The sequence below is a fragment of the Hyphomicrobiales bacterium genome, from assembly GCA_002869065.1.
GTDB lineage: Bacteria > Pseudomonadota > Alphaproteobacteria > Rhizobiales > Rhodobiaceae > Rhodobium.
On sequence record PKTR01000002.1, the window covers coordinates 1,439,493 to 1,532,500 of the forward strand.

The window sequence follows — 93,008 nt, forward strand, 5'->3', positions numbered from 1 at the left end:
GTCGATGCCGTCGATGGGGCGGATCTGAATGGTGACCTCGCGCGAGATGTCGTTCTGCCAGTCGCGGGCGGCATCGCGCACGACGCTGACCCCGCCGACGGTGAGGCAGGCGAGAAAGGCCATGATGGCGACGACGATGGTCAGCGCCGAGCCGGCGACGGTCGATGGCGGTACGATCGAGGCGGTGCTGCGGAACTCCGGCCGGCGCGATTTGCGCGCGGCCGCCTTGTCCGCCTTGGCGGCCTTGGCGCCGGCGCCGACCTTCTTCGCTTTCGCCTTGAGCTTGCTGACCACCATGGTTTTCTCAGTCGTACACTTCGAGCCGGCCGTCATGAATGACCATGCGGCGGGCGTCGAACTGGTTCATCAGGTTGATGTCGTGGGTGGCGATCACCACCGAGGTGCCGAGACGGTTCAGCTCGACGAACAGGCGCAGCAGGCGCTTGGCGAGCGGTGGGTCGACATTGCCGGTGGGTTCGTCGGCGAGCAGTACGTCGGGCTGGGCGATCAGCGCACGGGCGATCGCCGCGCGCTGCTTTTCCCCGCCCGACAGCACCGGCGGCAGCACATGCATGCGCTCGCCGAGGCCGACCCATTTCAGCAGCTCGACGACGTCGGTGCGAAAGCTCGCCTCGTCCCTGCCGGTCACGCGCAGCGGCAGGGCGACGTTCTCATAGGTGGTGAGGTGTTCGAGCAGGTGGAAATCCTGAAAGACGACGCCGATGCGCCGCCGCATGGCCGGCATGTCGTTCTTGGGGATCGAGGCGGTGTCCTTGCCGAATACGGTGATCAGGCCGCGCGTCGGCTTCAACGCAAGGAACATCAACCGCATCAGGCTGGTCTTGCCGGCGCCTGACGGGCCGGTCAGGAACTGGAAGGATTGCGGTTCGATACGGAACGACAGGTCGCGCAATACCTCCGGGCCCATGCCGTACCGCAGGCCGACATTTTCGAAACGAATCACGCGGTGACTCCCTGGAACACACTGCCCGAAGATTGAACCGATCCGAGTGGCGAGATCATGCCCAACATGTTGAATGCGGGACGATTTCAAACCGCTCGCGCATGGTTTGCGCGCGGCGGACGCTCCGCACCGTCGATTTGGCCCCGATGTGAGGATCGCCGAGCCGAATTAACGCTTCATTAACGATAAAAGTTTCCTCTGGTGGAAACGGTCGTGTTGCACACGCTCGTCGGGCCTACAATGGGTAAATGGCCTGAAACGGCTGGAGTGCCGCCGAACATTCAGTGCGGCGCGGTGGCCGATGCCGGATGAACGTAACGCGCATGAAGCTCACTTGTCCCACCTGCGACAGGTCCTATGCGTTGGCCGACGGCGCCATTGGCGACGCAGGCCGCGATGTGCGTTGCAGTCGCTGCGGAACGGTGTGGCACGCGACGGCGCCGGAGCCGGCGAAACTGGCGGCTGTTGGTGCGGGCCCTGACGAAGGCTTCGATACGGTCGACACGGACCTGCGCGGCGATACCGAATCCTTCTTCCTCGACGAGGGCGACCGGCGGTCGTTTCCCGATCCCGATGCGGATATGTCCGGCGATGGCATGTCGCCCGGTGGCGGTGTGGCCGCGGCAGGCTTCGACGGAGACGCCGACGCGGCATCCGGCACGACGATCGATGCCGAGGGCGAGGCGGTCCCTCACGCTGTCGACGTCGACCATCCCGATATCGAGAGCGCGGCGAAGCCGCACAAGATCAAGATCCGCTTGCGCAAGCAGAACGACGACGACAAGCGCGCGGCGATGCTCGAACAGATTTCCAATATCGGCGGGCCGATCATGCTCGCCTGCGCGGTGCTGCTGGTGATTACCGGGATCATCCTGCGCAAGCCGATCGTCGAGGGCGTGCCCGACCTTGCCGGCTTCTACGAGATGGTCGGGCTTGAGGTGAATCTGCGTGGTCTCGAGATTGAAGGCGTGACGACCAAGCGCGACTTCGAGGCCGGCGTACCGGTGCTGATCGTCGAGGGCGACATCCGCAACATCACGGCGGAGAAGCGGCCGGTGCCGATGATCCGGCTGGCGCTGCTGGGTGCGCGGGAAGACGAGGTCTATGCTTGGTCGGTGACGCCGTCGACGACGTCGCTGCCACCCGGCGACGTGGTTCACTTCCGCAGCCGGCTCGCCTCGCCGCCCGAATTGGGGGTCAGGCTGCAGGTTCGCTTCATGGATCGAGAAATCGAACGTCCGGTCGCTGGCGGGGCGGTGGGTTTGGATGGTATTCCAGAGACACCTTCGCGCAGCACCGAGGCGTCTCAATGACCGAATCAGACATCGACATCCTTTTCGACGAGGCGACGATCGCCGACCGGGTTCAGATCCTGGCTAAGGAAATCGCCGCAAGCGGGCTCGAAAATCCGCTTCTCATTCCCGTGCTTACCGGCAGTTTCGTATTTGCTGCCGATCTGATGCGGGCGCTGCATCGGGCGGGTCTTGCCGTGGAAGTCGATTTTCTGCGGCTTGCAAGCTACGGTGCGGGGACCGAGTCGAAGGGAAGTGTAAAGGTTCTGTGCGATATTGATCAGGACGTGACGGGACGGGACGTTCTTCTGGTTGACGATATCCTCGATACGGGACTGACGCTGGCTTTTGCCCGCGATCTGCTCCTGAAACGGGGCGCCCGGCACGTATCGCTCGCTGTTCTTCTCGACAAATCGGAACGGCGAACCGTGAAGATTTCGGCCGACTTCGTCGGCTTTGCCTGCCCCGACCGCTTCGTGGTCGGCTATGGTATCGACAAGGGCTATGCGTATCGTGAACTGCCCTATGTCGGCGCCTTCTGAGGCGGGCGAAGCTTTCTGGTCGGCGCTGCCTTGGAGGGGATGAGCATGGCTCGCATCCTTTTGAGCGACGACGACGATTCGGTTCGGGCGTTCGTCGCGCGCGCGCTCGAGCTTGACGGTCACGATGTGACGGTCGCCGCCGACGGCTCCGAAGCCAACGATATCCTGCACCGCGAAGAAGGCGGTTTCGACCTTCTGCTGTCCGACATCAAGATGCCGGTGATGGACGGTATCGCGCTTGCCCTCAATGCGGCGCGCGACTGGCCGGACATGCCGATCATGCTGATGACCGGCTACGCCGATCAGCGAGAACGGGCGTCAGGTCTCGACCAGCTCGTCGAGGATGTGGTGCTGAAGCCGTTCACGCTGGCCGATATCCGCTCGGCGGTCGGCCGGGTGATCGCGGCGCGCAAGCCCGAAGTGGCGATGACGGCAATGGGCGCGACCCGCCACTGACCGTGTCGGCGGTGCTTCCTTAGAGGTGCCGCTTGCTCGCCCTGCCGTCGGCGCATTTGTGTCGGCACGCTGGCCGTTGAGGCCGTTTCCCGAGTTCCCGATTGGATTGCCGTGTTGCGCCGGATGGGCGCGTGCGTCAGTCGCTCGGCAGCAGTCGGTCGAGATAGTCGAGTTCGGGGCGGGGCCGGCTGCGATCGTCGAGCCGCCGGCGAAGTTCTTCGAGAATGCGCCGTGCGCGCTGGATATCGATCTCGTCGGGGATCTTCACCGGCTCGCTGCCGCTAAAGCCGCGATTTCGTCCCAGAGGGTCATTGCCTCCACGGCCCTGCTGTCCGGGCGACATGCCGCCGCGACCGTTTCCGCGGCCTTCCGCCATCATCTGGTCGAGCAGCTTGCCGGCGCCCTGCTGCAGCGCGGAGAGCGCGTCGCCCTGATCGCCGACCGCCGGGCCGGGTTCGCCCTGGCCGAGATTTTCGTCGGCGCCCTGCATCGAACGGTTGGCCTGGCCGAGTTCCTTGCCCGCTTCGACGCCCATCTCGCGCATGCGCTCCAGCATCGCCTCGAGCTGTTGCTGTAGCGCCTGCTGGCGTTCACGCAGTCGTTCGAGCGCCTGCTGGCGCTCCTGCTCGGTCATGCCACTTTGGGGATCGCGGTCGGAGCGCTCGCCGGGCCGGCCCTCGCTGAGGTCGCGCTGATCGAGTTCGAAGGTTTCGTCCATCAGGGCGCGCTGGCGCGCGATCATGTCGCCGAGTTCCTTCATCATCTGGCTCATCTCGGCGGCGCGCTGGTCCATCGGCCCCTGCTGACCGGTCTCCAGGTTCTCCATCATGCGCTGCATTTCGGCGAGCAATTGCTGGGCGGCATCGCGAGCGCCGGAGCGGGCCAGTTGGTCGATCTGGTCGAGCATGCGCTCAAGGTCGCGGCGGTCGATCGTCTGGCGATTGGGGTCAAACGGCGCGGCTTGCTGGGGATTGCTGCGGGCCTGGCGCTGGACGGCGTTAAGGAAGCGGTCGAGGGCGGCGCGCAGATCCTTGGTCAGACGCTTGATCTCTTCTTCCGAGGCGCCTTCCTCCAGCGCTTTCTTCAGCGCTTCCTGGGCATCGCGCAGTTCGCGGCGGGCGAGCGAGAGGTCGCCGTCCTCGATGGTGAGCGCCAGCGTCCACAGCAATTCGACCACGTCGCGCAGAGCATCGTCGGTGCTCGCTCGAACCAGCTCGCGATAGGCGAAACGCAGGCCGAGATAGGTGCCGGCATCGGGGGTGAAACGCTCGGGCGCGATCATCAGCGCATCGATGGCGGCGACGACGCGGTGGCGATCGCGGGCGTCGAGGGCGAGGATGCGGCGCTGCTCGACGAGGGCGCGGGCGAGTGGCTTGGAGAAATGACGTTCGGGCAGCACGAATTCGAGCGGCGTCGAGCGGCCCTCCTGACCAGCGGCATCGCGGGCGGTCAGCGTCAGGCGCACGGTGCCGCCGGAAAACGGGTGGGCGGAGAGGTCGCGCAGCGTGCGGCCGGTTCCCTCCGGCGCGCCGCGCGCCGGCAGCGCCAGCGGGAAGGTCGGCGCCTCGAACAGCGGGCGGGCTTGTGGGTCGGCGTCGTCGGCTGCGGCGATCTCCGCCTTTGCAGCGGTGACGCCGAAATCGTCAGTGGCGGAATAGGTCAGGGTGAGCGCGCCCGATGCGGTGCTGCCGGGCTCGCCGGCAAGCGCGATCACCGGCGGCGTATCGGGGGTGACGGAAAAGCGCCAGGCGACGAGCGGCTCGCCGTTGCGGGAGACGTGAACCTCGCCGTCGGTATCGAGCCGAGTGCGAAATTCCTGCCGGTCCGGCGTTTGCGCCGGGGGTGCGGTATCGTCCGGCTTTCCTTCGGGTTCGAGCCCGGTTTCCTCGCCGTCGACGAGCAGCGTGACGGCGACGGGGTCGCCGCCTTGGGCGCGCGCCACCAGGATGCTGCCGGCGGGAACGACGATGGCCTCCTCGGCGCCGGCGGCTGTGTCGCCGGTGAGAAACACCGGCGGGCGTCCGGTGTAGGCCGGCGGGTTGACCCATGCGTCGAGGCGCATCGGGGCGGGGCCCGTGCGCTCGGACGGCGGTGCGTGGAAGGCGTCGCCAAGGCGGGTGAGATAGGCGCCGTTGGCGGTGAACAGCCCGGCAAAGAGCAGCGCGCCGACGATTGTCCTGAGCGCGAACGGATCGCGGCGGAAGGCCTGCGGGCTCGGGATGCCGGCGACGAGCCGGTCGAGCCTGCGGGCGGCATTCTTCCTGTGCGCCTGCCACAGGGCGCGGCTGGCCGCATCCTCGGTGCCGCCGGCCTGATGGTCTTCAAGTGCCGTCAGAGGCCGGTGGGTGAGGCCTGAGGCTTTCTCCACCCGGGCAAGGCCGGCGCGTCGGTCGGGCCAGGCGATGCCGCCGATCGGGATGAGGCTTGCAACGAAGGCAAGGCCGAACAGGGCAACCAGCGTGATGCGCAGCCAGTTGGGGAGAAGGGGCCAGAAGCCGACGAAAGAGAGACCGGCGAAAAGGGCCGCGATGGCAATGGTCAAGGCAAGGTGCGGCCAGAGCTGTTCCCACAGGAGGGCAAGGCGCGCGCGCAGCACGGCATTGCAGATGCGGCGTTCAAGGGCATTGCCTTCGCCGGTCGTCTCCGTGGCTGTTTCCTCGTGCCCGCTCAAGCGCGTGTCATCCTCCGAAAGCTGCTCGCAGCACCAACCGCCCGGCTTGGCCGGGGCGGATGGCGGGTATCGATCCTATCACAGCGTCCGGATCTGTCCGCAGTAAGGCAGCGGTTTCACACGGGAACGTGAAGCGGTCCGAAAGTGCGATCAGTCGCTGAGCCAGTCGGGGATCGTGTCGAGGCCGATCAGATCGTCGTAGCTCGCGCGCGGGCGCACCACCGCGAATTGATCGCCATTGACCAGCACTTCGGGCACGAGCAGGCGGCTGTTGTACGTGCAGGCCTGCACCGCGCCGTAGGCGCCGGCGGAATAGACGGCGATCAGATCGCCCGAGGAAAGCGGCGGCATCGGCCGGTTGTGGCCGAGGAAATCGCCCGTCTCGCAGACCGGACCGACGATATCGACCGGGCTGAGAGCCGCACCGGCATCGGGCTCCGCCACCGGCTTGATCTCGTGATGGGCCTCGTAGAGCGTCGGGCGGATCAGGTCGTTCATCGCGGCATCGACGATGAGGAAGGTCTTGTGGGCTTCCTTCTTGACGTAGATGACCGAGGTGACGAGCAGGCCGGCATTGCCGGCGATCAGGCGTCCGGGCTCGAAATAGACGTGGCAGTCGAGCTTTTCGACGTGCTTCCTGACCACTTCGGCGTAGGCCTGCGGATGCGGCGGCGGTTCGTTGTTGTGCAGATAGGGGATGCCGAGGCCGCCGCCGAGGTCGACATGGCTGATGGCATGACCATCGGCGCGCAACTGGCCGATCAACTCGCCAAGGCGCGAGAAGGCGGCGTCGAAGGGGCCGAGCTCGGTGATCTGCGAGCCGATATGCATGTCGATGCCGATCACCGCGATGCTCGGCAGTGCGGCGGCGCGGGCATAGATTTCGCGCGCCCGTATCCACGGAATGCCGAACTTGGTCTCGGCCGAACCGGTGTCGATCTTGGCGTGGGTGCCGGAGCGGACGTCCGGGTTGATGCGGAACGAGACCGGTGCGGTGACGCCCTTGCCGGCGGCAACGGCGGACAGCAGTTCCAGTGCCGGTTCGGATTCGACGTTGAAACAGCCGATGCCGGCATCGAGCGCGAAGGCCATTTCGCCGGCGGTCTTGCCGACACCGGAGAACATGATCTTGTCGGCGGGAATGCCGGCGGCGAGCGCGCGTCGCAGCTCGCCCTCCGAGACCACGTCGGCGCCGGCGCCCTGACGCGCCAGCGTCTTCAGCACGGCCTGGTTCGAGTTCGCCTTCATCGCATAGCAGACGGTGACCGGCAGGCCATCGAAGGCGTCGCGGAAGATGCGGTAATGGTGTTCGAGGGTCGCGGCCGAATAGACGTAGAACGGCGTGCCGACGGTCGCGGCGATATCGGCAATCGCCACGCCTTCGGCGTGGAGCTGGCCGTCACGGAAAGCAAAATGATGCACGTGGGATGTCCGTCAAAGCAGAGGGTCGAGGACGAAGGGGCGTTCGGGAACGGTCGGGCCTTTGCGCGTTTTCACCATCGGGTATTCCGCCTGCTGCGCAGCAGCGGCTTCGGGCGGACGTTCGAGCGAGCCGCGCCGTCCGCAGGCGGACAGGCCGGCGCCGAGCGCGACGATCACGGTGACGGTCGCAAGGATGGACCAAAGATTGCGGCTACGCACCGGTAACTCCTTTTGCCTCGAACGCCCTGTGGCGCGCACAGCGTGTTCCTAACATGGCATGATCTCGGCGGCGAGGCGAGTTCGATCAGCGGCGCGCTGCCGCCCGTTCGGTTTTCCGGGGTGAGGGCGGATCAGGCGGTGCCGCCCGGCCTGCCGCCGCCACCCGGCCTGCCGCCGCCACCTTGCTGGCCCGCTCCGGGCTTGCGGTTGCCGGCTCTACCGGGGCCGCCCTTGCCGGGACCGGCATTGCCTTTGCCAGCACCGGGGTTGCCCTTGCCGCCTGCCGCACCCTTGCCAGCCTGCTCCCTTTCGAGGAGCCGCAGCCAGCGGCGCGCGGTCTGGCGGACATTCTGCGGCGCGGTGCCGCCGAAGCTGGTGCGCGACCTCACCGAATTGATGACCGACAACACCGAGAAAACGTCATCGGTGATGCGGTCGTCGACCGCCTTCATGTCGGCAAGCGGCAGCTTCTCCAGCGAAACCTTGGCTTCGGCCGCCTTGGCGACGATCTGACCGGTGACGTGATGGGCTTCGCGGAACGGCATGCCGATCACCCGCACCAGCCAGTCGGCGAGATCGGTGGCGGTGGCGTAGCCCTCACGCTGGTCGGCCATGGCACGCATAGCCTCGGTGTTGGCCTGCATATCCTCGACCATGCCTGTCATGGCGGCAAGGCTGAGACTCAAGCTTTCGAGTGCGTCGAAGACCTGTTCCTTGTCTTCCTGCATGTCCTTGGAATAGGCGAGCGGCAGGCCCTTCATGACGGTGAGCAGCGCGATCAGACCGCCATTGATGCGGCCGGTCTTGGCGCGTACCAGCTCGGCGGCGTCCGGGTTGCGCTTCTGCGGCATGATCGAGGAGCCGGTGGTGAACTTGTCGCTCAGCGACACGAAGCTGAAGCCGCCGGAGCACCACACGACGATTTCCTCGGCCATGCGCGACAGGTGCGAGGCTGAAATCGACGCGGCCGCCATGGCCTCGATCGCATAGTCGCGGTCGGACACGGAATCCAGCGAATTGGCCGTCGGACGGTCGAAGCGCAGCGCCCGCGCTGTCATGTCGCGGTCGATCGGGAAGGACGTTCCGGCAAGCGCCGCGGCGCCGAGCGGGCACTCGTTGAGCCGCTTGCGGGCGTCGACGAAGCGGCTGCGGTCGCGGCCGAACATTTCGACATAGGCCATCAGATGATGGCCGAAGGTGACCGGCTGGGCGATCTGCAGATGGGTGAAGCCCGGCATCACGGCGTCGGCGTTTTTCTCGGCCTTTTCCGCCAAGGCCTTCATCAGCTTGGTGAGCTGGCCCTCGATCACGTCGATCATGTCGCGGACCCACAGCTTGAGGTCCGTCGCCACCTGGTCATTGCGCGAGCGCGCGGTATGTAACCTACCGGCGGAGGTTCCGACCAGTTCGGCCAGCCGCGCCTCGATGTTCATGTGGATGTCTTCAAGATCTCGCGAGAAGGTGAAATTGCCGCTTTCGATCTCTTGCAAAATCGTGTCGAGACCGTGCAGAACCTTCTGGGCATCGTCGCTGGCGACGATACCTTTCGCCTCGAGCATGATCATGTGGGCCATCGAGCCGGTGATGTCCTGCACGTAGAGCTTCTGGTCGAAGTCGATGGAGGCGTTGATCTCCTGCAGAATGGCGTCCGGGCTCTCTGCGAACCGGCCGCCCCACATGGTGTTGCTCATATCTATCCCCTTCGGAGGCCTTTTCGACGATGACCAAGGCATCGACCCCGCGCTCGAAGACACGCCGTGTCGTTTTCCTGGCTGCCGTCGCCGGCGCGATTGCCGGCCTTGTGGCGGTAATACTGGTTCGCGGATTGCCAGGCAACGGTCAAGGGGCTCTGGCTGCCTGCGCCGATACGCGCGCGCTGGTCGAAGCGGTCAAGCCGCTGCGTGGCGGTGAGGTGGCCAACTTCCTGCCGAGCGAGCAGCCGATCAGCGTCGCGGACCTGGTGTTCGTCGATGAGTCCGGCGCCGAGCGCAAGATGACCGACTACGCTGGCGAGACGGTACTGCTCAATCTGTGGGCGACGTGGTGCGCGCCGTGCCGCAAGGAAATGCCGGCGCTCGACCGGCTGCAGGCCGAGCTCGGCAGTGAGAAGTTTTCCGTCGTCACTGTCAATATCGACCGGCGCAATTCGGAGCGGGCGAAGAAGTTCTTCAAGGATATCAACATCGAGAATCTGGCCTTCTTCGCCGACCCGACGATGACGCTGTTCGAGACGCTGAAATCGCGCGGGCGGGCGATCGGCATGCCGACGACGATGCTGATCGACGGCAAGGGCTGCGTGATCGGCACCATGCACGGCGCGGCGGAATGGGATTCCGAGGACGCGGTGAAGCTGATCAAAACCGCGCTTGGGGCTGCTGGAGAATAGCCCGATGATCATGGTCATCTTCGAGGTCTGGCCCAAAGAAGGCTGCCGCGAGGCCTATCTCGACATCGCCGCCGAGCTGCGCCCGTTGCTGCAGACCATCGACGGGTTCATCTCGGTGGAGCGCTTCGAGAGCCTGAACGAGCCGGGCAAGATGCTGTCGATCTCCGTGTTTCGCGACGAGGCAGCGCTCGATGAGTGGCGCAAGGTCGAACAACACCGGGTTGCGCAGGCAAAGGGCCGCTCGGAGCTGTTTGCCGACTACCGCATCCGCATCGCCGGGGTCGTGCGCGACTACGGCATGGGCGAACGCGACGGCGCACCGGACGACAGCCGCGCCCGGCACGGCTGAGGCGGCTTCCCACCTGCAATCGCTATTCGGCAGCGTCGTCCTTCGGCGCGGTGTGGCCGTGCTTGCGGCCGAAATCCGGTATGTCGGTTTCCTGGCCGGCATCGATGATGCCGCGGCGGATGGCGCGGGTGCGGGTGAACAGGTCGAACAGCTTGTCGCCCTGACCCCAGCGGATCGCCCGCTGCAGCGCGATCAGATCCTCGGTGAAACGCCCGAGCACCTCGATCACCGCCTCGCGGTTGTTGAGGAAGACGTCGCGCCACATGGTCGGATCGGAGGCCGCGATGCGGGTGAAGTCGCGGAAACCGCCGGCCGAGAATTTCATCACTTCCGATTTCGTCACCGTTTCCAGATCGTCGGCGGTGCCGACAATGTTGTAGGCGATAAGGTGCGGCACGTGGCTGGTGACGGCAAGCACCAGGTCGTGGTGTTCCGGTGTCATGACCTCGACGTACGACCCGAGACCTTCCCAGAAGGCCTGGACCTTTTCGGTCGCCGCCGGGTCGGTGCCCTCGGGTGGGGTCAGGATGCACCAGCGCTGTTCGAACAGTTCGGCAAAGCCGGCGTCGGGACCGGACTGTTCGGTGCCGGCGACCGGGTGGGCGGGCACGAAATGCACGCCCGACGGCAGATGCGGCTGCATCTGCGCGACGACGGATCCTTTGACCGAGCCGACGTCGGAGACGATCGCGCCGGGCTTCAGCGAGCCGGCGATGGCGCGCGCAACCGCACCGCAGGCGCCGACCGGCACGCAGGCGATGACGAAGTCAGCATCGGCGGCGGCCTCGGCCGCATCCGTGTGATAGCTGTCGCCGAGGCCGAGTTCTTCGGCGCGCGCGAGTGTTTCGGCACGCCGTGTGCTGATCGCGATGTGGTTCGCGAGTCCCTTCAGGCGCGTGGCGTGGGCGATCGAGGAACCGATCAGGCCGATGCCGATCAGTGCGATCCTGTCGAATACCGATACCGGTTCGGCCATAGTCACAGATGTCCTAATTCTCGGCGGCTCTATGCGGCCATGAAGCGGGTCAGCGCGTCGATGACGGCGCGGTTGGCCTCTTCCGAGCCGATGGTCATGCGCAACGCGTTCGGCAGGCCGTAGTTTCCAACCGCGCGTAACACGATGCCCTGGCTTTGCAGGAAGTCGTCGGCTTCGGCCGCCGTCTTGCCGGTTTCTTCAGGGAAATGCACCAGCAGGAAGTTGCCGACGCTCGGCGTCACGGTGAGGCCGAGGCCGACAAGTTTGTCGGTGCACCAGGGCAGCCATTCGGCGTTGAACTCGGCCGCCTTCTCGGTGAAAGCGCGATCACGCACGGCGGCAATGCCGGCGGCAATCGCCGGGGCGCCGACATTGAACGGGCCTCGGATGCGGTTCAGCGCGTCGATGATGGCGGCCGGACCGTAGCCCCAGCCGAGACGCAGCGCGGCAAGGCCGTAAATCTTCGAGAAGGTGCGCGTCATGATGACGTTCTCGGCTGAGCCGGCGAGTTCTATGCCCGCTTCGTAATCGTTGCGGCGGACATATTCGGCGTAGGCCGCATCGAGCACCAGGAGCACCGAGCCCGGGAGGCCGGCATGCAGGCGGCGGATCTCCTCGAACGGCAGATAGGTGCCGGTCGGGTTGTTCGGATTGGCGACGAAGACGACCTTGGTGCGCTCGGTCACGCGCTCAAGGATGGCGTCGACGTCGGTGGTGAGATCCTTTTCCGGTGCGACGACGGGCGTGCCGCCGGCACCCCTGATGGCGATCGGATAGACGAGGAAACCGTGCTCGGCGTAGATCGCCTCGTCGCCGGGGCCGATATAGGCCTGCGCAATCAGGTTGAGGATTTCGTCCGAGCCGGCGCCGCAGATGAGGCGGGTCGGATTGAGGCCGTAAACGTCGCCGATCGCTTCGCGCAGCGCGGTCGAGGCGCCGTCGGGATAGAGCTCGAGGTGGTCGGCCACGTCGCGATAGGCGTCGATGGCCGCAGGGCTAGCGCCGAGCGGGGTTTCGTTCGAGGACAGCTTGAACAGCTTGCTGCCGCCGGTCGCCTTCGACTTGCCGGGCACATAAGGCGCGATGTCGAGAACGCCGGGACGGGGAACGGGGCGGGCGGTATCACTCATTTCGGGTCATGCTCCAGGACCGGCGGACAGTGCCGGTACAGTTACTCTTTGTCTGTTTCGATGCGCATGGGCGAAGAATAGCCGCCGGCAGGACGCAGGCCGGTTTCGGATCCCGCGTCGGCGAGCAGATCGGCGATGGTGTCCGGCTCGAGCGTCTTCGGCGCGGCGATCAGCGCGTCGGTGCGGCCATTGGCGCTATGGGTCGCGAGGATTTCGATCTCGAGGGCGGCAAACCCTTCGGCGATGTCGGCATCGTCTGACCAGTCGGTCGCCCAGCACAGGCGGTCGGGGTCGGACTGTTCGTCGAGCGGGTTCGAGACGACGACCATCGGTGTTGCCGCCGCCCGACCGTCCATTTCGAAGAACGGCGTGCGGGCGATGATGCGCGGGCCGGCCGGATCGGTCAGCGCGGTCCACCACGGGCTCGCTGCTTCGCCGAGGCCGACATAACCGAGATCGGAGCGCGAGGCGGCGACCGCCGAGATCGCGCTCGCTGCGTCGGGCTGGTCGGTGTGCGGCACCGAGAAACCGAAATAGAAGCGCAGGCTGTCATAGGCCGGGGCGACGCCGATGCCGGTGTCGAGATGGATGCCATAGGGCGCCTGCAGATAGGTGAAGGTCGAGATGATCTCGCGCCACATATGCTCGACCGTGGTCAGCGGCAGGCTGCCATGGTGGCGCTCGGCGAAGCGGTACATCATGTCGGCCTCGCGGCGCGGCCGGAAGGCGACGCCGGTGTGGTCGGCGCGCTTGACCTTGATCAGCGAGTCGATGATCGAGGAGCGCTCGATCAGGCGGTCGTGGATTTCGCGGTCGAGGGCATCGATCCGCGTGCGGATTTCGGCCAGTCCCGCAGGAGCGGAACCGCCGGCTTTCGGATCGATCGGCTTGTCGCTCTCGTCGGTCATGAAATGCCTTCGGACTGCAGTGATTGGCTGAGCGCGCATGCGGGCGCTTTCGAGCGTTCCTTCATAGGCAAGGGGCGCCGCAAAAGCAAAAAAAACATAAGCAGAGCACCGCGAAACGCCGTCGCTGAAGGCCATTCGTCGGTGCGGTTGTCAGTGCTTGGCGCGGGGCGCTGCGTGCGGCACGAAGACGGGGCGGAAGATCGCCGAGCGCTTGCCCTTGTCGGTTTCCGCCAGGCCGGCGGTCATCTGCTTTTCGGCGTCGACCATGATGGCGCCGGAAAAGGCCGGCCAGAGGCGGCGGCCGAAGCGCTCCCAGGCGCCGGCGGACGACAGCGCCCAGCGCGACGAGAAGGGCGCGAAATGCAGCCCCTGTGCCCAGCTGCGCGGCGCGAACATGGACTCGCGCAAGAGGTGGCCGAGCTGCGCCCGGCTGTAGGGATGGCCATAGCCGAAGGGGCTCGTCTCGACGCGCGCCCACAGGCCCGACCGGTTGGGAACGACGGCAAGAAGCCGGCCGCCCGGTACCAGCACGCGCCAGGCCTCGCGCAGGAAGGCGCGCGGATTGTCGACCATGTCGAGGCCGTGCACGGTCACCAGGCAGTCGATCGAGGCGTCGGGCAACGGCCAGGCCTCTTCTTCGACCAGCGCCGCCATGTTGGCCTTGTCGCGGGGCCAGCGGGTGACCCCTTGCGTTGCCGGCATGAAGGCGAGCACCCGCTCGGCGGTGGCGAGATAGGACTGCAGATAGGGGGTGACGTAGCCGACGCCGAGAACGATTTCGCCGGTGTGGGGCGGGCGCAGATTGCGCATGTCGGCGCCGAGATGCTGACGCACGATCCGGCCGATCGGCAGATCGTAAAATGCCCGCATATGCACAACGTCGAGATACATGGTCGCCCAACCCGTTTCCGTTGAAGGACTTTACAGGGGCTTCCGGCCGACGCAACCGGCACGCGATGTTGCCCTAAAGGAAGCTGGCGGCAAGGCTAACAAAACTCGGATTTGCCGCTGATTGACCGATTCGCTAGACGGCAGCGACCTGAGCCGTCACGATGTCTTTTTGCAGCCCCGCAGTAGGAGAATCACCATGGCCGGTTTGGAGTTCTTTCAGTTTCCCTGTCTGTCGGACAATTACGCGGTGCTGGTGCATGAGGCGGTGAGCGGCACGACGATCCTGGTCGACGCGCCGGACGAGGACGCCATCCGCGCGGCGCTCGCGGAAAAGGGCTGGCCGCTGACCCATATCCTCGTCACCCATCATCACTGGGACCACACCCAGGCGATCGAGGCCTTGAAACCGACGACCGGCTGCACGGTGATCGGGCCGAAAGGCGAGGCGGCGAAGATCAAGATCCTCGACGAAACCATCGACGACGGCGATGAGGTGTCGCTCGGCGGCGTGCGGGTGAAGGCAATCGCGACGCCGGGCCATACGCTTGGCCAGATCTCCTATTGGCTACCCGATGCGGGCGTGGTGTTCACTGGCGACACCATGTTCTCGATGGGCTGCGGGCGGGTGTTCGAAGGCACCCCGTCGATGATGTGGGGCTCTCTTGACCGGCTGTCGTCGATGCTGCCGGACGAGACGCAGGTCTATTGCGGGCATGAATATACGCTGGCGAACGCCAAGTTCGCGGTCACGGTCGATCCGGCAAACGACGCGCTGCGCGAGCGGCTCGAGGAGGTCGTGGCGCTGCGCAAGGAGGGCAAGCCGACGCTGCCGACGACGATGGGGCTCGAGCGGGCGACCAACCCGTTCCTGCGCGCTCGCGATGCCGGCATCCGCGCCCATCTCGGCATGAAGAACGCGAGCGATGCGGAAGTCTTCGCCGAAATCCGCGCCCGCAAGGACAATTTCTGAGGCCGGCCGATGAGCGATCCCTATCGCGGCCTGTCGGCCGAGGACGTTGTCCGCCTGCTCGATCTGGACCCGCATCCCGAAGGCGGGTACTTCCGCGAAACCTTCCGGGATGCGGGCAGCGGCGCGCGGGCGCATTCGACCGCGATCTACTATCTGCTCGGCGCGGGCGAGATGTCCGCCTGGCATCGGGTCGATGCGGCCGAGGTCTGGCACTGGTACGCGGGTGGTCCGCTCGAGCTTTCGCTGTCTGTGGACGGAAACAACGCGACCGCGCATCTTCTCGGCTCCGATCTTGCCGCAGGCGAGCGGCCGCAGGTCGTCGTTCCGGCGACGGCGTGGCAGTCCGCGAGGCCGCTCGGGGCCTGGACGCTGGTCGGCTGCACGGTCGCGCCGGGCTTCGATTTCGCAGGCTTCGAGATGGCGGAACCCGGCTGGCGACCGGGGTGACTGTCTGAGGGGGCGGGGCGCTCAGCGTCTGAAGAGGTCCTTGGCGGCGAGCGCCGCGCCGCCGGTGATCAAGAGGCAGGCGATTGCGATGATCCAGCTCGCTGCGCCGAAGCCGAAGGCAATCAGTACCAGCGTCGACAGCAGCGGGGCAGCGTATGAGGCCGCGCCGAGCACCTGAATGTCGCCGCGTTTGACGCCGAAATCCCAGACATAGAAGGCCGCGCCGACGGGCATCAGGCCGAGAGCTGCGACCGCGAGCCACTGGCCGGCGGTTTCGGGCCAAACGGTCGTCTCGAAGGCGAGGTGGCAGAGGGCGGACAGTGCCGCTCCGGCGAGGCAGAAGCCGGCGACCACGTCGGTCGGTACGGCCTTGAAGCGGCGTGACAGGATCGAGTAGCTCGACCAGGTCAGCGCGCAGACGCCGGCCGCCAGATAACCAAGGCTGTGCTGGGCTTCGAGCGTGAAGCCCCTGCCGCCGGTGACGATAAGCGCGGTGCCGGCCAGACCGAGTAGCGCGCCGGCGATGTGAAACCAGCGTAGCCGCTCGCCCGGCAAAAGGGCGGAAAAGACGACGATCAGCAACGGCCAGAGATAGGCGATCAGTCCGGCCTCGACCGGCGGGGCGTTGCGCAGCGCCGTGTAGTAGAAGAAATGGTAGCCGAACAGGCCGCCGACGCCGAGCAGCCAGACCGGCCAGGGCTGGATGAGGGCTGCCGCCGCGCCGCGCCGCCAGGTCCAGGAGACGGCGCCGATCAGCCCGCCGATGGCGAGCGTGATCGCCAGCAACTGGAACGGCGGCATGGTGCCGCTTGCGGCCGTGAACAGCGCAAGCAGCGACCACATCAGGATGGCGGTGAAGCCGACGAGGGTCGCCATGCCGCGGCTCGTATCGGTCCGGTCGCCTGCGTGTCGCTCTGAGGTCATTGTGGGATCGTGTCTGGTCGCCTCGGGAGGGCGCAGGATGAGAGTCCGCCGTGACGAGGTCAAGCGGCTTCGGCCCTTCCGACTGCGGCTGCAAAAAGAAACGGGCGGAGCCTGCGCCCCGCCCGATCCTGATGTCGTGCCATTTCTAGAAGAAGCTTATTCGCCGACCTTGATGCCGGCTTCCTCGTAGTATTTTAACGCGCCGGGGTGGTAGGCCATGGCATGCGCCGGGGCCATGGCTTCGGCCTTGCCGCGGCCGAAGGCGCCGAAGGCCTTCTTGAGTTCGGTGTTGTTTTCGGCAATCGCCTTGGTGACGTTGTAGACGAGCTCGTCCGGCGCGTCCTTGTTGGTCACCATCACCCAGGGGATTTCGATGATGTTGGCGGCCTTCTGCAGGCCGGCGATCTTTTCGTTCGCCTTCATCGAAACGATGCTCGCGGCCGGCAGGAACTCCTTGAAGCGGGCCTGGCCCTCGGGGCTCGCGTCGAGCGAGACATACTGGATGCCACCACGCGACTGGAGCTGCGCGTTGACCTTCTTGCCGGCCGCCGAGTTGAGGCTGATCAGCGTCACGTCGACGAGGCCGTCGCCAAGCGCCTGCATACCCTGCACGAAGTTGGCGACCGGGATCTGCTGGAAGTCGTCATAGGTCATGCCGCCATTGGCGAGCGCGCCGGCGATGTAATAGGCGATGATCGAGGAGGCGGTGTATTCCGAGGCGATCTTGAGATCCTTGCTCTTGGCCTTGACGTCCTCGATGGTGCCGAGGCCCGCATCGGCGGCGGCCATCAGGCCGGTGCGCAGCGGGAACATAACGCCGACCATGCGCAGGTCGGGGTTCGGCTTGCCCTCGAAATTGCCGGTGCCGTTGAGCGCGTATTCCGCCTCGACCGCATTGCAGAAGCCGAAAGCGGCTTCACCGCGATTGATCAGCGGAATGTAAGCGGCGGTACCTGCCATCGGCTGCGGGCGGGCGGCGATGCCGGCCTTCAGGTTGAGAACCTTGGCGACCGCCTGGCCGGTGCTGTGGCCGAGGCTGCCGGCCTGACCCGTGGCGATGCCGACCACCTGGGCAGCCGCCGTGCCGGCAAGGCCGAGCACGAAGCCGGCCGCGAGCGCGGTTGTCGTCAGTTTCCTCATTGCATTTCCTCCGGTTTGGGATCGATGGGTGTTGCTGCGGCCGCGGCGGCCTTGCCGCGTGCCGACAGGATGAGAACAACGGTAAGGCCGATGGCAGTGGCGATCATCGCCGCATTGATCCAGACCCACGCCGGGTGGACGGCGTGGAACGGCATGCACAGGATGCCGGCGGTGCCGAGCGCGAGGCGGGCCCACAGCGGCAGGCGCGCGGTCAGATATCCGACGATGCCGACGGTCACGGCGAAGATGCCGACAAGGGCGCGGCCGGTATCGGCAATCATATCGGCGGTCGAGCCCTGCAGCATGATGGCCGGCGAGAAGACGAAGATAAACGGGATCACATAGGCGACCCAGCCGATGCGCATGGCGGCGAAGCCGGTGCTCATGGCGTTCGCCTTGGAGATCGCGGCGGCGGCGAAGGCGGCGAGCGCGATCGGCGGCGTGATCATCGACATCATGCCGTAGTAGAGGATGAACATGTGGGCGGCGATCGGGTCGATGCCGGCCTCGACGATGGCCGGCGCGATGAGGACCGCCAGCAGGACGTAGACGCCCGACGTCGGCATGCCCATGCCGAGCACGATGCAGATGGCGGCTGAGACGAGCAACAGCACGACCATGTTCGAGCCGACCGACTGCAGCAAAAGCAGGGTCAGCGAGAAGCCGAGCCCGGTGATGTTGAGGATGCCGATAACGAATCCGGCGGCGGCGACGATCAACAGGAGCTCGATGACGCTGCGGCCGGTGTCGACGAAGGAGTCGATGATTTCGCCAAAGCCGAGCCGCATGCCGCGGTAGGGGCGCAGCAGGCCGACGACGACAATCGACAGGGCCGACATGAGCGCTGAGTATTCCGGCGAGTATTCCAGCCAGAACAGCGCCGCCATCAGGATGACGAAGGGCAGGATAAGGTGCCAGCCTTCGGCGAAGATCGTGCGCAGGGTGCGGGTTTCCGTGTCAACGGCGGTAATGCGGTCGCGGGCGGCGATCAGATCGACCTGCAGGAAGATGCTGACATAGTAGAGGACGGCGGGCAGGATCGCGGCCGTCACCACGGCGAGGTAGGGGATTTCAAGGAACTCCGCCATCAGGAAGGCGGCGGCGCCCATGATCGGCGGGGTCAGCTGGCCACCGGTCGAGGCGATGGCCTCGATGGCGCCGGCGTCCTCGGCGCGATAGCCGCCGCGGCGCATCAGCGGAATGGTGATGACCCCGGTAGTGGCGACGTTGGAGACGGCGCTGCCGGAGATTGAACCGAACAGGGCGGAGGCGACGACGGCGATCTTGGCCGCGCCGCCGCGCGTTGAGCCGGTGGTGGCAAGCGCCAGATCGGTGAAGAACTCACCGCCGCCGGCCTTGAACAGCAGCGTGCCGAAAAAGATGAACAGCACCACGATGGTGCCGGCGATCTTCAGTGGCGTACCGAACACCGCACTCGGGTCGAAGCCGATATATTGAACCAGTTCGAACACGCCCATCTGGCGGCCGACGAGCGGGCCCGGTGCGAGATGGGCGAGCAGAGCATAGGCGACGAAGATGGCGATGATCAGGAACAGGGTCAGGCCGGCGGCGCGGCGCAGGCCCTCCATGACGCAGACGACGACGATGCCGCCGATGACGATCAGTTCGATCGGCCTGTCGGCGATGCGCTCCAGAAGAGATGCGTAGAACAGCGACGAGAAAAGGAGCGCGCCGAAGCCGGCAGCAGCCAGCGCGTAGTCGAGGAGGGAAGGCGTTCCACCCTTCGAGCCGTCAATGCGGATGGTGAGGAACAGGATCGCGATGCCGAGGCCGAGCATCAGCGCGAGAAGCTGCTCGGTCAGGATCGGGATGCCGAGATGGATCGGCAGGTTGAGATTCCACAGGATGCAGAGCGTCGGAATGAGGAATGCCGCCACCTGCGCAAGGCGCCTGGAAAAGTTGGGTTCCGTTCCAGCCATTGTCGCGTATCCCCGCCTGGACCCGGCTTTTCGTTTCGGCGGACCGACGGCCCGCAACGTTCTCGCCGGTTTTCTCTCTGCCTGCCGATGGCAAGCGAGCATCGTCGGTCAAGTTAAGCAGATATGACCGGGCGGGCGTCATTGCTTTCGTGGTCCGGGTCATTGGAAATGGCTAGACGTGAGGGAGCGACTGTGCGGCGCCAATACCCTTTCGCGTTGTATCCAAGGTCTGGAAAACCGTAACAAATCGCTCTCGCATACATATACCGGAGCGATAAGAAATTGCTGGAATGCGGGTGGGGCGTGACGGTGTCAGCCGGTGCTCCAGGCGCGCGGCTGGCGCATGCCGGAGATCTTGCAGGCCTGTTTGACGTAGCCGTAGGGGAACAGCGTGAAGAAGCGCTGACGGGCGGCGCGTTCGCTTTCGTCGTGGCGTGCGGCGAGGAAGCGGAAGGTGAAACGCGCGTCGGCTGCGATGCCGTGTTCGTCGAGATAGGCGCGCATGAAGAGCAGTACGGCCCAGTGTTCATCGGTCAGCGTCAGGTTTTCCTCGGCGGCGAAGACTTCCGCGACCTCCTCGTTCCAGTCGGCGGGGTCGACGAGATAGCCGTGACCGTCGCGGCGAATGTCGCGCGTGCCGATCCGGGTAGTGGATATGGTCTCGGGTACTGCCCGCATCAGATCCGTCCTCGTTGCCGTCCTGTCCGCACATCGTCCACCGCAGATGGCGGCATTGCGCTCCCTTATAGCTTACCCGGTCCATGCCGCGTTTGCGCGCAGGCAATTGTTTGCCCTGCGTTCAGGCAGCAAAAAAGGCCGCGCCCGGATGGACGCGGCCTTCGATCTGTTTTTCGATCAGTCCGTTCCCGAACTAGGTCAGGTACTGCCCGCCATTGACGGTCATGGTCGAGCCGGTGATGAAGCCGGCGTCGTCGGAGGCGAGGAACACCACGGCGCGGGCGATTTCTTCCGGCTCGCCGAGGCGGCCGACCGGAATGCCGGCGACGATGGAATCAAGCACCTTCTCGGGCACGGCGCGCACCATGTCAGTGCCGATATAGCCCGGGCAGATGGCGTTGACGGTGATGTTCTTGCGAGCGCCTTCCTGGGCGAGCGCCTTGGTGAAGCCGATGTCGCCGGCCTTGGCGGCGGAATAGTTCACCTGGCCCATCTGGCCCTTCTGGCCGTTGATCGACGAGATGTTGATGATGCGGCCGAAGGCGCGTTCGCGCATGCCTTCCCAGACCGGGCGGGTCATGTTGAACAGGCCCGACAGGTTGGTGCTGATTACGGCGTCCCACATGTCCTTGTCCATCTTGTGGAACATGGTGTCGCGGGTGATGCCGGCATTGTTGACCAGCACGTCGACCGGGCCGAGATCGGCTTCGACCTGGGCGAGGCCGGCGGCGCAGGCGTCGAAGTCGGCGACCGACCACTTGTAGACGGCAATACCGGTTTCGTCCTTGAACTTCTGCGCGGCTTCGTCGTTGCCGGCGTAGTTGGCGGCAACCGTGTAGCCGGCATCCTTGAGGGCCTTGGAGATCGCCGCGCCGATGCCGCGCGTGCCTCCGGTGACCACTGCAACTCTACCCATATGTCATTCCTCCCAGTTTCCGGCCCGCGGGCGGGGCCGCCGTCGTCTTGGTGTTTGTGTGTTTTTGGCGCGCCGCCGCGAGTTTGTCGGGCGGCGCGCGAAATCGTCTGCGCTGAAGATTAGCGCTCGAGGCACATGGCAACGCCCATGCCACCGCCGATGCACAGCGTCGCGAGGCCCTTCTTGGCGTCGCGACGGACCATTTCGTGCAGCAGGGTGACGAGGACGCGGGCGCCCGATGCGCCGATCGGATGGCCAATGGCGATGGCGCCGCCATTGACGTTCACCTTGTCGGTATCCCAGCCCATGTCCTTGTTGACCGCGCAGGCCTGCGCGGCGAACGCCTCGTTGGCCTCGATGAGGTCGAGCTCGGCGGCGGACCAGCCGGCCTTCTCGAGCGCCTTCTTGGAAGCCGGGATCGGGCCCGAACCCATGATCGCGGGATCGACGCCTGCGGTCGCCCAGGAGGCGATGCGGGCGAGCGGCTTGAGGCCACGCTTCTCGGCTTCGGCGGCCGACATGATGACGAGCGCGGCGGCGCCGTCATTGATGCCCGACGCGTTGCCGGCGGTCACGGTGCCGTCCTTGGAGAAGGCCGGGCGCAGCTTGGCGACGGTGTCGAGGGTGGCGCCGTGGCGGATGTACTCGTCATCCTCGACGATGGTGTCGCCCTTGCGGCCCTTGACGGTGACCGGGGTGATCTCGTCCTTGAAACGGCCGGCCTTCTGCGCGGCCTCGGCCTTGTTCTGCGAGGCCACGGCGAAGGCGTCCTGTTCGTCGCGGGTGATCTGCCACTTCTCGGCGACGTTCTCGGCGGTGGTGCCCATGTGGTAGCCGTTGAAGGCATCCCACAGGCCGTCCTTGATCATCGTGTCGATCATCTTGGAGTCGCCCATCTTGGTGCCGGCACGCAGATGCGCGCAGTGCGGGGACAGGCTCATCGATTCCTGGCCGCCGGCAACGATGATGTCGGCATCGCCGGACAGGATCTGCTGCATGCCGATGGCGACCGTGCGCAGGCCCGAGCCGCAGACCTGGTTGAGCACCCAGGCGGTGGTCTCCTCCGGCAGGCCGGCGGCGATGGCGGCCTGGCGGGCCGGGTTCTGGCCCTGGCCGGCGGTCAGCACCTGGCCGAACACCACTTCGTCGACGTCGGCGGGCGCGACGCCGGCCTTTTCGAGCGCTGCCTTGATGACCGTGGCACCCAGTTCGTGCGCCGGCACATTGGCGAAGGCTCCGCTGAAGGACCCGACCGGCGTGCGGGTGGCGCTGACAATGACGATATCGTTCGGCTGGCTCATGTAGGACCTCCCGTGGTGCCCCTTTGGGCGTAAGAAACATCGCCGGCGACCACACGTGCCGCCGCTGTAAATCCGTTGCTTGCGAATACAAACCGCGCGCGGGGCGCTGTCAACCGCGCTGAGGGCGCTGCAGCATCGCCAATTCGGCTGTCGACCAAAGGCTTATGCGCTTTCCCGAATGGTATGCGCGGACCGTCGGTCTGTCGATCGGTCGTTTCGACTTTCGAAATGAGTTTTTGCCGGTGCGAAATAAAACGCTGCAATGCCCGCAATATTCCCTATCTTGAATATAAGGTTGGAATTGGCCATGATTTTCATAATGTGCTACCCGCATACATCTGCGCCACGCCGCAACTGACCCCGAGACGGGGTGCGGTGCAAAAGAAGCGACGGGTCAAGGAGTGGAACGAGTATGACCAAGGCAAAGTCGGAAAACCCGATCGTCATCAAGAAATACGCCAATCGCCGGCTCTACAATACCGGCACGAGCACCTACGTCACGCTTGAAGACCTGGCGCAGATGGTGCGCGGCGAAGAGGACTTCGTGGTCTATGACGCCAAGAGCGGCGACGACATCACCCGCTCGGTGCTGACCCAGATCATCTTCGAACAGGAGAACAAGGGGCAGAACCTTCTGCCGATCGCGTTCCTGCGCCAGCTCATCCGGTTCTACGGCGATTCGATGCAGAACCTGGTGCCGAGCTATCTCGAGTTCTCGATGGCCTCGCTGACCAAGGAACAGGAAAACTTCCGCCAGCAGATGGCGCAGGCGTTCGGCACCACCGGCTTCGAGGCGCTCGAGGATCAGGTCCGCCGCAACACCGAGATGTTCGACAAGGCGATGCGCATGTTCCTGCCGTTCGGCATGGGCGGCAACGCGACGGGCGGTTCGGCGACCGGTACGGGCGAGGCGAAGCCCGCCGCGGGTGCCTCGCAGCCGTCCGATCTCGACGACATGAAGCGTCAGCTCGCCGACATGCAGCGCAAGATCGAGAAGATCGCCGGCGACAAATAGGGTCAATCAGGGCGCGGAGGGATCGCGCTGCCCGAGTGACTACGGGAAGGGCGCCGTGCGGTGATGCGCGGCGTCCTTTCTGTTTTTCCGGTCGGGTGGTCAGGCCATGAATTTCGGCAGGGCGCCGACGACGATCCACAGGCCCCAGCCGAGCAGGACGCCGCCGGAGACGAGGTCGAGCCAGCGGGTGTGCTCCTCCCTCAGACGGGAGCGGGCGATTATGGCGATGTGGACCAGGAACAGCCACCACAGGGCCGAGCCGAGAAAGACGCCAAGGACGAGCACATAGGGTGCGCTTGCCGATGCAGCGGACGCTGCCCCGAGCCCGGCAATGAGGGCGACGAAGGCGAGGATGGTCATCGGGTTTGAGATCGTCAGAGCGAAGGTGGTGGCAAAGGCGCTCAGGACGCCACGGCTTTTCAGCGGCGCGGCCATCGTGCCCTCGCGGTGTTTCCGCACGAAGGCGCGGATCGACAGGATGCCGAGCCAGGCAATCAGCAGACCGCCGCCGACGGCCATCGGATCCGCATAGCTGACGAGGAGTCCGGTGGCAGCAAAACCGGCAGCAACCATGAAGCCATAGACGCCGTCGGCGGTGGCCGCTCCAAGGCCGGTGGCGAGCCCGGCCGCCCGGCCGTCGGAAATCGTTCGCTTGATGCACAACAGGCCGATCGGCCCGACCGGAGCGGCAACGGCAAGGCCGACGCCGAGCCCCTTGAGCAGCACCTCGATCATGATGGGCTCGCTTCCGGAGGGGGCGCGACGGCGACCTCCGAGGTTTCCTTCAGCGTGTCGAGGGCAAACACCGTTTCGGTGCGGGTGACGGCTTTCAGCGGCTTGACCACTTCGCTGAGGAATTTCTGCATCGCCGGCATGTCGGCGACACGGACCTTGGCGAGGTAGGAATGGGCGCCGCTGACGTGGTGCAGCTCCATGACTTCGCTGCGCGCTTTCAAGGTCGCGGCCGCTTCCGTCTCGCCGTCATGGCTCATGTCGATGAACAGGAAGGCGCATAGCCCGGCGCCGACGCGGGCAGGGTCGAGCACGCCGCGCCAGGCGGCGATCACGCCGGACGCGCCGAGCCGTCTGAGGCGGTCGTTGGCGGTCGAGATCGGCAGGCCGAGCGCGTCGGCAAGCGCTGCGCTCGACAGCTTGCCGTCGTGCTGGATGAGTTTGCAGATTTTCCGGTCAATCGTGTCCATAAGCGGATCATTGCCGGAAATTTTATCAGGAGTCAATAGTTATACGGAATAGCTGAATAGGATCCGGAATATTCTCGGAATCGAGATCCGGCGTCCGGATGATGTCCGGGCGTTAGCGATGCGGAACTGCAACGATTTGGGGTGGTCTTACGCCTGGGTCGTCAGCCTGAGATTCGTCAGGCGATCTCGATGCCATCGTCCCAGGGGCGCTTGTCGCTGGCCAGGCCGAAATGTTCGCCCTGGAAGTAGTCGACGCCCATCTCGGTGAGGCGCTCGACCGTTTCCTCGTCGCCGACCCACTCGGCCACCGTTTCGAGGTCGAAGGTCTTGGCGATGTCGACGAGCGACCGCACGAAGACCTCTTCCTTGGCGCCCTTGGTCAGTTCCTTGATGAAGATGCCGTCGATCTTGACCAGATCGACGCCGAGTTCCTTCAGCGCGTGGAACGAGGTGTAGCCGGCGCCGAAGTCGTCGATGGCGACCTTCGCGCCGTGACCGCGCAGGGTCGCGACGAAGCGCATGGCGTCCTGCAGATTGTGCATCATCGCCGTCTCGGTGATCTCGATGACGGTGCGTTCGGCGATGTCGGGATTTTCTTTCAGCACGCGGGTCGTTTCGGCCAGCCAGCTGGCATCGGTGATGCTCTCCGCCGACACGTTGAGCGACAGGCGGGCTTTGGGATGCTGCCGTAGATCGGCGAAGGCGAGATCGCGCACACGGGCATCGATCAGGCGGATGAGGCCGAGCTTTTCGGCGATGGCGACCAGTGCGCCGCCGTTCGCCTCGCTGATCGAGGGGCGGTCGAGGCGCAGCAGGGCCTCATGGTAGACGGTCTGCCGGGTTTTGGCCGAGACGATCGGCTGATAGGCGAAGCGCAGCTGGTTGGCGTTCAGCCCGGCGACGATCTCGTCGGCGATCTTGACGTTGCGGCGGCGGGTCTCGGCGCGTTCGCCGCTCTGCTGGAACAGGCAGGCGGTGGAGCGGTACTGCCGGCGGGCGTTGTCGAGCGCCTCATGGGCACGGGCGAGCGCCTGGATCGGCGCGCGGGCATCGCGCGGGGCGAGCACGCCGCCAATCGAGATCGTGGTGCTGACCTGGCCGTAGCGGGTGGTGATGATGCGGTCGGAAATGGTCGAGATCAGACGCTCTGCGATGACCTGGAAATCGTCCTCGTTGCAGTCGCGCAGCACGATACCGAACTTGTTGCCCGACAGGCGGCCGAGAGAATCGCGGCTCCGCATGACCGATTTCAGGCGCTGACCGACCTTGGCGATGACGGTGTCGGCAACGTCGAAGCCATAGGCGTCGTTGATCACGGCGAGATTGTCGACGCGGGCAATGGCGATTGCCATCGAAGATCGGGTGTCGAGGGCTTCGTCGAAGGCCTCTTTCATTTCATGGATGAGTTCGGCGCGGTTGAGCTGGCCGGTAAGCGCGTCGTAGCGCGAGAGATAGGTCAGGCGCTCTTCTTCGTGGCGGCGGGCGTTGATCGCGCGCACGATGCCGCAGGCGCGGATCGGCTGGCCCTTCTTGTCGGAGAACCAGCGTCCGCAATCCTCCACCCAGATCGTCTGGCCGGAGAGCTGGCCTTTCGGCTGTAGGGCATACTGGATCTGAAAGGGGACGCCCGGGCCGTTGTCTTCTTCGGCTGACGACATGATCGCGTTGTAGCGGGTCTCGGGGGTGGCCGGGTCGAGCAGGCCGGCGAACCGGCGTCCGGTCGCGATGTCGGCGGGATCAAGAACCTGAAGGACGTCACAGGCGTTTTCGCTCCAGCGCAGCGTATCGCTGGCGATGTCCCATTCGTAGACAGCCTCGCAGACCGCGCTGAGCGTTGCCGCGTAGTCCACGCTACCCGGCTGCAACGGTTTCGGCGTGGCCGGAATGATTTCCTGAGAATCCAGTTTTTCCAACGGCTTGCCGTTCATGTCCGCTTCCCGCGCCGGGTCCGTCCGGCGTGCTGCCGTTCGGTTGGGGCGCCAATGTCCTGCGCGTCGTCGCTCGCGCTTGTCCGGTCGGGTCGACCGACAGGTTTGGCCCGTAACTTGCCGGAAAGACGTGAAGAAATCGATAATTGTTCCGTTACGGGACAGTTGCCGCCAGATGGGCCAGTGCCATGATCACGTCAATCCGTCCCGGACTTCCTTCCGCCACCGCCGGTGGGCGCCGTCAATCGGCTCCGTCGCGCGATGACGCGGCTGCGGATGACAACGCGGTCGGCGCAAAGCCGGAAACCGGGCGCGCGGTGGTCGCGATCGAGCCGACAATGCGAAGCGAGCCGCGCCGGCGGTCGAGCTGGCGGCTGCGGTCAAATCCGGCGCTTATCGCGCAGTTGATCGCAACCCGGGAAGGCCTGCCGCAGACGCGCGCAAAGCGCCGCGCGGAGCCGGTCGAAGCGGTCGCCGCCTATATCGAGACGGATCGCCGGCCGCTTTATGTCGCGCCCGGCACCCGGTTCAGCGTCGCCGTCTGATTTCAGTTTCCAGAGAAACCCTCAGTAGCCGAGGGCGCAGCCGTCCTTGCGCGGGTCGGAGCCGCCGACAAGCAGGCCGGTTGCCTCGTCGATGGCAATCGCCTGACCGCCGCCATGCGGCTCGCTGGCGCGCTCCACGTCGTGGCCGCGGTTGCGCAGGCCCTCGACGGTTGCTTCGGGAATGCCGGTCTCGGCGCGCAGCGTGCCCTCGTCGTCCCAGAACAGGCGGGCGCAGTCGATCGCTTCCTGCACATCCATGCCGTAGTCGACAATGTTGGTGACGACGTGGGTCTGGCCGCAGGGCTGGTAGGCACCACCCATGACGCCGAAGCTCATCACCGGCTTGCCGTCCTTCAACGCCATCCCCGGAATGATCGTGTGCATCGGTCGCTTCGACGGGCCGACCGCGTTGGGATGGCCTTCCTTCACCGAGAAACAGGCGCCGCGGTTCTGCAGCACGATGCCGGTTTTTTCCGTGACGATGCCCGATCCGAAGCCGTGATAGACCGAGTTGATCAGCGACACCGCCATGCGGTTCTCATCTACGACGGTGAGATAGACCGTGTCGGCGTTCGGCACGAGATCCTCGTCGATGACGGTGGTCAGGCGCCGGGCCGGGTCGATCATGCCGGCAAGCTGGTCGGTGTAGGCGTCGCTCAACAACCGCTCGACGGTCTCGGTCATCGCCGCCGGATCGGAGACATAGGCGTCGCGGCAGGCATAGGCGAGGCGGGCGGCTTCCATCTCGAGGTGGAAGCGCTCGGGCCCAAGCGGATCGAGGGCGGCGAGATCGAAGCGCTCGAGGATGTTGAGCATGATCAGCGCGGTGATGCCCTGGCCGTTCGGCGGGATCTCGGCGATCGTCAGGCCACGATAGTCGGTGGTGATCGGGGTGACCGCGTCGGCGGTGACGGCGGCGAGATCGTCGAGGCTCATGACGCCGCCCTTGGCGGCAAGCGTTGTAACGATGTCTTCGGCAACCGCGCCCTTGTAGAACGCGTCGGCGCCGTTTGCGGCGATCGCTTTCAGCGTTTCGGCGAGAGCGGGCAGCTTGTGACGCGCGCCGGCGCGCGGCGTTTCTCCGTCGACGAGGTAGTGGCGCGTGGCGCCGGCATCGCGTTCGAGCAGGCCTTTGAGGCCGGCCCAGTCATGGGCGACGCGCGGGGTGATCGGGAAGCCGTCCTCGGCACAGGAAATGGCGGCCGAAAGAATCGTATCGAGGCCACGGCTGCCATGGCTGGCGGCAAGCGTTTCCCACGCTTTGACGGCGCCCGGCACGGTGACCGCATCGGGGTGATAGGGATTGACCGTGGTGTCGCCGCGTTCGAGGAAGCGCTCAAGGGTCAGCGCGGCGGGCGCGCGGCCCGAGCCGTTCAGGCCGTCGAGCGTGCCGTCCGGCTTGGCGATAATGGCAAAGCAGTCGCCGCCGATGCCGTTCATGTGCGGCTCGACGACGGTGGTGACCGCGATGGCTGCAAGCGCCGCGTCGACGGCGTTGCCGCCCTGTCGCAGCATGTCGAGCGCGGCGGCGGTGGCCAGTGGGTGTGAGGTGGCGGCCATTCCGCCGGCGGCATAGGCCGCCGAGCGGCCCGGCATCTGGAAATTGCGCGCCATGATCTGTCAGCTTTCCTTGTTGTTCTTGTTTGCGCCCGCTGGCGGGCGAGCGGAGATGTTGCTCAGAAGACGTCGCCGGGATGGCCGAGGCTCATGTCGCGGCGGGCCGAGCGAATGGTGACCGAGAAGCCGGCAACAACATCGACGAGGGCGATGATCATCAGGATGAAGAACACCGACCGGGCGGCTTCGCCGACCAGTAGGAACTCGATCAGGTAGATGATGAAGACGACCGTGGAGAGCATGTGGTCGATGATCGAGGCGGAGCCGGTGCGGGTCGCCTTGAGGATCTCGAAGAACAGCAGCACGATGGCGACCGCGATCATCAGGTCGCCGATAACCATGGTCCAGCGCGCGCCGGAGATCATTTCGATGGTGAAGACCGGGTTCGACCAGGGGTCGCCCGGGAAGGCGCCGAGCAGGCCGAAGGCGATGACGTTGTAGACAATCAGCGGAATGATGCTGAGCGGAATGGTGAACAGCATGGCGTGGCCTCGTTTCGATCGGCGGCAGACGCCGCATCGCGTCGCTTCCCTGACGCGAAGATTGCCGTAGCGCCGAGTCAGGTCAAGGGGGTTGCGGCCGCCAGGTGGTGCGGCGTCTCTGTACGAGCTAGTCGGTAACGAGTTTGACCTGCATGCCGGTCTCCGGGTCCTCGTCGGCGGCAAGGCCGTTGAGGACGCGGAAAAGGGCGAGACGGCGGGATGCGTCGATGCCGCGCATGCGGGCCGCCATGGCCGCCGCGCTGGCGCCGGCCGGTGTCTTGACGACGCGAATGCGCAGCGGCTTCAGCCTCAGGCGTTCCTCATCCGACAACAGGCGGAAGCTCTGGACCGTCTGGCGGAAGGCGGAATCGAGCGCCGGCGTCGGCGTCTTCGAGGCAAAGATGAAGCGGTAGGACATCTTGTCGACGCGCAGCACCGCGATGCGGAACGACCAGCCGTCGGCAACGGCGGACGCGGTGGCGGCCGGGCGGCCGCCGATCGAGGTCGAGCGGACGCTGTTTTCAATAAGGCCGTTGACCCAGCCGGAGCGCAGATAGTCGTCGAGCGCCATGGTCGCGGGAATGTCGGTTCCGTCGAAACGCAACGCGGTTCCCGCGCCGTCGGTCGCCAGGACCGCGTCGGAGGAGTTTTCCATCGTGTAGCCGGCGGGGGCGGTGAAAGCGATGCCGAGCTTGGCATGCTGGAAGCTGCGGCCGCGCACGAAGCCTTCGCTCGGATCGTCGCCGTAGAGCATGCCGTTGACGTTCTCGAGGTAGGCGGCGCGGTCACGCACGCCGATATCGGTGCCCGACACGGCACGGGCGGCGAACTTCGCCTTGGTGATGCGGTCAGGGGTCGTCGGGTGGGACGACAGGAAGTCGGGCTGCTTGCCGGCCCCGGAATGCGCCGAGGTGACGTCGGCGAAGCGGCCCATGGCGGCGAGGAAGCGCGCGGCTGCGTGCGGATCGTATCCAGCGCGGGCGAGCGTGCGGACACCGACGATGTCGGCTTCCAATTCCTGCGCCTGCGAGAAGTGCGCAAAGGAGAGTTCGGCCGAGGCGATTGCCGTCTGGGCGGTCTTGGGATCGTCAACGACGGTTGCCACGACTTCGGTGACGAGCGCCTTTTCCTCGGCCCGCTTGAGACGGGCGATGGCATGCTTGGCTGTCACATGCGCCATTTCGTGACTGATAACGGCGGCCAGCTCGGAGCTGTCATTGGCGAGCGCCAGCAGGCCGCGGGTTATGTAGAGATAGCCGCCCGGCAGAGCGAAAGCGTTGACCACCGGCGAATTCAGGATGGTGATCTGGTAGCTCTGCGAGGGGTTGTCGGAGGACGCCACCAGACGTCCGACCATGCGGGCGATCGCGCGCTCGGCGCCGGAATCCTCGTAGACGCCGCCATAGGCGGCAACGACACGCGGATGTTCCCGCTCGCCGATGGCCGTTTCGCCGCTCGGCGGGCGCGGCTCGTCGGGAATCGGATCGCTGATGGTGACGCCGGATGACAGCAGACAGCCAGCCACGCTCAGCGCGACGACAAGCACCGCGCCGGCCCGCGCGATGCGCGCGATGACCGATCCGTTCTGCATTTCTTCCAACTTACCCACGTCCGTTAGTCGAGTCTCACTATCTGGCCCGGCCATTGAGCCGATATCAAGGCGCCATCATGGCGCTCAAGCCATCCGCGAATACGGATGCGCGCACCTTTGAGGGCTCTTGGATCGAGGCCGGCGGCCACAAATCGCTTCAGATTCCTCTGGTATATCGTGATTGTGAAATCCTCGCGCCACTTTCTTCCAAAATTCAGATAGATCGTCGACCGGGTTTCCCCTACGGAAAGAATGCGGCCCTCGACGATGGCAAAGCCGGGCGCTGCCTCGGCTAGCGAGGGGGCGTCGGCGCTGCGAATCGTCAGCGTCTGCCAGAGCCCAAACCCGGCGGTGCGGGCATCGTGTTCCAGACGTTCAAGGTCGGCGCGGCAAGGCGTCGTCTCGCCGGGTTCGACGCCGATCGCGGCATTGCCGGCGGCAAGCTGGTGGCCGTCGAGCCACAACCCGTCATCGGCGCGCACGAGATGCGCATGGATACGGCCGTAGCGGTCGGGTGTGGCGCCTTCGGCGAGCAGGCGTACGCTTCGGCCGGCAATCACTTTTGCGAGATGGGCACGGGCGCGCGGGTCCGGCGGAGCGTTCAGGCGGATCTCGGACGGCGGCATGAGGCCTCGCATGCGCACGGTGCGGCCGTCGGCGAGGCGGAGGGTGATGGCGCCGAGAATTTCGGCGACGGCGAATGCCTCGGTGGTGGGTGTGCCGCAGGCGGGGACGAGGGGGTCGGCGGCAAGCGCCCCGATCGTCGAAACGGCGAAGCCGGTGGCGAATATTACAACAAGGCGCAACAAGGGAGCGGCCCGCGGGCGGGCGCGAAACCATGGCGCGCAGCGCTGTGCCGGCAGGTGCAAATCTTCGCCATGTCCTCTTGTCGCCCCGTCGATCCGGTCCACCTCTATCCCCAGCGATACAGTTTCCCTTGCCGGTCTGTTCCCCGCGTGCCGCACAACCCGACAGGCGTCATCTCAGGATAGGGGCGGCTTCCGGTCAAGCGGCATCAGCGCTCGTAGCGGGCTGTTTGGCTGTGATACAGAGACGGTGTTGCGACTAATTCCTATGCTGCAACGCACAATACGGCTTGCGCAGACGCCCGCTTGACCTGTAAGAGGGTCTGGAATTTCACGGAGGGAAGACACCCATGCGTATTGACGCCGTTCCCATCGGCAAGAACCCGCCGCACGACATCAATGTGATCATCGAGGTGACCGTCGGCGGTGAGCCCATCAAGTACGAGATGGACAAGGAGGCTGGCGCCATGTGGGTCGACCGCTTCCTCTACACGCCGATGCGGTATCCCGGAAATTACGGCTTCGTGCCGCACACGCTGTCGGACGATGGCGATCCGATCGACGTGCTGGTTCCCAACCAGCGTCCGATCGTGCCGGGCGCGATCATTAACTGCCGTCCGATCGGCGTGCTGCGGATGGAAGACGAATCCGGTCACGACGAGAAGATCATCGCGGTGCCGTCGCACAAGCTGACCAAGCGCTACGACAAGATCCACTCCTATGAGGATCTGCCGCCGATCACGCTGCACCAGATCGAGCACTTCTTCGCTCACTACAAGGATCTGGAGCCGAACAAGTGGGTGAAGATCGTCGGCTGGGGCACCGCGGCGGAAGCCGAAACCCTGATCGTTGAAGCGATCGACCGCGCCCGCGGCCCGTCATAGGCCACAGGCGACCTATCGAGACCGAACCCGGACGGGTTCAAGCCTGCCGCTCGGCGATGAACCGGGCGGCGGTGCGCAAGACACTCGCCTCAGGGCCGAAGCGCGACAGCGCTGCTTCGGCCTCGGCAACGAGATCGCGCAGTTTCCGGCGCGACGCTTCCAGACCGAGAAGACCGACCAGGGTTGCCTTCCCCCTTTCAGCATCCTTGCCGGTCGCCTTGCCGACAGCGTCGGCATGGGATTCGACGTCGAGGAGATCGTCGGCCAACTGGAAAGCCAGGCCGATCGCGGTCGCATAGCGGTCGAGATCGCGCCGGAGACTGGCGTCCGCGCGCGCCAGGATGGCGCCGAAGGCCACCGAGGCCTTGATCAGCGCGCCGGTTTTCATGGCCTGCAATTCGGCAATTTCAGCTTCCGAAAGAGAGCGGTTCTCGGCAGCCAGATCGAGCATCTGTCCGCCGGCCATGCCGCCAAGCCCGCTTGTGCGGGCAAGCGTCAGGACGAGTTCGGCGCGGACACCGGCGTCCGCGTCGGTCGCCGGATCGGCAAGCACGTCGAACGCATAGGTGAGCAGCGCGTCGCCGGCGAGTATCGCGGTCGCCGGATCGTATTTGCGATGCACCGTCGGTTGGCCGCGGCGCATGTCGTCGTCGTCCATGTCCGGCAGGTCGTCATGCACCAGGCTGTAGCAATGAACGAGTTCGAGCGCAGACGCGGCGCGTTCGGCGCCTTCGCCGGTGTGGCCGAGCAGGCGCGCGGTTTCGATAACGAGAAACGGGCGCAGGCGTTTGCCGCCGCCGAGGCTGGCATAGCGCATGGCGTCGAGCAGGCGGGCCGGGCGGGTGCGCTCGCCGTCCAGCGGGGTGGCGCCGAGCAGGGCGTCGAGACGCTGTTCGACGCTGGCGGCGGTTTCGGCGAGGCGGGCTTCAAAGGTGGCGTCGACCACGGTACTGTCGTCTCCTCTCGTGCCCTTGGCGGGTGCATTGGTATATTGCGCCGGCGGGACGGTCGGGCTTTGCGGCCCTTGCCGGGCCGGTTGCCTCCCTATAGACGCTTGCGGCGATGTTGCAAACCGGGCGAACGGTCTCGGTTGTCATGACCGATCGAACGGGGAACGGATCAGGTGTCGTTGATCATCGAGGAACGATCGGGCGATGGCGGGCGTGGAAAAAGCCCGAAGGGGGGCGGCTGGCTACGCGTGACGCTGCGCTGGCTGGTGCGTATCGTCGTCATTCTCATCGTGCTGCCACTCGTGCTGACGCCGCTCTACCGCTTCGTCGATCCGCCGGCTTCCGCGCTGATGCTGTGGCAGATGGCACAGGGCAGGACACTGGAGCGGCAGTGGGTGCCGATCGAGCAGATCTCGCCGGAACTGGTGAAGGCGGTGATCTCGTCGGAGGACGGCCGTTTCTGCGAGCATTCAGGCATCGACTGGCACGAGCTGCAAAAGGTCGTCAGCGACGAGGACGGCCCGTCGCGCGGCGCCAGCACGCTGACCATGCAACTGGTCAAGAACCTCTTCCTGTGGCCGTCGCGGTCCTATCTGCGCAAGGCGGTCGAGCTTCCCTTGGCCGTCTATGCCGATCTGGTGCTGCCGAAACGGCGTATCATGGAGCTCTATCTGAATGTCGCGGAATGGGGCCCGGACCTGTTTGGGGCCGAGGCCGCCGCGCAGCGCTATTTCAAACGTCCGGCGGCGAAACTGCGCCGCAGCGAGGCGGCTCTCCTGGCGGCTGCCTTGCCCAATCCGATCGCGCGAAATCCGGCCAAGCCGGCGAAATATCATCGCCGCTATGCGCGCACCATCGAAAAGCGTGCGGCGGGCGCCGGGCCGCATGTGGCCTGCGTGCTCGGAGAGCGGTAACGACTCTTTTCGGTTTTGGCGAAAAACCGCACGAATGGGCTGGTCAAGACGGGTCTAACTCTGTATAAGGTCGCCCGATCCGAGACATTTTTTGCGCTGCACGTCCGGGGTGAGCCTGGGGCGGTTCAGCGCGTTTCGACGACGGAGATGTACACCATGGCTGTGCCGAAGAGAAAAACCTCGCCGATGAAGCGCGGATTCCGCCGCTCGGCGGATGCCCTGAAGCAGCCGACCTACATCGAGGACAAGGACTCCGGCGAACTCCGTCGTCCGCATCACATCGACCTTAAGACGGGGATGTATCGCGGCCGACAGGTCCTGGAGCCGAAGGACGAGATCTAAGGACGGGTTCGTCCGCTTTGGCGGGCGGTCTGTCGGGATCCGCTGTCCGGGCATTGTCGGCACGCCGCATCATGCGGCAGGCAATGCGAAAAGGTCGGATGACTGATTGATACGAAAACGGGTCGGCAAATCTGCCGGCCCGTTTTTGTTTGTTTGAGGGCTGCCCGCAACCTGCCTCCTTCGGGGGACCCCCTCCGGCCAGCCGCCGCCGCGGTCTTAACCGCCCCGGAACAATTGCCGGTGGCCGTCTTGGACGGCAAGTCGTCTTCGGCTAGGGTTGCCGTGCCCGACCGGTTGCGCGCTGGAAATTCAGTCTCTTGTCACCGGTGGCGGGCGCTCGCCATCCGTCCGGCCGTTTCTGCCGCGGGTCTTCCGGTGGCGGTACGGACACGGAGTTCGAACCCGGGGGGCGGGGTGGACGTTTCGGTCATCATACCGTGCTTCAACAGCGAAGCATTCCTCGAAGAGTGTATCGCTTCGGTGGTCGCGCAACAGGGCGTGTCGTTCGAAATCATTGCGATTGACGATGGCAGCACGGATGGAACGCCGGCCCTGCTCGCAGCCTTGCAGACGAGGGTCCCGCACTTTCGCGTTGAGACGCTCGCTCGCAACGGTGGCCAGGCGAAAGCCCGAAATGTCGGGATCGAGCTCGCCGTCGGCCGCTATATCGCCTTTCTCGATTCCGATGATTTTTATGCGCACGATCAGGTGCTGGCGGGGTGGCTGGCGCAGGCGGATGCGGATGGCCTCGACATTTGCATCGCCCAGTACAAAGTCCTGGCGGAAGATGGTTCGCTGAAACCGATGCCGGGTGTCGGCGGGCTCGGCGTGCCGTTCTCGACCGCTTACCAGTCTCCTGAGATCGCCAACATCATCTGCAGTTGGCAGATGCTCTTGAACCACGCCTTCGTGCGGCAACACGAATTGCGGTTTTCAAACCTGCTTCGGCAAAGGGAAGATCGCGTCTTCTTTCTCCAGGCTCTGTTTAAGGCCGATCGCATCGGCGTTTGTCCGGACGTGGTGATCAACCATCGGCGACACCCCGGCAGCACCACGAAACGGGTCGATTACGATCAGCTCGCGCAGTACACAACGGGTATGCCGCTGGTCCGGGGCATCCTGGATGATGCCGATGCGGTCGGGCGTCTTCATCCGGATTTCGCGCGGGTAAATGCCCTCGTCTACTGGCGTACGGTATTCGAGTACTGGACGCCGCTCGTCGTCGAGGCTCTCGGTGACGGGGCGACGGAGGAAAGCGGCAGGGCGCAGCCGACGGAGCGCGAGATCGCGCTTCGGTTCCTTGCCAATCTTCACGACCTGACCAGGGATGCGCCGCTGCTCTTCCCCGACACGGTATTCAACAAGATCGGCCCGTTTCGCGAACGGCTCGCCGAGGGTGTCTACGATGTGGGGCGGATGGCGGTTGCCGCGAAGCGCTACGATATCCTGCTGGCGCTCCTGAACGGCGAACGGTTGCATCTGAGCGAATTGACGGCACTCATCGTTCAGTCGGGTTTACCGTGGGCTGAGACGGCCGTCTGCTACTATCTGCGTTTTCTCAGGAGCTGCGCGTTCCCCCAGGAGAGGGTCACCTCCGCGACGCCGCCGCTCAACGCTCTGATCAAGCGTGTGGTGCTGCATTCCGGGATGCCGGGTACCGGCTCGACGGCGATCCAGGATACGCTCGAAAACAACCGTCTTCGGCTGCTCGAACAGGGGATCTGGTATCCGGTCTACGGGACGATGCGGGAGCGGGGCGTCCGGCGCGATCACGCCTTGGGTCACGTCGCGCTCATTCGCCGTGTCTTGACCGGGCGGGAGGATGTGTCGGCGAGGCTTGCCGCGGAAATCGCGTCATTGGAGCGGCCGGTCGACACGCTGGTGCTGTCGGTCGAGGCCATGCTGTCCCATCCGATCTGGCGATCCGGGCAACCAGAGCATGCGGGAGCGCCTTCGCCGATCATGGCGCTGGTCGATGCGCTCGGTGTCGACCATGTCGAGGTGGTGGCCGTGCTGCAGCGGCAGGATCGCTGGTTCGCGTCGTATTTTCGCGAGGTGATGGCCGATCCTTTCAATGACGTCATTGCCGGTCCGCGCAGTTTTGTCGACCTGGTGAGGTCGACCGGCTTGCTCGACTACCAAGGGATGCTGCGGGACCTTGAAGCGCCGGACCGCGTCCGGAAGCTTCATGTCGAAAGCCACCAGCGGGTGGCGCAGGCTGGCGGCAGTGTCCGTTGGTTCCTGAACCGCGTCGGGATTGCCGCTGACCGCTTCGTCGAGGGGGTATCGGCCGCGAGCAACGGCACCCATACGGATGCCATTGCTGCCAGTGTCCGCCTTTTGAAACGGTTACGGCTGCCGCGCGTTGCGACGTCGCGGCTCTTCGAGGCCATCAGCCGTTCCGAAGTTCTTGCGCAGTCCGGGTATGCTCTGGTTTCAAAAGAGGATTGGGATCACTTCGATCAGGTGCTGGCGCGCGAGCTGGCCGATTTCGACGCGCGGTTTCCAGACGAGAAACAGCCGCGCGATCCGCGTCGCGAGGATGCCGAGAGGCTTCCGATTCTGCCGGAGTTGATGGCTGCCGGAGCGGGCCAATTCATTTGAGGCAAAGAAAAGGGAGGGCGCTTTGGTGAAGCGCCCTCCCTTGCAACTGGCTGTCGCCGGGATTTCGTCAGCTGACGAAGGCTGCCGGATCGACATCTCCGGCGGTGAGCGCCGAGCGCAGCTTTTCGAGCGCGCGGGCCTCGATCTGGCGAACGCGTTCCTTCGAGATGCCGAGCTTCTCGCCGAGCGATTCAAGCGTGGCGCCATCCTCCGACAGGCGGCGTTCCTTGACGATCTTCAACTCGCGCTCGTTGAGTACGCCCAAGGCGTCGTAGAGCCACTTGTTGCGCCGCTCGGTGTCGATCGAATCCTCGATCAGGGCGTCCTGCAGCGGTGCATTGCTGACCAGGAAGTCCTGGCGGTCGGCGCTTGAATCCTCGCCTTCCATGACCGGCGCGTTGAGCGACACGTCGGGGCCGGACAGGCGGGCGTCCATCGTGGCGACATCGGCGACCGAGACGCCGGTGGCAGCCGCGATCTGCTCATGCAGGGCGCCGCCGAACATGTCCTCGCCGGTGCGGGCGATCTGGGCGCGCAGCCGGCGCAGGTTGAAGAACAGGGCCTTCTGCGCCGAGGACGTGCCGCCGCGCACGATCGACCAGTTGCGCAGGACATAGTCCTGGATCGAGGCGCGGATCCACCAGGTGGCGTAGGTCGAGAAGCGCACGTCCCGTTCCGGTTCGAAACGGGCGGCGGCCTGCAAGAGGCCGACATGGCCTTCCTGGATGAGATCGCTCATCGAAAGGCCGAAATTGCGGAAACGGGCGGCGAGCGCGATGACAAGGCGCATGTGCGCCGAGGTGAGTTTGTGCAGAGCAGCCTGATCCTGCGTGTCGCGCCAGCGAACCGCCAGTTCCTGCTCTTCTTCCTTTTCCAGATAAGGGGCCTTCATGGCCGCCTTGACGAACTCACGCCGGGCACTGTGAGGTCTGCTCATGTTTCTTCCCCGTATGCCGTTCTCATCCATGCTCAAGGCGATGCCCCTGCATCGCCGGACCGACTCAATATAGGGATGCGAGTGAGTTTTATAAAGGTTCTAAATTTATTCTCTTGGGATCGCAGCCCGGGAAATATCGAGTCTTCGATACGTAATTTCCCTCATATCATGAAAATGGTATTTTAGGAAATGCAAAAATAAACCCGGCCGAAGCCGGGTTCATCAAAGCGTTTTCACGATGCGTGCGCATCGAGGCGCAGGGTGGTTGCGGGTTACGCAGCCTCTTCCTGGGCATCGTCGTCGTCGGCCTTCTTCTCGCCGCGGCGCGGGCTCTTGGCGAGGTTCTGTTCGATCTGGCGGATCGCTTCGGTCTCCGACACCTTGTTGACGGAGGCGATTTCGCGCGCCATGCGGTCAAGCGCGGCTTCGTACAGCTGGCGTTCGGAGTAGGACTGCTCCGGCTGCTGATCCGAGCGATAGAGATCGCGCACGACTTCGGAGATGGCGATCAGGTCGCCGGAATTGATCTTGGCTTCGTATTCCTGCGCGCGGCGGCTCCACATGGTGCGCTTGACGCGGGCGCGGCCACGGATGGTTTCCAGCGCCTTTTCGACGGTGTCGCCGTCGGCGAGCTTGCGCATGCCCACGGAGCCGATCTTGGCGACCGGGACGCGCAGGGTCATCTTGTCTTTTTCGAAGCTAATGACGAACAATTCGAGCTTGATACCGGCGACTTCCTGTTCTTCGATGGCCGTGATCTGGCCGACGCCGTGAGCTGGATAAACGATAAATTCTGAAGTCTTGAAACCCTGGCGCTGCGCGGTCTTCTTGCTGGTCGTTGCCATACGCTTCGTTACTCCTGCGCGGTCGCGGGCCCACGGTAAAAGGGACCCTGTCCGATGGCCGGCGTGGTGCAGCCATCGCTTTTTGCGTTTACTGTTCGACGCTCTTTCGTGCGGTGCAAACGCCCGCGCGATGTTTTTTGCCAAACGACGATTTCCAGCCGATCAAGAAAAGCCGTTTCGTATCGAAATTGCGGCGCATGGTTGCGGCGACCAATCCTGTTTTGTCCATCAATGGGTCACGCAGACACACCAATCGCCGCAGAGGGTGCGGCGACTATCAGACCTCCTTCTGGAGGGAACGACGTGAAACGTTCATCGACTGTGACAATAGGATAACACAAAAGAGAGAAATTTCAATGGATTTCGCGCCGCCGCATGTTTCGATGCGGCGCCGCGCAAGTTTCAGAACTGTTTTTTTCGCAGCCGGAAGGCGATCAATCGCCTTCGCCCGGCTCCGCCGAGAAGTACTTCTCGAGCTTGCCTTTGACGCCGTCGAACTCTTCGGCCTCGGGCAGCGCATCACGCTTGACGGTGATGTTCGGCCACTTCTCGGCATACTCGGCGTTCAGTGCCACCCACTTCTCGAGACCGGGGTCGGTATCCGGCTGAATCGCTTCGGCGGGGCATTCCGGCTCGCAGACGCCGCAGTCGATGCATTCGTCGGGGTGGATGACCAGCATATTTTCGCCGTCGTAGAAACAGTCGACGGGACAGACCTCGACGCAATCAGTGTACTTGCACTTGATGCAGTTGTCGGTGACGACGTACGTCATTGCAGGTGAGCCTCCAGATTTCCGGCCGAACAAATGCGGGTTTTAAGCCCTTGTGAATGGTCACCTAGCCCGATTGCGGCGCGAGTGCAAGCGGCGTTGGGTCGCGGCTGTTCCGATCAGGAGAATTGCTTAGCCGTCACCGCCATCCTGACGCCAGGCGTCGATGCGCCGGCGGTCGCGTTTGGTGGGACGTCCAGCGCCCGGATCGCGCTCGGCCGCCGGCGGCGGTGCGCTCGGGCGGGGCATGGGCGGCGGGCTGAGATCTTCGTAAAGCGTCTGCGCTTCGCTCGCCGGGCCGCGACGTTCGCCGAGCGCGACGATCTTCAGGATGCGGACGCGATTGTCGAGGCCGATGGTGAGCACATCGCCCGGGCGCACCATGTCGCTGGCGGAATCGAGCTTCTCCCGATTCCTGCGCACGCGCCCGGAGACGGCAAGTTTCTGCGCCAGGGTGCGTGACTTGACGACCCGGGCGTACCAAAGCCACTTGTCGATTCGAAGCCGGTCTTCGCTCACGCTTTCCTCTTGGGCCGTGTGCGCGGGCTCGGCAGGACTATTTGTCCTTCTTGCCCTTTTGCATGTCGGCCTTCAGCGCGGCGAGCGCGGCAAAGGGCGAATCGGGATCGAGCGCCTTCTTCGGCGGGCTTGCGCTCACGGTGCGAGGTGCATCGCTGCGACGGTCGCCGCGCTTACCGCCCGGTTTGCCGCCGAACTTTTCGGGGCGCTTGCCGCCACCCTTGCGTTTGTCGAAGCGTTTTTCGCCGCGTGGACGGTCGCCCTTGTCGTCGCCTTGTTTCTGGCCCTGATTCTGGCCCTGATTCTGGCGCTGGCGCCGATCGCCCTGACGGGCTTCGCCTTCGCCGGCTTCGCCATCATGGCCGCGGCGCGGCGGGCGACGGCTGCCGCCGGCCCGACCGGGACGCCAGATCTCGACGAATTCAGGCTCGGTCTTTTCGGCTTCGGCCGGCGCGGCTTCAGCGGACGCCTCAGCTGATGTTTCGCCGGCGTCGGCCTCCGAAGCGTCGATCTCCGGCGTGACGGTCTCAACAGCTTCCGCCGGTGTTTCTTCGCCTGCCGGCGCGGTCTCTTCTGCCGCGTCTTCTGCTTTCGGTGCGGCTTCGGTCACTTCGGGCTCGGCGGGCGCCTCTGCGGCAGGCTCGACCGCCGTCTCGGGGGTGGCGCTTGCCTCACCTTCGCCAGACGGCGCGGTCTCTGTCTCTGCCGGAGCCGCTTCGTCTTCCGGCTTCGCCTCGGCCGCGGCGGCCTGTTCGGCGGCTTCCAGATCGGCGCGGGTCGGCGGGGCCTTGAAGCCTTCGGCCTTGCGCCGCTCAAGGCGGTAGCCGAGTGCCTTCAGCGTGGCCGAGAAATCCTCGCCGGCGCAGCCGAGCAGGGAGGTCATGCCGACGGTGACGGTGAAGCCGCCGCCTTCGGGAATCGCGCCTTCCGGTGCGGGAGCGGCATTCGGGCCCGGGCGCCAGGCGACGATCGGGCGAATGATGTCGGCGAGGCGCTCGAGAATGTCGAGGCGCACGGCGCGCGGACCGCAGACGCGGTAGCCGGCGATGCGGCACAGCTCGAGCGGGAAGGTCTCGTCGGCGGGAACGGAGGTGCGGCCGGCGGCCGAAATCTGCGGCAGCTCGGCAAGGCCCGGTACATCGCCGTCGGCGTTCTTCAGCGCCCACAAATGCATCAGCAGGCGGCTCGGTGCCGGCTTCAGCAGGGCCGGCACATAGATATGGTGCGCGCCGAAGCGTACGCCGTATTTGCGCAGGCCCGCGCGGGCGTTCTGGTCGAGCTGGCGCACGTCCTCGGAAATCTGATGGCGGTCGATGCTGCCGAGATTTTCGACAAGCCGGAAAGCGACACCGCGCGCCAGGCCTTCGATATCCTCGGCGTCGCGCAGATCGAGCAGCGGCTTCAGCAGGGTGGCCAGATGCTGGGCAACGAACAGATCGAGGCGGGCTTGAACGCGGTCGCGCGCCGGGCCGGTGAGCTGTTCGTCGGCGAGCACGAGCACCTGCGGGCGCAGCACGTCGTCACCGGCAGCAAGGCGACCGACGACTTCGCCATTCCAGCGCAGCGCGTTTTCGTCGGTCAGCAGCAGATCCGTATCGGGTGCGCGCGACAGCCGCTCGGAGCGGTTCTCGATTTCCTGGGCCAATGCCTTCATGGCGGCGGCGCGCAGCGCCTTGACCTCTGGGCCATCGGCTGTCGGGTCCGGAGTGAACCGAAATCCCTGCAGGTGACCGACGTGCTGACCTTCGACGAGCACGTCGCCGGTGGCGTTGATTTCCGCTTCGAGCATGGCCTTCTCTCTTAGCCTTCTCATCAAAACACTGGTTCGCCGGTCGACAAAGCGCTGCGTCAGGCGTTCGTGCAGCGCGTCCGACAGACGATCTTCGATTGCACGGGTCCGTTCCTGCCAGTGGATCGGATCCTTCAACCAGCCGGGCCGGTTGGCGATAAACGTCCAGGTCCGGATATGTGCAATCCGGTTGGACAGGCTGTCTATATCGCCTTCGATGCGATCCGCATAGGCGACCTGACGATCAAACCACTCATCGGCGATGGTTCCGTGACGGGCAAGGTAGCCGAACAGGGTGGTGATCAGCTCGGCGTGGTTGGCGGGCGCGATGCGCCGGTAGTCGGGAACCTGACAGACATCCCACAAAAGTTCGACCGCTTTGGCCCCCCGGGCAAGCGCCATCGTATCGCTGTCGCGCTCGGCATGTTCAAGGGCGACGAGGTCCTCTCCCGGAGGGGCGCGGGTCAGCCCTTCCTCGCGCGACGGCAGGTCGAGGCTTGCGCGCAGATCTCGGGTCGAGGTGAAGTCGAGCAACGGATTGCGCCACTGAAGCACACGTACGGGATCGAAGGCATGGGTTTCGAGCGCCTCGACCAACGAATCCTCGAAAGGATCGACGCGGCCGGTGACGCCGAAGGTGCCGTCATGGGTGTGGCGGCCGGCGCGGCCCGCGATCTGGCCGAATTCGGCCGGGGTCAGGGCGCGGTATTGGTAGCCGTCGAATTTGCGGTTGCCGGCGAAGGCGACGTGGTCGACATCAAGATTGAGGCCCATGCCGATGGCGTCGGTGGCGACCAGGAATTCGACATCGCCGGACTGGAACAGGGCGACCTGGGCGTTGCGGGTGCGCGGACTGAGCGCACCGAGCACGACGGCAGCCCCGCCCCTCTGGCGACGGATCAGCTCGGCGATCGCGTAGACCTCGTCGGCGGAAAAGGCGACGACGGCGGAACGCGGCGGCAGCCGGGTGATCTTCTTCTGGCCGGAATAACTCAGCACCGACATGCGCGGGCGGGTGACCACGTTGAGGCCGGGCAGCAGCTTTTCCAGGAGGCCGCGGACGGTGGCGGCGCCGAGCAGCAGCGTCTCATGGGTGCCGCGCAGATTGAGCAAACGGTCGGTGAAGACCCGGCCACGCTCGAAATCGCCGGCAAGCTGCACTTCGTCGATAGCGGCAAAGGAGCAGTCCGTCTCGCGCGGCATCGCCTCGACAGTATAGACCCAGAAACGCGGGTTCTGCGGGACGATCTTTTCCTCGCCGGTGACCAGCGCGACCGCATCGGCGCCGAGCCGGTCGACCACACGACCGTAGACCTCGCGCGCCAGAAGGCGCAGCGGCAGGCCGATAATGCCGGTCGGATGGGCCAGCATGCGTTCGATGGCGAGGTGGGTCTTGCCGGTGTTGGTCGGCCCGAGGATCGCCGTAACGGTACGGGCGCGGGCATGCGGCGGCAGGGTGGCTCGATTCATTCAGGTCTTCCGGTCGTCCGTCGGTGCCGGATCGCACAGCGTTCCGCCGGGGCACGGTCAAACGCGGCGTGGTTAGAGCGCGTCGCTTTGCTCCGCTTCATGCGACATGCTCTATCTCTTTGTTTAGCCGCGTGTCTTTATCCCAAAACCGGCGCCCACTTTCGGGAGACACGCTCTAACACACCCGCCGCCGAATTGCTTGTTTTTTCGCCCGTGCCGCCTTCGCGACGTGGGCTCGGCGCAACCGGAACGAGTCTTGAACAAAGCCCGACCGAATCGGCGACTCGCGATGATTCCGGTTTCGTTCCTCAAGGGGCGATTGCGCATTTCTTGGCGGAAACCGTGTCGATTTGATGAAGCAGCGGTTAATCGCGCCCGCCCCGCTCCGTTTACACAGCGATCAGCACGGGAACGGCGCGTGCACGAATCACTTCATTCGGTCTTTTCCCGGTTCGTTCTCTACGAGATGTGGTGCGTCTCGCCTTCGACCCCCAAGATCGGCTCGTTTGCCGGCGTCGTTGGTTTCGCTCGTAACGATCCCGGGTTAACCGAACTGTCCCAAATGGGGACCCGCTTTTTGCCCGGCGGTTTCGCGGCTTATGGTTAGGGAAGGGTAAAAACCGTCGCCTATGATATCCGGGTGTGGCGTCAACACTCGGCTCAGGACGGGAACAGCCCGTGGACGAATCACTTATGGATTTCGATTCATGGTTTGTTCACGGCCAAATATGGGTGCTCTGTCGCTGAGCCCACCAGCTGTTGTTTTGGCAGGAAGGCGCTTGGGCAGCATTCCTTTCCAGTCGTTAACCGGAGCGTCCCGAAGCGGGACGGATCGAAGCGCGGATGCCATTGGCTTCAGTGTCGCAGGTGCGGGTTTGCGCGACCGGAGGTTGGATTTTTTTCCGAGCGGCGATTTCGCGTGGCGCCCTGCCGGACGATGCGGGCTGCTGCCACTTTCGCTACGGCGCGGTCGCCAAGGGTGATGCTGAGGGGCGTGCTGTCCAACCGCCGCCGTCAGCCCCGCAAAGGGGGCTGGCGGGGACCAATGCGCACGGAGCGACAGCGATCTAGCGCTCTCGTGGCCATCTTGCCTTGCCTGAACTGGCGAGATCCGAGGAACAGGCAACAAAAAAGCCGCCCGGTGAGGGGCGGCTTCGTGTGGCCGGCGGCGTTGCCGGCAAATGCCGTGTACGCGGATCTATTGGACCGGATCGGCGGATGCGTGCTTGGCCTCGTGCTGCACCTTGATCTTGCGCGCCTGGACGACCAGCGGGCCGGCCTTGGTGGCGATCGAGATGCGGTAGGGCGTCAACAGCGGCAGATCGGCGACCGGTGTGAGCCAGGTTTCCATATCGCGATTGTTGGCCATGTACTCGACCGACTTCTTGTTCAGCCGATGGCCGGCGACGGGCTGCCAGCGGGCGCTGCAGACGACGACCGGTCCGGTGTAGTCCGGGCGGTTGATCGTCTTGGTCTCCTTGTAGCTGAGACGCACATTGTAGCGTGACCAGCCGTCGAAGACCGGGATCGTGCGGTCACAGGCGGCGCGGCCGGCGACGACCTTGCCCTTGACCGGCATCAGGATGGCGCTCAGCGGATCAAGCACATTACGCTTGTGCGCGCGCGTCACCGGCACCCGGTCGGGGCGCTCCTTCAGCGGCGGCGAGACGGCGAGTTTGCGGATCGAGCCGCGCGACAGGGCCATGTTGACGCTGGTGCGGATCTTGTCGCCGGTGGAATCCAGATAGTAGCGGCTCGGCTGGACGCGCGCGCCGCGCACCCATCCTGAGGCCTCGGCGTTGCCGTGGCCGGACGAGAACAGGCGGCCGATGCCCGAAGAGCGCATGTTGAGCTTGGCGGAATAGGCGTTGTCGCGAAGGATCAGCGAGAGGCTGGCGCTGGCAAAGCGCAGGCCGCTGACGGAGACATCGTAGATGCCGCCGAACTTGACCGTCTGACCCGCGCTGGCCGGGGTTGCGGCCACCAGGGCAAGCGCGGCGAAAGCGGCTGGGCGCACGACGCGAGACTTCCAGGAAAACTGCGCCAGGAACACGAAAGCATCCTCCAAACGATGAGTGACGCGGCGTCAATTGCCCGCATCCCACTCAACCGGCCCCATTACGCCGGATAGCTACGGAATAAGACGATTGTTGGACAGAGCCGGTAACCGCATGGTTAACGGAGCGTTCAAATCGTGCGAATTCCCCATTGCGCTTGACGGCGCCGGGCGCTGCCCTTATAGGAATGCGACTTTCCACGAGATTGGATGACACCGATCGTTGTCGGAGCGTCGGGCGGATGCCCATGCTCTGGCCTAGACAGAAGGATATGGACATGGCTCGGCGCTGTGAGCTGACGGGCAAGGCTGTTCAGACTGGCAACAATGTGAGCCACGCCAACAATCGTAGTCGGCGTCGGTTCCTCCCCAATCTTTGCGACGTGACGCTTCTGAGCGATGCGCTCGGACAGGGCGTGCGCCTGCGGGTTTCGGCCCGTGCGCTGCGCTCGGTGGAGCATCGCGGCGGTCTCGACGCGTTCCTCATGAAGGCACGCGAAGACGACCTGTCGCAGCGCGCCCGTACGCTGAAGCGGCAGATCGCCAAGAAGGTCGAAGCGGCGTCCTAAGGCGCTGCTGTCCTGATCCTGGCGATGTCCACGCAAACTTTTTCGACGCGATCTGTCGTCGCCGGCATTGTTGCCATGGCGGCGGTGGTTATCGCGTCGAATGTGCTTGTGCAGTACCCGGTGGCATTTGAGGTCGGTGCGCTCAACCTCGCCGACCTGCTGACCTGGGGTGCCTTCACCTATCCGGCTGCCTTCCTCGTCACCGATCTGACCAATCGTCGCTTCGGCCCCTCGGCCGCGCGCATGGTGGTTTTCGCCGGTTTCGTGCTGGCGGTGATCCTGTCGGTGGTGCTGGCGACGCCGCGCATCGCGATCGCGTCGGGTTCGGCTTTCCTCGTTGCACAGCTTCTTGACGTTGCGATCTTCGACCGGCTGCGCCGCCGCGTGTGGTGGGTGCCGCCCTTCGTGTCGTCGTTGATCGGCTCGGTGATCGACACCGCGCTGTTCTTCTCGCTGGCCTTTGCCGCATCGTTCTCGATGATCGGTGCCAATGACGCGTTCGCCATCGAGGCGGCGCCGCTGTTCGGGCTGCTCGCCATCGAGGCGCCGCGCTGGGTGTCGTGGGCGCTCGGCGATTTCGCGGTCAAGATCCTCGTCGCGATGGCGCTGCTTGCGCCCTATGGCGTGCTGATCCGCTTCATGCGCGTGATGCCGGCCAAGACGGCACCGGCTGCGCACTGACGCTATCTCGCGCGCACTGTACCAAAGGCGCGGTAGCGCCGCTTTCCGACAAACCCCATATCGAAGGCTGACAGGGTGCAAGTCCTGTCTTCGACGTCCTTTGCCGCCCGTTCGCCCTATGGCGTGGGGAGGCCGACCAGGGAGCGTGTTATGAGTGCCACCGGTTCCGAGAGAGCATTGACGCCGCCCGATATTCAGGCGCGAAAGGGCCATGATCCGCTTGTCTGCCTGACCGCCTACACGACGCCGGTGGCAAAGCTGGTCGACCAGCACAGCGACGTGGTGCTGGTCGGTGACAGCGTCGGCATGGTGCTGCACGGTCTGCCCTCAACGCTCGAAGTTACCCTCGACATGATGATCCTGCACGGCAAGGCGGTGCGGCGCGGCGTCGAGAAGGCGCTGCTCGTCGTCGACATGCCGTTCGGCAGTTACGAGGAAGGCCCCGAGCAGGCGTTTCGCAATGCCGCCCGAGTGATGGCCGAGACGGGTGCCGGCGCCGTCAAGCTCGAGGGCGGCGAGACGATGGCCGGGACCGTGCGGTTCCTGACCGCGCGCGGCATCCCGGTGATGGGCCATGTCGGGTTGACCCCGCAGGCGGTCAACGCCTTCGGCGGTTACAAGGTGCAGGGACGCGGCGCGGACGCCGAGCGCATCCGGCGCGATGCCGCCGCTGTCGCCGAGGCGGGGGCCTTTGCCGTGGTGCTTGAAAAGGTGCCGGAGAGCCTCGCCGATACGATCACCGCAGACATCGCCGTGCCGACCATCGGCATTGGCGCGTCGACCGGCTGCGACGGGCAGATCCTCGTCGTCGACGACATGCTGGGCATGTTCACCGATTTTCAGCCGAAATTCGTCAAGCGCTACGCCGAACTCGGCCGGGACGCCGACGCGGCGATCGCGGCCTATGCTGAAGATGTGCGGGCGCGTCGTTTCCCCGCCCCTGAGCATGTCTTCGGGGACAACGGGAAAACCGGGTCCCCGAAAAAGAGCTAGGCCTCACTCCGTTTTCCCTTTCGCTTCGAACTCCTGATCAAATCGGTTCTGCATGGTGCTGAACTCGGCTACCATCGCCGCGATTTTTTCGGGAGGCGAAATGGCTGACAACGACAAACGGGTCGCTCTGATCACCGGGGCCGCGCGCGGCATCGGTCTTGCGACGGCGCGGCGGTTTCATGGTGAGGGCTGGCGGGTCGTGCTGCTCGACATCGACGCGGAAACGCTAGACGCCGCAATGGCCGAAGCGGATTTCGGTGATGATGCCCTGTCGATCCATTGCGATGTCGCCGATCCGGCGATGGTCGCGGATGCCTTTGCCGCGATCGACGACTGGGCCGGGCGGCTCGACGCTCTCGTCAACAATGCCGGTATCGCCGTCTTCAAGCCGATGCTCGAAACGAGCTTCGACGAATGGTCGCGGGTGCTCGACGTCAATCTGAGCGGGCCGTTCCAGTGTACGCAGGCCGCCGTGCCGCTGATGTTGCGCAATGGCGGCGGCGCGGTCGTCAATATCGGCTCGATATCCGGTCTTAGAGCCAGCACGCTTCGCGTCGCCTACGGCACCAGCAAGGCGGCGCTTGGCCACCTCACCAAGCAGCAGGCAGCCGAGCTCGGCGGCATCGGCATCCGCGTTAATCTGGTGGCGCCGGGTCCGGTCGAAACGGCGATGGCGAAGAAGGTGCACACGCCCGATATTCGCGCCGACTATCACAACGCCATTCCGCTAGCCCGATACGGGCTCGAGGACGAGATCGCCGACGCGATCCTGTTTCTATGCAGTGAGCGGTCGAGCTATATCAACGGCCAGACGATTGCCGTCGACGGCGGTTTCGATGCAACGGGAATCGGGCTGGTAGCGCTGCGCGAACGCGGCTGACCCTGAGGCCAGCTAGAGCGGCGATGCGCCGGTGCTCTCGCGGGTTTCACCCTTGGCCGGCGGGTGCGGCGGATCGAGCAGCTTGAAGCGCAGCAGCAGGGTGCGCTGCAGGATCGAACGGTTGTCGTCGGAGACGAGCGTGAGGATCGTCGCGCCGGTGCGTGGGTCGCGGTAGGCGTCGAGCCCTTCCATATTGTCGATCTGGTAGCCGAGATCGGCCTCGACGAGGTCGTTGCCGTCCAGTGTCACGTCGCGGCGCAGTTCGCGGCAGGGGATGCGGCGGATCCGCATGCCGACGCCATCGGAAAAATTGAACAGCCGTTCGAGGATGACGAGATCGCCGTCGGGCAGGAAGGCGGCATCGGTGATCGAATAGTCGCCGCGCAGCTTGATGCGGAAGCTGCCCGATTTGGGCCCGCCGATGATCCAGCCGGGGATGTCGGCAGCCTTGTTGCGGTCGCGTTCGGCGATCGCGATCAGCGCGCCGCCCATCGGGCAGGCATCGTTCGGCACGGCGATCGATTCCAGGCCGCGATTGCTGCTCAGGCGCGTGATGGCGCGCGGCAGCTTCAGGCGGGCGCCGAGCGAGCGGAAATTTTCCAGATCGAGCGGGAACGACATGATGCGGTGGTCGCGCTCGAAACTGACCAACAGGCGCGGATCTTTGGCATCGCCGGCAAGTGCCACCGATTCGGCGTCGGCGTCGCGCACCGACAGCATCGGCCGTGTGTCGTCTGCCATCATTGGAGCGAGGCGCGGATTGCGGATGCCGATCAGCTGGCCGGCGGCATCGAGCACGAGACCGGCGTCGAACCAGAAGCCATTGTCGGTGACGGCGACGATGCGGTTACCGTCGTCGAGCGTGATGACGCCGGAGAGCGCGCCGAAATGGCGGTTACGCGACCACAACTCGACGCCGCCGAGATACTCCACCCCGCCGAAACGGTATTGCTCGGGATAACCGATGCGGAAATTGGTGAGCGGCTTGACCGACAGGTCGATCGGCTGCGGTCCGCCAACGAGGCGCGGCGTGCTTTCGGCGCGCGCCGTGCCGGGCGCGGCCACGGAAAAGGTTAGCGCCAAGGCGGTGAACGCGCCGGCAATCAGCGACCTTCGCCGCCTGCGATCGGTCATCGGGCGCCGCGACGGCGCAGCAGCGGATCCTTGCGCCCTTCCGTGCCTTCCTCGTCGAACAACGAGGCGAGCTGGTCGGTGATCGCGCCACCCAGTTCCTCGGCGTCGACAATGGTGACGGCGCGGCGGTAGTAGCGGGTCACGTCGTGACCGATACCAATCGCGATCAGTTCGACCGGCGAGCGGGTCTCGATCGTCTCGATGACCTCGCGGAGGTGTCGCTCGAGATAATTGCCGGGATTGACCGACAGAGTGGAATCATCGACCGGCGCGCCGTCGGAAATCACCATCATAATGCGACGGGATTCGGTGCGGGCGAGCAGCCGCTTGTGGGCCCAGTCGAGGGCTTCACCGTCGATGTTTTCCTTCAGCAGGCCTTCGCGCATCATCAGGCCGAGATTGCGGCGGGCGCGGCGCCAGGGCGCGTCGGCGGCCTTGTAGACGATATGGCGCAGATCGTTGAGGCGGCCCGGCGAAGCGGGTTTGCCGGCCTGCAGCCAGTTCTCGCGCGACAGGCCGCCCTTCCAGGCGCGGGTCGTGAAGCCGAGGATCTCGACCTTGACGCCGCAGCGCTCAAGCGTACGGGCGAGGATATCGGCGCAGATGGCGGCGACCGTGATCGGCCGGCCGCGCATGGAGCCGGAATTGTCGAGCAGCAGGGTGACGACGGTGTCGCGGAAATCGGTGTCGCGCTCGCGCTTGAAGGCGAGCGGCTGCATCGGGTCGATGACGACGCGGGTCAGCCGCGCGGGGTCGAGCGCGCCTTCTTCCTGATCGAAGTCCCAGGAGCGGTTCTGCTGTGCCATCAGTCGGCGCTGCAGGCGGTTGGCCAGGCGGGCGACGACGTGGGCGAGGTGGTCGAGCTGCTTGTCGAGATAGCCGCGCAGGCGGTCGAGCTCGGCGGTGTCGCAAAGGTCCTCGGCCGCAATCACTTCGTCGAAGCGGGTGGTGTAGACCTTGTAGTCGAACTCGTTGCGGGCGTTGCGCCTGTCCGGCTCGGGACGCTGCGCCTCGCCGGCGTCTTCGGGGTCGGTCAGCGCGCTATCGTCCTCGAGGTCGTCGGCATAGCTTTGCTGCGCCTCGCTCTCGCCGGCCTCGTCCTGCTCGCCGGACATCTCCATTTCCTGCTGCGCGGCGGCGTCGGCGCCCTCATTGTCCTCTCCCTCACCCTCGGATTCGGTGTCGGAGGTGTCGGAGCGATCCGAATCGTCCTCGTTCTCCTCGTCGGGCGTTTCCTCGCCAAGCTCGTCGGCCATGTCGAGGGAGGCGATAAGGTTGCGGACCTTGGAGGCGAACGCGCGCTGGTTCTCGATGTTGTCGACCAGCGCGTCGAGCGCGTCGGCGGCCTTCTCCTCGACCCAGGAGCGCCACAGCTCGACCATGCGGGCGGCGCTTTCCGGCGGTTTGATGCCGGTCAGGCGTTCGCGCACGATGAGCGGGATGACCTCTTCAATGGGGGCTTCGGCGCGGTCGGCGATCTGGTGAAAATTGTTGCGGTGGTAGCGCTCTTCGAGCATCGCGCCGAGGTTCTCGGCAACGCCTTCCATGCGGCGGGCGCCGATCGCCTCGCAGCGGGCCTGCTCGACCGCGTTGAACATGGCGCGCGCGGTCGGCCCCTGCGGCGACATCGTGTTGTGGACGGCGGCGTTGTGGCAGGCAAGGCGCAGCGCCATCGAGTCGCCGAGGCCGCGCAGCACGGCGATGTCCTTCGGGCCCGGCTTCCTCGGCGGTTCGGGCAGCCGGGCCTTCTTGTCGGTGATGCCCGCCGTCTCGGCCGCGAAGCCGACCTCGAGCTCCGGCTCACGCGCGATCGCCCGCATCGTGCCGGTGATCACGCGCTTGAGCGGCTCTGTGGGCGCTTCCTTGCGCGCGCGGATCGACGACGACGAGCGCGACGCGGGAGGCCGGGATGAGGACGACGGCATGGGCGACGTTCCTGGCGGTTACGACAACACGACGTTGGCAGCCGATTCGGGCAGATCCTTGCCGAAGCAGCGTTGGTAGAATTCGGCGACCAGCGGCCGTTCCATCTCGTCGCACTTGTTGAGGAAGGTGACGCGGAAGGCAAAGCCGAGATCGCCAAAGATTTCGGCGTTCTCCGACCAGGTGATCACCGTGCGCGGGCTCATCACGGTCGACAGGTCGCCGTTGATGAAGGCGTTGCGGGTCATGTCGGCGAGGCGGACCATCTTGTTGACGGTCTCGCGGCCCGCTTCGTTCTGGTAGTGCTTGGCCTTCGCCAGCACAATCTCGACCTCGTGGTCGTGCGGCAGGTAGTTCAGCGTGGTGACGATCGACCAGCGGTCCATCTGGCCCTGGTTGATCTGCTGGGTGCCGTGATAGAGGCCCGACGTGTCGCCGAGGCCGACCGTGTTGGCGGTGGCGAACAGGCGGAAGGCGGGGTGCGGGCGGATCACCTTGTTCTGGTCGAGCAGGGTGAGGCGGCCCTGCGATTCCAGCACGCGCTGGATGACGAACATCACGTCCGGGCGGCCGGCGTCATATTCGTCGAAGACGAGCGCGGTGTTGGTCTGGATCGCCCAGGGCAGGATGCCTTCCTTGAACTCGGTGACCTGCATGCCCTCGCGGATGACGATGGCGTCCTTGCCGACGAGATCGATACGGCTGATGTGGCTGTCGAGGTTAACGCGCACGCAGGGCCAGTTGAGCCGCGCGGCGACCTGCTCGACATGGGTCGACTTGCCGGTGCCGTGGTAGCCGGTGATCATGACGCGGCGGTTGCGGGCGAAGCCGGCGAGGATCGCGAGCGTTGTGTCGCGGTCGAACAGATAGTCGGGATCGACGTCGGGAACGTGCTCGTCGGACGCCGAAAACGCCGGCACTTCCAGATCGGTGTCGAGGCCGAAGGTGGCGCGCACCGAAATCTTGGTATCCGGCAGGGCTTTGCTCGTGTCGTTGGTCTCAGTCATGATGCCTCCGTGCAGGCCGTTTGGCGGCGTGCGCGTCCTTCTTCAATCGTGTCTGTTGCCACCGTCTCGGGATGGGTGGCCGATCCGTGCGGGGTCATTCCGGTTTTAGAGCGTCTTGCGGGTTTTCGAAACCACGCAATGAGCCGTTGCGGTTGGTCTGGTGCCGCCTTCAGGCAGGCGGCGAATGGATGACGGACATACAGGCGCCGTCGGCAGGGCGGGTAGGGCTTCCTCTGGTCAGCAGAAACCAGCCTGTTTAAGTGCGTTATAGGCTTGGATGATCTGGCGCAAGCGTTCCTCCGAACTGCGGTCGCCGCCATTGGCATCCGGGTGGTGTTTCTTGACCAGCTCCTTGAAGCGGGCCTTGATCTCGGTCCGGTCGGCGGACGGCTCCAGCTTTAGCACGTCGAAGGCGCGGCTCTGGGCGGCGTTGAGACGGCGCTGGGCGCGCGGTGCGGGGCCGCTGCCCGGCTGACCGGTTTCGCCGAATAGCTGGAACGGATCGTGATAGGTCTCCGACCATCCGGCCTTGCCGCGCTTTGCGCCACCGGCGGGCTGGGCGGCGCGGTTCACCCCCATGCGCCAGGTCGGTCGATGGCCGATCGTCGCTTCCTTGAGGTAGCGCGCCACCAGACTGTCGTCCATGCCGGTGAAGTAGTTGTAGGACTTGTTGTAGAGGCGGACGTGGTCGAGACAGAAATTGAAATACTGGCCCTCGCGGTCGCGGCCCATGGGCGCGCGATGAGACCCCGGACGCGAACAGCCCTCCCAATCGCAAGTGGGAAAGCTGTCCTTTTCCAGGGTTTCCTTGTCCGGCTTGATGCGGATCTTGTCGAACAGTTTTGAATCGAGTGCCATCGTTCGTAATTATGACGGGTGCGTCGTTCGCGAACAAGCGACGTGCGCGCATGGGCGGGTGTCGCGGGCGCGATAGCGCAGGTCCGGGGTTGCTCCGTGTCGTGTGCCGCTGGCAGCGGGCTTACCATGCCCTACATAGGCGTCGAAACGGATTTCGAAACGGTTAGCGACGCGAATGCGGCGCCGCGCCACAGAAACGGAAGTACCAAATGAGCATGAGAGATCTGATCGAGGCGAAGCTGAAACTGGCGCTTCAGCCGGAAAGCCTTGAGGTTGTCGACGAGTCCGAGCAGCACGCCGGCCATCTGCCGCGGCACGGCCACGCTGATCAGGGCGGCGACACGCACTTCCGCGTCTTCGTGGTGTCATCGATGTTCGAGGGCAAGAGCCGGGTCGACCGTCACCGCATGGTCAACGACCTGCTCGGCGAGGAAATGGCCGGCACGCTGCATGCGCTGGCGATCCACGCCACGGCACCGGGCGAGCCGACCCGACGGCGGTAGGGCGGTTCCCGAGTTTTGGCAATCGCAAAGCAAAAGGCCGCCCGGCGAACCGGGCGGCCTTCTTTTCTGCAAGCGAGAGTCGAAGCCTCAGGAGGATGCGGCTTACAAGCTCTTCTTGGAGAAGTACCAGTCGGTGTACTCGTAGCCCTCATCGGCACGCTTCGCGGCGGCTTCCGTGGTGCCCGGCGGCGGCACGATGACCTTGTCGCCCGGCTGCCAGGCTTCCGGGGTGGCGACGCCGTTGGCATCGGAGGTCTGCAGCGCGGTGACGAGGCGGACGAACTCGTCGATCGAGCGGCCGTTCGACATCGGGTAGTAGACCATGGCGCGCAGCACGCCTTCCGGGTCGATGATGAAGGTGGCGCGCACCGCAGAGGTGTCGCTCGCGCCCGGCTGGATCATGCCGTAGGCGTTGGCCACCTGCATGGAGAGGTCGGCGATGATCGGGAAGTTGATCTTGACGCCAAAGTTCTCCTCGATGTTCCGCACCCAGGCGATGTGGGCGTAGTGGCTGTCGATCGACAGGCCGAGCAGTTCGCAGTTGAGGGCGGCGAACTGATCCTGGGCGCGGGCAAAGGCCATGAACTCGGTGGTGCAGACCGGGGTGAAGTCGGCCGGGTGCGAGAACAGCACGAGCCACTTGCCCTTGTAGTCGGCGAGGCTCTTGGGACCGTGCGTGGTCGGGGCGTTAAAGTCCGGCGCCGGCTTGTTCAGCTGCGGGAAGGCCGGGGCGGCGGGGGCGACTGCGTTTTCCATCTGTGTGCTCCGTTTTGCAAATTAGAATGATTATATAAATATTACAAAATACCGATTTTTGAAGAAGGAAAATCGCCTTGGTACGGTTTGTCGCAGGCGTGGCGAATCTCTTCTTTATTTTAATAAGTTAGCTTATTTCTTCGATCTTTCAATCAGGTTTCTGGTTGCCAATTCCGGTATTTTAGGGCCGCAAAGCCAGGGTGTATTTGCGGTCTGAGCCGTCTTATTCGGAAAACTGAATACCTTTTAAAGGCGTGCTGACGGTCTTTCGCGTGGGCGCGCGATTCCATCCCCGGGATCGCGTGCGCACGCGTTGGGCGGGGTTTTCGGCGAGGTTTTTTGCCGAAGTGCAAAAGCGTGACGGGCGTCACACCGGGAAATTTCGGGGCGCGCTAGAGTTCAATCATCGACGGGCACCAAGGACGAAACGCCCGGCAGGAATTGAACCAGACAGGACATCGACCGGGGGAAGGCCCCGGACACAGAGGAGAACGACAATGACCACGATCAGCAAAACCGCGATTTCGACTTTCACCGCCGCCGCCCTTCTGGCCGGCTCGCTTGCCGCCACCACCACCTCGGCCTCGGCCGGCATGGCCAACGTCAGCGCCGCGCTGACCCCGGCGGTCGCGACCACGGACGGTTCCGACGCGAATGTGGTCAAGGTTGGCTGGCGTCATCGCCATCATCGCCGCCATCACTACGGCCCGGCCGCGGCCGGCCTGGTCTTCGGCCTCGCCACCGGCGCCATGATCGCCAACTCCTATGCGCCGCGTGACTGCTACTGGACGACGATCAAGAAGAAGCGCTGGAACCGTTACGGTGAGCGCGTGATCATCAAGAAGCGGGTCAAGGTCTGCGATTGATCCGATCGGGAACTGACTTCTCGAAACAAGAGCCCCGCCATTCTGGCGGGGCTTTTTGCGTTGAGGTGATGGATTGGCTGAGGGTTTGTCGCTCGTCCGCGCGTGATCCTCCCATCCCCACTCCCGTCATCCTCCGGCTCGACCGGAGGATCGTTCTCGATCCGGCACGGCCGGGGGGATGGGCACTCAGACTGCTGATCCGGGTGCAAGAGCCAAGACGTCCGGTGACTGGGCTACCCGATCCTCCGGTCGAGCCGGAGGATGACGCCATGAGAGGGCGGTAGCCTATAGCCAAATGCTGCGGCGTACCGGTCCGAGATGGGCAATGGGCCCCGCGTCAAGCGCGGGGTGACGGGGAGTGGGTGGGGCCGACATCTGTGCCCGGCAGCCTGCACCGCGTGGCCACTCGCCATAGCCTCTCCGTCGTCATGCCGGACTTGATCCGGCATCCAATGGCAGAAGCTCCGAGAAAAAGCACCTGCGAATGAAAACCGGCCGTGCTCGACTTCGGCGGCATACCGTTTCGAGATGGGCAATGGACCCCGCGTCAAGCGCGGGGTGACGGGGAGTGGGTGGGTTGGCGCAATGCCCGACAAAAAGCGTTGAACGGCACTCATCGAACCCGAAGGGTTCGCAAGCGCAACTGTGCGCCGCCCGGCTCAAAGCTCGGTCGCGGCGACCGGGGTGATGCGCAACAGGGCGATCCGGTTGGTCTGCTTGCGCAGCACGCGGAAACGGAAGCCGTGGAAGGTGAAGGCCTGGCGTTCCTCCGGGATCATGCGCGCCTCGTGGATGACGAGGCCGGCGATCGTCGTCGCTTCCTCGTCGGGCAGTTCCCAGTCCATGGCGCGGTTGAGGTCGCGGATCGGCACGGTGCCGTCGACGATGACCGAGCCGTCGGTCTGCGGGCGCACGCCCTGCACGACCACGTCGTGCTCGTCGGAAATCTCGCCGACGATTTCTTCCAGAATGTCTTCCAGCGTGACGAGCCCCATCACCTCGCCATATTCGTCGACGGCGAGCGCGAAGTGGACCTTGCGCTTGAGGAAGGCGTTGAGCTGATCGTGCAGATTGGTGGTGTCGGGCACGAACCAGGGCGTTGTCGCGACCGTCATGATGTCGATCTTCGAGGCGTCCCAGTCGACCGCGTTCAGGGCGCGCAGGAAGTCCTTGGCGTGCACGACGCCGACGATGTTGTCGGTTTCGCCGCGCCACAGCGGCAGGCGGGTGAAGCTCGACGACAGGATATCGGCGGTCAGCTTGTCGGCGGGGTCGTCGGCGTTCAGCGCCTCCATCTTGGTGCGATGGACCATGACGTCGGAGACTTCGAGCTCGGAGAGATCCAGCAGACCGCCGAGGCGGTCGCGCTCGGCCTTGATGAGACCGCCTTCGAGGTGCTGCAGGTCGACGGCGCCGCGCAGTTCGTCGCGTGCCGAGAGTACCGCGCGGTTCTCATCGACATGGACGCCGATCATTCCCAGGATGATGCGAACCAGCCATTCGATCCATTTGATGACGGGGCCGAAAACAGCGACAAGCACGCGGATCGGGCGAGCGACGGCAAGGGCGAAGCGGTCTGGGTCGCCGATTGCCCAGGTCTTCGGCAGCACCTCGGAGAAGATCAGCACCAGCGCCGTCATAATCAACGTCGCATAGGCGATGCCGGCCTCGCCGAACAGGGTGATGAGCACGCTGGTGGCGAGCGACGAGGCGAGGATGTTGACCAGATTGTTGCCGAGCAGCAGCGTGCCGATCAGCCGCTCGCGGGCCTGGATCAGATGGGCGACGATGGCGGCGGCGCTGTTTCCGCTCTTGGCCAGGTGATGGATGCGCGCGCGCGATGCCGCCGTCAGCGCCGTTTCCGAACCGGAAAAGAACGCCGACAGGATCAGCAGGGCGAAGATGGCGGCAACCGTGAGCCAGAGAGCGATGAGTGTCATAGGGTTTGTTCTGCGTCGATGAAGGCGCGCACGTCGTTCGGATCGATGTCCTTGGCGATGAACGATTTTCCGATGCCGCGGGCCAGAATGAAGGTCAGGGTACCACGGGAGACCTTCTTGTCCTGAGCGATGTGGCGCATCAGCATATCGGTATCGAAGGGGCCGCTGTCCAGATCGGCGATGCGGGTCGGCAGTCCGGAGGCCTTGAGATGAGTTTCGACACGGGCCGGATCGTTGGCCGGGCACAGGCCGAGCCGGGTCGAGAAGCGGAATGCCATGGCGATGCCGAGGCCGACCGCTTCGCCGTGGACGAGGCTGTCATTGTAGCCGGCGCCGGCTTCGAAGGCGTGGCCGAAGGTGTGACCGAGATTGAGCAGCGCCCGGTTGCCCATTTCGCGTTCGTCGGCGGCGACGACACGCGCCTTGGCGCGGCAGCTGGTCGCGATCGCGTCGCTGGCCGCGGGGCCGCGGGCGAAAATCTCGTCATGATTGGCCTCGAGCCACTCGAAGAAACCGGCATCGTCGATGAGGCCGTATTTCATCACTTCCGCATAGCCGGCACGGAAATGGCGAGCCGGCAGCGTTGCGAGCGCACCGGTGTCGGCGAGCACGAGCCTCGGCTGGTAGAAGGCACCGAGCAGGTTCTTGCCCTGACGGGTATTGATGCCGGTCTTGCCGCCGACCGAGGAATCGACCTGGGCGAGCAGGGTCGTCGGGATCTGCAGGAAATTCATGCCGCGACGCACGGAGGCGGCAACGAAGCCGGCAAGGTCGCCAATGACGCCGCCGCCGAGTGCGACGACGAAATCGCCCCGCTCGAACCGGCCCGCGAGGATGGCTTCGGCGAGCTTTTCGTAGTTGGCGAAGCTCTTGGTCGCTTCGCCCGGCGCCAGCGTGAAGACCTGGTATTCGATGCCGGCCGCCTCGAATCCCTCGGTGAGGGTGGCAAGATGCAGGCTGGCGACGATCTCGTCGGTGACGATAGCCATACGCGCATTCGGGAAACGGCTGGCGATCTCGGCGCCGGCGCCTGCGATCAGGCCGTCGCCGATGAGGATGTCATAGCTGCGGCTGCCGAGGTCTATGTGCACGGTCTTGGCGGCGTTCGGTTTGGTGTCCATGCTCTTTCAGCTTTCGTGTTCGGTCAGTCGGCAGCTTCGCGCGAAGCAAGGTGCTCGTCGAGCAGCTTCAAAAGGTCGTCGATCACCACTTCATGCGGTACGTCGCGCGAGCGCAGCTCCAGATCGGCCCCGGCGTAGACCGGATTGCGCTCCGCGAGAAGCCGTTTCATCACCCCCTCGGGGTCGGGATTGCGCAGCAGCGGGCGATGTGAACGGCGGCGAACCCGGTTCATCAGCACCTCGAACTCGGCGTTCAGCCAGATCGAGATGCCGCCGCGGGCGATGTTGGCGCGGGTTTCCTCGTTCATGAAGGCGCCGCCGCCTGTTGCCAGAACCTGCGGACCGTCTTCAAGCAGGCGCTCGATCACGCGGCGCTCGCCATCCCTGAAATAGGGCTCGCCGTGGCGTTCGAAAATCTCCGGGATCGACATATTGGCGGCGCGTTCGATTTCGTCGTCGGCGTCGACGAAAGGCAGGCCCAGCCGGGTTGCAAGTCGCCGGCCGATCGACGATTTGCCCGCGCCCATCATGCCGATCAGCACGATGGTGCGTTTGCCAAGCCGGGAAAGGATCGCTCCCTCGCGCGATTGCGGCGAGGGGCCCCCGGTTCCGCGATCGCTGGTCACGCCTTGCCCTCCTTCGGTCGTTACCGTGCTTTGAGCCCGCCCGCGCGGCGCTGTCAAGCGTTGCAGGGTCTTGCGCCGGCCGCCCGGGTGGTCGAAAAAGAAGCCTGTCGACCGGACAAGCCTCCGCCGGGAACCATGGAATTCCATCAATGCCGACATTGACCCGCTACCTGACGATCGTCCTTTTGTTGGCCGCCGCCGTCTATGGGACGATGTATGCATTGGCGACCTTCGTCGATCCGACGCCGCGGGAAATGAGCATGCCGATCGACCGGGAACGGCTGGACAAGTGATCCGGCGACAGGACGGACATGAGCGGGCTGCATCATATCGAGGCCTTTCTGGAGATGCTCGCGGCCGAGCGCGGCGCGGCTGACAACACGCTCGACGGCTATCGGCGAGATCTTGAGGATTTCAGCGGCTTTCTCGCCGCGCGCGGGGTCGGCGCCGGGGAAGCGTCGGCCGATGATGTGCGCGGGTATCTGGCGGAGCTCGCGAGGCGAGGCTATGCCGCCAGCTCGCAGGCACGACGGCTGTCCGCGCTGCGCCAGTTTCATCGTTTCCTCTATGGCGAGGGCGTGCGCGGTGACGACCCGACCAGCACGGTGCAGACGCCGAGGAAGGGCCGGCCATTGCCGAAGGTGCTGTCGGTGGCCGAAGTCGACCGGTTGATCGAGGCGGCGCGGTTCAATGCGGGCCTGAGCGGCACCGATGCCGAACGGCTCAGGGCGATGCGACTCTATACCCTGCTCGAAGTGCTCTACGCGACGGGCCTGCGCGTTTCGGAACTCGTCTCTCTGCCGGCAAGTGCGGTGCGTCGCGACGAACCGTTCCTGACCGTGCGCGGCAAGGGCGGGCGCGAACGGCTGGTGCCGTTGTCGTCGGCGGCGAAATCGGCAATGGCCGACTACGACGCGCTGAGGCGGGCACTATCCGGCAAGGACGGAGGCAACGCGGAAACGCCCTGGCTGTTTCCGTCCTTCGGCGCCAGCGGGCATTTCACCCGGCAGGCGTTTGCGCGCGATCTGAAGGTTCTTGGCACCGCGCTCGGGATTGCGGCCGACCGCATCTCGCCGCATGTGCTGCGCCATGCTTTCGCCAGCCATCTGCTGCAGAACGGCGCCGATCTGCGCGCCGTGCAGCAATTGCTCGGGCATGCGGATATTTCAACGACGCAGATCTATACCCATGTATTGGAAGAGCGTCTGAAGCAGCTGGTCAACGAGCACCATCCGCTTGCCGGATCGTGAGTTTGAAGGTTTTGGCAGCAAGGCGGCGCGGTCGAAGTGCTGCTTCGCGGGCGCCGTATGACAAAGGGGACTAGGATGCAGGACGAGGCGACCGCGCCGTGTGGCGAACTGACGATCCGAACGCTGGCGATGCCGGCGGATGCCAATCCGAGCGGCGACATCTTCGGTGGCTGGGTGCTGTCGCAGATGGATATTGCGGGGGGCTTGTGCGCCGGAGAACGGGCCCGCGGCCGGGTGGTCACGGCGGCCGTCGACGCGATGAGCTTCCTCAAGCCGGTGCATATCGGCAATGTGTTGTGCGTCTACACGCGCATCGTGCGCGAAGGGCGGACGTCGATGTCGGTTCAGGTCGAGGCGTGGGCGCTGCGCGACCGTCACGGCGACAAGGTCAAGGTGACCGATGCGGTGTTCAGTTTCGTCGCGATAGACGATAATGGTCGGCCGCGCCCGCTGCCGAGCGAAAACTGATAGAGTTGCGCAAACAGGCCTTCGCCGTTTGCCAAAGCCGGTGATCGCGCTTGACAGGGACAGCGCGCCTCGCCACTGTCGCGGCACTTCCTGGGGCCGAAAAATCACACCCAATCCCGATGGTTTCGGATGCATAGTTATCTCGAATTTGAAAAGCCTGTTGCCGATCTCGAAGGCAAGGTCCATGAGCTGCGCACACTGGGCGACGGCGGTTCTGAAACCGTCGACGTGGCAGAGGAAATCAGCCGCCTCGAAATCAAGGCCGCGCAGGCGCTCAGCGATCTCTACGGCAAGCTAACGCCGTGGCAGAAAACCCTCGTCGCCCGTCATCCCGACCGGCCGCATGCGCTTGACTATGTCGAGGCGCTGATCGAGGATTTCACGCCGCTGGCCGGCGACCGCCTGTATGGCGATGACGCCGCGATCGTTGCCGGGCTTGGCCGACTCAAAGGGCGTCCCGTGGCCGTCATCGGCCAGGAGAAGGGCAACGACACCAAGTCCCGGCTTCATCACAATTTCGGCATGGCGCGGCCCGAGGGCTACCGCAAGGCCGTGCGGATCATGGAGCTCGCCGAGCGGTTTTCGCTGCCTGTGGTGACGCTCGTCGACACGGCCGGCGCCTATCCCGGCATCGGTGCGGAAGAGCGCGGCCAGGCCGAGGCGATCGCCCGGTCGACGGAAGCCTGCCTGCGGCTCGGCGTGCCGAATGTCTCGCTGATCATCGGCGAGGGCGGCTCGGGTGGCGCCATCGCGATTGCGACCGCCAATCGGGTCTTCATGCTAGAGCACTCGATCTACAGCGTTATTTCGCCCGAAGGGGCGGCGTCTATCCTGTGGCGGGATTCGGCACGGGCGCAGGATGCGGCCGCCAACATGAAGATCACGGCGCAGGACCTTCTCAAGCTGAAGGTCATCGACGGCATCATCAAGGAACCGGTCGGCGGCGCGCATCGCGACCGCGCAGCGGTGTTTGCCGATGTCGCCAAGACCCTCGATGAAGCGCTGAAAGAGATGTCGACGCTGACGCCGGCGGAGTTGCGCAAGGAGCGGCAGGACAAGTTCCTGGCGATCGGTCGCGACCTCTAAATCGGCACAGGACCTTTGACAGGTCACGGAAACGCCGGAATCCTATGGAAATGAGGAATGCGCTGCGGCGGCAGACGGAGCGTTCTTTAACGCTGCGTCAAGCATGTTCGCCGCAAAGTGCGGGTTCGTGGAAGCGGGCGACACCGGGTAGCGGTGCCGGCCGCATTGGACGTGACTAAATCCGAGCGAGGGCGTTTGCCGTGATATTTCGACTGTTCGCGGTTGTTCTGGTTGGCTGGCTGGTAGCGGCCTGTACACCTGATGAACTCGGCTACGGGCCGAAGCATTTGCGGCCGGTTTCGCAGGAAGTCCGTCAGAAAATGAGCAGCCTCGGCATGGCAACGACCTCGCCGATCCTGGTGCGTATTTTCAAGGAAGAATCCCAGCTGGAAGTGTGGAAGCAGACCCGCACGGGGCGCTACGCACTGCTCAACACGTTCGACATCTGCAAATGGTCCGGCAAGCTCGGTCCGAAGAAGCAGGAGGGCGACCGGCAGGCGCCGGAGGGCTTCTACACGATCCGTCCTGCGCAGATGAACCCGAACTCATCCTACCATCTGTCGTTCAACCTCGGCTATCCGAACGCCTATGACCGGGCCTTCGGGCGCACCGGCTCCAACCTGATGGTGCATGGCGCGTGCTCATCGCGCGGCTGCTATGCGATGGAAGACAAGCAGATCCAGGATATCTACGCGCTGGCGCGCGACGCCTTTCGTGGAGGTCAGCGCGACTTCCAGGTGCATGCCTTTCCGTTCCGCATGACGCCGGAGAACCTCGCCCGTCACGTCGACGATCCGAGCTACGATTTCTGGAAGATGCTGAAAGAGGGTTCCGACCATTTCGAGGTCACGAAGGTGCCGCCGAAGGTCGATGTCTGCTCCAAGCGCTATGTGTTCAATGCAACGCCCGAGAATGCCGGGGCCTCGTTCAATGCCCGCAACTCGTGCCCGACCTACACGATCCCGAACCCGATCGCGACGGCGGTTGCCGCCAAGCAGCGCCAGGACGAGGAAAAGGTGACGCAGCTCGTCGCCCAGCTCGAAGACCAGCGCAAACGCGAGGAAGAGTGGGCCAAGCGCAAGACCGCTGTTGCTGAGATCATCAAGGGCAATTCGGACGAGGAAAATGCGGGCGAGGGTACGGCTGCTGCCGGTGAGGCGACGGCGGTTGCCGCGGCGACGCCGGCAAGCGTCGGCGGTGTCCCGGTACCGCGTCGTTCGCCGCGCGCACTCGCCCTGCAACAGGAACAGAGTTCGGGAACCGGCAAGTTCTTCTCGAGCATTTTCGGCGGTGACAAGGACAAGGCCGCCGCCGGCTCTGCCGCCGCTGCCGAAACGGCAGACACGGCGCCGACCCCGGTCAAGACGGTGGCGGTGAAGCCTGCTGCCGAAAAGCCGGCCCCTGAAAAGCCGGCCACCGAGGTGACTGCGAAAGCCGAGCCCGCCGAAAATGCGGGCGAGGAGTCCTCGATTGCCGCCGACGACACGGCGCCGGAGGCGGAAGCCAAGTCGTCCGGCTCGCTGCTGTCGCGCTGGTTCGGCTCGGGCAACTAGCCGCCTGCCGTGGCCGGACCGAGAAAACGCGGCCGCCGGCTGGCGCTTGCTCTGGTCGTTGCGTTCATTGCCGGCATTGGCGCGAGCGTCGGGTTCGCGGTCGCGGCATCGTCCTTTTCCGATCTCGGCGGCTATGCGCGCTCCGCGCTCGTCTGGCTCGGCTTTCCCGTTCTGCAGTTCGAGGGTGAGGGTGTGACCGACAGCGCGAGCCAACAGCCCCTTGCCGATCTGCTTGCCGAGCGCGGATTGGCGCTCGGCGCGCCTGTCCACCTTCGCCTGTTCAAGTCCGAGGGCCTGCTTGAGGTCTGGATGGAGCGGGACGGGCGCTACGAGCTGCTGCGCGACTATCCGATCTGCCGTTGGTCGGGCACGCTCGGGCCGAAGCTGAAAGAGGGCGACGGCCAGAGCCCGGAAGGCTTTTACCGGGTCTCGGAACGCCAGCTCAACCCGAACTCGGCCTATCATCTCGCGTTCAATGTCGGCTTCCCCAACGCCTACGACAAGGCGCACGGCCACACCGGCTCGTATCTGATGGTGCACGGCAGCTGCGTCTCGATCGGCTGTTACGCCATGACCGACGCCGGCATCGACGACATCTACGCGCTGGTCGCGGCGGCGCTGCGCAACGGTCAGAACGCCGTCGGCGTCGACATCTTTCCCTTCCGCATGAGCGATGAGGCGCTTTCCGAGCATTCCGAGGATGAATGGATCGGCTTCTGGCGCAACCTGAAAGAGGGCCACGACCGGTTCGAGGCCGAGCGGCGCCCGCTTTACGTCGCGGTCTGCGAGGGTCGCTACGTCTTCGATGATAGCGGGCAATCCGGCTGCACGCAGGTCGAGGCTTGGTAGCCCGAGCCGGCCGCTATTTCGCGCCGCGCAACAGATAGGCCGGCATTTCTCCGGCGCCCTTGACGTCGATGCTGCCGCGTGGCTCGAAGGCAAGCGCGTGACCGGTCGTTGAGGCGAAGGTCTCCGACACCTGGATTTCCCCCGGCAGGCCGTGCGATTCCATCCGCGCGGCGATGTTCACCGCATCCCCCCAGACATCGTAGGTGAAGCGCTTGTCGCCGATAACGCCGGCAATCGCGGGGCCGCAATGGATGCCGGCGCGCAGCGTCAGATTGGAGCCGCCGAGTGGCGGGTGATCGCCGATCTCTTTCAGCATGTCGAGGGCGAGCCGGCCGACGGCGACGGCGGGTGACGGATCGTCCGGCCTGGCGATGCCGATCGCCATATAGGCGTCACCGATCGTCTTGATCTTGTCGACGCCGTGCTTTTCCGCCAGCTCGTCGAAGCGGCAGACGAGACGGTCGAGATAGGCGACGACCTCTTCGGGCGCGGTGGAGCGCGATGCGGGCGTGAAGCCGACGAGATCGACGAAGAGGACGGCGACGCAATCGAGCCGGTCGGCGATGCGTGCCTGCGGATCTGCCTTCAGGCGGCGCGCGATGGCATTCGGCAGCAGCGTGTCAAGCAGGGTCTCGGCGCGATCGTGCTCGGCCTGCAGCGCCCGTTCGGCCTCGCGCAGGGCCCACAGGGCGTAGGCGATCAGCACGGTGTTGATGGCAAGCGCGTTCATATAGGCCTGCGTCGACAGGCTCTGGCGGAACGCGTGGTCGGCCGTGGCGACGATACCGTGATGGGGCAGGAGCAGCAGAGCGGCCAGCAGCGCGACGGCTGCGAGCGCGAGAAAGCTCAGCCACCAGCGCCAGTTTCTAAAGCCGAAGAAGAAGACGATCACCCCGCCAAGGGTGAAATAGATCTGCAGATTGCTCTCGGTGCCGACGAGCCAGATGATGCCGAGATGGCCGACGCAGATGGCCGTGATCAGCCAGGCTGCCGCGATGTTCTCACCGAAGCGGTGCAGCACCGGTACGAGCAGGAAACAAGCGATGATCGACAGATTGTAGACGTTGGTCGGCCACAGGCCGGTGAAGTCGTAAAAGGCGTTGTAGACGCCGTGCTGGGCCGCATTTGCGATGCCCACATAGGCGGCGGCATTGACGAATTTCTGCCGGCGGCGGATCTCGGGATTGTCGCTGACGATGCCGGCGGACACGATCCGGTCGACCCACGACGGCAGGCGCAGGCCGGACGGATGCGGAACGGCGGAGACGGAACTGCGGGTCGACATCGCTCTTTCCGGTTGGCGGCAGGGCTTGCGAACCCCGAGTATGCACGAGGACAAGGCTTGTCGCGACCGTTTGACGCGGAGCGCGCTTCCACAAACAAAAACGCCCGCGCGAGGCGGGCGTTTTCAAAAGCGTCGGGCGCGTGCCGTCAGGCGAATTTGCCGTGGCAATGCTTGTACTTCTTGCCGGAGCCGCAGGGGCAGGCCTCGTTGCGGCCGACCTTGCCCCAGGTTTCCGGGTTGTTCGAATCCCGGTCCTCGGCGGTCACCCGGCGCGTCGCCGCGCCATAGCTCATCGGCACCTGCGGCTGGTCCTCATAGTCGCCCTCTTCCGGGGTTTCTCCGAACAGGCCGCCCATGGCTTCGGGATCGTCGTGATGAGCGAACATTTCCGGCAGATCGCTGTCGAACGACATCTGCGGCTGTTCCTGAACCAGCTCGACCCGCATCAGATTGCCGGTGACGACCTGGCGCAGATTGGACAGCATGGATTCGAACAGGGCGAAGGATTCCGTCTTGTACTCGTTCAGCGGATCGCGCTGGGCGTAGCCGCGGAAGCCGATGACCGAGCGTAGATGGTCGAGCGTCGAGATGTGCTCGCGCCACAGCCCGTCGAGGGTCTGCAGCAGGATCGCCTTTTCGACGTAACGCATTGCCTCGGGGCCGTATTTGGCGACCTTGGCGGCGGCCTTTTCGTTGGCGGCCTTGTTGATGCGTTCCTCGACCTCTTCCTCGGCGATGCCCTCTTCCTTGGCCCATTCCTCGACCGGCAGGTCAATGTCGAGAACTTCGTTCAGCTCCTGATGGAGGCCGACCATGTCCCACTGTTCGGGATAGGCCTTTTCGGGAATGTGGTGGGCGACGAGGTCGGCGACAACGTCGTGGCGCATGTCGGCCACAGTGTCGGCGACGTCGTCATGGGACATCAGGTCGATGCGCTGTTCGAACACCACCTTGCGCTGGTCGTTCAGCACGTCGTCGAATTTGAGGATGTTTTTGCGGATGTCGAAGTTGCGGGCTTCGACCTTCTGCTGAGCCTTTTCGAGCGCCTTGTTCACCCAGGGATGGATGATCGCCTCGCCTTCCTTCAGGCCGAGCTTCTGCAGCATGGAATCCATGCGGTCGGAGCCGAAGATGCGCATCAGGTCGTCCTGCAGCGACAGGAAGAAGCGCGAATGGCCAGGGTCGCCCTGACGGCCGGAACGGCCGCGCAGCTGGTTGTCGATGCGCCGGCTTTCGTGGCGTTCGGTGCCGACGACGTAGAGGCCGCCGGCGTCGAGCGCGATCTTCTTCAACCGCTCGATCTCGTCGCGGATCTGCTGCTCGCGGGCTTCGCGCTCGGGCCCTTCGGGCATGTCGGCGAGTTCTTCGGCGATGCGCATGTCGGCGTTGCCGCCGAGCTGGATGTCGGTACCGCGGCCGGCCATGTTGGTGGCGATTGTAACGGCGCCGGGAACACCGGCCTGCGAGATGATGCGGGCTTCCTGCTCATGGTAGCGGGCGTTGAGGACCTGGAAGACCTTCTCTTCCTTGCCGCCCTGGTCGCCGTCGAACAGCACCGAGAAATCGCGCTGGCGGAAGCCGTCCTTCTTCAACAGGTCGGCGAGCATCTCGGACTTCTCGATCGAGGTCGTGCCGACGAGGATCGGCTGGCCGCGCTGCTTGCAGTCCTTCACCAGTTCGATGATGGCGGCGTATTTCTCGGCCGCCGTGCGATAGACTTCGTCGTCATCGTCGACGCGCGAGACCGGCAGGTTGGTCGGGATTTCGAGCACCTCGAGGCCGTAGATGTCGAGGAACTCGTCCGCTTCCGTCAACGCCGTACCGGTCATGCCGGCGAGTTTTTCGTACATGCGGAAGTAGTTCTGGAAGGTAATCGAGGCCAGCGTCTGGTTTTCCGGCTGGATCGCCACGTGCTCCTTGGCTTCGAGCGCCTGGTGCAGGCCTTCGGAGAAACGGCGCCCGGGCATCATGCGGCCGGTGAATTCGTCGATGATGATCACTTCATCATTCTTGACGATGTAGTCGCGGTCGCGCTGGAAGATCTTGTGAGCGCGCAGCGCGTTGTTGAGGTGGTGGACGACGGTGACGTTTTCGACGTCGTACAACGAGTCGCCCTGCAGATAGCCGGCCTCGCCGAGCACGCGCTCGAGCTTCTCGTTGCCCGCTTCGGTGAAGTTCGCCGAGCGGGTCTTTTCGTCGAGCTCGTAGTCTTCTTCGACCAGGTGCGGGATGAAGGTGTCGATGGTGTTGTAGAAATCGGAGCGGTCGTCGAGCGGCCCGGAGATGATCAGCGGCGTGCGGGCTTCGTCGATGAGGATCGAGTCCACTTCGTCGACGATGGCGAAGTAATGCGGCCGCTGCACCATCGAGGTCGTTTCGTGCTTCATGTTATCGCGCAGATAGTCGAAGCCGAATTCGTTGTTGGTGCCGTAGGTGACGTCGCAGGCATAGGCGGCGCGGCGCTCGTCATCGTCGAGACCGTGGACGATGACGCCGACGGTCAGGCCGAGGAAGCGGTAGACTTGGCCCATCCATTCGGAGTCGCGGCTGGCGAGGTAGTCGTTGACGGTCACGACGTGGACGCCGCGTCCCGTCAGCGCATTGAGATAGACGGCCAGGGTGGCGACAAGGGTCTTGCCTTCACCCGTCTTCATCTCTGAAATCTTGCCTTCGTGCAGCGCCATGCCGCCGATCAGCTGTACGTCGAAGTGACGTTGATGGAGTGTGCGCTTGGCGGCTTCGCGAACGGTCGCGAAGGCGGGGGCGAGGAGGCTGTCGAGTTTGGCGCCGGCGGCGATCTGGGCGCGGAACTCGTCGGTGCGGGCCCTCAGTTCATCGTCGCTGAGTGCGGCGACCTCCGGCTCGAGCGCGTTGATGTCTTCGACGCGCGAGCGATAGCCCTTGACCTTGCGGTCGTTGGCAGATCCGAAAAGTTTGCGTGCGATTGCACTGAGGCCGACCATGTATAGGACCTTTCCTCGCCAGCCAAATTCCGCGGGCGGCCCGCGGTCCGGGACGGCAAGTCGAGTTGAATTCTGCTTTTCGCACGACCGGCTGAAAGGGATTTGCACCGGCCCCACACGACATGTCCGCGCCAGACGGACGCAGGGCGCGGAACGTTGGACAGATAAGAGTGGGGTCGTAGGTTGTCAACGCCGCAGAATTCGGCATATCTGTCGCCACGTTGCCGACAGCCTGAACAGGCGGGCTTTCAACGAGAAGGAATTCATCATGCCGCTTCGTAGTTACCGGTCGTTCGCATTCGCCTTGATGCTTGGTGTGGGCTTCGTTGGCGGGGCGCCGGCGAGCGCGGTTCGGGCGGAGACGCCGGTCGACAGGAATGCCGTCGCGGCGACCGTCGAGGGGCGCACTATCACCGAGGGTGACATTGCCGTCATCGCCGAAGATTTCGCGGCCGAACTGCAGCGGGTGCCGGAAAAAGACCGCCGCCGTGTCCTGCTCGACCTGCTGGTCGACATGCATGTCATGGCCGCGGCCGCCGAAAGCGAAGGGCTGGCCGAAAGCGACACCTACAAGACGCGGATGGCGTTCTACAAGTCGCAGGCCCTGCGCGATGCCTATTACATTGCGAAGATCGAGAAGGCGATCACCGAGCCGGTGATCCGCGCCGCCTATGACAAGAGCGTGGCCGAGTTCAAGGGCGAAGAAGAGGTGCATGCCCGCCATATCCTGGTGAAGACCGAGGATGAGGCGAAGGCCGTTATCGCCGACCTCGATGGCGGTGCTGATTTCGCGGAGCTGGCCAAGGCGAAATCTGTCGGCCCGTCCGCGTCTTCCGGCGGCGATCTCGGCTTCTTCGCGCAGGGCCGCATGGTGCCGGAATTTGCCGCCGCCGCGTTCGCGCTTGCAGATGGCAGCTACAGCAAGGAACCGGTGAAAACGCAGTTCGGCTGGCACGTGATCAAGGTCGAGGAACGCCGTACGCAGCAGCCGCCGGCCTATGCAGCGGTGCGCGAGCGGATCGCCGATGGCCTGAAGCGCGAGCGGCTGTCGCAGACGCTCGAGGAGCTGAAGAAGTCGGCGAAGATCAACATCACCGGCGCGGATGCCGCGAAAACCGAGTAAGCTCGCTTTTCGCTTTGCCAACGCGTCTGGAGGCGCATCATGGAATTGACGGTTTCTCCCCTCGCGCCGGCCTCCTATCCGGAGACGCCGGCGATCGGTGGCGTCCGGCTGGCAACCGCCGAAGCCGGCATCAAGTATCGAAACCGGACGGACGTCCTTTTGGCGGTGTTCGACGAAGGAACCGAAGTGGCGGGCGTGTTCACACGTTCCAAATGCCCTTCGGCGCCGGTCGAATGGTGCCGGGATATCCTTGCCGGCGGGTCCGCGCGGGCCCTGCTGGTCAATTCCGGCAATGCCAACGCGTTTACCGGCACCAAGGGGCGGGAATCGACTCGCATGTCGGCGGAGGCCGCGGCCAAGGTCGCCGGCTGCCGGCCGGACGAGGTCTTTCTGGCCTCGACCGGGGTGATCGGTGAGCCGCTCGATGCGAGCAAGTTCGATGCGGTGCTCGGCGACATGGCCGGGCGGGCCGAGCCCGGGCGGTTCCTCGATGCGGCGAAGGCGATCATGACGACCGACACCTACCCGAAGGTGGCGGTGCGTCGGATCAAGCTCGATGGCGAAACGGTGTCGATCGTCGGCATCGCCAAGGGCTCGGGCATGATCGCGCCGGACATGGCGACGATGCTGTCCTTCATTTTCACCGACGCGCCGGTGGCGGCCGGGGTGCTGCAGGACGTGCTGTCGCGCGCCGTGCGCAAGACCTTCAACGCGGTTACCGTCGACAGCGATACGTCGACCAGCGACACCGTGCTCGCCTTCGCGACCGGCAAGGCCAAGGGCGTTGCCCGCATTGCGGAGGTTTCGGGCAAGCGTGTGGCGAGGTTCCGTCGGGCCTTCGTTCAGGTGCTGCGCGAACTCGCTCACCACGTCGTCAAGGATGGCGAGGGCGCAACCAAGTTCGTGTCGATCACGGTGGAAGGGGCGACGTCGAAGAGATCGGCACGCAGGATAGCGCTGTCGATCGCCAATTCGCCGCTGGTCAAGACGGCGGTTGCCGGCGAGGACGCCAACTGGGGCCGGATCGTCATGGCGGTCGGCAAGGCGGGAGAACCGGCCGAGCGCGACAAGCTGGCGATCTGGTTCGGCGATGTCCGGGTTGCGGTCGATGGCGAGCGGGATCCCGACTACTCCGAAGCGGCGGCATCGGCGGTGATGAAGAAGCCTGAGATCGCCGTGCGCGTCGACCTCGGTCTCGGCAAGGGCAGGGACACGGTGTGGACCTGCGACCTGACCAAGGCCTATGTCGCCATCAACGGCGATTATCGCAGCTGAGCCGGGGTCCGACAGGGTGAACGAAGCAAATGCCGATCTTTCGATCCTGCTCGTCGTTGCCTGCGCGTTGATCGACAGCGACGGGCGGGTGCTGATCGCACAGCGCCCGGCCGACAAGGCGCTTGGCGGACTGTGGGAATTTCCCGGTGGCAAGCTGGAACCCGGCGAACGGCCCGAGGACAGCCTGATCCGGGAATTGCACGAGGAACTCGGCATTTCGGTTAATGCGGCCTGCCTTGCCCCGCTGACCTTCGCCAGCCACGCTTATCCCGATTTTCATCTTTTGATGCCACTCTATGCCTGTCGCCGATGGTCGGGAACCGTCGTTGCCCGGGAAGGTCAGGCCCTCAAATGGGTCAAGCCGAACCGGTTGCGCGATTTTCCGATGCCGCCGGCCGACGAGCCGTTGATTCCGCATCTCATCGACCTGTTGTGATGCGGCCAGAACACAGCAGTGGGGCCGAAGTGACAATGCAGCAGGAATGGATCTCTCCAGGAAGTGTGCGACGTGAAGCCTCAAAAGGCGCGGCTTTCGGCGGGTGTATTAGTTCCGCGCGGGCGTTCCTGCGCGATGAGGAAGGCACCACGGCGATCGAATACTCGTTGCTTGCGGCGATGTTCGCCATCATCTCGATCGGCGCTGCATCGGCTGTCAGTGAGGCCGTTTCCGAGAACCTGTTCGCGCTCGTGGCGGCGATGTTCCCGGCGGGCCAATAGCGCTTCTCCAGAACGAATACGGCCTTTCCTCACGTCGCGCGGGAGCGGGTGTTTTTCTCATCTGTTTCCCGGCGTGGTTACCGGTGCGTTAAGGTTTTTCCGGCAATTTTAGGCGATCTGTTTCCTCTGCGGGGCCGCGCGCGGTGCCGCAGGACCTGTGAGGGATTGCCATGCGCCACGTCAAAGAGCTTGTGCGACGGTTTCTCGACGACCGCTCGGGAATGACCAGTCTCGAATTCGCGCTGATCTCGGTCGCCGTGGCGCTGGTGTTCTCGGCGGTGTTGTTGTCGTTCACGATGCGGATGGAAACCGTGATCGCCGGGCGTGGCGACTCCTATGTGCCCGACATGATCGTCACCGGTTCGGTGAAGAAACCGGTCTGTCGGCAGAACAACTCGCCGTATCTGCGCTGGAACGATCTGGTCAACGAGGACTGTGCGACCGATCCGCTGGATCAGCCGTTTCCCCCGCGCTGATTTCCTCGGTCTTGAGCGCATCGGCGAGCCGCATTTTCGCCGAACCGGGCGCCAGCGGCTTTTGCTGATCGGGCGAGGGCGCCCATCCTGACAGCGAGATGATTTCGAAGGTGGCGCGGATGCGTCCGTCGGGATCGCTGAAGCGCTCCTGATAGAGTTCGGCCGCCTTGAGGAACAGGGCCCGCGGCACCGGTCGTCGGTCACGTTCGGCAAGGATATTCGTCGCGCCCATGGCGCGCAGGTCGCGGATCAGGTGGAACAGGGTATCGTAGCGCACCGTGAGGCGATCGCGATCGGTCACCGGCAGGGCAAAGCCCGCCCGCTGCAGCAGCGATCCGGCATCGCGCAACTCCGCGACCGGCAGAACGCGAGGCGCCGCGCCGTCGCCACAGGCCAGTTCGGCTTCCAGCATCACCTGACGCAACTCGGTCAGCGTTTCGCCGCCAAGGAAGGCGGCAAGCAACAATCCGTCCGGTTTCAGCGCGCGGCGGATCTGGATCAGCGCGCCCGGCAGATCGTTGACGAAATGCAGCGCAAGCGGTGAGATGACAAGGTCGAGGGAGGCTTCGGCAAAGGGCAACGCTTCCTCGTCGATGACGAGGTCGGGTCGGCCCGGATCGCTGCCGGCGATGAGACCGTCGGCACGGATGATCGTCTCGACCTTGCCCGAAGACTGCAGCATCGCCGCGGTTTGCCCGGTGAAATCGCCGAGCGCGACGCCGGTCTCGAAGCATCGCATGGTGACGGCAAGCCGGTCGCCGGTATCCTCGACGACGCTGCGCAGCAGGAAGTCGGCGCCGTCGACCGCAGCGCGCAGGGCGCGGATACGGTGCCGGGCGAGCAGGGCGCGGTCGAACAGGAGGTTTTCGGGCGTGGATGGTGACAGGGGCATTGGTGATCCGTGTTGGCTTCTTGCGGTTCCAGGCCGGGCCGGACGGCGATGGCGCGCGGTTACGGTTTGGGCCTTCGCGGAGCTGAAGGCAAGTCGGTGGTTGCTCGAGCCCCGGGGGGGCTGCGGTATTTTGCGGGCTGACGCGTCGGAAATGCTCTAGACTTCTTTCCCTACCGGGGGAGAGGTTTTGACAAATAAGCCGGCGATTGCAGGAACAGGCGCAATGGGAGTGTTGCGCGGCACCGCCGTGCGGGCATTTCACCGTGTGGTCGATGCGGTGTTGCCGCCGGTCTGCCTGGCCTGTCGCCGGCCTGTTGCCGATGTCGATGCGCTCTGTTCGAGCTGCTGGAGCGGGCTTCGCCTGATCGAGCGGCCCTATTGCGAGCGGCTGGGTACGCCGTTTGCCTATGATCTTGGATCCGGTGCGCTGAGCGCGGCGGCGATTGCCGAACCGCCACCGTTCAACCGGGCGCGCGCGGTCGCCGTCTACAGCGGCGCGGCGCGGGATTTGGTGCACGGGCTGAAGTACCGCGACCGGCACGACGTCGCCACTTATCTGGCCCGCATGATGGTGCGTGCGGGAAGCGAACTGCTCGATGAGGACACGGTGCTTGTCCCGGTGCCGCTGCATCGCTGGCGGCTGTGGCGGCGGCGTTTCAACCAGTCGGCATTGCTGGCCGAACGCATTGCGTCGACAGCGCATTGCCGGGTCGAGCCGGCGGCGCTGGTGCGTATTCGCGCGACCCGTCAGCAGGTCGGCCTTACCTGCAACGAGCGGGCGCGCAACGTGCAGGGGGCTTTTCGTGTCGATCCCGACAGCCGTGCCGCGATTGATGGCCGGCGTGTCGTTCTGGTCGACGACGTGCTGACCACCGGGGCGACGGTGAATGCCTGCACCCGCGCCTTGCTGCGCGCAGGCGCCGCCGAGGTCGATGTGCTGGTGTTCGCCAGGGTTGTCGGTGGCGAGCCGACTGATTTATAAGTGATCGGTAATATACTCGTGGTCGCGCCATTCAGGGGTGGTGCCGTCCAGCATCTGTGACCTCTGCCGCGCATTTGCGATGGCTGCCAGAATGGAATGCCGAATGCCTGATGTTGTGATCTACACCCGAAAGTTCTGTGGCTATTGCACGGCGGCCAAGCGGCTGCTCGCCCAGAAGGGCGTCGACTTCAATGAGATCGATGCGACCGGCGATCCCGCGAAACGCGACGAGATGATCGCCCGCTCGAGCGGTGGCAGCACGTTCCCGCAGATCTTCATCGGCGAGAAGCATATCGGCGGCTGCGACGAGCTCTATGCCCTTGATCGGGCCGGCGGTCTCGACCCGCTGCTGAATGCCTGAACGGGGTCCCTCGCGGTGTTGCGGAGCTCGCTGCATCGCTCCCGTATCCTTCCTTTCCCCGGGTTGCCAACGACCATCGCAGGCTAGATTGCGGTCAGTGGTTTGACAGCCAGGATGTGCTAACATTCCGGTCCAGGTGAACCTTGCAGACCAGGTTGTCTGCAGGGACAAAGACTGTGCGCGGTCAGAGCTGCGCGAAGAAGGGTGAAACGAGCATGACGATCCTCAAGGCAGCCTGCGTTCAGCTCTGCGCATCGCGTTCAGTCGATGGCAATATCGCCGAAGCCGAAGCGTTGATCCGCGAAGCGGCTGCCGGCGGTGCGACCTATGTTCTGACGCCCGAGCAGACGGCCTTGATGGAACTCGACCGCGAGGTGCTGTTCGCCTCGATCACGCGGCAAGACGACGATGCCGGGCTGGCCCGTTTTCGGGCGCTGGCGGAAGAACTCGGCATCTGGCTGCATATCGGCTCGCTGGCGGTGCTGGTTGAGCCGGAGCGCGCGGCGAACCGCTCTTTCCTGATCGCGCCGGACGGGACGATCGCGGCACGCTACGACAAGATCCACATGTTCGATGTCGATCTGCCGGGCGGAGAGCGCTATCGGGAATCGAAAACCTACCGCGCCGGGACGGATGCGGTGGTCGCGCCGATGGGCGATATCAAGGTCGGCATGTCGATCTGTTACGATCTGCGCTTTCCCCATCTCTATCGCGCGCTTGCCAAGGCCGGCGCGTCGCTGCTCACCGTGCCGGCGGCCTTCACCAAGCAGACGGGCGAGGCGCACTGGCATATTCTGCTGCGCGCCCGGGCGATCGAGAACGGTTGCTTCGTCATGGCGGCGGCGCAAGGCGGGCATCATGAGAACGGTCGCGATACGTTCGGTCACAGCCTGATCATCGATCCGTGGGGCGTCGTGCTGGCCGAAGCCGGCACCGACCCTTGCGTCATCCATGCGGATCTCGATCTCGATGCGATCGCGGCGACGCGTGGGCGTGTGCCGTCGTTGAGCAACGATCGTCCGTTCGAGATCGGTGACACGATTGCATCCGAGTGACGGGCGCGAAGGGCTGAGCCCTACAAGCCAGCGCAATTGGCCGGCGTAATCGGAAGGAAAGGGCATGATCCGTTATTCGCTGAACTGCGACCAGGGCCATGATTTCGAGGGCTGGTTCCGCGATTCCGCCGATTTCGACGGGCAGGTCAAGAGCGCCGGTCTGGGCTGTCCGATGTGCGGGTCGACCGAGATTAGCAAGAAGCTGATGGCGCCTGCCGTGGTCGGCACCAAGAAGGGGCGTCCGGCCCTGGTTGAGGCGGGCCCGGTTTCGCGGAGTTCCGCGTCCGACAGCGGGACGGGTGCGGCCGTATCGGCTGCCACGACGCCGCCGTCGCTGGGTGCGCTGGCGCCGGATCAGCAGCGCATGGTCGAACTGGCGCGCTATATCCGCAAGGAAGTCGTCGCCAATGCCGACTATGTCGGTTCGCGTTTCGCCGAGGAGGCGCGCAAGATCCACTATGGCGACGCCGAGGAGCGCGGCATCTATGGCGAGACGACGCTGGAAGATGCCGAAGAGCTGCTCGAGGAAGGCGTTGACGTGATGCCGCTGCCGATCCTTCCCGAAGATCAGAACTGAAGACCGAGACGGCTTCGGATGTGAAAACGGCCGCCCTCAAGGAGCGGCCGTTTCGTGTTTTGAGCGGCGTTGCGCGATCAGGCCGCGGCGACTTCCTTGAGGAAGCTTTCGACCACGTCTTCGAGCTCGCGAACCCGCTCGGAAACCGTTTCGGAGACCGTCATCACGTTGCCGGCGCCGTCGCGGGTTTCCGATACCGAGGTGCTGACGCCGGTGATGTTGTGTGCGACTTCCTGGGTGCCGGCGGCCGCCTGCTGGACGTTCTGGCTGATCTCGACGGACGCCGAGGCCTGTTCGTCGATAGCCGCCGAGATTGCCTCGGTGGTGCCGGCGACATTGCCCATCTCGCTGGCGATCCGCTCGATCGAACCGACGGCCTCGTGGGTCGAGGACTGGATCGTGTTGATGTGGGCGCTGATCTCGTCGGTCGCCTTTGCCGTCTGGCTGGCGAGCGACTTGACCTCGGAGGCGACCACGGCGAAGCCCTTGCCGGCTTCGCCCGCCCGGGCGGCCTCGATGGTGGCGTTGAGCGCCAGAAGGTTGGTCTGTTCGGCGATGTCCTGAATGAGGGTGATCACCGAACCGATCTGGTCGGCGGCGTCGGCAAGGCCGGCAACCTGGGTGTTGGCGCTGGCGGCGGCCGAACTGGTGTCGCGGATGGTGGTCGTGGCGTGACCGATCTGGCGGCGGATTTCCTCGATGGAGGCCGATAGCTCTTCGGCGGCGGCGGCAACCGTCTGCACGTTCGACGAGGCTTCTTCTGAAGCCGCCGCAGAGCTCGATGACTGCATGGCGGTGTTTTCGGCCACCGACATCAGCGCCTGGGCGGTTGCATTCAGCTGACCGCTGCTGGTGGTCACCACTTCGAGGACCGAACGGGTCTTCTCGCGGAACTCGCCGATGAGATGCTCGATGCGGTCCTGACGTTTGGTTTCGGCGGCGCGGGCGTGATCCGCATCGGCTTCGAGGCGTTCGCGCTCGATGGCGTTGGTCTTGAACACCTCGACGGCGCGGGCCATGTCGCCGATCTCGTCCTTGTCGCTGATGGCCTTGAGCTCGATGCTGGTGTCGCCATCGGCAAGCCGCGTCATGTTGCCGGTCAGGCGCTGCAGACGACGGCCGATATGACGGTCGAGCGCAATGGTGATGCCGATTGCGACGAGAAGGGCGACAGCGGCGAACAGCAGCGTGAAGAGCAGGCCTTCCTGCAGCGTTGCGTCGAAGGCGGAACGGTCGATGCCGATGGCGACGACGCCGATCACGGTGCCGGAGAAGTCGGTCACCGGCTCATAGATGAGCGCTGTCGTGATGCCTTCGATATCGCGTACCGGATCGATCTGTTCGGCGGCGAAACTCGCTTCGAGCATTTCGTCGGAAAGTGCAAAACTCTCCGGGAAGGTGCTGGCGAAACGGTCCCAGCCCGCCTCACGCTTCAGATAAAGCGCGGCGTCGGAGCCGAACCGCTGCTTGAAATTGTCGAAGAAGAACTGGCCGAAGGCGAGGCCGAATTCGACCGAGCCGATGTGCTTGCCGTCGGCGTTGATCGGGACGACGCCGCGCATGCCGAGGCCGGCGACACCGACTTCAAGCCCGAGCGACTTTTCCTTCTCGACGTTGGCGCGCAACACGGTCTTGCGGAACGAGGACAGGTCGTCGCCGAATTTGGCCGGCTTGTGGACGCGCAGGAACGATGTTGCCGGCGGCAGATGGAACTGGAACTGGCGGACACCGTAGTTGGGTTTCATGTAGTCCTGAACGGGGACAAGCAGCTTGGCGAGCTGTTCGCGATCCTGCGCGGCAAAGGCTGCGACGATGTCAGGCTGGTGGGCGATGGCTTCGGCAAGCGAGACCGCGCGCTGGCCTTCGGCCGCGATTTGCGCGCTGAGGCTTTCCTGCAGGCTGTGAAGGCGCTGCGAAATGGCGGTGCTGACGAGTGAGTGGCTCTGCTTGTAGCCCAGGAATCCCGTCGTGCCGAGCGAGATCGCCGCAATTCCGAGCACGGCGAGCAGGATCCAGGTGCGAATTTTGAAGGACATGATCAGATTCCCGTGTTTTCTGACTCTCCAGAAACACGGAAATTGCTTAATACTTCCTATATTCGCACTCTATCCCTTAACTATACAGTCCCGGGAAAGTCGGGGGTTTTCTTTGGAATTGCGCCGGCAAAGTATTCCCAAAGGTAACTGACGCGGCCAACTCTAGGAATTAATGCTCCGAATATTACGTAGCGTCAGATTTGCTTGACGGGCTAGCGCGGCTTGTGCGTCGAGAGCATGTAATTGACGTCGAGATTGGCGGTTCTGCGCCAGTTATCGCGAAGCGGATCGAAGGAAATGCCGCTCATGTCGTCGACGACGAGACCTGCCGACGTCAGCATCGACTCCAGTTCATCGGGCCGCAGGAACTTGTCCCACTGGTGTGTGCCGCGTGGCAGCCAGCGCAAAATGTATTCCGCGCCGACAATGGCGAGCGCATAGGCTTTCAGGGTGCGGTTCATGGTCGCAACGAACATCAATCCGCCGGGGCGGACCATCTCGGCGCAGGTGTTGAGGAACAGCGGCACGTCGGCGACGTGCTCGACCACTTCCATGTTGAGCACGATGTCGAATGTCTCGCCGTCCGCGGCGAGGCTTTCGGCATCGGTTGCCCGGAAATCGATCTCAAGGCCGGAGCGCGCCGAATGCAGGCGGGCGATCTCGATATTGGTCGGCGAGGGGTCGGCGCCGACGACGGTGGCGCCAAGCCGGGCCATCGGTTCGCTCAACAGGCCGCCGCCGCAGCCAATGTCGAGCACGCGCAGACCCTTGAGCGCCTGCGGATCGTTGACGTCGCGGTCGAACTGGCGTGATGCCGCTTCCTTGATGTAGGCGAGGCGCACCGGGTTGAGCTGGTGCAGCGGGCGGAACTTGCCGGTCGGATCCCACCACTGGTCGGCCATGGCCGAGAAGCGCGCGACCTCGCTTGCATCGACGGTGGCGCCGCTTTTGTTGGGATCGCTGGACATGATGTCGCCTTTCGGGATCTGGGTTCGCCGCCCGGGCAATGCCGCCGGCGGGCGCGTTCTATGCTGATTAGTTCTCGCCCGGTTCGGGCCTTGTCAAGTCATCGAACGCGTGTTGACCGTTGCAGGCGGGCGCGGTTCTTTGTATGGAATGCCGCCAATCGCTCCTTTGTTCGCAAAGGCTCTCGGCCGGTCCCGGCCACGAAAACCGTGAGTAACGTGTCCCATGGCGCGTCTGGTAATGAAATTCGGTGGCACGTCGGTTGCCGATCTCGACCGTATTCGCAATGTCGCGCGGCATGTGAAGCGCGAGGTCGACGCCGGCAACGAGGTTGCCGTCGTGGTGTCGGCGATGTCCGGCGAAACCAACAAGCTTGTCGGCCTGTGCCGCGAGGCGGCGCCGCTGCATGATGCGCGCGAGTACGATGCGGTCGTCGCGTCGGGCGAGCAGGTGACCTCCGGTCTGCTGGCGCTGGTGCTGCAGTCGATGGGGATCGAGGCGCGTTCCTGGCAGGGTTGGCAGATCGCTATCGAGACCGACGACGCGCATGGCGCAGCGCGGATCATGGAGATCAAGGGCGACAGGCTGATCGAGCGGCTGTCGCAGGGCCAGGTCGCCGTGGTCGCGGGGTTCCAGGGCATTGGTCCCGATAATCGCATCGCGACGCTCGGGCGCGGCGGTTCGGACACCAGCGCGGTGGCGATCGCCGCCGCGATCAACGCCGACCGTTGCGACATCTACACCGACGTCGACGGCGTCTACACGACCGATCCGCGCATCGTGCAGAAGGCGCGCCGCCTCGACCGGGTGGCGTTCGAGGAAATGCTGGAGATGGCTTCGCTCGGCGCCAAGGTTCTGCAGGTGCGCTCGGTCGAACTGGCGATGGTGCATGGGGTGCGCGTGTTCGTGCGCTCGAGCTTCGACGATCCGGACGCGCCGCAGGTCGGCGTCGGCAACATGCCGCCGGGCACCCTTATTTGTGACGAGGAAGAGATCGTGGAACAGCAGGTCGTTACCGGTATCGCCTATTCCAAGGACGAGGCGCAGATCTCCATCCGCCGGGTGCCGGATCGTCCCGGCGTCGCCGCCGGTGTGTTCGTGCGTCTCGCCGATCACCATTTCAACGTCGACATGATCGTCCAGAACGTATCGTCGGACGGTTCGACCGCCGACATCACCTTCACCGTGCCGGAATCGGATTACGAGCGGGCGATCGGTGTCATCGAAGAGGCGCGCGCGGAGATCGGCTACGAGATCCTCGAAGGCCGCAAGGACGTGGTCAAGGTGTCGGTAATCGGCATCGGTATGCGCAGCCACGCCGGCGTTGCCGCCGATGCGTTCCGCGCGCTTGCCGAGCGCAATATCAACATTCTTGCGATCACCACTTCGGAAATCAAAATCTCCGTTCTGATCGAGGCCGCCTATACCGAGCTTGCGGTGCGGACTTTGCATTCGGTATACGATCTCGACGGACAGGGGTGAGGCGCGGCGTCTCCTGTCACACGACGCTTCGGATTTCTCGTGAAGCGAATCTGATCGCTCGCGGCGCCAGGGAATGGGTAAACGATGCGGGGTTCCCTCGCCGGCCCACGGCTGCTGCTTCGTCGTCTCCGCGAGGTCATGGCGGAGCCGATCAGTCCGCAGGAACGGCTCGACAAGATCGTTGTTCTCATCGCGGCCAACATGGTCGCGGAAGTCTGCTCGGTATATTTCCTGCGGGCCGACGGCGTATTGGAACTGTTTGCCACCGAAGGTCTCAACCGCGCCGCCGTCCACCAGACGAGCCTGCGCGTCGGTGAGGGCCTGGTCGGCCTGATCGCCGCCGAGGCGAAGACGCTGTCGCTGTCCGACGCCCAGACCCATCCCGCCTTTGCCTACAAGCCGGAGACCGGCGAAGAGGTCTATCACTCCTTCCTCGGCGTGCCGATCCTGCGCGCCGGTCGCACGCTCGGCGTCCTCGTTGTGCAGAACCGGGCGCAGCGCGCCTACACCGATGAGGAGATCGAGGCGCTTCAGACGACGGCGATGGTCATTGCCGAAATGGCGGCGACCGGTGTCTTCACCGGGGTCTCGCCGGTCGGCCAGCAGCTCGACCTGCGCCGGTCGATGCAGGTCGAGGGGCTGCCGCTCTCGGATGGCATCGGCCTTGGTCATGTGGTGCTGCACGAGCCGCGGGTGGTGGTCACCAATCTGATCGCCGAGGACATGGACCGCGAACTGGAGCGGCTGCAGTCGGCGGTCGACCGGTTGCGGCTGTCGATCGACGACATGCTCGACCGCGGCGATCTCGGCCAGCATGGCGAGCACCGCGACGTGCTCGAGGCCTACCGGATGTTCGCCTACGACCGCGGCTGGGTCAGGCGCATGGAAGAGGCGGTGCGCAACGGTCTGACCGCCGAGGCGGCGGTCGAAAAGGTGCAGAACGATACCCGTGCCCGCATGCTACGCCAGACCGATCCGTATTTGCGCGAGCGGCTGCACGATCTCGACGATCTCGCCAACCGGCTGCTGCGCTCGCTTGTCGGCACGCCGCTCGACGATGTCGATCTGGAGGCCGTTCCGAAGGACGCGCTGATCATCGCGCGAAACATGGGCGCGGCGGAACTGCTCGACTACGACAGGGCGCGTGTGCGCGGTCTGGTGCTGGAAGAAGGCGGGCCGATGAGCCACGTCACCATCGTGGCCCGGGCGCTTGGTATTCCAACCGTCGGACAGGTGCTCGGCATCACGTCGCTGTGCGAGGCGGGTGACGCGATCATCCTCGACGGCGTGTCGGGGCATGTGCACCTGCGGCCGCCGCCGGATGTCGAACGCGCCTATGGTGAAAAGGTCAAGTTTCGCGCGCGCCGGCAGGCTCAGTACAAGCGGCTGCGCGGTCGCCCGTCGATCACCCGCGACGGACAGGCGATCCCGTTGATGCTCAATGCCGGTCTGCTGGTCGACCTGCCGCATATCGACGAGTCGGGTGCCGACGGCATCGGGCTGTTCCGCACCGAACTGCCGTTCATGATCTCGACGACGTTTCCGCGCATGCGCGAGCAGATGAACCTGTATCGCCAGGTTCTCGATGCCGCGGGTCCGCGACCGGTGACCTTCCGTTCGCTCGATATCGGCGGCGACAAGGTGCTGCCCTATCTGCGCTCGATCCAGGAGGAAAACCCGGCAATGGGCTGGCGGGCGATCCGCCTTGGGCTCGACCGGCCGGGGCTGATGCGCACGCAGATCCGCTCGATGCTGCGCGCGGCGGCCGGGCGCGAACTCAATCTCATGTTCCCGATGGTGACCGAGGTCAACGAATTCCGCCGGGCGCGCGAAATCGTCGAGCGTGAGAAACAGCACCTGATCGGCCACGAGCACGAAACGCCGGTCGTGGTGCGTCTCGGCGTGATGATCGAGGTGCCGGCGCTGCTGTTCGAGCTCGACGAGCTGTTCTCGGAGGTCGACTTCGCCTCGATCGGTTCGAACGATCTGTTCCACTTCGTCACCGCGTCAGACCGCAGTAATCCGCAGGTGGCCGACCGGTTCGATCCGCTGTCGCTGTCGTTCCTGCGCGCCCTGCGCAAGATCATCGTCTGTGCCGCAAGAGCCGATGTGCCGGTATCGCTATGCGGCGAGATCGGCGGACGCACACTGGAAGCAATGGCGTTGATCGGTATCGGCTTCCGCAATCTCTCAATGGCGCCGGCCTCGATCGGGCCGGTGAAGGCGATGCTGCGCAAGCTCGATGCGGGCGACTTCGAAGGCGAGTTGCTGACGAGGCTTGAAGATTCGCACGCGCGCGGCGATATCCGTTCCTTCATCAAGCATTATGCTGACTCGCACGGGATCCCGCTGTAGCTGCCGCAATCAGCCGTTTTGCTGCAGCCAGTTCCAATCCCCGTTCAGCCGACAGGTTCCTTCATGATCGCACAAGAAAAACTCGACAGCCTGATTGCCCGCTTCGAAAGCATCGAATCGAAGATGGCGTCGAATCCGGATCCAGAAACCTACGTGAAGCTGTCGCGGGAATATGCCGAGCTGGAACCGATCGCGGCGATGGTTCGTGAGCTGAACAGCAAGAAGGCGGAACTGGCCGATCTGGAGGAGCTGATCGAAACGCCGGACACCGACGCGGAAATGCGCGAGATGGCCGAGATGGAGATGCCGGAGGTCGAAGAGTCCGTCGAGGATCTTGTCGAGCGGTTGCAGATCGCGCTGCTGCCGAAGGATGCGGCGGACGAGAAGAGTGCGATCCTCGAAGTCCGCGCCGGCACCGGCGGCGACGAGGCGGCGCTGTTCGCCGGCGATCTGTTCCGCATGTACGAGCGCTACGCGGCAATCAAGGGCTGGAAGGTCGAGGTGCTTTCGGCCAGCGATGGCGACGCCGGCGGCTACAAGGAAATCATCGCCAACATCTCGGGCAGCGGAGTGTTCGCGCGGATGAAATTCGAGTCGGGCGTGCATCGGGTGCAGCGCGTTCCCTCGACCGAATCGAGCGGCCGTATCCACACTTCGGCGGCGACCGTAGCGGTGCTTCCCGAAGCGCAGGACGTCGATATCGAGATCCGCAACGAGGATATTCGCATCGACACGATGCGCGCCTCGGGCGCCGGCGGGCAGCACGTCAACACCACCGACTCGGCGGTGCGCATTACTCACATCCCGACCGGCATCATCGTCGTGCAGGCGGAAAAATCGCAGCACCAGAACCGGGCGCGGGCGATGCAGATCCTGCGCGCGCGGCTGTTCGACATGGAGCGCTCGCGGCTGGCCAACGAGCGGGCCGAGTCGCGCCGCACTCAGGTCGGCACCGGCGACCGGTCGGAACGCATCCGCACCTACAATTTCCCGCAGGGCCGGGTGACCGATCACCGCATCGGGCTGACGCTCTACAAGCTGAACGAAATTCTCGCCGGCGAAGCACTCGACGAGATGGTCGATGCGCTGGTCACCGATCATCAGGCAAAGTTGCTGTCCGACGTCGAGGACGCCGCTTGAGCGTGACGACAGTCGGAGCGGCATGGCGCCGGGCCCGCGACGCCTTTGTCGCGGCGGGGCTCGATACGCCCGATCTCGACGCCCGCCTGTTGCTGGCAAGCGTTCTTGGCACCGAACCGGGCCGGCTCGTTCTGCACCATGACGACGCGCTCGACGATGCAGCGCAGACGACGTTCGGCGGCCTTGTCGAACGGCGGCTGGCGCGCGAGCCGGTTGGCCGGATTCTCGGGCGGCGCGGCTTCTGGGATTTCGAACTCGTGCTCTCGGACGGGACCCTTGAGCCTCGCCCGGATACGGAGATTCTGGTCGAGGCCGTGCTGGACGATATCGCGGCCACCGGCGGCCGGGACCGGCCGTTGACGATTGCCGATATCGGCACCGGTTCGGGCGCGATCCTGATTGCGCTGTTGCGTGAGTTGCCCAATGCGTTCGGTATCGGTGTCGATCTGGCGATGAGTGCTCTTCTGACCGCGCGGGAAAATGCGGCGGCGGTGGGTGTCGCGGAGCGCGCGGCGTTCGTCCGGGCAGATTATGGGGCAGGGCTTGCCGGCGGTCTCGACTACCTCGTCTCCAATCCGCCCTATATCGCCACGGCCGAGCTCGATGGACTTTCTCGCGAGGTGCGCGAGCACGATCCGCGTCTTGCGCTCGACGGCGGTGCCGACGGGCTCGCTGCCTACCGGGTGCTTGCCGGCGACTGTCGACGTCTGCTCGCGCCGGGCGGTTGCGTGGCCGTCGAATTCGGCGCTGAGCAGCGTAGCGATGTGGCGGACATCTTTACGAACGCCGGATTGATCGTTTCGGGCCATCGCCCGGACCTTTCCGGCCATGATCGCGTCCTGTGGGCGCACTTCGTGTGATTGCGTAGAGCGATGGCAAAAGGGGCGGCCTATTAAAATAACCCTTGGAAATAGCGGGCGAACCGGCTAGTTTCGGTGCGCCGACGCACGGAGGTGATGACCGGCTCGCAAACGAAACGTGATCCAGGGCGTTTCGACGGGTCTTGCAGGTGATAGCCACCTTTGTTAGATCATCCGTGCTCCTCTCGGTCTGCTGAAAATCGGCAAAAGCGTTTGACCCCGACTGTAAAACGGTCGGTCGGATGCGACCGATGGATACTTGGAGACCTTAGCGCAATTTCGTTCGACGTCTTTAACCGAACGGTCCAGATGGCATTCGGGAATCAGGGTTCTTGGTTCGACCTCCCGATCCAGGCAATTCTTCCCGGAAGAGAAACGGCTAATGAGGCAGAATAATCAGAACAAGCGGATGCGTGGACGGAGCCGCAAGCCCTCCAATCCGCTGTCGAGAACGTATGAGTCCAATGGCCCGGACGTGAAAATCCGCGGTACGGCCATGCATGTGGCGGAGAAATACGTTCAGCTCGCGCGTGACTCTCAGGCGTCCGGCGACCGGATCATTGCGGAAAACTATCTGCAGCACGCAGAGCATTACTTCCGCATCATTGCCGCGGCTCAGGGCCAGAACGCCGTTCCGCAACGCGATGACGATCGTACCGACGATATGGCATCGGACGACGAGACGCAGGCCCAGACCCAGGCCCCCCGGTCCGGTTCGCAGCAGGGGCGTAGTCGCGCGCCGGTGATTGCGCCGGATGCGCCGCAGCCTTTCGTCGACGGAATGCCCGGCATCGAGGCCAAGGGCGCCAATGGCAGCAGCCGGCGCGGCCGCAACGGAGCGAAACCCGCCGAGGTCGACGAAGCCGAAGGCGTGCCGGAAAACGGCGCCAACGGCAAGGATGTTGCGGCTGAGCCGAGCGAGGCGCCCGCCGAGGTGCCCGCAGAGGTGTCGGTCGAGGCCGACGAGGACGAGAGCGGCAAGCCGAAGCGTCGTGCTCGCGGCAGCCGCGGTCGCGGCAGCCGCACCAAGCCTGTGCGCGGCGAAGGTGACGACGAGAGCGCAAGCGGTGAAGACGTCGCAGAAGCTGCGGAAGCCGCGGAAGCTGCTCCGGCGCGTGCCCGTCGCAGCCGTAAATCAAGCGCCAGCGACGAGGCGGCGCCGGCTTCCGGGGAAGCCGCGACGAGCGACGCCTGACCGTCGCTTTTTGCGGATTGAGATATTCAACGGCCGGGCCTTTTGTCCGGCCGTTGTCGTTTGTGGGGAAGGCTCAGCCGAGGATCGTCACCTCATCGCCGGGGCGGACGGTGCCCGGCTTGGTGACGGCGAGGAAGATACCGCAATCGAGATGGCCATAACACTCGCGTAGCGTGTCGAGGACAGGCGCGTTGCGGGTGCCGGTTTCCAGATCGAGCTCGGTCGCGACGCAGCGCTCGATAGCTTTCTCTACGCTGAACTCGGCATCGCCGATGCGCAGCGTCTTGCCGATGAGGCCGGTCTCGGCCCATGCGTCCCAGCCGTCGATATAGAGGTTGCCGCGAAAGCGTGCGGGGTCGAGGTTCATCGCCATGGCGCTTCCGAGGTCGGCGACGCTTGCCAGATTGATCAGCGAGATCAGCGGGCGGCGCTGATCGGTCAGCGCGATGGTGCGGCCGGCAACAAGGCGCAGCGGGCGCGTCGGCGGCGATTTCAGCAGTTTCGCGAAGGCATCCTCGATTGCCCGGCGGCCTTCCGGGGTATCGAGGCTGGCCTCGACAGCGATTTCTCCCTCCGGCGTGCGCACTGTCAGGGTCTTTGATGCCGTATCAACGCTCGTCTTCAGCGGCGCCAGTTCGTTGAACAGCGCCATCTGCAGGAATTTGGATTTGCTGACATGCTGGGGGTTTTCTTCATCGAAACCCGAGTCGCGAAATTCGATGGCGTAGGCCCGGTCGAAGGGGAAGACGGCGCCTTCCTCCACTGCGACGTCCTGGAGCTGTTCGGCCGACAGGCCCTTTACGGGATAGCGGTAGAGAGCGGCGAGACGGGCGGCGGGTGTCGACGGCATGATCGGTCCTCGTGATCGGCGCGGGCGCAGAGTGCGGCTTTGGTGTAGCGTTTTCGCTGCGACGCGTCGTCACCTCTTTTGTTGCCAAAATGCATCACTATATCGGGGGTGCAGCCGGCCAATCGGGGGCTGCAGGCGTTGTATAACGCGTAATCCATCGACGTCGGGATCATGCTTCGGGTGAAGCCGGCGGGCTTGAGGAGCACTGCGAAATGAATTTCGAAAAATATACCGAACGGGCACGCGGCTTCATTCAGTCGGCGCAGAATCAGGCCCTGACCCGCGGGCACCAGCAATTCGCGCCGGAACATATTCTGAAGGTTCTGCTCGACGATTCCGAGGGCATGGCCGCCGGTTTGATCGAACGCGCCGGCGGGCGCGCCAAGGATGCGCTGCAGGCGGTCGAGCGGGCGCTCGACAAGATGCCGAAGGTCTCGGGCGGCGACGGCCAGCTCTATCTCGGCCAGCCGGTTGCCAAGGTGTTCGACACCGCGGAAGAGCTTGCCAAGAAGGCCGGCGATTCCTTTGTCACGGTTGAACGGCTGTTGCTTGCGCTGGCCATGGAAAAGGCCGCCGCGACGTCAAAGATGCTCGCCGATGCGGGCGTGACGCCGACGGGCCTGAACCAGGCGATCAATGAAATCCGCAAGGGGCGCACCGCCGATTCGGCTTCGGCCGAACAGGGCTATGACGCGCTGAAGAAATATGCCCGCGATCTGACCCAGGCAGCGCGCGACGGCAAGCTCGATCCGGTGATCGGCCGTGACGAGGAAATCCGGCGCGCCATGCAGGTCCTGTCGCGGCGGACCAAGAACAATCCGGTGCTGATCGGCGAGCCGGGCGTCGGCAAGACGGCGATTGCCGAGGGGCTGGCGCTGCGCATCGTCAATGGCGACGTGCCGGAAAGCCTCAAGGACAAGCGCCTGCTCGCTCTCGACATGGGCTCGCTCATTGCGGGCGCGAAATATCGCGGCGAATTCGAGGAGCGGCTGAAAGCGGTTCTTTCCGAGGTGCAGTCGGCCGAGGGCGGCATCATCCTGTTCATCGACGAGATGCACACGCTCGTTGGTGCCGGCAAGGCGGAAGGCTCGATGGATGCGTCGAACCTGTTGAAGCCGATGCTGGCCCGTGGCGAGCTGCACTGCGTCGGCGCGACGACGCTCGACGAGTACCGCAAGCATGTCGAAAAGGACGCTGCACTCGCCCGCCGGTTCCAGCCGGTGTTCGTTTCCGAGCCGACGGTCGAGGATACGATCTCGATCCTGCGCGGCCTGAAAGAGAAGTACGAACTGCATCACGGCGTGCGCATCACCGACTCGGCGATTGTGTCGGCCGCGACCCTGTCGAATCGCTACATCACCGACCGGTTCCTGCCGGACAAGGCGATCGATCTTATCGACGAGGCGTCGGCGCGGCTCAGAATGCAGGTCGATTCCAAACCGGAAGAGCTCGACGAACTCGACCGGCGCATCATCCAGCTCAAGATCGAGCGTGAGGCGCTGAAGAAGGAGACCGATCAGGCCTCCAAGGACCGTCTCGAACGGCTCGAGAAAGAACTGGCCGATCTCGAGGAGAAGTCGGCCGGGCTGACGGCGCGCTGGCAGGCGGAAAAGCAGAAGCTCGCCGGTGCGCAGTCGATCAAGGCCGCGCTCGACGAGGCGCGAATCGATCTGGAAAAGGCGCAGCGTTCGGGCGATCTCGCCAAGGCGGGTCAGATTGCCTATGGCGTCATTCCCGACCTTGAGAAAAAGCTCGCCGAAACCGAAGCGGCCGAGCAGGAGAGCGGCGGCGAAGCTGCCGAGACCATGGTCGACGAGGCCGTGACGGCGGATCACGTCGCCCAGGTCGTGTCGCGCTGGACCGGCGTACCGGTCGACAAGATGCTCGAGGGCGAGCGCGACAAGCTCTTGCGCATGGAAGACGAACTCGCCAAGCGCGTGATTGGTCAGGAAGAGGCCGTGCATGCGGTTTCAACCGCGGTTCGCCGCGCGCGGGCCGGCCTGCAGGATCCGAACCGGCCGATCGGCTCGTTCATGTTCCTCGGCCCCACCGGCGTCGGCAAGACCGAGCTGACCAAGGCGCTCGCGACCTTCCTGTTCGACGACGAGGCGGCGATGGTGCGCGTCGACATGTCGGAATACATGGAGAAGCACTCGGTCGCCCGGCTGATCGGCGCGCCTCCGGGCTATGTCGGCTACGAGGAGGGCGGCGCGCTGACCGAAGCGGTCCGGCGCCGGCCGTATCAGGTTGTGCTGTTCGACGAGATCGAAAAGGCCCATCCGGACGTTTTCAACGTGCTGCTTCAGGTGCTCGACGACGGCCGGCTGACCGACGGTCAGGGCCGCACGGTCGACTTCCGCAACACGCTGATCATCCTGACCTCGAATCTGGGGTCGGAATATCTGGCAAATCAGCCCGAGGGGCAGGATGTCGACGCGGTGCGCGATGACGTGATGAGTGTGGTGAAGGCCAGTTTCCGGCCTGAATTCCTCAACCGCCTCGACGACATCATTCTGTTCCACCGGCTGCAGAAGGCGCAGATGGGCGCGATCGTCGACATTCAGATGTTGCGGCTCAAGGCGCTTCTACAGGATCGCAAGATCACGATCGACCTCGACGATGCGGCGCGCGCCTGGCTTGCCGCCAAGGGCTACGATCCGGTCTATGGCGCCCGGCCGCTGAAGCGGGTGATCCAGAAATTCGTTCAGGATCCGCTGGCCGAAAAAATCCTTGCCGGTGACATCGCGGACGGTGCGAAGGTTCGTGTGTCGGCCGGTACCGACCGGCTGCACTTCGAATCGGTCGGAGCCGGTCAGGAAGCGGCCTGATCAAATCGCCGTTGCATGAAAAGAAAACGCCGCCGGGGGCTCTCCGGCGGCGTTTTTTGCTGGAGAAACTTACCGCGCGCGGATCGTGCCGAGGAACTGCGCCATCGAGCCGGAGAGCGTGCGAATCTGATCCGACATGCCGGCGGTCGACTGATCGAGCGTCGATACGGCATTGCGGGTGTCGCCGACGTCGCCGGAAACGCGCTTCACGGAATCGATCACGGAGTGGGTCGTCGACACGGTGGCCGCCATCGAGCGGTCGATTTCGTCGGCGATGGCGATCTGCGCCTCGATGGCCTCGGAAATCGAGCGGGAGATCTCGTTCATCTTCTCGATGTGCTCCGTCACGGAGCGAATTGCCTCGACGCTTGAGCCGGTCTGCTCCTGCATGCTCTGGATCTGGCTGGAAATCTGTTCGGTCGCCTTGGCGGTCTGGCTGGCCAGCGATTTCACCTCCGAAGCGACGACGGCGAATCCCTTGCCGGCCTCACCGGCGCGGGCCGCTTCGATGGTGGCGTTGAGGGCGAGCAGATTGGTCTGTTCGGCGATGCCGGAGATCAGGCTGATGATTTCTCCGATGCCGTCGGCAACTTCCATCAGACTGCGGACCTGGCTGTTGGAATGTTCCGCGGTGCGGGTCGCTTCCTGCGCCATCTTGGTCTGATGGTCGACTTCACGGCGCACGCCCTGGACGCTGTCGCGTAGCTGGGCAACGGCTTCGGCGTTGGATTCGACGGTGTGCGAGGTTTCCGTGACCGATTCTTCCAGAGCCTCGGTTGCGGTAACCGTACCGCTGGTGATCTGCGAAACGTTTCGTCCGGTGGAGACGAGTTCGTCGGCGGTCGACTCAAGATGGCTGATGGCGATGCCGACATTCTTTTCGAACTCGTCGGCCAACTGGCGCATGGCGGCGCAGCGATCCGACTCGGCCGCCTCGCGCATGGCATGCTGTTCCTGCTCAAGGCGTGCACGGTCGCCGATGGCGTCGGAGAATGTGCCGATAGCGCGTGCGATTGCCCCGATTTCATCCTTGCGGGTGAGATAGGGAACCTCTTTCTCGCGACCCCTGGACTGAAGATTGCCGAGAATTTTCTCCAGGCGCTTGAGAGGGGTCGAAACAAAGCGGGTCAGGAACACCGCGATAACAACGATAAGAGCGACGACGATGCCGCCGGCGATTGCGGTCCAGCTGAGCTGGTCATGCGCGCGCGCCTCGACTTCGGCGATGTGATCCGTGAGGTTCCCGGTCGCGGTATCGATTACTTCCGTGGTGGTGGCGAGCAACGGTTCGAGCGAGCCGTACATGGCTTCGGCGGCCTCGTCGAATGAGGCCATCATCTTGTTGCCGCCCGCGGGGCCTTCCGCGACATAGGCTTCGGCCATGGTTTTGCCGACGCTGTAAAAGGGGCCGAACGACTCCTGCGCCTTCTTCAGCGCGGTGCTGATGTCGGTGCGCTGCATGGCGTCGGCCAACGCAATGGCGGTGGCAACATCCTTGGAGAATTTTTCGGCATAGCCTGCGGCTTCGTCGAAACCGTCATTGAGGCCGTCCTGGCCGCGTGTCGCGGAAATGTCGGTCAGCCATTGCTGAACCTGGATGACGTCGACCTGAATGGCCTTGATGGCCGTGCCGAGCGGCAGCGCCTGGTTGACGGCGGTTGTTACTTCTTCACGGGTCTGATCGATCAAGGCGACCTGTTTCTGGCTTTGCCAGAAGACGGCGCCGGCCTGACCGATGAAGGTCAGGGCAATGCAGGCGATCAGGGCAATAATCGTCGTGTTAAGCGATTTAAACCCAAACATCTTTTTTCCCCGGCTGAATACCCGAGGAAATCGTCGCTGTTTATCGATAATTTTTCGTAAATCGGACAATTTTGCTGTTGCTGTCGTGAAATGCCCGTTGTTTTATTTGAATAAAATGGTGCGATTTATGCTGGTTTCTTTGACGGCAAAGGGCTGGATAGCGTTGCACGCGCGCGGATTCAAGCAGCGGAATGCCCGGCACCCGACGTGCGGGGCCGTTTTTGCGTTGCCGTGGTGTGGAGGTGCGCGGGTTACTGCGAGGTTGCGACGCGGGTCGAGGTTGCGCCCTTGTTGACCAGCGTATCGATGTGGCGCTGCTCGCGCTTGAACTCGGTGAGGTATTCCGCGGTCAGAACGCGCCCGCGCGGCAGGCGGATACGCAGCGGATCGACGTGGCGACCGTTCACCATCACCTCGTAGTGCAGGTGCGGGCCGGTGGACAGGCCGGTCGAGCCGACATAGCCGATGATCTGCCCCTGGCGGACCTGCTGGCCGACCGCGATGCCCTTGGCGAAGCCGGACTGGTGCGCGTAGCCGGTTTCGTAGCCGTTGGCGTGGCGGACCTTGATCCAGCGGCCATAGCCGGACTTCCATTTTGCCTCGACGACGGTGCCGTTGCCCGAGGCCATGATCGGCGTGCCGCGCGGGGCCGACCAGTCAACGCCCTTGTGCAGGCGGGTGTATCCAAGGATCGGATGGCGGCGATAGCCGAAGGCGGAGCGGAAGCGGCCGCGCGACATCGGCTTGCGCATCAGGAATTTCTTCGCGCTCTTGCCGTTCTCGTCATAGTAGTCGACGACCTTGTCGTCATCGGTGCGGAACCGGTAATAGTGCCGCTCGTTCCCCTTGAGGTTGATCGCGGTATAGATGATCTCGGTCGCCGAGGTCGGGTCGTTCTCGTCTTCCATCGCGTAGAGCACCTCGATGGAATCGCCT

Annotated in this window: 85 protein-coding genes (2 of these 85 cut by a window edge); 39 read left to right on the forward strand and 46 right to left on the reverse strand. The window is 64.6% G+C overall.

Going from position 1 to position 93,008, the window contains the following annotated elements; translation table 11 throughout:
* Positions 1–123, reverse strand: partial view of an ABC transporter permease gene (locus C0606_10335; GenBank protein PLX38794.1) — the beginning only. The gene continues 705 nt to the left of window position 1, outside the view; the window shows 123 of its 828 coding nt (coding positions 1–123); the start codon lies at positions 121–123; its stop codon lies beyond the left edge, outside the window.
* Between the two features lie 181 nt (positions 124–304).
* Positions 305–964: a cell division ATP-binding protein FtsE gene (gene ftsE / locus C0606_10340; GenBank protein ID PLX38575.1), complete on the reverse strand. Its 660-nt coding sequence runs from the start codon at positions 962–964 to the stop codon at positions 305–307.
* A gap of 308 nt (positions 965–1,272) precedes the next feature.
* On the opposite strand from ftsE, the gene C0606_10345 reads away from it, so the two are divergent.
* The 3 genes from C0606_10345 to C0606_10355 are packed head-to-tail and all read left to right on the forward strand — an operon-like array spanning position 1,273 to position 3,254.
* Positions 1,273–2,277, forward strand: a complete 1,005-nt coding sequence (locus tag C0606_10345) for a hypothetical protein (GenBank protein ID PLX38576.1) — start codon at positions 1,273–1,275, stop codon at positions 2,275–2,277.
* A complete protein-coding gene (hpt, locus tag C0606_10350; GenBank protein ID PLX38577.1) occupies positions 2,274–2,798 on the forward strand; it encodes a hypoxanthine phosphoribosyltransferase in 525 nt (174 codons plus the stop codon). The genes C0606_10345 and hpt overlap by 4 nt, the downstream gene beginning before the upstream one ends.
* A gap of 45 nt (positions 2,799–2,843) precedes the next feature.
* Positions 2,844–3,254, forward strand: coding sequence for a response regulator (locus C0606_10355; GenBank protein ID PLX38795.1), 411 nt, complete (start codon positions 2,844–2,846; stop codon positions 3,252–3,254).
* Between the two features lie 136 nt (positions 3,255–3,390).
* Here C0606_10355 and C0606_10360 read toward each other — a convergent pair whose 3' ends face one another.
* The 4 genes from C0606_10360 to argH all read right to left on the reverse strand — a co-directional run bounded on the left by C0606_10360 (position 3,391) and on the right by argH (position 9,257).
* Positions 3,391–5,925 (reverse strand): TIGR02302 family protein, encoded by a 2,535-nt coding sequence (locus C0606_10360; protein PLX38578.1) that lies wholly within the window; start codon positions 5,923–5,925, stop codon positions 3,391–3,393.
* Between the two features lie 150 nt (positions 5,926–6,075).
* On the reverse strand, positions 6,076–7,347 hold the full coding sequence (lysA, locus tag C0606_10365; GenBank protein PLX38579.1) for a diaminopimelate decarboxylase: 1,272 nt from the start codon (positions 7,345–7,347) through the stop codon (positions 6,076–6,078).
* 12 nt (positions 7,348–7,359) lie between these two features.
* Complete coding sequence (locus C0606_10370) at positions 7,360–7,566, reverse strand: hypothetical protein (GenBank protein ID PLX38580.1); 207 nt, start codon at positions 7,564–7,566, stop codon at positions 7,360–7,362.
* Positions 7,567–7,697: 131 nt separating this feature from the next.
* A complete protein-coding gene (argH, locus tag C0606_10375) occupies positions 7,698–9,257 on the reverse strand; it encodes an argininosuccinate lyase (protein ID PLX38581.1) in 1,560 nt (519 codons plus the stop codon).
* A gap of 29 nt (positions 9,258–9,286) precedes the next feature.
* Between argH and C0606_10380 the strand changes: the two genes are divergently transcribed.
* Both C0606_10380 and C0606_10385 read left to right on the forward strand, forming a co-directional pair.
* Positions 9,287–9,952, forward strand: a complete 666-nt coding sequence (locus C0606_10380) for a redoxin (GenBank protein ID PLX38582.1) — start codon at positions 9,287–9,289, stop codon at positions 9,950–9,952.
* Positions 9,953–9,956: 4 nt separating this feature from the next.
* A complete protein-coding gene (locus C0606_10385) occupies positions 9,957–10,301 on the forward strand; it encodes an antibiotic biosynthesis monooxygenase (GenBank protein PLX38583.1) in 345 nt (114 codons plus the stop codon).
* 22 nt (positions 10,302–10,323) lie between these two features.
* Here C0606_10385 and C0606_10390 read toward each other — a convergent pair whose 3' ends face one another.
* The 4 genes from C0606_10390 to C0606_10405 are packed head-to-tail and all read right to left on the reverse strand — an operon-like array spanning position 10,324 to position 14,206.
* The gene (locus tag C0606_10390) at positions 10,324–11,277 is read right to left on the reverse strand and encodes a cyclohexadienyl dehydrogenase (protein PLX38584.1); all 954 of its coding nucleotides are present in this window, start codon (positions 11,275–11,277) and stop codon (positions 10,324–10,326) included.
* A 29-nt stretch (positions 11,278–11,306) separates the two neighbouring features.
* Positions 11,307–12,407 (reverse strand): histidinol-phosphate transaminase, encoded by a 1,101-nt coding sequence (locus tag C0606_10395; protein PLX38585.1) that lies wholly within the window; start codon positions 12,405–12,407, stop codon positions 11,307–11,309.
* A 41-nt stretch (positions 12,408–12,448) separates the two neighbouring features.
* Positions 12,449–13,450: a hypothetical protein gene (locus C0606_10400; protein PLX38586.1), complete on the reverse strand. Its 1,002-nt coding sequence runs from the start codon at positions 13,448–13,450 to the stop codon at positions 12,449–12,451.
* Between the two features lie 15 nt (positions 13,451–13,465).
* A complete protein-coding gene (locus tag C0606_10405; protein ID PLX38587.1) occupies positions 13,466–14,206 on the reverse strand; it encodes a methyltransferase type 11 in 741 nt (246 codons plus the stop codon).
* A gap of 196 nt (positions 14,207–14,402) precedes the next feature.
* On the opposite strand from C0606_10405, the gene gloB reads away from it, so the two are divergent.
* Both gloB and C0606_10415 read left to right on the forward strand, forming a co-directional pair.
* A complete protein-coding gene (gene gloB / locus C0606_10410) occupies positions 14,403–15,176 on the forward strand; it encodes a hydroxyacylglutathione hydrolase (protein ID PLX38588.1) in 774 nt (257 codons plus the stop codon).
* 9 nt (positions 15,177–15,185) lie between these two features.
* Entirely contained in the window at positions 15,186–15,623 is a 438-nt protein-coding gene (locus C0606_10415; protein PLX38589.1) for a cupin, read from the forward strand.
* 21 nt (positions 15,624–15,644) lie between these two features.
* On the opposite strand, the gene C0606_10420 is transcribed toward C0606_10415, so the two are convergent.
* The 6 genes from C0606_10420 to C0606_10445 form a co-directional block, all read right to left on the reverse strand.
* Complete coding sequence (locus tag C0606_10420) at positions 15,645–16,499, reverse strand: EamA family transporter (GenBank protein PLX38590.1); 855 nt, start codon at positions 16,497–16,499, stop codon at positions 15,645–15,647.
* Between the two features lie 204 nt (positions 16,500–16,703).
* Complete coding sequence (locus tag C0606_10425; protein ID PLX38591.1) at positions 16,704–17,687, reverse strand: hypothetical protein; 984 nt, start codon at positions 17,685–17,687, stop codon at positions 16,704–16,706.
* Complete coding sequence (locus C0606_10430; GenBank protein ID PLX38592.1) at positions 17,684–19,729, reverse strand: C4-dicarboxylate ABC transporter permease; 2,046 nt, start codon at positions 19,727–19,729, stop codon at positions 17,684–17,686. Before C0606_10430 ends, C0606_10425 begins: the two co-directional genes overlap by 4 nt.
* A 210-nt stretch (positions 19,730–19,939) precedes the next feature.
* Complete coding sequence (locus tag C0606_10435) at positions 19,940–20,305, reverse strand: sulfite reductase subunit gamma (protein ID PLX38593.1); 366 nt, start codon at positions 20,303–20,305, stop codon at positions 19,940–19,942.
* A gap of 193 nt (positions 20,306–20,498) precedes the next feature.
* The gene (locus C0606_10440) at positions 20,499–21,221 is read right to left on the reverse strand and encodes a beta-ketoacyl-ACP reductase (GenBank protein ID PLX38594.1); all 723 of its coding nucleotides are present in this window, start codon (positions 21,219–21,221) and stop codon (positions 20,499–20,501) included.
* Between the two features lie 119 nt (positions 21,222–21,340).
* Complete coding sequence (locus C0606_10445) at positions 21,341–22,522, reverse strand: acetyl-CoA C-acyltransferase (GenBank protein PLX38595.1); 1,182 nt, start codon at positions 22,520–22,522, stop codon at positions 21,341–21,343.
* A gap of 412 nt (positions 22,523–22,934) precedes the next feature.
* Between C0606_10445 and phaR the strand changes: the two genes are divergently transcribed.
* Complete coding sequence (gene phaR / locus C0606_10450; protein ID PLX38596.1) at positions 22,935–23,537, forward strand: polyhydroxyalkanoate synthesis repressor PhaR; 603 nt, start codon at positions 22,935–22,937, stop codon at positions 23,535–23,537.
* A gap of 99 nt (positions 23,538–23,636) precedes the next feature.
* Here phaR and C0606_10455 read toward each other — a convergent pair whose 3' ends face one another.
* The 3 genes from C0606_10455 to C0606_10465 all read right to left on the reverse strand — a co-directional run bounded on the left by C0606_10455 (position 23,637) and on the right by C0606_10465 (position 26,667).
* Positions 23,637–24,272 carry a lysine transporter LysE gene (locus C0606_10455; GenBank protein ID PLX38597.1) on the reverse strand — a complete coding sequence of 212 codons (636 nt, stop codon included), beginning with the start codon at positions 24,270–24,272 and terminating at the stop codon, positions 23,637–23,639.
* Positions 24,269–24,739: an Lrp/AsnC family transcriptional regulator gene (locus tag C0606_10460; protein ID PLX38598.1), complete on the reverse strand. Its 471-nt coding sequence runs from the start codon at positions 24,737–24,739 to the stop codon at positions 24,269–24,271. Before C0606_10460 ends, C0606_10455 begins: the two co-directional genes overlap by 4 nt.
* A gap of 176 nt (positions 24,740–24,915) precedes the next feature.
* On the reverse strand, positions 24,916–26,667 hold the full coding sequence (locus C0606_10465; GenBank protein PLX38599.1) for a GGDEF-domain containing protein: 1,752 nt from the start codon (positions 26,665–26,667) through the stop codon (positions 24,916–24,918).
* 188 nt (positions 26,668–26,855) lie between these two features.
* Between C0606_10465 and C0606_10470 the strand changes: the two genes are divergently transcribed.
* Positions 26,856–27,212, forward strand: coding sequence for a hypothetical protein (locus tag C0606_10470; protein PLX38600.1), 357 nt, complete (start codon positions 26,856–26,858; stop codon positions 27,210–27,212).
* 21 nt (positions 27,213–27,233) lie between these two features.
* Here the strand turns inward: C0606_10470 and ggt are convergent, their stop codons facing one another.
* The 4 genes from ggt to C0606_10490 all read right to left on the reverse strand — a co-directional run bounded on the left by ggt (position 27,234) and on the right by C0606_10490 (position 31,708).
* A complete protein-coding gene (ggt, locus tag C0606_10475) occupies positions 27,234–28,826 on the reverse strand; it encodes a gamma-glutamyltransferase (GenBank protein ID PLX38601.1) in 1,593 nt (530 codons plus the stop codon).
* Positions 28,827–28,888: 62 nt separating this feature from the next.
* Positions 28,889–29,311, reverse strand: a complete 423-nt coding sequence (locus C0606_10480; GenBank protein ID PLX38602.1) for a hypothetical protein — start codon at positions 29,309–29,311, stop codon at positions 28,889–28,891.
* 127 nt (positions 29,312–29,438) lie between these two features.
* On the reverse strand, positions 29,439–30,902 hold the full coding sequence (locus C0606_10485; protein PLX38603.1) for a metalloprotease: 1,464 nt from the start codon (positions 30,900–30,902) through the stop codon (positions 29,439–29,441).
* A gap of 23 nt (positions 30,903–30,925) precedes the next feature.
* The gene (locus tag C0606_10490; GenBank protein PLX38604.1) at positions 30,926–31,708 is read right to left on the reverse strand and encodes a nuclease; all 783 of its coding nucleotides are present in this window, start codon (positions 31,706–31,708) and stop codon (positions 30,926–30,928) included.
* Positions 31,709–32,058: 350 nt separating this feature from the next.
* Here C0606_10490 and C0606_10495 point away from each other — a divergent pair, with 350 nt between their 5' ends.
* A complete protein-coding gene (locus C0606_10495; protein PLX38605.1) occupies positions 32,059–32,592 on the forward strand; it encodes an inorganic diphosphatase in 534 nt (177 codons plus the stop codon).
* Between the two features lie 37 nt (positions 32,593–32,629).
* On the opposite strand, the gene C0606_10500 is transcribed toward C0606_10495, so the two are convergent.
* A complete protein-coding gene (locus C0606_10500) occupies positions 32,630–33,538 on the reverse strand; it encodes a geranylgeranyl pyrophosphate synthase (protein ID PLX38606.1) in 909 nt (302 codons plus the stop codon).
* 156 nt (positions 33,539–33,694) lie between these two features.
* Between C0606_10500 and C0606_10505 the strand changes: the two genes are divergently transcribed.
* The 3 genes from C0606_10505 (at position 33,695) to C0606_10515 (ending at position 37,402) form a co-directional block, all read left to right on the forward strand.
* The gene (locus C0606_10505) at positions 33,695–34,456 is read left to right on the forward strand and encodes a monofunctional biosynthetic peptidoglycan transglycosylase (protein ID PLX38607.1); all 762 of its coding nucleotides are present in this window, start codon (positions 33,695–33,697) and stop codon (positions 34,454–34,456) included.
* A gap of 156 nt (positions 34,457–34,612) precedes the next feature.
* The gene (locus C0606_10510) at positions 34,613–34,798 is read left to right on the forward strand and encodes a 50S ribosomal protein L32 (GenBank protein PLX38796.1); all 186 of its coding nucleotides are present in this window, start codon (positions 34,613–34,615) and stop codon (positions 34,796–34,798) included.
* 153 nt (positions 34,799–34,951) lie between these two features.
* Positions 34,952–37,402, forward strand: a complete 2,451-nt coding sequence (locus C0606_10515; GenBank protein ID PLX38608.1) for a hypothetical protein — start codon at positions 34,952–34,954, stop codon at positions 37,400–37,402.
* 67 nt (positions 37,403–37,469) lie between these two features.
* On the opposite strand, the gene C0606_10520 is transcribed toward C0606_10515, so the two are convergent.
* From C0606_10520 to C0606_10545, 6 genes are all read right to left on the reverse strand, one after another.
* Positions 37,470–38,339, reverse strand: a complete 870-nt coding sequence (locus C0606_10520) for an RNA polymerase factor sigma-32 (GenBank protein PLX38609.1) — start codon at positions 38,337–38,339, stop codon at positions 37,470–37,472.
* A 272-nt stretch (positions 38,340–38,611) separates the two neighbouring features.
* Positions 38,612–39,184, reverse strand: coding sequence for a CarD family transcriptional regulator (locus C0606_10525; protein ID PLX38610.1), 573 nt, complete (start codon positions 39,182–39,184; stop codon positions 38,612–38,614).
* Positions 39,185–39,618: 434 nt separating this feature from the next.
* Positions 39,619–39,957, reverse strand: a complete 339-nt coding sequence (locus C0606_10530; protein ID PLX38611.1) for a ferredoxin — start codon at positions 39,955–39,957, stop codon at positions 39,619–39,621.
* A gap of 129 nt (positions 39,958–40,086) precedes the next feature.
* Positions 40,087–40,473, reverse strand: a complete 387-nt coding sequence (locus C0606_10535; protein PLX38612.1) for an RNA-binding protein — start codon at positions 40,471–40,473, stop codon at positions 40,087–40,089.
* Between the two features lie 37 nt (positions 40,474–40,510).
* Entirely contained in the window at positions 40,511–43,633 is a 3,123-nt protein-coding gene (locus C0606_10540) for a helicase (GenBank protein ID PLX38797.1), read from the reverse strand.
* Between the two features lie 1,297 nt (positions 43,634–44,930).
* The gene (locus C0606_10545; GenBank protein ID PLX38613.1) at positions 44,931–45,800 is read right to left on the reverse strand and encodes a DUF3108 domain-containing protein; all 870 of its coding nucleotides are present in this window, start codon (positions 45,798–45,800) and stop codon (positions 44,931–44,933) included.
* 266 nt (positions 45,801–46,066) lie between these two features.
* Here C0606_10545 and C0606_10550 point away from each other — a divergent pair, with 266 nt between their 5' ends.
* From C0606_10550 to C0606_10565, 4 genes are all read left to right on the forward strand, one after another.
* Positions 46,067–46,357: a 50S ribosomal protein L28 gene (locus C0606_10550; GenBank protein PLX38798.1), complete on the forward strand. Its 291-nt coding sequence runs from the start codon at positions 46,067–46,069 to the stop codon at positions 46,355–46,357.
* A 24-nt stretch (positions 46,358–46,381) separates the two neighbouring features.
* Complete coding sequence (locus C0606_10555) at positions 46,382–47,038, forward strand: hypothetical protein (protein ID PLX38614.1); 657 nt, start codon at positions 46,382–46,384, stop codon at positions 47,036–47,038.
* Positions 47,039–47,188: 150 nt separating this feature from the next.
* Positions 47,189–48,031 (forward strand): 3-methyl-2-oxobutanoate hydroxymethyltransferase, encoded by an 843-nt coding sequence (panB, locus tag C0606_10560; protein PLX38615.1) that lies wholly within the window; start codon positions 47,189–47,191, stop codon positions 48,029–48,031.
* A 100-nt stretch (positions 48,032–48,131) separates the two neighbouring features.
* Positions 48,132–48,911, forward strand: coding sequence for a 3-oxoacyl-ACP reductase (locus C0606_10565; protein PLX38799.1), 780 nt, complete (start codon positions 48,132–48,134; stop codon positions 48,909–48,911).
* Positions 48,912–48,923: 12 nt separating this feature from the next.
* On the opposite strand, the gene C0606_10570 is transcribed toward C0606_10565, so the two are convergent.
* The 4 genes from C0606_10570 to C0606_10585 form a co-directional block, all read right to left on the reverse strand.
* Positions 48,924–50,045, reverse strand: a complete 1,122-nt coding sequence (locus C0606_10570) for a twin-arginine translocation pathway signal protein (GenBank protein ID PLX38616.1) — start codon at positions 50,043–50,045, stop codon at positions 48,924–48,926.
* Entirely contained in the window at positions 50,042–51,970 is a 1,929-nt protein-coding gene (gene cobT / locus C0606_10575; GenBank protein ID PLX38617.1) for a cobaltochelatase subunit CobT, read from the reverse strand. Before cobT ends, C0606_10570 begins: the two co-directional genes overlap by 4 nt.
* Positions 51,971–51,988: 18 nt before the next feature.
* Positions 51,989–52,975: a cobaltochelatase subunit CobS gene (gene cobS, locus C0606_10580; protein ID PLX38618.1), complete on the reverse strand. Its 987-nt coding sequence runs from the start codon at positions 52,973–52,975 to the stop codon at positions 51,989–51,991.
* Between the two features lie 237 nt (positions 52,976–53,212).
* A complete protein-coding gene (locus C0606_10585; GenBank protein PLX38619.1) occupies positions 53,213–53,833 on the reverse strand; it encodes a molecular chaperone DnaJ in 621 nt (206 codons plus the stop codon).
* Positions 53,834–54,042: 209 nt separating this feature from the next.
* Between C0606_10585 and C0606_10590 the strand changes: the two genes are divergently transcribed.
* A complete protein-coding gene (locus C0606_10590) occupies positions 54,043–54,336 on the forward strand; it encodes a BolA family transcriptional regulator (GenBank protein PLX38620.1) in 294 nt (97 codons plus the stop codon).
* Positions 54,337–54,438: 102 nt separating this feature from the next.
* Here C0606_10590 and C0606_10595 read toward each other — a convergent pair whose 3' ends face one another.
* Positions 54,439–55,092 carry a peroxiredoxin gene (locus C0606_10595; GenBank protein ID PLX38621.1) on the reverse strand — a complete coding sequence of 218 codons (654 nt, stop codon included), beginning with the start codon at positions 55,090–55,092 and terminating at the stop codon, positions 54,439–54,441.
* Between the two features lie 497 nt (positions 55,093–55,589).
* Here C0606_10595 and C0606_10600 point away from each other — a divergent pair, with 497 nt between their 5' ends.
* Positions 55,590–55,958, forward strand: a complete 369-nt coding sequence (locus tag C0606_10600) for a hypothetical protein (protein ID PLX38622.1) — start codon at positions 55,590–55,592, stop codon at positions 55,956–55,958.
* Between the two features lie 659 nt (positions 55,959–56,617).
* On the opposite strand, the gene C0606_10605 is transcribed toward C0606_10600, so the two are convergent.
* Genes C0606_10605 through C0606_10615 form a run of 3 tightly spaced genes read right to left on the reverse strand, consistent with a single transcriptional unit; the run spans position 56,618 to position 59,792 of the window.
* On the reverse strand, positions 56,618–57,898 hold the full coding sequence (locus C0606_10605) for a hypothetical protein (GenBank protein ID PLX38623.1): 1,281 nt from the start codon (positions 57,896–57,898) through the stop codon (positions 56,618–56,620).
* The gene (locus C0606_10610) at positions 57,895–59,019 is read right to left on the reverse strand and encodes a 3-dehydroquinate synthase (GenBank protein PLX38624.1); all 1,125 of its coding nucleotides are present in this window, start codon (positions 59,017–59,019) and stop codon (positions 57,895–57,897) included. Before C0606_10610 ends, C0606_10605 begins: the two co-directional genes overlap by 4 nt.
* A 23-nt stretch (positions 59,020–59,042) precedes the next feature.
* Positions 59,043–59,792: a shikimate kinase gene (locus C0606_10615; protein ID PLX38625.1), complete on the reverse strand. Its 750-nt coding sequence runs from the start codon at positions 59,790–59,792 to the stop codon at positions 59,043–59,045.
* A gap of 164 nt (positions 59,793–59,956) precedes the next feature.
* Here C0606_10615 and xerD point away from each other — a divergent pair, with 164 nt between their 5' ends.
* From xerD to C0606_10640, 5 genes are all read left to right on the forward strand, one after another.
* Positions 59,957–60,895, forward strand: a complete 939-nt coding sequence (xerD, locus tag C0606_10620) for a site-specific tyrosine recombinase XerD (GenBank protein PLX38626.1) — start codon at positions 59,957–59,959, stop codon at positions 60,893–60,895.
* Positions 60,896–60,952: 57 nt separating this feature from the next.
* Positions 60,953–61,363 (forward strand): acyl-CoA thioesterase, encoded by a 411-nt coding sequence (locus C0606_10625; GenBank protein PLX38627.1) that lies wholly within the window; start codon positions 60,953–60,955, stop codon positions 61,361–61,363.
* Between the two features lie 129 nt (positions 61,364–61,492).
* A complete protein-coding gene (locus C0606_10630) occupies positions 61,493–62,449 on the forward strand; it encodes an acetyl-CoA carboxylase carboxyl transferase subunit alpha (GenBank protein ID PLX38628.1) in 957 nt (318 codons plus the stop codon).
* A 287-nt stretch (positions 62,450–62,736) separates the two neighbouring features.
* Complete coding sequence (locus C0606_10635) at positions 62,737–64,002, forward strand: transcriptional regulator (protein PLX38629.1); 1,266 nt, start codon at positions 62,737–62,739, stop codon at positions 64,000–64,002.
* Between the two features lie 9 nt (positions 64,003–64,011).
* The gene (locus C0606_10640) at positions 64,012–64,851 is read left to right on the forward strand and encodes a hypothetical protein (GenBank protein PLX38630.1); all 840 of its coding nucleotides are present in this window, start codon (positions 64,012–64,014) and stop codon (positions 64,849–64,851) included.
* A 13-nt stretch (positions 64,852–64,864) separates the two neighbouring features.
* On the opposite strand, the gene C0606_10645 is transcribed toward C0606_10640, so the two are convergent.
* Positions 64,865–66,136 (reverse strand): hypothetical protein, encoded by a 1,272-nt coding sequence (locus C0606_10645; GenBank protein PLX38631.1) that lies wholly within the window; start codon positions 66,134–66,136, stop codon positions 64,865–64,867.
* Positions 66,137–66,282: 146 nt separating this feature from the next.
* Positions 66,283–69,099, reverse strand: a complete 2,817-nt coding sequence (locus C0606_10650) for a preprotein translocase subunit SecA (GenBank protein ID PLX38632.1) — start codon at positions 69,097–69,099, stop codon at positions 66,283–66,285.
* On the opposite strand from C0606_10650, the gene C0606_10655 reads away from it, so the two are divergent.
* The 5 genes from C0606_10655 (at position 69,098) to C0606_10675 (ending at position 72,690) form a co-directional block, all read left to right on the forward strand.
* Entirely contained in the window at positions 69,098–70,222 is a 1,125-nt protein-coding gene (locus C0606_10655) for a peptidylprolyl isomerase (protein PLX38633.1), read from the forward strand. The two genes, C0606_10650 and C0606_10655, sit on opposite strands and share 2 nt — an antisense overlap.
* Positions 70,223–70,261: 39 nt before the next feature.
* Positions 70,262–71,497: a bifunctional ornithine acetyltransferase/N-acetylglutamate synthase gene (locus C0606_10660; protein ID PLX38634.1), complete on the forward strand. Its 1,236-nt coding sequence runs from the start codon at positions 70,262–70,264 to the stop codon at positions 71,495–71,497.
* Complete coding sequence (locus C0606_10665) at positions 71,466–71,933, forward strand: 8-oxo-dGTP diphosphatase MutT (GenBank protein PLX38635.1); 468 nt, start codon at positions 71,466–71,468, stop codon at positions 71,931–71,933. Before C0606_10660 ends, C0606_10665 begins: the two co-directional genes overlap by 32 nt.
* A 35-nt stretch (positions 71,934–71,968) precedes the next feature.
* Entirely contained in the window at positions 71,969–72,214 is a 246-nt protein-coding gene (locus tag C0606_10670) for a hypothetical protein (protein PLX38636.1), read from the forward strand.
* A 170-nt stretch (positions 72,215–72,384) separates the two neighbouring features.
* Positions 72,385–72,690, forward strand: a complete 306-nt coding sequence (locus tag C0606_10675) for a hypothetical protein (GenBank protein PLX38637.1) — start codon at positions 72,385–72,387, stop codon at positions 72,688–72,690.
* On the opposite strand, the gene C0606_10680 is transcribed toward C0606_10675, so the two are convergent.
* The gene (locus C0606_10680) at positions 72,638–73,582 is read right to left on the reverse strand and encodes an SAM-dependent methyltransferase (GenBank protein ID PLX38638.1); all 945 of its coding nucleotides are present in this window, start codon (positions 73,580–73,582) and stop codon (positions 72,638–72,640) included. The genes C0606_10675 and C0606_10680 overlap by 53 nt on opposite strands.
* Before the next feature lie 223 nt (positions 73,583–73,805).
* Between C0606_10680 and C0606_10685 the strand changes: the two genes are divergently transcribed.
* The 4 genes from C0606_10685 (at position 73,806) to C0606_10700 (ending at position 76,557) form a co-directional block, all read left to right on the forward strand.
* On the forward strand, positions 73,806–74,564 hold the full coding sequence (locus C0606_10685; GenBank protein PLX38639.1) for an amidophosphoribosyltransferase: 759 nt from the start codon (positions 73,806–73,808) through the stop codon (positions 74,562–74,564).
* 103 nt (positions 74,565–74,667) lie between these two features.
* Complete coding sequence (gene grxC / locus C0606_10690; GenBank protein ID PLX38640.1) at positions 74,668–74,925, forward strand: glutaredoxin 3; 258 nt, start codon at positions 74,668–74,670, stop codon at positions 74,923–74,925.
* A 215-nt stretch (positions 74,926–75,140) separates the two neighbouring features.
* Positions 75,141–75,980 (forward strand): amidohydrolase, encoded by an 840-nt coding sequence (locus C0606_10695; protein ID PLX38641.1) that lies wholly within the window; start codon positions 75,141–75,143, stop codon positions 75,978–75,980.
* Between the two features lie 64 nt (positions 75,981–76,044).
* Positions 76,045–76,557 carry a DUF1178 domain-containing protein gene (locus C0606_10700; GenBank protein PLX38642.1) on the forward strand — a complete coding sequence of 171 codons (513 nt, stop codon included), beginning with the start codon at positions 76,045–76,047 and terminating at the stop codon, positions 76,555–76,557.
* A 77-nt stretch (positions 76,558–76,634) separates the two neighbouring features.
* On the opposite strand, the gene C0606_10705 is transcribed toward C0606_10700, so the two are convergent.
* Both C0606_10705 and C0606_10710 read right to left on the reverse strand, forming a co-directional pair.
* A complete protein-coding gene (locus C0606_10705) occupies positions 76,635–78,593 on the reverse strand; it encodes a methyl-accepting chemotaxis protein (protein ID PLX38643.1) in 1,959 nt (652 codons plus the stop codon).
* 212 nt (positions 78,594–78,805) lie between these two features.
* A complete protein-coding gene (locus C0606_10710; GenBank protein PLX38644.1) occupies positions 78,806–79,561 on the reverse strand; it encodes a bifunctional 3-demethylubiquinol 3-O-methyltransferase/2-polyprenyl-6-hydroxyphenol methylase in 756 nt (251 codons plus the stop codon).
* A gap of 223 nt (positions 79,562–79,784) precedes the next feature.
* Between C0606_10710 and C0606_10715 the strand changes: the two genes are divergently transcribed.
* The 5 genes from C0606_10715 (at position 79,785) to C0606_10735 (ending at position 86,591) form a co-directional block, all read left to right on the forward strand.
* Entirely contained in the window at positions 79,785–81,041 is a 1,257-nt protein-coding gene (locus tag C0606_10715; protein ID PLX38645.1) for an aspartate kinase, read from the forward strand.
* Between the two features lie 84 nt (positions 81,042–81,125).
* Positions 81,126–83,396, forward strand: a complete 2,271-nt coding sequence (gene ptsP / locus C0606_10720) for a phosphoenolpyruvate--protein phosphotransferase (GenBank protein PLX38646.1) — start codon at positions 81,126–81,128, stop codon at positions 83,394–83,396.
* A 63-nt stretch (positions 83,397–83,459) separates the two neighbouring features.
* The gene (locus C0606_10725) at positions 83,460–84,536 is read left to right on the forward strand and encodes a peptide chain release factor 1 (GenBank protein PLX38647.1); all 1,077 of its coding nucleotides are present in this window, start codon (positions 83,460–83,462) and stop codon (positions 84,534–84,536) included.
* Positions 84,537–84,538: 2 nt separating this feature from the next.
* Positions 84,539–85,396: a peptide chain release factor N(5)-glutamine methyltransferase gene (gene prmC / locus C0606_10730; protein ID PLX38648.1), complete on the forward strand. Its 858-nt coding sequence runs from the start codon at positions 84,539–84,541 to the stop codon at positions 85,394–85,396.
* A gap of 382 nt (positions 85,397–85,778) precedes the next feature.
* Positions 85,779–86,591 carry a DUF4167 domain-containing protein gene (locus tag C0606_10735; GenBank protein PLX38649.1) on the forward strand — a complete coding sequence of 271 codons (813 nt, stop codon included), beginning with the start codon at positions 85,779–85,781 and terminating at the stop codon, positions 86,589–86,591.
* Between the two features lie 73 nt (positions 86,592–86,664).
* Here C0606_10735 and C0606_10740 read toward each other — a convergent pair whose 3' ends face one another.
* Entirely contained in the window at positions 86,665–87,441 is a 777-nt protein-coding gene (locus tag C0606_10740; protein ID PLX38650.1) for an MOSC domain-containing protein, read from the reverse strand.
* A 212-nt stretch (positions 87,442–87,653) separates the two neighbouring features.
* On the opposite strand from C0606_10740, the gene clpB reads away from it, so the two are divergent.
* Positions 87,654–90,269 carry an ATP-dependent chaperone ClpB gene (clpB, locus tag C0606_10745; protein PLX38651.1) on the forward strand — a complete coding sequence of 872 codons (2,616 nt, stop codon included), beginning with the start codon at positions 87,654–87,656 and terminating at the stop codon, positions 90,267–90,269.
* Between the two features lie 69 nt (positions 90,270–90,338).
* Here clpB and C0606_10750 read toward each other — a convergent pair whose 3' ends face one another.
* The gene (locus tag C0606_10750; protein ID PLX38652.1) at positions 90,339–92,072 is read right to left on the reverse strand and encodes a hypothetical protein; all 1,734 of its coding nucleotides are present in this window, start codon (positions 92,070–92,072) and stop codon (positions 90,339–90,341) included.
* 251 nt (positions 92,073–92,323) lie between these two features.
* Positions 92,324–93,008: the 3' portion of a M23 family peptidase gene (locus C0606_10755; protein ID PLX38653.1), read on the reverse strand. The gene runs 1,289 nt beyond the window's last position; only the last 685 of its 1,974 coding nucleotides appear in the window; the start codon falls outside the window, past its right edge; the stop codon is at positions 92,324–92,326.

Bases quoted from the DNA above. Each gene is read 5' to 3' on its own strand.
- C0606_10345 (PLX38576.1), top strand. From the start codon at position 1,273: ATGAACGTAACGCGCATGAAGCTCACTTGTCCCACCTGCGACAGGTCC.
- hpt (PLX38577.1), top strand. From the start codon at position 2,274: ATGACCGAATCAGACATCGACATCCTTTTCGACGAGGCGACGATCGCC.
- C0606_10355 (PLX38795.1), top strand. From the start codon at position 2,844: ATGGCTCGCATCCTTTTGAGCGACGACGACGATTCGGTTCGGGCGTTC.
- argH (PLX38581.1), bottom strand. From the start codon at position 9,257: ATGAGCAACACCATGTGGGGCGGCCGGTTCGCAGAGAGCCCGGACGCC.
- C0606_10380 (PLX38582.1), top strand. From the start codon at position 9,287: ATGACCAAGGCATCGACCCCGCGCTCGAAGACACGCCGTGTCGTTTTC.
- C0606_10385 (PLX38583.1), top strand. From the start codon at position 9,957: ATGATCATGGTCATCTTCGAGGTCTGGCCCAAAGAAGGCTGCCGCGAG.
- C0606_10390 (PLX38584.1), bottom strand. From the start codon at position 11,277: ATGGCCGAACCGGTATCGGTATTCGACAGGATCGCACTGATCGGCATC.
- C0606_10395 (PLX38585.1), bottom strand. From the start codon at position 12,407: ATGAGTGATACCGCCCGCCCCGTTCCCCGTCCCGGCGTTCTCGACATC.
- C0606_10400 (PLX38586.1), bottom strand. From the start codon at position 13,450: ATGGCCTTCAGCGACGGCGTTTCGCGGTGCTCTGCTTATGTTTTTTTT.
- C0606_10405 (PLX38587.1), bottom strand. From the start codon at position 14,206: ATGTATCTCGACGTTGTGCATATGCGGGCATTTTACGATCTGCCGATC.
- gloB (PLX38588.1), top strand. From the start codon at position 14,403: ATGGCCGGTTTGGAGTTCTTTCAGTTTCCCTGTCTGTCGGACAATTAC.
- C0606_10415 (PLX38589.1), top strand. From the start codon at position 15,186: ATGAGCGATCCCTATCGCGGCCTGTCGGCCGAGGACGTTGTCCGCCTG.
- C0606_10420 (PLX38590.1), bottom strand. From the start codon at position 16,499: ATGGCGACCCTCGTCGGCTTCACCGCCATCCTGATGTGGTCGCTGCTT.
- C0606_10425 (PLX38591.1), bottom strand. From the start codon at position 17,687: ATGAGGAAACTGACGACAACCGCGCTCGCGGCCGGCTTCGTGCTCGGC.
- C0606_10430 (PLX38592.1), bottom strand. From the start codon at position 19,729: ATGCTCGCTTGCCATCGGCAGGCAGAGAGAAAACCGGCGAGAACGTTG.
- C0606_10435 (PLX38593.1), bottom strand. From the start codon at position 20,305: ATGCGGGCAGTACCCGAGACCATATCCACTACCCGGATCGGCACGCGC.
- C0606_10440 (PLX38594.1), bottom strand. From the start codon at position 21,221: ATGGGTAGAGTTGCAGTGGTCACCGGAGGCACGCGCGGCATCGGCGCG.
- C0606_10445 (PLX38595.1), bottom strand. From the start codon at position 22,522: ATGAGCCAGCCGAACGATATCGTCATTGTCAGCGCCACCCGCACGCCG.
- phaR (PLX38596.1), top strand. From the start codon at position 22,935: ATGACCAAGGCAAAGTCGGAAAACCCGATCGTCATCAAGAAATACGCC.
- C0606_10455 (PLX38597.1), bottom strand. From the start codon at position 24,272: ATGATCGAGGTGCTGCTCAAGGGGCTCGGCGTCGGCCTTGCCGTTGCC.
- C0606_10460 (PLX38598.1), bottom strand. From the start codon at position 24,739: ATGGACACGATTGACCGGAAAATCTGCAAACTCATCCAGCACGACGGC.
- C0606_10465 (PLX38599.1), bottom strand. From the start codon at position 26,667: ATGAACGGCAAGCCGTTGGAAAAACTGGATTCTCAGGAAATCATTCCG.
- C0606_10470 (PLX38600.1), top strand. From the start codon at position 26,856: ATGATCACGTCAATCCGTCCCGGACTTCCTTCCGCCACCGCCGGTGGG.
- ggt (PLX38601.1), bottom strand. From the start codon at position 28,826: ATGGCGCGCAATTTCCAGATGCCGGGCCGCTCGGCGGCCTATGCCGCC.
- C0606_10480 (PLX38602.1), bottom strand. From the start codon at position 29,311: ATGCTGTTCACCATTCCGCTCAGCATCATTCCGCTGATTGTCTACAAC.
- C0606_10485 (PLX38603.1), bottom strand. From the start codon at position 30,902: ATGCAGAACGGATCGGTCATCGCGCGCATCGCGCGGGCCGGCGCGGTG.
- C0606_10495 (PLX38605.1), top strand. From the start codon at position 32,059: ATGCGTATTGACGCCGTTCCCATCGGCAAGAACCCGCCGCACGACATC.
- C0606_10510 (PLX38796.1), top strand. From the start codon at position 34,613: ATGGCTGTGCCGAAGAGAAAAACCTCGCCGATGAAGCGCGGATTCCGC.
- C0606_10520 (PLX38609.1), bottom strand. From the start codon at position 38,339: ATGAGCAGACCTCACAGTGCCCGGCGTGAGTTCGTCAAGGCGGCCATG.
- C0606_10525 (PLX38610.1), bottom strand. From the start codon at position 39,184: ATGGCAACGACCAGCAAGAAGACCGCGCAGCGCCAGGGTTTCAAGACT.
- C0606_10530 (PLX38611.1), bottom strand. From the start codon at position 39,957: ATGACGTACGTCGTCACCGACAACTGCATCAAGTGCAAGTACACTGAT.
- C0606_10540 (PLX38797.1), bottom strand. From the start codon at position 43,633: ATGCTGGCCCATCCGACCGGCATTATCGGCCTGCCGCTGCGCCTTCTG.
- C0606_10550 (PLX38798.1), top strand. From the start codon at position 46,067: ATGGCTCGGCGCTGTGAGCTGACGGGCAAGGCTGTTCAGACTGGCAAC.
- C0606_10555 (PLX38614.1), top strand. From the start codon at position 46,382: ATGTCCACGCAAACTTTTTCGACGCGATCTGTCGTCGCCGGCATTGTT.
- panB (PLX38615.1), top strand. From the start codon at position 47,189: ATGAGTGCCACCGGTTCCGAGAGAGCATTGACGCCGCCCGATATTCAG.
- C0606_10565 (PLX38799.1), top strand. From the start codon at position 48,132: ATGGCTGACAACGACAAACGGGTCGCTCTGATCACCGGGGCCGCGCGC.
- C0606_10570 (PLX38616.1), bottom strand. From the start codon at position 50,045: ATGACCGATCGCAGGCGGCGAAGGTCGCTGATTGCCGGCGCGTTCACC.
- cobT (PLX38617.1), bottom strand. From the start codon at position 51,970: ATGCCGTCGTCCTCATCCCGGCCTCCCGCGTCGCGCTCGTCGTCGTCG.
- cobS (PLX38618.1), bottom strand. From the start codon at position 52,975: ATGACTGAGACCAACGACACGAGCAAAGCCCTGCCGGATACCAAGATT.
- C0606_10585 (PLX38619.1), bottom strand. From the start codon at position 53,833: ATGGCACTCGATTCAAAACTGTTCGACAAGATCCGCATCAAGCCGGAC.
- C0606_10590 (PLX38620.1), top strand. From the start codon at position 54,043: ATGAGCATGAGAGATCTGATCGAGGCGAAGCTGAAACTGGCGCTTCAG.
- C0606_10595 (PLX38621.1), bottom strand. From the start codon at position 55,092: ATGGAAAACGCAGTCGCCCCCGCCGCCCCGGCCTTCCCGCAGCTGAAC.
- C0606_10600 (PLX38622.1), top strand. From the start codon at position 55,590: ATGACCACGATCAGCAAAACCGCGATTTCGACTTTCACCGCCGCCGCC.
- C0606_10605 (PLX38623.1), bottom strand. From the start codon at position 57,898: ATGACACTCATCGCTCTCTGGCTCACGGTTGCCGCCATCTTCGCCCTG.
- C0606_10610 (PLX38624.1), bottom strand. From the start codon at position 59,019: ATGGACACCAAACCGAACGCCGCCAAGACCGTGCACATAGACCTCGGC.
- C0606_10615 (PLX38625.1), bottom strand. From the start codon at position 59,792: ATGGAATTCCATGGTTCCCGGCGGAGGCTTGTCCGGTCGACAGGCTTC.
- xerD (PLX38626.1), top strand. From the start codon at position 59,957: ATGAGCGGGCTGCATCATATCGAGGCCTTTCTGGAGATGCTCGCGGCC.
- C0606_10625 (PLX38627.1), top strand. From the start codon at position 60,953: ATGACAAAGGGGACTAGGATGCAGGACGAGGCGACCGCGCCGTGTGGC.
- C0606_10630 (PLX38628.1), top strand. From the start codon at position 61,493: ATGCATAGTTATCTCGAATTTGAAAAGCCTGTTGCCGATCTCGAAGGC.
- C0606_10645 (PLX38631.1), bottom strand. From the start codon at position 66,136: ATGTCGACCCGCAGTTCCGTCTCCGCCGTTCCGCATCCGTCCGGCCTG.
- C0606_10655 (PLX38633.1), top strand. From the start codon at position 69,098: ATGTATAGGACCTTTCCTCGCCAGCCAAATTCCGCGGGCGGCCCGCGG.
- C0606_10650 (PLX38632.1), bottom strand. From the start codon at position 69,099: ATGGTCGGCCTCAGTGCAATCGCACGCAAACTTTTCGGATCTGCCAAC.
- C0606_10660 (PLX38634.1), top strand. From the start codon at position 70,262: ATGGAATTGACGGTTTCTCCCCTCGCGCCGGCCTCCTATCCGGAGACG.
- C0606_10665 (PLX38635.1), top strand. From the start codon at position 71,466: ATGTCGCCATCAACGGCGATTATCGCAGCTGAGCCGGGGTCCGACAGG.
- C0606_10670 (PLX38636.1), top strand. From the start codon at position 71,969: ATGCAGCAGGAATGGATCTCTCCAGGAAGTGTGCGACGTGAAGCCTCA.
- C0606_10675 (PLX38637.1), top strand. From the start codon at position 72,385: ATGCGCCACGTCAAAGAGCTTGTGCGACGGTTTCTCGACGACCGCTCG.
- C0606_10680 (PLX38638.1), bottom strand. From the start codon at position 73,582: ATGCCCCTGTCACCATCCACGCCCGAAAACCTCCTGTTCGACCGCGCC.
- C0606_10685 (PLX38639.1), top strand. From the start codon at position 73,806: ATGGGAGTGTTGCGCGGCACCGCCGTGCGGGCATTTCACCGTGTGGTC.
- grxC (PLX38640.1), top strand. From the start codon at position 74,668: ATGCCTGATGTTGTGATCTACACCCGAAAGTTCTGTGGCTATTGCACG.
- C0606_10695 (PLX38641.1), top strand. From the start codon at position 75,141: ATGACGATCCTCAAGGCAGCCTGCGTTCAGCTCTGCGCATCGCGTTCA.
- C0606_10700 (PLX38642.1), top strand. From the start codon at position 76,045: ATGATCCGTTATTCGCTGAACTGCGACCAGGGCCATGATTTCGAGGGC.
- C0606_10705 (PLX38643.1), bottom strand. From the start codon at position 78,593: ATGTCCTTCAAAATTCGCACCTGGATCCTGCTCGCCGTGCTCGGAATT.
- C0606_10710 (PLX38644.1), bottom strand. From the start codon at position 79,561: ATGTCCAGCGATCCCAACAAAAGCGGCGCCACCGTCGATGCAAGCGAG.
- C0606_10715 (PLX38645.1), top strand. From the start codon at position 79,785: ATGGCGCGTCTGGTAATGAAATTCGGTGGCACGTCGGTTGCCGATCTC.
- ptsP (PLX38646.1), top strand. From the start codon at position 81,126: ATGCGGGGTTCCCTCGCCGGCCCACGGCTGCTGCTTCGTCGTCTCCGC.
- C0606_10725 (PLX38647.1), top strand. From the start codon at position 83,460: ATGATCGCACAAGAAAAACTCGACAGCCTGATTGCCCGCTTCGAAAGC.
- C0606_10735 (PLX38649.1), top strand. From the start codon at position 85,779: ATGAGGCAGAATAATCAGAACAAGCGGATGCGTGGACGGAGCCGCAAG.
- C0606_10740 (PLX38650.1), bottom strand. From the start codon at position 87,441: ATGCCGTCGACACCCGCCGCCCGTCTCGCCGCTCTCTACCGCTATCCC.
- clpB (PLX38651.1), top strand. From the start codon at position 87,654: ATGAATTTCGAAAAATATACCGAACGGGCACGCGGCTTCATTCAGTCG.
- C0606_10750 (PLX38652.1), bottom strand. From the start codon at position 92,072: ATGTTTGGGTTTAAATCGCTTAACACGACGATTATTGCCCTGATCGCC.